The following is a 115,099-nucleotide window of genomic DNA, read 5'->3' as shown; positions in this document are numbered from 1 at the left end:
ACCTTGGATTCTACCAGTTTGTTCAAATATTGAAATATAAGTGTCAAAAACATGGGCGTAAGTTGCTCCAAGTGGGTCAATGGACAGCGACAACGAAACCGTGTAGCAACTGCGGATTTCATAACGAAAACCTAACTCTCAACGATAGGCAGTGGACGTGTCCTGAATGTGGTTCTCACCACGACAGGGATATAAACGCTGCGATAAACATTTTGCGGGCAGGGATAGCCGTCACCTGACGATATGCCTGTAGAAACCTATAGGGAAACGCCCGCGGGTGGAGACGGAATAAGACGGTCGACTTTTCAAGGAAACCGCACTGTCTATGAAACCGAGGTTTCCCACGCCTTTAGGCGTTGGGTGCTATCACTGTCCGTTGAAGCGATGTAGATAGAGAACTTACCATGTTTCCAGCGACTATAAGCGATCCATTTTCCATCTGGTGCCCAAGTCGGAGTACGTCTATATGCTGATTTAGCGAAGAAGCGTTGGACATTTTCTCCGTCAGCCCTCATCAGGTACAAATCTAGAACACCATCTCGATCCGATGAAAAAATAATATGCTCTCCGGTCGGTGACCATTTGGGATTGGCATCTATTGAGCGATGCTGAGTTAGTTGAATCTGTTCCCTCCCATCAGGATTCATTGTGTAAATATCCAGATTACCATTTTTTCGCGATGCAAATACAATTTTTGGGGTTGTAGGTGGAACTCCCCATACAATAGGGCAAATACTCGTGTACAACACTATCTCGCTAAAAAGATAAAAAAGAAAAAGAAATTTATATTTCATAGGATATCCCTTTAAAAGCACCAAAAAATATCGCAATTTACTCACTTGGTATTGTACCATTTCTAAAAGTTTATGCTACAATTTCAATCAGAAATGGTATAACAATCTCATCGTTCCCATAAAGTTTCTCTCCTAAGATCATCTTGTAATTTGAACAAATAAACGTAATACTTAAGACCTCTCATAAGTTAAAGACACAATTTTCGGCTGAATAGGGTGCATAATTTTGCAACATAGAAGAATCCGCCTATTCATTGAATTGTGGATATTTGGCGTTGACCGCATCGACCCGATATGATACAATCAAGTACCAGGGGTTTAGCGAAAAGGAGAGAAAATGAGACGTTTTGGAACACACGGTCCCGTCAATCCTCAAGAGCACTACGTTGTTGCGCGGACCGAGGAGATCGCCGATTTCATCGAACGCGTTGAAGAAGGTAAATATATTGTCCTGTTCGCACCGCGCCAAACAGGTAAGACCACTTTCTTTCAGGCTGCGTTGGAAACGCTCGCGGTCGGTAACGCTGCTACCGCTCACCCGAAATCCGCTTCAGACTTACCTTACTTCCCGATCCAACTGAATTTTGATATTTATAAAAACCTCGCCTTATCTGCGTTCTATGGGCATCTCTATGAACAGATCCGGGAAGAAGTAGAGACAGTTTTCCAGAAACGCGGTGCTATGCCGTCTGAGGCTTTACATCAATTTCTGGAAGACACTACGTTAACAGATCATCTCTCAATGCTGTCGTTCTTTAAACGGTTCGCGCGTTTTCTTGGGAATCAACAGGTTGTGCTTGTTATCGACGAGTTTGATGGTATTCCACAAGTTGCCGTAAGCGATTTTCTTCATACCCTCCGTCATATCTACATTGCTGGGAAGCCCCGATGTCCGCACAGTGTCGGTATCATTGGCGTTAAAAGTATCGCACAACTCAACTATGACCGGTCTATCTCCCCGTTCAATATCCAAGACGAGTTCCATCTACCCAACTTCACCCTCGAACAGGTGCAGGAACTGCTTGGACAATATACAGACGAAGTCGGACAATCCTTTGTCCCCGAAGTTATCGCAGCTATTCATAAACAGACTGCCGGACAACCCGTCCTTGTCAACCGATTCGCACAGATTCTCACAGAAGAACTGGACATTCCCAAAACTGAGCCGATTACTATGGCACACTTTTCAGAGGCACACACGGAGCTCCTGGCGGAAGATAACGCTAACTTCACACATCTACTTACCAATATCAAAAGAAACCCGCATTTTGAAAATCTGCTGATGCGAATTATGGCACACGAGGAAGGTGTTGATTTCAATCTACGGAGTGACGTTATAAATGAACTTGCCACGTACGGGGTCATTGCCAGAGGTGAGGACGGTATGTGTGAAATTGTTAATCCGATTTATCTATATTGTATCCTGCAAGCGTTCAAGCCTGTCGTGAATGGATTAGAGAGCGAGTACCTTCCTGAAAGTACTCAGGAGGGCTTTCAGGATTATCTCACATCTGCAGGACAGCTTGATATGGCAGCGTTGCTGGACAACTTTCGAGATTTCATCGTCCGTGTCGGGTTCCAAATTTTACAGGTCCCCGATACGCCCCAAGAATCGGTTGGCAGACATCTCCTGCTCGCCTATCTTGATCAGTTTGTTAAAATCGTCGGTGGTTTTATGCATATTGAAGTGCAAACCGGCAGAGGACGGATGGACATCATTATTATCCATAACCAAGAGAAATATATCGTAGAAACAAAAATTTGGAGAGGGGATAGGCGTTATCAAGCAGGCAAGAAGCAGCTCGCAGCCTATCTCAGATCTGAAGGAATAACAGAAGGATACTACGTTGTTTTTGACCATCGACAGGACCCGGAACCGCGAGTAGAGACGGAAACAGTAGCGGGTTTAACGGTTCGGAGTTACATCATTCCTGTGATGCCAGAACCACCTTCGGGGCCCCACTTTTTGTAGCGTAAACTTTCAGTTTGCGTTCCACATGCACAACCTAACAGGTTATGCTACAAAGATGGCAACTTAGGTTAACCGTAAGGGTTTATAGTCCTTTTTCTTGTTTTCACCGTTAAAGAAAAAATAATTTGGTGGAAAGTGTAACATTTTGAGAACTTATTTATGCCTTGCGAGTGCTACGTATGACTGAGGTTATCGTCTGAATTGTCGGTTTCTTGTTTGTAAGCGTCCAATTTCCGATGTAGCGTTCGGACCCCGATATCAAGAATCTTCGCCGCCTCTGTTTTGTTACCGTCGACTTCCGCAAGCGTCTTTTGGATAGCGACTCGCTCAATTTCCGCCATTGTCATACCGACCCTGCCGATAACCCCTTCATCATCAAGCACGGGTAGATACTCACCTGGTACCTGCGAACCACCGCGTTGTTCCACAGGTGCCTCTATCGGCAAAACTCCGTTTTGCGCCCGATGCTCAAGCACTTTGGCTATCGCTGAAAGGATTTCCAACGCTTTTTTGAGAACGTCCGCAGCGTCGTCGGTTTCGCTAATTTGCATCCAGCTGGTATCTTCATCCGGTATTAGGAACGGCATCTCATCGCTCGTGGCAGCAGTTGGCTCAAGCAGACGGATTGCAGAGAGAATAAGTCCAAGGATCGTCTTGTAAATCGCTATGTTTTCCGTTGCGATCGCACTACCAGCAGTATCAACAACCTGTAAGGAACTCCCCGGCACATTCAGAAGTTCAGATTCTTCATTGGGCGTGTCAATCACCTGTGTAGGTACGAGTTGCGTGCCCGAGGCTGGCACAGGCAGTAAAGCAACCTGCTCAGATTCCGAGTCCGATGGGAAATCGTTCAATTGTAACTCCTCGGTAGTGGACAGAATAATAGCGGTTTCTATGGCATTCCTCAGTTCACGAACATTGCCGAACCAGTCAGCATTTTGGAGATAATTGAGTGCCTGTTGGGTTATGCCGGTAATGGGTTTACCGTGTTCCGCGCTCAATTCAGAGACGAACGCGGAGACGAAAAGCGGGATATCTTCGCGCCGAGCGCGCAGGGGTGGAATCTGTATACGAAAGAGGTTCAATCGGTAGTAGAGGTCTTGTCTAAATTTCTTTTGTCTCACCGATGTCACAAGGTCAATATTCGTGGCGGCGATAATTCGGACATCCACTTTAATATTTTTTTCGCCACCGAGCCGTGTGAATTCCTGTGTCTCAAGGACCCGCAGGAATTTCACCTGCACTTCAGGCGACATTTCGCCGACCTCATCCAAAAACAGCGTGCCGCCGTTGGCTTGTTCAAACACACCGCGACGTTGGCTGGTTGCTCCCGTAAAAGATCCTCTCTCGTGACCGAAGAGTTCACTTTGAAGGAGGTCTTGGTAAAACGCGCCGCAGTTGACGGCTTTGAAGGATCGGTTTTTACGGGGACTCCTTTCGTGGATCGCCTCTGCGATGACATCTTTGCCAACACCCGTTTCACCCGTGATCAGGACAGTCGCTTTCGTCGGCGAGACCTGCGCGACTTGGCGCAAAACCGCCTGCATCGGTGCGGATTCGCCGATAATGCGGCGTGAACTGCCATTGGTAACAGGTATTGGAAGACTCATCTTCTTTTGTCCTTTTACAACATCCCTTTTTTACGACCTATGTACGATTTCCAGTAACTGCTGAGGATCTTGTTTGACTTGCTCAAACACATCGAAGCCATCACGACAAGCGGCTTCACACAGCCGTCTCAACACAACCCCTTTCAGTGCCTAATTTGTGGTGCGAAGACTTTATTTGTTTCAAGCCTGCCCGTAATTGGGTATTCAAAGGTCCCGTGAACAGCTCCCCAGCGGGCGCGCTGTAGTCCCTATCTTCATGATACCAACCCTCAGCGTTGTAACCACATAATTCTTTTATGCGCCGCTCAAGATGCTCAGGCGAACTGCAGTCTTCACTCCGAAGGAGATTATCGGGCTTATATTTTTGCCTTGTTGTATAAGGACTCAAAACCAATATCTTCATGAAGCCTCTTGCGGGCGTCCGCGATTCCAGAGATACAGGATTGGACTTGCGATGAAGACTGAAGAGTAGGTCCCTACCAGTATACCGACGATGAGTGCCAAGGCGAACGTGTTAATCTCCTCGCCCGAACCCGTGATGAGGAAGATAACCAGAACAACAAACAACGTGGTCAAAGACGTAATAACCGTTCGACTCAGCGACTGATTGATGCTTCTGTTCAAAACCGCAATGTAGTCAGTACCACGTAAGGTTTGTGTATTTTCCCGAATTCGGTCAAATACCACGATTGTATCGTTGAGCGAATAGCCAATAATCGTGAGGAATGCGGCAACAGTTGGTAGATTAATTTCTTTTGAAAGGACGGCAAAGACACCCAAGGTAATAAGGACATCGTGGACAAGCGCGGCGATTGCACCGATGGCAAAACGGAACTCAAATCGCCAAGAGATATATATTAACAAAATCGCAATCGCGCCAAGCACTGACCAGAGTGCCGCCAATTTAAGGTCGCGTCCGACACTCGGTCCAACTTCAGAGATATTAACTCCGCCAGCAAGTGCATGCCAACCATCTCCACCCTCAAGTAGGGCATCTGTGAGAATTCTGCCGACACTTGTGCCTTGTCCCTGAAATTCAGGACGATGTCCCATAGAAACGAATGCTTCATTTTTGCTCGCATCTATCTGAATTGTGGCACGTTCATAGCCGATTTCAGTGAGTTTGGCTTGCAACTCGGTTTCAGTGACTGCCCTGTTGAATTTGGCTTGGATCTTAACGCCCCCCCGGAAATCAATTCCGAAATTGGGTCCTTGATGAATCACGAGGAAAATCAAACCGATAGCAATGATTACCGCTGAGAAGACAAATCCCGTTCGATGTTTGCTGATAAAATCAAAGTTTGTATTTTTAAGTAATTCCATATTTTTAATTATTCCTTGCAGATTAAATGCTGAGTTTCTGCACGTCTCTATTTCCAATAGTCAAACCGTATATCTCACGTGTAACAATAATCGCCGTGAACATACTCGCGAGAATACCGATACCGAGCGTTACCGCAAACCCTTTAATCGGACCCGTCCCGAAATGATAGAGGACCAGGGCGGTAAAGAAGGTCGTAAGATTGGCATCTAAAATTGTTATAAATGCCCGTTGATAGCCGTTTGTGATAGCCGACCAGACGGTTTTGCCGGTTCGCAATTCTTCTCGAATTCGCTCGAAGATTAGCACATTTGCATCAACAGACATACCGATCGTCAGAACAAGCCCAGCAATACCCGGGAGGGTTAAGGCCGCACCGAAGCCCGCCAATGCCCCAAGGATGATGAGCATATTAAAGACCAGCGCAGTAATAGCAACAATTCCAGATAAACGGTAGTAAATCACCATGAAAATGAGAACCCCGCCCAAGCCGATGAGTGCAGCAAGCACACCGTCGTTGATGGATTCCTGCCCAAGCGTGGGACCGACAGTGCGTTCCTCAGCGATCTGAACACCCACCGGAAACGCTCCGGCTTTCAGGATATTGGAAAGGTAACTCGCCTCCTCATAGGTGAAATTTCCTTGAATAATAGCGTTTCCAATAATCTGATCCTGGATGACAGGTGCAGATTGCACTCTACCATCAAGCAGAATCGCCAAATGCTCTCCAATATGGTCCCCTGTGACCTGCGCGAATTTACGTCTGCCGACACTATCAAAACTCATTGATACGACAATGTCAAAACTGGTTCTGCCTGTAGAGGGTCCAGCATCGTTGATGCGGTCACCACTCAGGAGAACAGGGCTTTCAAGCACGTACCAGTTGCCGGTCTCGTAGTGATAGCGGACTTCACTATCATCGGGGATATTATCGGGTATCGGTGTATCCGAAGTTCCGCTCCACAAACTGCCACCCGTCGGTGATTTCTTAACAAGCTTAAATTCGAGCCTGCCCATGGTCTTAACGATTTGTAATGGCTTCGAGGAGTCTTTGGCACCGGGGAGTTCAACGATGATTCTCGGGTGATTCGCCTCTCGTCGGATAGAGGGTTCAGAAACCCCGAAGGCATCAACGCGGTTTCGTAAGACAATAAGCACCTGCTCGATCGCCTGCTCGCTATACCTCTGAATGCCTCGTTCGCTGAGCGTTAACTGATACGTGGTCTGCGTCTCCGTTTCCGTTCCGACCCGTGCCTCTTCAAAAAATTCGACTTCGTTGAGAAAACGTTGGGCTTTCTCCAAGTATTCTGTTTTTCCATCAGCATCCGACCGGAGCCTCGAAGGGATTCCGACGAACACGTTTAGTGTGTCTTGTCCTTCTATCTGTTTAACCTCTCGGCACAAAATATCGTCTGTGCGAAGTCGTTCGGGAATCGAGTGGGTGTGTTCTCGGAGTAGTTCTGCTTTGGAGGCCTCCAAATCTACTTCAAGGACGAGGTGGACCCCTCCCTTGAGATCCAACCCTAACTTCAATCGGTTATCGGGTATGAGTCGCCGCAGGACGGTTGGGAGACTGCCGTATAGGTGCAAATTGTCAAGGGTTGCCTGTGGGTTTTGCCGTGCCTGCTCCGAGATGAGCCGCACATAAAATTCGCGTGCTTCAGTGGTATCAAATTCATAATCACGCGTCTCTTCAAGTTCAAGTTTCCTTAAGTGGACTCGAAAGATATCTTGAAGTTCAAAGGTTGCGTCCTGGAAATTGATGCCTTCAGGATACTCGACATCCGCGAGATTTACCTTCAAAGCGTTGTCTTCAGTGACTTCAAAAGGTGGAAGTTTTTCCTGCATCCAGAGCGGTAGGTTTCCGTACAAGGGATTGTAGAAGTTATCCGGGGTAGGAATGAGGTATAGTACGGAAAACAGAAAGACCCCGAAGATTAAAACTATTTTCCAGATACTGAATCTGTACATTTTTTAATTATTCCTTGCGGCTTTTTAATTTTACCTTGCGGTTCGGTCAGGTGGATTGGTTGAGTAACGTTTCTATCCGTATATCCGCCTGCGTGTTTTTGCGAATCAACGCTGGATTTCGTCTGGGAATAGACGAAATCCGTTCCTTGTATTACATTTGCGCGTGTGGCATTCATCGGGGGTTTTTGCTTGGGCGTTTCTGCGTATTTCTGCGTATTGTTGCAGGCTACCGATGCGTGCTATCAAAACCCACTTTCATCACAGTTATCACGGTCAGATTTTGACGACACAAACGTTAAAAACGCGCCTGGGAGGAATCGAACCCCCGACACGAGGCTTAGGAAGCCCCTGCTCTATCCCCTGAGCTACAGGCGCACGCGTTCATCCTAATATTTAATGAGCGAAAAAATATCGTAATCCGGAATCTGATCTCTCCCGTTGAGTTCAGTCAACTCAATTAAAATAGCAATACCAACAATATGTCCCTCCAATTTTTCGATGAGTTCGACAGAGGCGGTAAGTGTCCCACCCGTTGCTAAGAGATCGTCGCATATTAGCACTCTACTGTCTTTGGAGAACGCATCTTGGTGAATTGTCATTATATCACTACCGTATTCAAGATCGTATATCGCTTCATACGTATGATAAGGCAACTTACTTTGCTTTCGGATAGGAACAAAAGCAGCACCCAATCGATACGCGAGCGCAGCACCGAAAATGAAACCGCGCGCCTCAGTTCCGGCAACAACATCAACCGCCTCCAATTTATAGCGGAGTGCGAATTCGTCAATTGCCCTATGAAAAGCAGTTGGATTTCCTAAAAGTGGGGTAATGTCTTTAAATATAATACCTGCTCTCGGAAAATCGGGTATGTCTCGAATAAATCGCGAAAAATCGTGCATTACGTCTTTCTTCCCTCCTCCTGATGCGGGTGTATCATAATCTTCATCCCCTGCCGGGATTCCATTGCCTCAAACGCTTTGTCAATCTCAATAAGCGGAAAATGGTGTGTGATGAGGGGTTTCACACGCACCAACCCCTTTTCAAGGAGCCGGACCGCCAACTCATGGTGTCGTGGCACACAACCGTGTGAACCTGTCACAAAACATTCTTTATAGTGAATAACATTGGAGAGGACGCTCATCGGACGCATGGTCTTCGGCAACCCACCAAACAGATTGACATATCCCCGGTGCGCTACCATTTCAACCGCTTGTTCGTGTGCCTCAACAGAAGCACACGTCGTAACGACGATATCAGGTCCCTCCCCTTCCGTTTCCGCCTTGCATCTCTCAATCACGTCTTCCTCTTCGGAGGCGATATAAGCATCTGCTTCATAGAACTTTGCGATTTCCATTCGGAGTTTGCTGCGTTGGATACCAATCACCTTCGTCGCCCCCATCACCCGAGCGAGGTCGATCATCATACATCCGATCGGTCCAAGACCGATGATAACGACGGTCTTCCCCAGAGACATGTTAACGAGTTCCAGCCCGTTGATAGCACACGCGAGCGGTTCAGCCAGTGCAGCTTCATCAAAACTGAGCGTCGTATCGAACGGTGTAACCGGTCCTTCGTCCAAAACGAGACGGGGCAGTTTCATATATTGTGCGAAAGCACCGGGAATCTGGTAACCGATGGCGTAGTTGATGGCACAGTTGTTTCCGAGCCCATCTCGGCACCAACGACATTGCCCACAGGGGACATCCGCACCGATTGAAACGCGATCGCCTTCTTTGACGCGCGTCACATTTTTGCCTGTTTTAACGATGACACCGGAATTTTCATGCCCAATGATGGTAGGGGGTTTGACTCTTGGGTTCCCGTGATGGAGAATACGAACATCGGAGCCACATATACTGACAGCTTCAACACGCATCAAAGCGGCATCATCGTCAATTTCGGGTTCAGGGACCTCTTGCACACTCAAATTATCAAGACTTTCAAGTATAGCCGCTTTCATTTTTTTAATCATTTGCTCCTGGGCATCGTTCTACTGCGTTCCACGATGGTCTCTGGTAAAGTTAGGACCCTTTCCACACCTACAACAGGTTCTCAACTTAACGGAAAACCCGTGCGTAATATAATGGAGCACAGTTCAGATACAATTTTTAAAAATACTCACCAGACGGATGAATCAAAACTTTTGCGTAAAACTCACTTTTATCTCGCATCCTATGCAACATGTCAGTACTCTCAACCAGCGGAACTTTGTGCGTTATTAGAGGCGTGAGCGTTAGCATACCAGAAGCAATCGCTTGGAGCACACTACGCCAGTCATCGTCGTTGCCTGCTGCACTGTAATCGGAATTCCAAGTCCCGAAAATAGACACCTCACGCCGCATCAATTGCGAGATAAGAGATGCCGGTAGCGTCACGTCTGCAGCGGGATTGCCGAGTAAAACGACACTCCCTTCGCGTCCTACACTCCCTAAGGCACTCCGATAGGTAGCGGGAACCCCCGCCGCCTCAATACAAACATGCGCCCCTTTTTCATCAGTGTGTGCATTCACAATCTCAATTGGTTCGTCAGTCGTGCTATTGAAAACCTTGTCGAAACCGAGTTGCTGCGCCAGTTCCAGTTTCTCCGGAATAATATCAAAAAGCAATACTGCTGCCGCGCCCATGATTCTCGCCCATTGTGCGACCATTAACCCGATCGGTCCGGCACCGAAGATAGCGACCACCTTTCCCGCAAGCGAGGTTCCAACACGACGGAGGGCGTGCAGTGCGACTGCGGCAGGCTCTGTCATTGATGCCTCTTCCAGCGTCACTCCGTGCGGCACAGGTATCAAGTTCGCCTTCGGCGCGACGACACATTCAGCGAAGGCACCATCGCTCCGTGAACCGAGATAGTCGTAATCATGGCATTGGACATATTTCCCCTGTTCACACGCTGGACACCTGCCACACCAGAGCAATGGAAAGACGACAACAGGATCTCCCGGCGAGAAGTCTTCAACGCCAGAACCACACGTCTCCACAATACCTGCGAATTCGTGCCCACAGACGGTTGGAAAACTATAGGTGCCTTTGACAAAGATTCTCGGAATATCGGAACCACAGACCCCACAGAACCCGATTCGGACGCGCACTTCGCCTCCAGAAAGTTGCGGCACTGGAATTTGTTCTAATCGTAAATCTCCAACTCCATGAAGGACGAGTGCCTGCATCATATCCCTCTTTCCGCAAGCCCAATGGCAATCGCTTTCTGTGCCTGCTGAATGTTCTCATGCCGTGAACCCGACTTTTGAAAAACGCTACTGGTTCCGCCGACCAAGATATCTGCACCCGCAGATACCATTTTCGGGATATTCTCAAAACTTACGTTGCCATCAACTTCAATGGGTAAATCTACACCGCGTTCTTCCAAAAAAGCACGACATTCCGCGATCTTTCGGAGGGTCGCCGGGACTAACTTCTGTCCTGCGAACCCCGGATTCACCGTCATAATCAGCACAAAATCGAGCCGTTCCAGAACATAAGCCAATGCAGAAAACGGCGTTGCTGGGTTGAGCGCAGCACCTGCCTTGATTCCGTGTGCTTGAATCAGAGACAACGTTCTATCAAGATGCGTTGCTGACTCAACGTGAACGGCTATCTGCTGAACACCAATCTCAGCGACCGCATCAACAAAGAAATCGTTGTTCTCTACCATGAGGTGAATGTCAAAAGTACTGTCTGTCTTCGCACGTAATTGTTGAATAAGTGCAAGTCCAATCGGCATATTCGGGACAAAATGCGCGTCCATTAAATCAAAATGGAGCATATCAATACCAGCGGCTTCTAATTCCCGAATATCCGTTTCCAAGTTGCATAAATCCGCACACATCACAGATGGCGCGATGCGGATGGACGGTTCTGAAGAAACCGTATTTGGCGTAGACAAATTGGCACTCCTATAGCGTCAAAATTCCCGTGCTTATTCTAATAACAAAGCCAATTAATAGTATAGCATAAAATGCAGAATTTGTCAAATTTCGGCACGGCGTGTAAGGTCAGGAATATTCTAAAACCTCGCGAAACTGTGAATCCAAATCTGAGGACGGGTCAAAAGGGATGTTAATCGGTTGGTGAGAAATAGCACTCGCATATATGCCCAAAATCGCATTGAACTGGTGCAATGCAAGTTTTAGATTCGTTTCGACGGGACGGGTATCGTCTTCAATCCAGTCGAACATCGCCTGCGTCAAGTTGGCTTGGGCAAGGTCGTTTTTTGCGCGCCAAGTATCGGGGGTCTGCACACCGTTCTCGGTTAACCGAGGCGTGACGATTTCCCACCTGTTGAATTCCTCAAAGAGGACATGCCCCTTCTCGCAGTATGCGGCGACGCGACAATGCTTGTAGATCGTATCGTCGTCTATGACGCGTGGAGAGGTAGAGCCGGTGTTCCACACTCCATAGACACCGTTTTCAAATAAGACCTGACACGACGATGTATCGGGAGCAGGATAGTCACTATCAAGCGACTCAGCCCCGCTCGCAGTGCCGAAGACCCTGACAATAGGTGAATCGTTGTTCAGGGACATCGCCCAATCAATGATATGTGTGCCTTGAGCGGTGAGGTTCATCCCACACGAAAAATCTAAAAAGCGAATCTCTCCCAATTCACCGCTCTCGACTGCCTTCCGGCAATGGGTGAAGTCGGGATGCCACCGGTACTGTTTGCCGATCCCGAATTTTGTAGCGGTCCGCGCCTCCAACTCAGATAAAAAACGCCAATCTTCAACACCACAAGCAATCGGTTTCTCAACGATGCACGCCGGAACCCCCAATTCCGATACCATCGGTATCAACTCACGCCACTGGTCAGGCATTGCGACGAGATGAACTAAATCAGGTTGCTCTACGCGGAGCATCTGTTCAGCATCTGCATAGCCGGTGATACCGAAAGTCTCGGCGAATTTTTCACGTCGGGCGACATCCGAACGGTTGGCACACGCGACCAACTCGCCACTCGAAACGTGTTGATAGGCGTTCGCATGACCATAAGCCCTGCCACCGCAGCCAATGATCACACTCCGATATTTTGACATTTTTCCTCACAATGTTTAATGCTCCAACTTGACGCGTGCCCAGACCGTTGTCAAACGCCCTTCTGGTGATACAGGCGTAAACCCAAAGAGTTTACCAAGTCCCTCATTCATGATGTCATTGACATCGGCTTCACTTAACGCGGTATTGAAAATAGCGACATCGTCCATGAGTCCCCACGCCGGTCGCTGATCCGGCATACCGCCAATATTGAGAGCTTGTCCTGTCAATCCAAAAACACCACCCGTATTGGCTTGTGCATCCACTTTGCCATCTACATAGGCGATCATTTTCTTACCATCATAAGTGAAGGCGATGTGATGCCATTTATCGTCATTGACGAGCGTTGGACCCGCAACCCATGCCGGTGCGAGCTGCCCACTACCGATTTCAACCTTACCGTGCCCACCGCCTCTTCCGGGTCCGAAGATGTTCAACAAGCAGGTATACATGAAATTAATGATGGCGTGGTCGTCATTACAGCAACCCCCGAGGACGACTTTCTCCTTTTTCTTGAGTTTCACCCATGTCGTCGTGGTATATGTCTCAGCACAACTGTCCAAACTCTTTGAAGTTTCGACCGTCGCAACTTGGAAATCGTCGTCACCGGAGAGACTCAACGCCTTCTCGAATTTCCCATCATCCACTAATTCGGCACCTTTCAACAATTCAGCGTCGTTGCCGTTCCCCGTAGAATCGGGAGACATGTCTTTGTTATCAACCTCATCAAAGAGCCATACGCCAACGATACTTTTCGTATCAATTGCTGCATCGCTGATAGATGCAAATATCATTGGAATCGCCACTAAACAAACCATCCCGAGAATAAATAGTTTTCGCACGGTAATTGCCTCCATCGTTTGAAATATCCATTATCTTACCTTAAGGGTGTCAAAGCTGTCAATAGAAAAAAGATGTGCAGCTTTGCACTGAATTTGTTAAAATATCTGAACTGACGACTGACAACTATTAAAACCGATGTAAACAGGAAGACGCAATTTATCGTTAAATCATTGACCAAATCGCTGAGTCTACAACAACATTGTAGACGGATTCTCTGAAAGGTACGTTAAAGTCCAAGTGCATGATGTTTAACCGCAAGGAAAGTTAAAAAATTGTCGAAATTTGTAAACCTGTTAACCTCAAAAACGCAAAGTCTGCTGTTAAAAACTGGGATTCTCCTTATTATCATCCTCTGTTCAACGTCTGAAGTCGTCGTCAGTCGTATTGCCGAAGAAGAGCCTGAACCCAAGAAGCAAACGCAAACAGACCTTGCAACATCTGACACTCGCCCTACCACTCTGGATTCCGACACGTCCGAAACACCATCAGAAAATCAACACTATACTGGATTCGGATTATTTACCCGCGACGTCTTCGACCCCGATAGCGACGCTAAACACTTCATCTGGCAAGAGGAAAAGGAGCAAGTCGAGGTTCCTGAACAGATAGAGGAAGAAGACCTTCTCATCCAACCCTACCTCGACAGTCTCCGGCACTGGCGGTATCCTCCCCATCTCACCGATCTCAATAAACTCTATGACTGGAAACCAAAACCGAAGCGTGATGAAAAAGGCATCGCTCTCCCGATGGATTCCAATCTCAGGATAACAGGCTTACAATCTGTAACCGTAGAGGCAAACAGGACCCACTATTTCGGTGAAGGCGATCTGAACCGATACGGGGGTTATGGCTATGGTGGCGGATATGGAGGCTACTCATCAGGGCTTGACTTGGGGCTCACCTCGTCTTACGGTTACGAAGACTTCGGTTACAGCAGCAGCGGGTTTGGTGGCGGATACGGCTCGGGATATGGAAGTAGTTACGGTAGTTATGGTTCCAGCTACGGTTCAAGCTACGGCGGGTTTGGGGGTGGATACGGCAGTGGCGGTGTTCCACGCGCAAGTGGGTTTAACCTACGTCAAATACAGCAATTTGGGCTACACGGTCGCGTGGGACAACGGACGCATATCGCTGTAGACTATAGTGCTGGCGGCAGCGGCTTCGGTAGCGGTAGCTATGGCGGCGGATATGGTGGATACGGCGGCGGGTACGGCGGGGGCTATGGCATCGGCGGCACCAAGGAACAGAAGATTAAAATCTGGTACGAAGGGACACCAGAGAGTATTATAAAAACCATCTCCTTTGGCGACATCACACTCAGTTTACCGAATACCCGTTTTCTGAATATCAACCGGAATCTGTTTGGACTTGAAGGCGTCTTTGAGTGGAAAAACACACGTCTGACGGCGTTCGGTTCTCGGAGTAAGGGAATACGTGAGGTGCGTACGTTCCGGGGGCAGTCGCGGCGCGCGGGTGGCGGATATGGTTATGGACCCCGCGGGATCCAGATACCGGATACCAACTACGTAAAAAATCGGTTCTATCACATCCAAAAAGGTGAAGACAGCGAACTACACGACGCATATCTCCCCATCAAATCAGGGAGCGAGCAAATTTTCATTGACGACGGCGTCGTCGGAAACAACCAGGGCGGTCAAAGAACGAGTCGCGGCTACTTCAATCCCCAATTCTCCGGTCAGGATTACAATATTGACTACGAAACCGGTGAAATAGAATTCCTATCTCCGATTTCTGCCAATTACACTATCGTCGTCTCGTATGAATATTTAGGCGGAGACGGCGGCATCGTCGGTAAATCTGAAGTCTTTGTTGATGAAAACGGAGACGGAACGCTTGACGAAGAGGGTGAGGAAATCGGCTACGTCGTGCTAAAAGAGAAGGGATTTCGTGGGACAGAGGCAACGCACGTTTATAGCCTTGGCAACCGCAACATTAATCCACGTGATTTCACACTCACACTCCTCCGACAAGGACAAAGCGAAACCTTCCAGACGAATACTCGCTCTGTTCCATATCTCGAAATTTTTGGGTTGGATCAGAATAGTGATGGTATTGTAGATGCCCAGTTTATAGACTATGACAGAGGCTTACTCCGTTTCCCCACGACAGATCCGTTTCAAATTGTAGACCCAGCCCATCCATATTACGATTATCGCGATTCACTCAACAACACTGCCATCTATCTCGAAGGTGTCCGAACAGATGCCCAAGTCTACACGATTATAGCCGACTACGCGTACCAATCAGAAACTTACAATGTAGGTTTGTTTGTGATTCCAAACAGCGAGACAGTCCGATTGAACGGGCAGCTTTTGACGCGCGATACCGACTATATGATGCTTTATGAGGTCGGGACTCTCCGATTTTTCAGACAACTCGATGAGTTCGATGAAATCGTCGTGGAATTTGAAAAGACACCCTTTGGTGGTTCATCACAACAAGCTGTAGCCGGTGTCTGGTTAGAGTACACACGCAAACAGGAACCCAAATCCGATAGAGAACAGAGCCTTGAAGACAGATTCAATCGGTTAGGGGGACTTCAAACAATGGACGCAGATATGCTTGGTGAAGGAACGGATGCCTTCGGTAGAGGCGGGTCAGGTGGGCTTCAACGGAGGAGCGGCGGTTTCGGAGGTTTCGGGAGCAGTTCTGGCTTCGGTAGGAGCAGTTTCGGGGGTGGACTCGGCGGAGGTTATGGCGGGGGTTATGGCGGCTACAGTAGTTTAGGAGGTCGCTCGCGAAGCTACTACGGTAGTTATGGCGGTGCGATGAACTATTTCAACCCCGTTTTTCAAAAGGGATTTTCGCTCTCAACGGGTTATATTCTGAACACCGGACAAAAACCAGCGGAAATACCAGATGTGAATAGCGTGCCAAACCGCTTACAAGCGTTCAATGTGAATACGAGTTTTGGACGGGAGTTTAACGCTGCTGGTATTTTAAACCTGTTGCCCTTTATTAACATGAGAAACCTGCCACTCTCAGTTGACTTCAGTGGAGAAGCGGCTTATTCACACAACAACCCAAACAGTATTGGCGTCGCGCTTATTGATAGCATGGAAGGAGCAAAGGACTCAACGACCGTGCCGACATTAAAATACAATTGGAAACCCAGCAGTGTCCCATACGTATCGGAAAATGCGCCAACACCGCCCAGAGATTCCGCTTACTACGTTATACCGACCGACGAGAATAGAGTGATCTTTAACGTTGTGCTAAAAGACAAAAACGAAACGGAAGCAATAGGCAACTATATGCGGAACCGCGATGTGCCAGCCTCATCAATTCAACCGCTCTCTCTCTCGACTGAAGAACGCCTCATTATGGAACTCGGCTACAATTTCACAGATGTGATCGCCGAGTGGGGCGGTTTTTCAAACGGTCTCTCGGCATCCGGGGTAGACTATTCGGAACGTAGCTTCGTTGAAATTTGGATGCGCGTCCAAGGCGACGACAATGTGACACTCCACTTGAATCTCGGGGTAGTGAACGAAGATACAGATGCCGATCAACGACTGGATAGCGAAGATCTTCCAGAAACCCTAACGGATACGAATGGAGACGGAAGTATTGATGCCTTGGATTTAGACCTGGAGAATCTCTCAGAGATCGATCGCTATCGTGGGAACGGTGCCCTCGATACCGGTGAAGACATCGGATGGGGACATAACGGTCCGCTTGAGAGAACATCTATCGGTGTAGGCAACCAGATTCTGGACAGCGAAGATCTCAACGGTGATGGTGTCCTTGACAGTATAGATGCATATTTTGAGGTAGCGATACCCCTCAATGAGATTCCGAAAGAATGGGTTAAAAGCAAAAATGCAAACGGTTGGATGTTCCTCAGTATTCCACTCTCTAAATTTAAGCCAGAGGGGTCCCGACTGCCGAGTCTCGTTTTCGTGCAACACTTCCGATTCTGGTTGAGCAAAAACGCACCCGGTAACGTAGAAGGTTTATTGCAATGGGCGGATATTGAAATTGTTGGCAATAAATGGAAGCAGGGAATCATCACCCGGTCACGTTCTGTAGGAGGGGTTTCTAACCCCGATTCCTTGGACTCCATAACGAACAACCCAGCACTCGCCTCGACTGGAAACACCTTATCAACGAGTACAGTTGTGGAAGACACATTGGAAAAATTCATTGTTGGCACGAGGGATAACTTCAGTTACGATGCGTATCAAAGTGCGTATCTGGATATCGAAGATAACGAGCTCTTCAAAAAATTACATCCATTCACAGCCACTTCACTCGGCTTTCAAACACAACAGCAACGTGAACAGACACTGAGCCTTGAATATTACCTCTTTCCCGGCTCCTACGGTGTCACCTCAAAACAATTGAAAGGCTTAACACAAAGTGAAGGGCAAGATTTCAGCAAACACGATACACTTCGCTTTTGGCTCTATGGGGACAAAAGCGATACAACCTTCGTTTTACAACTCGCACCTACCGTCCGAACCGGCTATCGCAGCTCCTTCTATAGTTCAGATCCGTTTGTCAATCAGACAGAACAGGAAGATGATATTAACGTTTTCGAGAATCTAACAGACTACTATGAATATACAGTCCCGATTGACTTTGAGGGGTGGAAGTTAATCGAAATTGATTTGCGGGACCTCCGCAGAAACGACTATCCAGATGTAGCCGAAACGCAAAATCCAGAGCCACAAGCCCGTAATGAAATCGAGGGCGACGCTACGCAAACAAACATTATTCATGAAACCGACCTGACCGACCCGCAAGGAACAATTGAAGAACCGGATGGACAGCCCGATGGTTTCACGATTCGAGGGAAGAATAGCATGCGGCTCTCCATCAAAAACATCGGCGGTATCCTCTTGGGTATACGGAACGACACTGGCGGTGAAATCAGTGGAGAAATCTGGGTAAATGAGATTCACCTCGGCGATCCACTCGTGCGTGCCGGATGGGCGCGTCGCGGCAATATGTCGGTGGCCCTCGGTAGAATTGTTAAATTACGCGGCGGCTACGCAAGCCAAGACAAAGATTTTGAAAGCGGCGCGGGTGAAGTCGGTAGACAACGACTCTCCTCACGCGGATATAGCACGACAAATAACGATTTTAATATCGATGCAGACGTCACGCTATTTCCATGGCTGCCGATACGATACGGGATCCGACAGCAAGACACGGAAACCGAGAGCCAGCGCGGTAGTTACAGCAGCTTTCAGAGCGGGAAAAGTGAAATTCGCACCCGAGATATTTCTGTGCAGTTCATTCAAAACCCGTATCCGAATCTCGGTTTTGCTTACAACTACCAAGACTTTTGGAACGAACGTCAAGGTACACAAATTAGCCATCTTTATACGGGTAGCTTCCGGTATGAACTCGGTTCAAAACTCGGGGTCAACGCTCAGTATCGGCACGAAGACATACTCGCAAAACCCGAAACCGCAACGGAGACAGCTTCGACCTCAACATCCTACTATAGTTACGGCTACGGTAGAAATCGAGATGAAAAAACAGATAGCGGCACCATAACATTTAATATTAATCCAACGAGTATCTTCAGTCTGAACCCGAGTTACGATGTCCGTCGAACGCTTGAAAGACGGGAAGATTCAAACGCCAGCACTTCACTTGCTGGCAATATAACGAATTTGGGGTTGGAAACCTCTCCTACAACTGCCGAATCCGAAGAAGAGACACCCATCGAAGACGTTAAATGGTCAATCGCTGAGCGCGAACACCGATTGTCGCTGACCCCACGCTTAAATCGGGATCTGATCGGCATGCGCCCCACCGTAACGAGCCGTATGAGTTTTCGTGAAAACTGGTTCCGTGAACAGAAAAACGCTTCACTCAATGGAAACGTCAGTTTCGGCGTGAATCTCCGCGTTCAAAAATGGTTTGGATGGTTCCTCAACGAAGGGGATGGCAGAAAGGAAGAAGGGAAGGACGGGGTACCCAACCTTCCAACCTCCCAACCTTCCAATCAAAAATCTTCTACGCTTCCAACGGATTCGGGGTTGGAAACCGCTCCCGCGCCCACTCCTATGACCGATGACCCCAGTACACAATTAAGGGAAAATGGTATTGACGAAACACAAATCCAAGAGTTAGAAGAGAACCGAGGAGATTGGATCGAACGCGATAAAAGCGAATTGTCATCTGTAGGCGCGAAAACCAGAGATAGTGGAACACAAGCGGGAACAGTGTCAGAGGTCAAAGACGGTATCCTGCATCGCATTCTGAAAAGTTTCACTGTTAACACCAACGCAAACTTCACCGCTACTGAATCGTATCGGCAACTTGCATCTGGCTTATCAATGTTAGAAATCTATTCGCTCGCGGACGATGCAAAGGAACGGACAAACTCCCGGCGCAGCAATCGTTACACAGTACGGAGTTCGGTAGACCCGTGGAATTGGGCATCCTTCGGAACGAACGTCAGCACTTCCGACAGTTTCCGAAAAAGTTCAGGGACAACCTACATACAGAACACCAACGCTTATGAAGCCGACGTAAAATTGAAAGCGCGAGAGACCTCCAGTTTTCAACTCCGCTACAGTTATACAACGCGAAATAATGGGACCCTGGATACTATACTCGGCGACAGCAAAGCACATACGCCTTCATTGAGTTGGATGCAAACATGGGGCAAAGAGACTCGGACAGCGTTGGGTGTCCGGACTACGATTCGAGACCAACTACGAAGCGGTATTAGAAGCAACGCGCTCATCGTTACGCCAAACGTGAGTATTGAATACAAATACCGGACAGAAAATGGCATACGGATACCGTTTTTCGGTAGAATCCCTCTGAAGCACGATCTCGATTTAACCAATACCCTTTCCTGGGCTATCCGCAGAGAACAGTACGGCGCGAACCTTGAAGAGCGTTCAGAAAGATATGAAACTACCTTGCGCGTGGGTTACAAAATTAGCACGCATATCACAGCGAATTTTCATCTCGGCTTGAGTTACAACCATGATAGGGTTGAAGAAGGCAGAGATTTCCTCTCCATCGCCACTGCACTCACCGTCCGCGGCGAAATCCAATAAACAAAATCCAAAGATTACAAGGAAATGATGAGAAAAAAATTGGAAAGAAAAGCATTTTATGGCATAATAACTGAAAACTCTAAAAAAAAGGAAAAACATGAGCGGAAACCACAATACAGATATACCTCGCCCAGAGTACCCGCGTCCAGATTTTCAACGCGGAACATCAGAAGGCATCGACTGGATCTGTCTGAATGGTCCATGGGAATTCGCTTTTGACCCTGACGATATCGGTGAACAAGATCAATGGTTTGGTCTGAGATCTCCAACTACTGATTCCGTATGGACATTGCAAATACAGGTTCCCTATCCTTGGGAAAGCCTTGCGGCATGGGGCGACGAAGAACAAGCAGATAACACAACCTATTTGAGCAAAAACGCCTATATCACACCTGAAGAAGTCACCTGTGGCGGTTTAGAACGTGGGGGAAATTATCGGGAACAACCGAGACATACAATCGGTTGGTATCGCAAAATGGTCTCTATCCCCGAGAATTGGGGGGACAGACGCGTTATTTTGAAGTTCGGTGCCGTCGATTGGGAAACGAGTGTCTGGGTGAACGGTAAAATCATTGGTAAGCATGAAAACGGGTACCTGCCGTTTGAATTTGATATTACAGACGCACTCACACCAGGGGAACCCACTCTTATTGTCGTTCGGGCTTACGACGCGCAGGACCACGGCGAGCAACTCGCGGGTAAGCAGATAGGTTGGTATGAACGCACCAGCGGTATCTGGCAGTCTGTCTACTTAGAACCCAGAAACGAAACATACATCGCGGAGTGCCACATAACACCCAATATTGACAACGCTTCCGCCACGTTTGCCGTTAAGGTAGATGGAAACTTAGACCCAGAACTCAACTTACATTGGCGTTGCGACGGACAGAATGGAACAGTTGAAGTTTCTGGTAGCGATACACACTGGACCGTTACGATCCCTCCTGAACAACTCCGCTTGTGGGATGTGGATACGCCACATCTCTATCATGTGACCCTTGAATTGCTGGAGGACCCTAATCTAAAAATTGATAGGATTTACACCTACTTCGGAATGCGGAAGGTTTCCATCGCGAAAGCCCCGGGTGGGGATTATCAGTATATCTACCTCAACAACCGCCCTATCTACCTGCTGGGTGCGCTCAATCAGTCGTTTAACCCGGAAGGCGTGTATACGTTCCTGACAGATGAAGCGATCCGTAGGGATATTGAACGCGCGAAAGAATTCGGATTCAACTTCCTCCGACTTCACATCAAGGTAGATGAGCCGCGCCTTTACTATTGGGCTGACAAGTTGGGATTGCTCTTTATGTGTGACATCCCGAATTTTGGCGACTATACGGAGAAAGCAAAAGCACGATTTGTGGAAACACTTCATGGAAACATTGCACGTGACTACAATCATCCTTCAATCATCTCATGGTGCAATTTCAACGAAACTTGGGGACTCGGTAGCAGGGAGTATAAAGAGATGCACGAACGGCAAGAATGGGTACGTGAGATGTACCACCTCGCTAAATCTCTCGACACCACCCGCCTCATTGAGGACAACTCGCCCTGTTTATACGACCATGTAGAAACAGATATCAACTCATGGCACTTCTACATCAACGATTATGACCGCGCGAAAGAACACATCGCGAACGTCGTGGAAGAAACATACCCAGGTTCAGCATTCAATTACGTCGGTGGTAATGTCCAGAAGGATGCTCCGTTGATTAACAGCGAATATGGTGGCATCTCAGCAGGTGCCGGGGATAAGGATGTCTCCTGGTGTTTCAAATACCTTACCAACGAACTCCGCCTCCATCCGAAAATCTGCGGGTACGTCTATACCGAGTTGCAGGACATCGAGTGGGAACACAACGGTTTCATGAAATACGACCGCTCAATCAAGGCTTTCGGATACGATTATCTCGATATTAACACCTTAGATTTTATCGGTATTGATTATCCGCCTGGGACAACAGTTACAACGGGTGAGAAAGTGAAGGCTGACATCTATGCGAGCCATTTCTCACACAAAACCATCACAGATACAACACTCCACTGGCAATTGGATACGATGTCAGCAACGGGAAACATCACACGAGGCTCCGTTTCAGGAAGCGTTGATGTTCCATTCCCGCAGTACCAAGTGCAAAATGTGCATCAGCTTGAACTTACCATGCCTGATGTTCACCCCGCAGTCGGTACACTCCACGTCTGGGTAACAGATGGCACAGGTTCCGTTGTCGCCCGTAATTTCATCAACTTTGAGCATGTGGGAGGGGATTGTATCCCCGAAGTAAACCCAACAGTTGAATCAAAAGATTCCCAGATTAGTATCAACCACGACCCTGGAAGCGCGTCCAAATCATCCTGGGATGAACCCATAAGTGAAGCACAATTGTTTTCCGCAGCGGGAAGTGGTTACGTCGAATATGAGATTTCGTTGATAGAAGGGATCGATCCAGCAAATTCCGCAGAGATGGAATTGATCTTTGAAGCATCCAGCTCAAACGGTGGTGCACGTCAAACGGAACCTGAAAAACACCCATCCGATGTGACGATCTCTGTCAACGGTGTTGAAATCGAGACGATCCACATACCCGACTGTCCGGCGGATGCGCGCGGTGTGCTTTCTTACATCCACGGGCAACCCGGCATCTATGGCTACCTTTATCGGGTTAAGGTAGACCCGTCTATTGTTTTTGAGAACAAGGCAGACACATTAACAGTCCGATATGAAGTGAAAGCAGATGCTGCGGCGAAAGGAGGGTTTGCACTCTACGGTGCACGTATGGGTAGATACCCGACTGGACCCCATTTTTCTCTACGTTGTTAATGATTAAATCTGAGATGCTGCGTCTGACGTTTTATAGTGAGAATGTAGTGTTCCAATCCTAAAAAAACATTTATAACCTAAAGCAGGTTTTTTACCAATTTTAGATCGATGCCGACAACGGAGGCATCGCCCAGGAGGAATAGTTAAAAAGATGGCAAGTCCTGAGTTTGTATTCACACGTCACCCCAATTTAGAAATTTCTTGGCCCTACGTACACGAACAGATGGTGAGTCGCTTAGAAGAATTAGGTGTAACACTCGTCCTGAACACAGACAACCGAGACCCTATTCACGAACAGATCGACTTAAGCGAAACCATCGGACTATCTCACTTCGGCGGAAACCTGACTGAAGCCTGTATCGCGGCAGCCCCGAACCTGAAGGTGTTCGGAGCGATGACCGACAATTCTGGACACGGTATCCCGTATCAGGCACTTCAAGCACGGGGTATCCCTGTGATTGAATCGACACGGGCGTGGTCGCAATCTGTAGCAGAATGCGCTTTCGGTCTGGCATTGTCTTCACTGCGTCGGACAGCACAATGGCACCTGCGGATGGCACAGGGCGAAAAACTGTGGGATTGGGAAAACCCGATGTGGGGTTCGCTAAACGCACGTGAAAGCGGTGCACCCCTGGATAAACTCCCTGCCGCACATCAGTTCTGTGACGACCCCGATTTCGTCAACGGTGATCTCGGAACGAAACGGATAGGTGTTATCGGACTCGGGCAAATTGGCGGAAAGATCGCAAAATGGTGCAGCGTCTTCGGCGCGACGGTGATGGGCTTCGATCCTTATGTACCGGACGAACTTCTCCAAGAATGGAACGTGCAACGCGCCGATATGGACACACTCGCTGACAGTTCGGATATCGTTTTCGTGGCGGTTCCACCAACACCTTCAGCCAAACATCTGTTGAATCGAGAACGCATCTATCACTTACGCAAAGGGAGTTTGGTTGTCGTGATTACACGCGCCTTTGCTGTTGATATGGACGCATTACGAGAACGCATCGTGAAAGACGAACTCGCGGGTGCCTTCGACGTTTACGATATCGAACCGGTTCCCATTGACGATGAACTACGCAATCGGGACAACGTTGTTCACACACCGCATATCGCAGGGAGAACAATAGACTCCAATTTACGCGTGGCGGACATGACTGTGGACGATTTTGTGCGGGTCCTAAAAGGCGAAGCACCTATCGGTGCGTTGACACCGAAAGCAGTTGAGGTACGAACTTCACCCACCCCGAGTCAATAGAATAGCCATCGGAAACCATCGGCAGTCAGCCATTAGTTTTAAGAATAGGACTTACGCACTCCCCCGGTAGGGGCGGTTTCCTAACCGCCCCGAATGCGTCCAAATATACGAAATTTACGGATTTTGCGTAAGTCCTGAAGAAGTTGTAAAGTGTGCTAAAGTTGAGAAGTTGTAAAGTTTATCCTAACTTGCAAACTTTAGGAACTTGCAAACTTTCTACTGACGGTTGACTGCCGACAGATACAAAAAATGTCAACTGAAACATTGTACAAAAACCTTATCCGTCCAAACATCGCGGATATGGCACCCTATACGCCGATAGTTCCTTTCGATGTGCTGAGTAAACGCCTTGGTATCCCCGCTGAAGATATCATAAAACTTGATGCGAACGAGAACCCCTATGGTCCCTCTCCTTCCGTTTATCGCGCCCTTGCCGATGAAAAGGACTATCACATCTATCCAGACCCGGACAGTACTGCCCTCCGTCAAGCCCTGAGCGAGTACACAGGTATTGATGCAACGCATATCATCGCCGGACAGGGTGCAGATGAACTGATTGATCTTATTGTTCGACTCTTCGTCACCCCTGGAGACGCGGTCATCAACTGTCCGCCAACGTTTGGAATGTATCGTTTCGACACGGAACTCAACGGGGGCAAAATTATTGATGTTGAACGAAAAGCAGACTTTTCCTTAGACACCGAAGAAGTTGTTAAGATCGTAGGGGCTGGGTTACCCAGCCCCTACAGCAACATCAAAATCCTCTTTATCACCAGCCCAAACAATCCTGACGGCAGTGTTCTGAGGGATGCTTGTCTTCAGAGACTTCTTCAGTTGCCACTCATTGTTGTATTAGATGAAGCCTATATTGAATTCGCTGGAGGCAGTCGTGCAGACTGGGTTTTGGAACATGAAAACTTGATTGTGCTTCGGACGTTCAGTAAGTGGGCAGGACTTGCAGGGTTACGGGTAGGCTACGGTGTTTTTCCCGACTGGATAATTTCACACCTGTTAAAAATCAAGCAGCCCTACAATGTAAACGTCGCAGGGTCAGCCGCGGCAATGGCTTCATTGTCAGATGTCCGTCAACTCCAGGAAAATATTAGGAAAATCGTAGAGGAGCGTGAACGTCTCTATGCCGCATTGCGAAATTTTGATTTCTTGGAACCTTATCCGAGTGAGGCGAATTTCATCCTGTCAAGGGTTGTGGGAAGAGATGCGGCGGGATTGAAAGCGGCGTTGGCTGAACGGGGCATCCTTATCCGATATTTCAACACCCCCCGCTTACGAGACCATGTCCGGATCAGCGTCGGTAAACCGTCACAGACATCCGTCCTTTTGGAAGCATTAGAAATTGTCGGCTCACAATAATCAAACACCCACCAAAAATCGAATATCCCTGAAACATGTAAAACTCAGACACTCATGCAAGCCAAGGCACATGTTGATTTCTCAGGTAGAGCGTGAGGAACTCTTGGAGCTGCAGGCGGGCATTGCGGAGATGGCTCTTGATAGTGCCTTCGGAACGTCCGATTTCTGCGGCGATGGCTTTGATGGGCAGTTCGTGGTGGTAGTAGAGCAGAAAGACGCGTCGGCAGATGGGGGTGAGTGCCGTTAGGGCTGTCTGAAGATGCTCTCGGAGTTCTGCGCGTTCAACGTCACGACTTGGACACAGGACAGTCTCGGTAATGCGGTTTTCGTCAATGAGATGCAGCGGTTCGGTGTCATCCTTTTGTCTACGGGAATGATCGGTGCAGACGTTTTCAGCAATCCGATATAGCCAAGAATAGAAAGCGGCATCGCCTCGGAAACTGCTGATAGCGCGAAATGCCCGAAGCCATGTCTCTTGTGTCAAGTCCTTGGCAAGTTCAGAGTCTACAACGCGTCCGTTGATGTGATGATATAGGCGGTCTTGATACCTGCCAACAAGGGGAGTAAACGCTTCAGGGTCGCCGGCTTGTGTGCGTTCGATGAGGTGTTTTTCGTCCAGCGTCAACAAAGTTTAGGGGTTCCTTTCATTTCAGCAAGGATGTGGTATTGAGGTGAAGAGTTCGCCGCACGCTTGCTTTCTCCAGTGTTACTTGTTTCGGTTGGATGTCTATTACAATGGTGTCTTTGTCGAGTGTCTCGCCGAGGGAGCCGGTATAGGTTCTTCTCGCAGCCGTGCGTTCGAGGATCGCCTGTTTGGGTGTGTTACCATCCGTGGGGAGGATCGTGCCAAGCAAGCGATAAGGTTCGCGGGGACGTTTGGAGGTCCAACCGAGCGGACAGAACAGGTTGTTGTCTATAAGCGTCCGGTAGAAGTCCGAGTCTTGAAAACTGGAATCCGCGTCCTCTGCCTTTTTTAGGGTGCAGATGCTGTTTCCCGCCCCGGTGTGTTGACCGTGTTCTTCGACTCGGAGGTGGCTATCGGTTGAGTCTGCGGGAGTGTCAGCAAAATCAAGCAGAGACAGATAACACCGCTACACACGGCGATGGTCACCCAATGTTTTCGATGGTTTTTTGACATGATGTTTTCCCAATGAAAAAGAAGTGCAGTCCGCGGTGTGATGTGGGAGGGTTCGTCTGTTGGGTTTATTCATTGCCAGTTTTCTCCTTTTCGATGTGGATGGTCTTTTCGGGTGGAATGCGAATCGGGTCCTCCTGTGTGCCTGTGTAGATTTCGTAGGTTTCTACGGGACAGAGGGTGATCTGTGTGCCTGCTTTGAGGAAGCTTTCAAACCACCAGGCGTTCTCGCCGCGTACGTGAAAGGTGTATTCTTCCCCCGCCGGCGTGTATCCTGTGATGCGGACGTTTTCCGTATTGACTCGGTGTCGATCAGAGATTGTCAACTTCAGTTTTTCTTTCATAACAACTCCTGTGAAGTAAAAAAGCCGTGCCTGCCAAGAGTATCTCTGCCGACAGCATCCAGAGGCGACACAGCAGTGCTACCAACGTTGCCTGTGAGGTAGGCATATAGTTCGCGAGTAACAACCCCAGCAGCCCCTCTCGAACCCCTAAACCTCCGGGGGTTAGAAAACTCAAAAACCCGGCAATCCAAGCAAACGCAAAGCAAGCTGTCAGAATACCTGCATCTATCCAGGGCATAGGAGCGAAGCTTCGGACGAATAGGTAAAAGGCGATGCCTTGACACATCCATAAGAGGATGTGGTTGACGAGAACACTCACACACAGGAGCGCATTTTTCAGTATCAGTGTGAGTGTTTTTACAAACGCTCCGGCGTAATGTGTGAGTTTGGGTATCAAAAAGACAAAAACCGCCATCATGCCTATAACTGCAAGTGTCAACAGCAATGTGTGTGCTGACACTTTTTCAAGGATTTCTGTTACGGTGTCCCGCATCTGTTTTGAAAACAGCAGTGACATCGCAATTACCCCACCGAGTGCCGTTTCAATACCAACGTGTCCGGTCAAACTGCTGCCTACCGCGGTCTTGCTCAAGCCGAACCGATGACTTAACGAGAGGAGCCTCACAACCCCCCATATCCGTCCGGGGAGGTAGCGCGTGATGTTGGCGAGATGGAACAACGTAAAGGCATCGCGAGAAGAGACAGTTTTGCCTGTAATCCCACTCAAGAGTCTTGCAAAGGGCGAGATATACAGACTCCGGTAAACAAGCAACATCCCAAATGAAGCGATCAGCCAGTGGTACTGTAGGTGAAAGGTGGCATCTTTTAGATGCGTGTGTGTCTGCACGAAGGGCTTGATGAGAAAATACAGGAGTATAACAGCAATGAGGGGTCCTAGGGATTGACGAAAAAAAATCATTACTGTTATATCCGTGTTTTTCCTTGCGAAGCAGAAAGGTCGCCATGCTGCTGGATGCTATGATCAGTAATGAAGCATCAGACTTATCAAGCCAATCTGAGATTTTGTCTATGTCTAACACGCTCATCTCAGCGTTAGCATCGACCCCTTTCATGAGGAATGCCTCAAGTCGTAAAGCATCAATCTCGATGTCGTTGATTTCAAAACAACCTATCGCCTCGGTCTTGTCTGAATTGGCATCAAATCTTTCGAGTCGTAAAGTTTTCATCTTCGGGTCCTCTGAAGCCGCACCTCGGCGTTCTCTGCGAAAAATTGTAAAAGGTGATAACAATGGAATTAAGGGGCATTGTCAGTGTGTTCCTTAGCGCAAAGGCGATAAATCCAAACATAGTCGATGTCGTTTAATCGCACCACATGTTCAAGTTCACGAGCGTCTTCTTCGGTGGGTTGCCACTCATCCTCTTGGTCGGCGTTCTTTGGAGGTGGATCTACAGGTGGTCCGAGAATCTGCCTATCATATAAATACTCCACCTCATAATCAAAAGTATTGGATGCGTTGGTGTTAGATTCTTGCAGTGAGGTATCCTTGATGAGATAGGAAACCATATCCCCAGAAAACGGACTCAACCTTACTCGTAATTGAGATGCGTTGGGAAGCGAGTTTAGATAATCTGCAGCTAAACTTAAACCAGCACCTGTGATACTACTGGTGTTCATAGCGATCCACTTCCCGGATAAAAGCGGGTAATAATACGTACGATAATATGGATGGAGTCGCAAAATGGGTGCGATTTGTAGCATAAGGAGAGCAGCTATAAGGATCAGTTTCCACTGTTTTTTCTTAAACAACGCTACCGCTTCGATCGCCCCCAACGTAGTCAAAAGACTCACAACTGGTAGAAAAACTACAATGTACCGAGATATCTTCTTCGACGCGATAGTAAGCCCGACGAGGTAAAACAGCACAAAGAGTCCAAGGACTACCACAACAGAAAACATTTGTTGCCTACTGTTTCGCTGTTGCCATACGCGATAGATCGCAAAACCGATTAACGGGAATGTTAAGGGGGTGCTCCATACCAACCACATCACTGGAAAATAGAGAATTCCAGGGTTGTATCGGATTTCCCCTAAGAACAACGTCGGAACAGCATTCGCTTCAGTGACTGCCCAATGCATCGCATCCATAATATGTGGTATAGAGGATACTAAGACACCGACTGTCATAAAGAGGCCATAGGCTAAAATCAAGAGTTCAACGCGAGTTAACATAGAATCTGTATCGCTTGAAAGTTTTCTACTACACCAGACTAAATTTGCACCGCATCCGATGAAAAGGATCGGGAATACCGGTATATTCCAAAGTTTGAAGGTGGTAGTCCACATATAGGGCCAGACAACCGTCACCGTCATCAGTGCGGACATCATCCACAATAGCGCACTGCAAACCATTTTCGCCCAGGGCACATTACGGTATATGATGTACCATCCGAGGAGGAGTGGGAGAAATAACAGAAATGCGCAGGCAACACTTTTGGAAAGACAGGCAAGTCCGAAACTGATCCCCGAGAGAACGAGATCGCTCCGCCGGAACCTTTCATTTTTCAGATAACAGAGCCACAACAGCAACGCTAAAAACAGAAACAACGACGTTAAAGCGTCTGTGTGTGCCCGTCGACTTTCAGCAAGCAAAAACGGCTCAACGGCTAAAAAGAGCGTGCCCAGACACGCTGTGGTTCTGCCAAACAAACGGTATATGAGGATGCCTGCCAGTAGTATGAGAATACCTGTCACGACACCTACTGGAAACCGGATACTCGCCAGTATCTCTGGGGTCAGAAAGCTATGGTTATGGTTAAGCCAACTTTCGGATAAGCCATCACGCTGGGATCTGTACCAGATAGCCATACTGCCCAACCAGCAGGTTGTGACACCCGGATGATACGTGATGTATGTTTTTCTGAACTGCTGAGTTTTCATCGCGGATAAGAATTCGCGCGAGCGTTCCATCCATAAAAACTCATCGCTTGCCCAGTGTGCTGAAAGCGATGACAGGCGCGGTAAAAACGTCAGCAAAACCAAGAATAAAAGGAACACACTGATTATAACGAACTTTCGCACTGATGAATCCTCCTTCACTTTGGTAGAACAACAAAAATATCCGAAACTATACCTCAACTCGCACCCATGCGAGATTCGCTCCAGATAGAAGCACGATGAAATATAGAACTAACAATAACAAATCTACTGTTGCTGTGTTGATATCTTTACTGAAACTTAGCGTATCTTCAAATTTCGGTATTGCCCGTGGGCTTACGGGCTTCTTGGAAATCCCTTCCCGAACTCCTATGAGATGGAGGCTCTGCGGATCGGCTCTATCAGTATCAACAATGAATTGTCGGTATTCCTGTGCGTACTCCTGCGTATTCTCCACGAATTGGACATGCCGTTGAAGTCCGGTCCCCGCGAAAGCTTCCAAAAGGTGTTGGAGTACCGCGGCGGGTGAGATACGGGTTAGCGGGCGAGCGCGTTGGATCTGTGCAATCCGTTGGGTTAAATAGGTTTCCCGCCACTGCTCCTGCTGTGCTGCGTCCTTGAGGATATATTCACTCCTTGCCTGCGATGTTTTGTAGGATTCATCTTCCCATATTCGACTGTTGTATTCATCCGAGAGTTCATCATGAAGTTGCGAACCCTGTTCCCAAAATTGATCCGAGGACATAGGTTTTGAAAATTTGCTTGCGATTGCGGCAGAGGTTTTGGGTATAAAAACGACCAAGGTAACCCAGGTCAACAGAAGGATCACAATGCTGACGGTACTACGTTGTGCGAGTGCCGACACAAGCAGCCCTAACGCGAGGAAGAGCGAGGTATAAAGGAGAGCAATACAGAAGATCATCGCTAAACGTCCCCAGGCATCGGCAGTGAGATGGACATCAACGGATGTAGAAATTACCAAAAGGTTTACCAATGTAGCAAGCGTGAAAAGGAGGCTAATGCTGATAAATGCGCCTAAAAACTTTCCGATAAGGACAGTATGGCGTGGGATGGAATTTGCCAACATCAAGCGGAGTGTCCCTCGCTCGCGCTCACCGGAAATCGCATCAAAGGTAAAAAGGATGGCAATGAGACTTAAAATATATGCGATGATAAAAGCCCAATCCGCTTTGTTAACGTCTGGACGCACATTCTCTCGATTCAGCGGGGCATCTGGATATGCCAGCTGCCAGAAGCCTTTAAAGTCGTCGGCGTAGGTAAAGAAACGTCCCGCATCAACAACGTTGGGAAAGAAGGATTCACTCCCATCGGCACAGAAATAGAGTGCAGTAGGTTTTTTGTAAAGGTTGCCGGGACCCTGTTGTGCCAGTTCATACAGATCCGACCGCGATGTTAATGCGCTCAAAGATTCCGTGACAGCCTTGCGATAGGTCTGTATCCGCTTTGGATGGTCCCGGAGATGTCCAAGGGCATTGGTGAGCATCAACGCCAAAAACAAGACGGTTGTCAGGGCAAATCGAAGGCTGTTGAGGTTATCATAGAATTCACGTTTTACAATATGCCATACCATCTTTTTCTCATACCTCGTATCGTTTATACTTCGATTTTGAGGAAAACCAGAAAAGTTATTGTAAACAGGACAGCGTTAATTATTAACAGCAGAAACAGATCCGGTAGCGCGCGTTTTGCATTTACTGCAACATCGTTGCCTTGAAAAGAGAACTGTGGTAGCAGGCTCCAATCCACCGCTCCCTTGTCTGCCGAGAACCATTCTCGAGATCCAAAGGCATCGGTATCGTAGAAGTAGTCGAGGACTGTCTGTCGGTAGCGTCGAGCATCTTGAAAAAAATCTCGGATACTGAGCAGATCTGTACCTGCCCAAGTTTGTGTCACCGCATCATAGATCCCAAGGGGTGAGAGTTTCAACCAAGATGTCTCCACAATTGCTGGCTGCATGTAGATTGCCTCCAGAGCGGGTTTGCGTACGATCCAGGTTTTGTTCGAGATGTCAAGTGTGCGTCGCCCCACAAAGCGGTAATAACTCTGTGCGTGCGGTACTTGGGGTTGAGATTCATCTAAAAGCGTCTCATAATATAATCCATGTTGGGTGTAATACTGTAATGTTGATGGATTGTCATCACCGGTCCGAAAACTGTAGCCTCGCCCGATGATGCCAAATTCCCAATCCTCACCTGGCACCGGGTCATTGATGAGAAACTGCTTCCGTTCCGTGTCAAATTCCTCCCATATCTGTTTGATTTGATTGTAAGTGGAGTGCGCGGTGGCTGCCGGGGGCGTCGTTTCGATTGCGGTAAGAATCATATTTGGATACACTATCACTAAAAACCCCCAGACGAACATGGAGAGCATGAGTGCGATGCTGGTGGAACGCGTCGATACGGAAACCAGCATGCCGATAAGGTAGAAAATAGACAAATAGGTGAGTGAGGAGAAAACAATCCCGCCGATGCAGAAAAAATCATGCATGCTCAGGGAAAAAGAAGCGGAAGTCGTTAATAAAATCAGCGAAAAAAGCAGACACAGCAAAAGCGGCACGAGCAGGCAGAGCATTGCGCTGATGTATTTTGCAATCAAGATATGACCACGCCGAAGTGGATGTATCAGGATCAAACGTAACGTCCCCTGCTCACGTTCCCCTGTGATGGCATCGTAGGCAAACATGAGTGCGATCAGGCTCAGAACAACCTCAAAGATAAAGACGAGATCTATGGATGTGAAAACATTGAGAAACGGATTATCTCCCCCGTGTGTGCGTGCATCCCAGAGGGTCGGGACAAAATTCGGAGATATCCAAGTTTCGCTCCCGATCCGTTTATCCAGACCGACGTTGAAAATACTTAAAGGGTTGGGTGGTCGGTCAACAACCAAGGCATCCTCTGAATAGGTTTTCGAGGCGCGTAAGAGCTGCTGATGTGTTTTCACGGCAGTATTGTAGCTTACGAGTCGCTGCTCGTAGTCATAGAGAAGCACGTTGGTATTGGTGACAACCAGCAATAGCATAATGAAGACTGCAGCGGCGAAACGGAACGTCATCAGATAATTCAGGAGTTCTTGGCGGATGAGTGTCGTTAGCATGGTGTCTACCTCACTGTCCTATGTCCAGAGCCAAACGCCCCGCGTTCGCTTGGACTGTGATGTTCCCTTGATGGGCGGCTGTATCTAAAGAGATTCCGAGTTTATTTCTTCTATTCGGTTTGACCCAGAAACTTCCATTTTCCCATGAGAATTTTGCCAGAGCGCGTCGCCGCGTGCGCCATGATTTATCAGTGAGCTGGATATGAATCAGATCCTTCGGTTGGAAGAGCGATGCCTGCCGATGATGAAACAGCGCAGTGGTGAGATTTAATTCCTCGCCACTTAGCCAATCTATGAACTCCAGTTTTAGCGATTTTCCGCCAATTCCGTCCGTATGGCACCGGCTACAGGAACCCTTTAAGGGGATGCTTCTGTCAAATTCCGATAAAAGGACGTTCGGGATTTCTGGAACAGCTGCTCTCTGAACTTCGATTAAATCCATAGATCCATCCCGCCATCTGGCTCGGACTAGCCCCAGCGGGCGCGCAGCCGGATGCGTCCACATCTCCAAGAGTGGGTCAAGTTCCCCATTGGATGAACGAATATAAGCGAGAACGTGTTCACAGTCAAGGGTCCCAAAGGAAGTTAGCATGGCTTGGTTTCCTAATCTTTCAATAACGATAGGATTTGGTGGAAACTTTAGGGCTGGAAACGGAAACGGGATTGCATTCTCAATAAAATAAAAGCCGCGTTGTTCAATTCCCGGTCGAAGATTCGTATGGTCCAACAACCGCCAAATCTCAATATCTTTTTTATTGAGTTTCAAGAGTCCATCGGTTTTGAGCCAAAACCTATTCATATCCTCACGATCTCGTGCCGCGATGGAGAAGGAGATTTCCCGACGTTCTCTGTTTGTTTGCAAGTGATAAACCGCAGACTCACCAACCTGCCAGTCTTCGATTTTCAGTTGTTCAGGAGCAATGAATAGGTGTCTAACACTTAGTGGAACTCTCTCAATTTGGAAATCTTCAGTGGCTTTCCATTGCTTATAGAAATCAAAAAAGATCAATATTGTCAAGATGCCAGTGATACCTATAATACTGGCGTATAAGATCCGAACTTTCATATTATGAGTCCTCTTGAAATCGAACAAAACCGTTTGGGTATATTTCACAAACGCCTGTCTTTGTGACCGAACGAGATGAGAGACGGTGTCTTACAACGACTCGATATTTTCCGGGTGTGGGTGCGGGGACATCCATCGCTATGGCATTTGAATCGGTGTGGAGTAACTCGCTGCCTTGGAAGGAGACATTTTTTATCAGCATAGACACGTCGCTATCTTCAGCGAATTCCACCGAGTCTTTATACCAAGATACATCACATTCAATTGGATGTTGCCACGGCGTAACGAGGAGCATTTGATCCGGTTCCATCTCATAATAGAAGCAGAGCGTCACAACAGATGACTCTTGCCCGTTTTCGTAGATCGCCAGACGTTCAACCTCAGGAAACTCCGGCGTAGTGTCCTCGCGCTGGAGCATATCTATCCAGTATAGGGTCTGACCGCGGCTATCGCAATATACGGGGTTTAAAGAACCATCAGATTCAAGAGTCCGAAGTAACATTGTCTCAGTCTCGCTCATATCATTCCAGTGTGTGAGGATATATTCAACACCAAATGCCCTTAATGCAGGCAAGACATCTTCATGTTTTGACTCAGCGAATATCTTTATGAGTTCATCTTCAGCCCTCGGAGAGAATCCAGAATAACCATTAACGAGGCGTTGCCAATGGAATGTGCTGTGATATATGTAGCGAGCCGTTGGTTCTAGACCCTCTTCTGAGGGTAAAGCCGGCAGTGGGACTTCAATCAATGCTGTGTCGGACGGTAGTTTTTTGACGTACTGATATACAGGCGGTAATTCCGCCAATGTGCCCGGCACCTTGATGAGTCTCACAGGGACGGGCCAGAGTTCAAAAATTGACACCGCAATGAGGCATACAACCACTGGCCAACGCCATCGTGAACGAAAACGACGACATATCCATAACACACCGACACTGGCAAGTATAGCGAGAAAGAGTGCTAGAAAAATAGAAAAACGATACGGGGAACGGATGGATGAAAACCCAGGGACAAATTTATAGAGGAGGTTATACGGAGAGAACCAAGTGATAATCCGGTAGATACCCAATCCTTTGGTGTGGATCGGGGTAAATGCCATACCCAGTGAGAGTATGAATGCGACGCATGCCATCGTAATATAAAATATACTATATCGTCGGAAAGACGGCAGTCGCGTCGGATTGCTTACTGAAAGTGTTTCACTATCAGATTTGCTGTTCCGTTTCAGGATCTGACTTTTAAGTAGGGTGAATGTTCCAATGATTGCTAAGGAACACAGCATTCCGCCCAAAAAGAGACTGCTTCCTGGGATACCTTCCCCTAAAACGTGTTTGTAAATTAAGCTACTTGAAGACGGCTCCAGGTACCTTCTAAGTACCGCGGATAGTGCCCGGACAATCTCTTCAGACCTATCAAGGGACATCGCCTTTTTTGCGATCTGCATTCCGTATGCCAAGGGCAGAAGTCCGGCTATTGAAATCGCTATAGCCACGCCTCCTCTCGTCAGGTGTCGCCATCGGAATAAATCTCGGTGCCAAAATACAAATGGAAAGCAGGCGACAAAGATACTTAAAAATACGGCTTGTGCTAATTAACTCTCTGTAGATTTAGATTTCACAGTATTAATCTTTTGCCACTTGTAATTTGACAGCTTCGGTTCATACTGCCCCATTTTTAAACCAAAGTCTCTATATGAAAACAAAGAGGCAATGGAATCAAGGTTCAATTTACAACGAAAACCCAACAACTGTGAAATTTAACAAAACACATGGTCAATTAGCACAACGCGTTAGATTTGTAAAAATAGTAAAGGCGTTCTGCTCCTATCGCATCTCGTGAAAGAAATAGACTCTGGGTAGCCTCATCCCACACAGCAAAAGCATAATATCCGATAAGATGGGTGGAGACATCGTGTTCGACAAGATTATAAAGGTGAAGGGTAAGTTGAGCATCACACATATCTGTCCCACCAGCAATTCCCGATTGACTCAAAAAACGAATGACTTCATTTCTATTATGGATCGTTCCAACCCAAATGATATGTCGGCCCGTTTTTAGAGTTCCATCAGTTTGCCTAACAGTAGTATATTGACTTCTACCATCTGCATGAAAGTAGATATTCACGGTAGGACTTACCTTCCTGAAGGTACTTCCTAATTTCGCTTTTAAAGTCATGAAAGCTTGTAATTGCGATGCTGGCTCTCGAAAGAGGATACCGGAAATTCTATTCATAATCGCAAGCATTCTCAAATGAGTAAAGCCCTCCAACGATTTTTTCATCTCCACTAACTACCACTCCGTTGACTTGAACCCAAGCGTGCGCCCTGAATGGAAAGATCGAAACTCCCATGCACACAACAGCAGGAATGTTTCTACGGCGTAGCATCATCGCAAAGGCAAGGGAATAATAAACACAGTCAGAATTAAAAATCATAAACTTTACAGCAAGATCTACTGCCTTTTTTACTTTTTTGAGCGTTTCCTTATGACTGTCCGGACTTGAGGAAAAAGAAGGTGTATCAAAGTATTTAACGTAATGCTGTATCCCCCTAGATTTCAAAGCGAAAAATATTAGGAGAATTCTGAGATAAGCCTCGATTATTTTCATATTGCTCTAAACCAATTTAGCGGATTGTATAAGATGTGACCTAAAAACCACCAAGTACAAAAAAGATTTTATCAATATTGAGAGAAATCGTGTAAATTAAAAAAAATACATCTATGAGTGCATCGGAACCACCCAAATTCGATGTTTCTTTACCGAAAACTGCGTCAAGCACCTGCTATCGTTTCTGTGCATGAAGTTTTTTTAAGCGACTTCCATTCCTCTCGCTTCGCCCAACTGATGAGTGTCGTCGGGGTCACACCAAGCTGTTTGGAAATCTCGCGATACCCGCTCCCGTGAAAAGTTATCAAGCATCAGCGATGTTAATATTCATGTTGGTAACTCTTCAGGACTTCTTCTACGGAACGGGTATTTGGAAACCATCCGACGATTTTCTGCAAGACCTCGTCCAGTAACACATCGGGGCAAGAGGCACCAGCTGTCAACACAATGTCGTAGGGGCTGGGTTTCCCAGCCCATTCTCCATCTATTGCGGGCGAGGGGACTTCGCCCCTACGCTGATGGTTTTTTGGAAAAAGCCAATCCTTTGTGGTCTTCACCTGCTTTGTTTCTAAATCAAGGTGTTGAATCTCTTTAGGGCTCAGTAACTCGTCTGCATCTCGAATGAAATAGGTAGGGAGACGTTGTTGACAGAGCTCCACAAGATGACTTGTATTCGATGAATTATAGCCTCCGACGACCACTGCGATGTCACCACCATCAGCAATGAGTGCGAGCGTTGCGTCTTGATTTTCCTTAGTGGCATAACAGAGCGTGTCCCTTGTATCGGCGAAATGTGTCGATATCTCAGTGTCCCCGTATGTCGTCCGGATCGCCTCTCGTAGTAAATCAGCAATTGCCTGTGTTTCGGTAGCAAGCATCGTTGTCTGATTGACAACACCGATGCGTTTGAGGTGGACAGTGGGATCAAAACCGGGAGAGAATCGGTCGGCAAATTTCTCGAAGAAGAACGCTGCATCTTTTTCACCGGATATCACCTTGGCTAACGCTTGAGCCTCCGAAAGGTCCCGAACAACCACGACAGGCGCACCTGCTTGGGCATGGGAAAATGTCGCCCGAGTTTCTTCATGGTAGCGTTTGCCGTGGATCACGACAGTGTAATCCTGCTTTCCGATTTCCTCACTCCGCCGCCAAACTTTTTCAACAAACGGACACGTCGTGTTATAGGCTGTGAGGGTAACACCACGCGCCCTGAGAGACTGCTCTATTTCAAGGGTTGTTCCAAAGGCAGGCACGATGACAACATCGTCAGGCATTAGAATGTCGAAGGGGAGGAGTGGCGTTCCCGCGGTATCCATTAGGAACCGGACACCGCGATGTTTCAGGTTCTCGTTGACATGCGGGTTATGGATAATCTCGGAGAGCAAAAAGATACGCTTGTCTGGATTCTCTGCTAACGCCTGATAGGCAATCTCAATGGCATTTTCAACACCGTAGCAGAACCCAAAATGGCGGGCAATTTTAAAGCGGACAGGTCCGAAGTCCAGTAAGGTCGGTGAAAGATCTCGCTTTCGGGCATCCGTTTCTCGACGGGCGTGTTTAACGACCGAGATCACCGGACTGTGATAGAAGTGAGGGAGCTTAAAAGTCCTTGGCATTCTTTTAACTATGGGCCTTTGGTCACCGCTCCACTTCGTTACGCGGTGGTTTCCGATCCTCCTATACCTGGATTGGGACGCGGACACTTTTTAACTTCTGTTCTCTCTGCCCGGTACTTGTCACGCCTTCCATCATAATTTAGCCACCGCCACAAACGTTTGACCAGCCCCCTGGCCTAATCAGATATGTCAGTTTAACTAAATTTTTTTAGGCACTCAGGACTTTTCGTCCCTTGGCGCGGCGGCGCGCAATGGTTTGCCTTCCATGCCGCGTGGACATCCGTTTCCGAAAGCCGAGTTTGTTTTTGCGTTTCCGACGATGCGGTTGATATGTGCGCTTCATGTCTTTTTAATTAGAGCCCCTTGGGCTGCTCTCCATTTGATTACGAGCAGGTTCTTGATTAATTCCCGACTGGGTTTGTGATATATACTCAAATGATATTAGTCTTGGCTTTAAAATGATACCTTATTTATGGATGTTTGTCAAATTTTTCATACCGCTCGCTTAACTTACCAAAAATCAACTTGATAAATTTCGATTTCAGTCCAGAATATTTTCTCAATGGAAGTGGCAGTATGAGATTTTTGTGCCAACCGCATCTGTAGCCTGCAACACCGGCGCAGGCGGATTTTAAGGAACGCAGGGTAAAGTTCTAACGCACGTCATTCCCCCGCAAGGAAAAATTAAATATTGACATTTCTGCAATATAATGGTATGATATTTTTTATAAGTAATGATTCTTTCATAAGTTCATAAGAATGGTATCATGACTTTATCATAGGTTCTTACAGGAAATATGTTTATGCGGCACACCCCAAATGAAATCTGGCTGGAAATATTAGAAAAACTCAGCGATACAGCGAGGCAGGATGTCTACCTTCACCAAGCAGTACCGCTGTCAATCACAGCGGAGGCACTGAATATAGCCGTCCCATCTGCCTACACGCGTGCAAGGATTGAGGAGCGTTTTCGTGCCGATATTCAACAGGTATTAGCGACCCTCATCGGGGCACAATGTGCCCTAATCCTTACTGTAGACGAACCCACGTCGGAAGACAACGAAGACTTTAGAGGAACGCAGAACGCAGAGCATTTAAATCAATCGCCTGATTCAAATCGGAGAACGGACACTCAGGCACCTGTGTCATCAATACAGAATGAGACAGGGTTGAATCCGAACTATCGCTTTGATAGATTCATTGTGGGTTCCAGCAATATGATTTGTCACGCCACAGCCTTAGCGGTTTCGGAAAATCCAGGACGCGACTATAACCCACTCTTTATCTATGGCGGTGTGGGATTGGGAAAAACCCATCTGCTACACGCAATTGGTAATCGACTCTTAGCAAACCAACCAAATAAGAAAGTCCTCTACGTTACATCAGAAACCTTTATGAATGAGTACGTCGAGTCCATCGTCAACCGTGGATCGGCGCAAGGATTTCGGACGAAATACCGAACCGCAGATATGCTCTTGATTGATGACATACAGTTCTTACAAGCCAAGGAGGGGACACAAGAGGAATTCTTTAATACCTTTAACGCCCTTCACATGAACTCAAACCAGATAGTCATGAGCAGCGACCGGACACCAGACAACCTCGTAAACCTTGAAGAACGCCTCCAATCCCGGTTTCAATCAGGCATGGTCGCCGAAATTAGCATGCCACAATACGAAATACGCATCGCTATTCTCCGACAGAAATGCCGAGACCAAGGGTTAGACAACCTCCCTCATGATGTGCTCAGCTACATCGCTGAAGTCGTTAGAACTAATATCCGAGAACTCGAAGGAACGCTTGTGCGGTTAATTGCGCAAGCGACAATCCTCAAAGAAGATTTGACTTTAGACTTCGCACGGCAGGTCCTGAGTGATATCGGGCCCCCTTCACCCATCCGACATCGAAAAACTGCTACAGCCAGAGCTATACAGACAACTGTCGCCGATTATTTTGGAATTGATACAGAGGATATCGTCTCTCAGAAACGGACGAAGGAATTGATACAACCGCGTCAGATCGCTATGTATATGTGCAGAGAACTCACACAACTGTCATATTCAAATATTGCGCAAGCGTTTAATAGGGGAGATCATACCACTGTCATCCATGCCTGCAGACAGATAGAAAAAATGGTTGCGGAAGATGGCGAAGATCGACAAATGATTCTCCAATTACTCGACCAATTCCGTTAACTTAATCTGCAAGACCTATCGTCTCAAATTTTCCACTTTTTAGCTCTCAGGCATCCTTTTTTCAGCTCTATAGATCACTTTAAACCTGTGGATAACCTGTGGATAACCTGTGGATAACTCTGTTATTCTTTGTGGATAAATTGTGGATAAATTGTGGATAAATCAGATTTTTTTTAAAATTGTGGATAACCTGTGGATAAGTCAAAAAGTTATCCACAGGTTATCCACAGGCTAATGTCAATGGCCACAAGGGTTTAAGCGAGTTATCCACTTATCCACAGCCCCTACTACTACTACTACAATTTAATATATATATCGTAATTAGTACTAATATTAGAATTGTGGATAACTCGGAAATCGCAAAGAAAAGAAAAACCGTTAAGCAAAAAGATGAAAATTTTCAAGCAGGGGTCAAAAGTTAAATTGGTTAACACAAATAGATAAACATTTTAATAAGACAATACATATAAATTTCCTTTCTCTCAGCTGACACGGTTTCCTAACTTCACACACGATTTACTTACCTATTGATAGCCGAATATAAAAAATAAATGCTGCTAAATAATATTGTTCTCCGCAATTTCCGCAACTATGTTGATTGTGAGGTGAGTTTCTCCAAACCCGTCAATCTAATTATTGGCGGCAACGCGCAAGGGAAGACGAGCCTACTTGAAGCAATCTATTTCCTTTGCACTGCAGAATCACACCGAGCAACGCGTGATAGTGAACTCATTCGGCACAACGAAGCAGGATTTTATCTCAAAGGAACGCTGGAAAATAATAACGATGATGTGATGTCGCTTGAAGCAACGAAGCGCGCCCGGGGGCAGTTTAAACTTAAAAAGGATGGCGTTCTTCAAGTGAAGCGCTCTGAATGGATTGGACAGTTTAATGCGGTGCTCTTCTCACCGGAGTCATTGATATTGGTGAAAGGCGGTCCCGCAGAACGTCGAAGGTTTTTGGACCTACTCATCTCACAAATCGACAGCATCTACCTAAAAAATTTGCAAAAATATAGATTAGTTCTCAGGCAGCGGAACGAACTTCTTAAACAAATTCGTACAACGTTAACAGATACGTCACAGTTAGATGTCTGGGACAAACTTTTAATCGCACATGGGACTGCAATCATCATAAAGCGATTTGAAATTTTTCACCAATTAAAGGCCTATGCCATGCAAAACCATCAACAACTCACTGGTGGTAAAGAAAGCATCGCATTGACGTATTGTTCCGCATCCGGGCGGAACAATACGTCAATGCATCATAATGCACATAATACATCGGATGAAGGCACGGAAAATTTAGCAGACGGATCAGAAATTGGGTTCCTTGAAACCAAAACTGAAACCGAGATAGAAACGGATTTTGACGCAGCTTTAAATGCATCACGCGGTGCCGATTTACAAAGAGGGACAACCCTCGTAGGACCGCATCGCGACGACTTTCTCATCGAATTGGAGAACGCCTCCGCAATACACAGTACCGATTCAGAAAGCGAAAATCGCTTGGAAGCCCCAGATATTGAGGAGGTCGAGATGGACACGGAACAGTCCGAACGTCAAAATCTACTCCCAAGATCCGAAATCGGAACATTTCGAGAGGGAGCGCGAGCCTACGGTTCCCAAGGTCAGCAACGGACGATAGCGTTAGCACTTAAACTGGCAGAATTAGAGTTAATCCGAACAGTAACGGGACAGGACCCGATCGTCCTTCTGGACGATGTCACTTCCGAATTAGATTACAAGCGAACAGAGTACCTATTAAACGTCCTCCAAGATTTGAGCGCGCAAACCTTCATTACCGCGACCCATGCTGAACCGCTCGTGCGTCACCTGAACCACCCCAATGTTTTAACAGTAGAGAACGCCCAGATAAACCAAGTTTCCGAAACCAACGGTTAAATAAATAAAAAAATGGACAAAACTCACAACTTACATCGTCTTCTTGCCGAACTCATGCGAACCCACGGCTTTGAGCCTAAGGTGCTTGAGCAAAAAGTTTTTGTTCTCTGGCCAGAATGTCTCAGCCGGAACAAACACCTTGCGCCACTCGCTACAAACACCGTACCCATATCGTTGTCAAACGGCATCCTGAAGATTTACACAGAATACTCTGCTTATAAATCGAGTCTATTGCTCAATAAACCGAAGATTTTAGCCGACATAAACGCTGAATTAGAGAAACCTGCTCTCACAGACTTCCGCGTAGAAATCAAAACCCTCGCGGTCAAACCCCAAGAAACTGAAGACCAATCCTCAAGTCCAGAAACGCCAGAAGAAGATTCTACCATTGGTAACACTCACCAAGTTACACCCGAACAGTTAGAGAAAATTGAACACGCTCTTTCAAGCGTTTCCGACCCACATCTCAGAGAATCCTTGTGGCAACTCTTCACTACACAGAGTAAGGACAACCCTTGACAAAATTGTTGAAATAAGGTACAATTTAATTACGTTCAAGTAACGTAGGCGTAAGGAGGTACACAAGGAATATTTTTTAAAAAATGGGTGCTAACCCTACTAAAAATTCCCACTGCAAAGCAACCATACCCGTTAGGGTAATTTATAACGAGGAACCACATTAAAAATGTCAAAAAAAGCACGAACATATACAGCAAGCGATATACAAATTCTTGAAGGGCTTGAAGCTGTCAGAAAACGTCCAAGTATGTACATCGGCAGTACGGGTCCCGCTGGATTGCACCATCTCGTCACAGAACTGGTTGACAATTCCATAGACGAAATAGGTGCTGGTTACGGGACACAAGTTGAAGTTAAGCTCCATCGCGATGGTAGCGTAACTGTCAGCGATGACGGCCGAGGCATCCCTGTTGATACACACGCGACAGGCGTTTCCGCCCTTGAAGTCGTCATGACGACACTGCACGCCGGTGGTAAATTTGACGGTCGAGAACAAGTCGGCTACCAAACCGCTGGTGGCTTGCACGGTGTTGGTGCCTCCTGTGTCAATGCGCTCTCCGAATGGCTCCAGGTTCAGGTCTATCAAAACAGAGCCATCTACGAACAACGCTACGCGCGTGGTATTCCACAGACGTCCGTAGAAAAAACCGGTAAAAGCAGAAAAACGGGCACTCGGACGACATTTATGCCCGATTCCGAAATATTTGACACACTTGACTTTTCACACGATGTCCTCCGGGATCGGCTCAGAGAGCTTGCATTCCTTAACAAAGGCGTACGCATCCAATTTCACGATACACGCGATGATGAAAATTCGGAACCGATTGCCTTTCAATACGACGGTGGAATCGCCTCTTTTGTTACTTACTATAATCAAAACAAAGAAGTCCTGCATCCCGAACCCATCTACATAGAGGGTGTTGAATCAGAGATTATAGTGGAGATTGCTTTTCAGTTCAATACGACTTATACAGAAAATATTAGTTCCTACGCCAATAACATCCGCACCTCTGAAGGGGGGTTTCACGAGAGTGGCTTTAAGAGTGCGGTTACCCGCGCTTTCAAAACGTATGCCACTGCTAACGATCTCCTACGGAGTGCTAAAATAGATCTTACGGGTGAAGACATTCGCGAAGGAATAACGGCAGTCATCAGTGTCAAAGTTCCTGATCCACAATTCGAGGGGCAAACGAAGTCCAAACTCGGAAATACAGAGGTCGAAGGCATCGTCCAGAGTTTTGTTGGCTCCCGCCTGAAAACGCTTTTGGAAGAAAACCCGTCAGTCTCCAAACGTATTATCCAAAAATCTATTGATGCTGCGCGAGCACGTGAAGCTGCCCGCAGTGCCAGGGAAGTGGTCCGCCGCAAAAGCGTCCTTGATTCGGCATCTATGCCGGGAAAACTTGCCGACTGCTCCGAACGCGACTCGTCGCGAACCGAATTGTTTCTTGTAGAAGGAGACTCCGCCGGTGGCACCGCCAAACAGGGCAGAGATCGACAAAATCAAGCGGTCCTTCCGCTTAAAGGTAAAGGTATCAACGTAGACAAGGCACGGCTCGACAAAATCCTCAGAAATGCCCAAGTCATTGACATCATCACGGCGTTGGGAACAGGGATCGGTGCTGAAGAGTTCAGTCTCGAAAAACTCCGATACGCCAAAATTATCATTATGGCGGATGCTGATGTTGATGGGGCTCACATCCGAACATTGCTTTTAACGTTCTTCTTCCGTCAGATGCCCGACCTCATCGCTGGTGGACATCTTTACATCGCCCAACCGCCACTTTACCAAGTTAGAAAGGGCAGAAGCTCACAGTACCTACAAGACGACGAGGAAATGGAAGATTACCTCCTTACCTTAGCACTTGATACTGTCCAGATAACAAACGCTCGGCGGAGCGCACCTTATACGTCATCGGAGTATCGGACCATCGCCAGTGCTGTCCGTAAGATTCAAAGTCTCGTTAATCAAATTGATCGGAGCGGTGTACCACTCTCAAGTTTGAGGAATGAAACCTCAGATCCAGCAGACACATCCGACAAAGTAGATAAACTACTTTCCATGCTTGTTGACGTATCTTCTGTTCAGATGGATGATCCTCTAACCGTAGCACAAGAGACTTCTGATGAGGATCCGGCTCCCGCTACCGGAAACCCGCAAACAACACTCTTCGGAAATTCCGAGCACAGTCCCACTGAGGAAAAGACCGGCAAGTTGAACACGGGAGACGCTACGCCGCGAACCTGGCACTACGAACTGAGACGCGAACTCGAGAAACTTGCCGAGTTTGACATCCAAGAAACCGACTTTCGTTCGTCAGACGAGACGAATGGGTCAGGGACATCGAAAAGCCAAAAATTGTTTAGCGTCCAGACGGAAAATGGCGACGCTTATCAGGCAGACGATATTTTTTCACTCGTGCAACACCTTTTCGAGATAGAACATCGCGGTCTCACAATCACTCGATACAAAGGCTTAGCCGAAATGAACGCCGAGCAACTCCGCGACACCACTATGCGTCCAGACGAACGCATTCTGCTTAGAGTAACGCTCGAAGATGCTGTTGAAGCTGACCGTGTTTTTACACTTCTCATGGGGGATACCGTTGAACCTCGACGGGAATTTATAGAACGCTACGGGACTCAGGTAAATCTTGATTTATACGGAGCTTAAATCTTTTTTTAAACGTACCTTTCTATTACATTACGGGCTACGGATTTGGGCTTATCCAAGACAGCAGCCTGCAACATCGGCGCAGGCGGATTTGAGAGAAAATCGTCAATAAACAGAAGACTCCATTTAACGCCTTGCGAACACTTAAAATATGGAAAACATCCAAGAACGCAACATAGAAAACGAACTGACGACATCGTATCTCACCTATGCGATGAGCGTCAACACCAACCGTGCGATCCCTGATGTGCGCGATGGCCTCAAACCGAGTACCCGTCGAATTATTTACGCGATGGGACAGATAAATCTTACTGCAAACCGACCTTATGACAAATGCGCTGCTGTTGTCGGGGAGGTGATGAAAAACTATCATCCACACGGTGATGGTCCCATCTACGGGACTCTCGTTGGTTTAGCACAGCCGTTTAGTATACGCTATCCGCTAATAGACGGACAGGGCAACTTCGGAAGTATTGACGACGACCCGCCGGGTGCGATGCGCTATACGGAATGCCGGCTTGCTGTTATTGCCAGTGAGATGCTCACTGACATTGAAAAGCAGGTCGTTGATTTTCAACCCAATTATAAAGATTCTCTCGAGGAACCGACAGTCCTTCCAGGGCTCCTGCCGAATTTGCTTGTCAATGGCACAACAGGTATTGGCGTTGGTTACCTTACCCGAATACCGCCGCACAACCTTACTGAGGTTGTTGACGCGTTACTTCATAAGCTCACGGATCCAGATGCCACTTCAGAAGTTCTCATGGAACACATCCTTGGACCCGACTTCCCTACTGCGGGTATCATTGTCGGCACCAACGGTATCCAGCAGATGTACACTACAGGTAAAGGAAGCATCACTATCCGAGCTAAAACGGTCATAGAAAGAATTTCGGGACGCGGAGGAGATCGAGAACAAATCGTCATAACCGAGATTCCGTATCAGGTAAAGAAAAATCAACTGTTACAACGGATGTATGACTTGGTTGTCAGCAAAACCATTACTGGAATCGCCGATATTCGAGACGAGTCAGACCAGGAAATTCGCATCGTTATACTCCTTAAACGCGGTGAAATTGCACAGGTTATCCTGAATCAACTGTATAAACACACGCAGATGCAGACGAACTTCAGTGCAAATCTTCTCTGCCTTGTGGAAGGGCTCCCGAAGGTCCTGACGCTTGAAGAAATCCTCAGACACTATCTCGAGCATCGCAGGGATGTGGTGCGGCGGCGGACGCAATTTGAGCTCACACGTGCTGAACGTAGAAATCACATTTTAGAAGGATACCTCCTGGCACTGCAAAATCTTGAGGCAATCATAGAACTCGTTCAAACGGCAGACTCCCCGCAAGCAGCAGAAGCGGAACTCCGTGAGACCTATCAACTCAGTCAGCAGCAAGCAAGAGAAATTCTCACGATGACGCTCCGGCAACTGACCGGACTTGAACGCCAGCGGATTCACGATGAATATACAGACCTCCTTGATCATATCGCCGAATTTCGTGCGATTCTTGCCGACGAAACTTTGGTAACAGATATTATCCGAACGGAACTCGAAACCCTGAAAGAGAAATATGGGGATGAGCGCCGGACCGAACTTACCGGTGAAGTCAAGGAATTTGAAGTCGAAGACCTCATTGCTGACGAAGAGATGGTTGTTACACTATCTCATGCCGGTTACATTAAGCGATTACCGATGGATACCTATCGGAAGCAGCATCGCGGTGGCGTTGGGATTAGGGGAGCTACACGAAAAGATGGTGATTTTTTGGAACACATCTTTGTCGCCACTGCCCATCAGAATATTCTGTTCTTCACAGATTTGGGTAAATGTTATACACTAAAAGTTCATCAAATTCCTGAATCCAGTCGCCAATCAGCTGGACGTGCAGTCGTCAACCTACTTCGTTTATCAAAAGGTGAGAATATTACAGCCTATGTGACGGTCCCCCAAAAAACCTTAAGTCAAAAAAGTGAGGAGGCAGATGCCGGCGAGGTTGCAGTGGATGAAGTTGGAGCAGACGCATTTGTTTTCATGGCAACGCAGCGGGGTATCGTCAAAAAGACAGAACTTTCCAGTTTTGAGAATACACTGTCAAGCGGCATTATCGCTGTTAATCTCGATGATGGCGATAAACTTATCGGTGCACAAGTAACCGATGGCAATGCCGATGTTATCCTTATCACCCACAAAGGTGTTGCTATCCGTTTTAGTGAAAAAGATGCAAGACCTCTTGGACGTAACACGCGAGGCGTCCGGGGTATAGAACTCGGCGACGCAGATTTCGTCGCACAAATGGTTATTGTTCAGCGTGAAGCATCAGAAATGGAAGAGAAACCAGCTGCCTCGAAAAAAGACGACACTTTGTTAATCGTTACAGAAAATGGATACGGTAAACGAACAGCAGTCTCTGCCTATCGTTCTCAGAAACGTGGTGGAAAAGGCGTTATCGCTATCGGGAAATCTACCCGAAATGGTGCGGTTGTCGCTGCAAAACGCGTCGCAAATGCTGATGAACTTGTTCTCATTAGTTCAAACGGGTATGTCACTCGGACAGCAGTTAGTGCCATTCGACGTATCGGGCGTAACACCCAAGGCGTGCGAATCATGGCACTTCAAGCGGACGAAAAGCTTGTTGATGCAGCCAAGATCGAACTCTCATCCTCCCTACTGGAGTAGTTGTCAGTGCGGATTTTCTGCGAAAATCCTTTCGGTTGTCAGCTTTCAGTAACAAGAGATGTTCGGTAACAATTCACCCCCTATGGGAATATTCCAAAATGGCGAAGATTGTTACAAGAAACCTCTTAACTGACAACCGACAACTATAAACGAAATGAGGCGGATCAAATGAAATATTTTACCTGTCAAGAAGGAAGTCCCTTGCTTCAGCGGAGCAACATATCTATAAGGCTCTCAATCCTTGTTTTAATCACAGTATGTCTCTCTTTGGGCTCCAATCTGCAAGCTCAGACGGGGAGTGAAACGCCTGAATTGGTGGCACTTCCTGATGCTAATACAGGATTAAATTCGGACATGACCCGCGTCGCAAAACTCTATACCAATCTAATGTGGGCCGCATACTGCAGAACAGGTGAGCGCAGCATCCCGAAAAGTAAAGCTCTCTACGATGCCTTGATTGAGGAGATTGATGACGCCGCTACGATCCTCGAAAATGGACTTTTATCTCCAAGTGAGGTGAGTTTTATTTATGCCGAGCGTGCATCACTTCGGTATCCTAAATTGCAGGATATTAAAGGGGCAGAAGAAGATGCAAGAACAGCCATTAAATTTAATCCTGAAAATGTAAAAGCAACATGGGTTCTTGCCCAAATAGTAACCGAACGATTCATTTATTATATGGAACGGAACAGAAATAGTAAAATACCTAATATTCTAAAAAAGGAGATGTTTGACACGTTAAAACGCTTGGTCGCGTTGGATCCCGACCATGATAGGGCTTATTTCTACCTCGGTAGTATGGCGCGTGATCTCGGTGATACTGAACTTGCTATTACGTCCTTCAAGGCGCTCACACGCATCATTCCTTATGATGACCGATATTATCGGGAACTTGCTGAACTCTATAAAACTCAAAATCGGCTTGATGAGGCTTTACAGTCCTACGAAAGAGTCGTCACCATTCGACCCGAACAGAAAAGTGCCCGAAATCGACTTGGGCAGCTTTACCTTCAAACTGGTGACTATCCCTCAGCGATAAAGACTTTCCTTTCTGTCTTGTCACCGCTTGAAGGACAGTCGGAGACTAATAGCGTAAGAGAACGCACTGCGCGTAATGCCAGTGAAGTTGAAATTGAAGCACATCAGGGCATCAGTCTCGCATATCAGGCACAAAATAATTTTGAGCGATCCGAATTTCATATCACGCGCATGATCACTTTGTTAGAGGAACAGGCGAAACGAACTCGCAACGGCTTTCGGACCAGAAGTAGTGAACGCATCGAATTGGCGAACCGTATCCAAGAGGCACGCTATACCCTCGGACAAATCTACCTCAAATTCAATGCCCCTCGGAAAGCTGTCCAAACTTTCACGAAAATTCTATCTGTCAATGATAAATACGTCCCCGCGCTTTCCGGTATAGGAATAGCGTATCAAATGCAAGATGATATGAAACGCGCGGAAATTTATCTCCGTCGGGCAATTGATTTATCTACTGAAGTAGAATTGCCGGATGCCTACAACGCATTAGGATACCTCTATGCGGAGCAAGGCATTAACTTGGATGAAGCCGCAGCTTTGGTCCGTCGTGCGCTTAAAAGTGTACCGAAATCCGGAGCATATCTTGATAGTTTAGGACTCATCTACTTTAAACAGGGAAAACTTGATGCCGCTATAGAAAATTTGGAGCAGGCTCTCCACTATCTGCCCGATACACCTGAAATTCTTTTGCATCTCGCTGACGCTTATCTTGGGAAGGGCTTGAAACAGAAAGCATTGCGAACTTTGGAGCAAGCCGTCCTTCTTGAACCAAACAACGCTGAACTACTCCAGAAACTTGAAAGAAGCCGTCAACAATCAGCAGTCAGTGGTCAGGAGAATAGTTTCCATCAGCCAACAGTCGATAGCGATGTCCCGGAAAGCCGATAGTTATTCTTGTTATTAAATAAGCTGAGCCACGTTAACGACGGACTGGGTGGACAAGATGCACATCTCGACAATTCACGGTGCTTTTAGCACACAACAAAATAGAAGATGGCTGAGATTAAGAGATTTGATTTTTGGAGGAAAAGCACCCAATCAAAAACATTTCATTAGAATCTCATATCCATATTCGTTCTTTGCTAATGGTACGTTCGCGAGGGTTTCGTTTATAGCATTATTGATTTTGGGGTATCCCTATGTAGGAGGGGTTAACGCCGATTCATATTTTTGTGGGACACCCCATCTATCAAATTCAAAGTATGTAATTGATGCTACAAACGGTCCACAACAGGTTCTTGCGCTCGGAAACCGGGCTGCTCCTGCGTTGCCTGTTGCTCCTGCGTTGCCAATTGGCACAGAACGCACCTTCTTCGCCCCTGATTTTAGAAGTATGCAACAGTACACCGTCTCCGCCGTTCTCCGGGGTGTAGGTAGTTTCTGCTATGTTTTTGTTGAGGAAGCTGAATGGAACACACGGGTTACCGCCAGAACCGTTCAGGCAATAATCCGAGCTTTTGATACCGCCACACCCGCGAATCCACAGCAAGGTATTTATCCGACGTTGACGAAGTTCTTCGGAGCCCCACCTGATATTGATGGAAATGGCAGGATTATTTTACTTCTGCTTAATATTCAGGACGCACACGGCGCGAACCGTTACACAGCGGGCTTTTTCAATCCTGCCGACCAGCAACGGGGTTTACTTCGAAACCCTGGATTTCGCGGGTTCCCAATTCGTAGTAACGAAGCAGAGATACTATACATTGATACGCAACCTCTGAATCCGAACAGCGAAAGAGCACACAATGTTATTGCACATGAATTTCAACATCTTCTCAATTGGCGTCATGATGCCAGAGAAGTCACTTGGGTAGATGAAGGATGTGCGGTGTATGCCTCATTTCTCTGCGGTTATTCTGTGCAGGAACATGTAGCAGCATTTGAAAAAATGCCATCTATCTCACTTGTGACGTGGCCCAAGGGAAACGCAAACTCGCTTCCACACTACGGTGCAGCTTTCTTATGGATGCTCTATCTTCATGAGCAATACGGAGGTATAGGAACACTCATTGAAATTGTCCAAAATCGCGGCACATCGCTCACCGGTATCTCAGATGCCCTTGCATCTCGAGGTATCATCAAAGCAATTCCTGACATTTTCATCGAATGGAAATTGACTAACTATTTATCTGAGTATCGTGCTATTGAACTTTCTCTCACGCCTCGCCGTTGGTATGACTCCTATCCAAGCGGCACGCAGCAGGGGCAGTTGAGCAACTTCTCAGCAGAATATATCGGCTTTAGAAATGCCGGAGGGTTGACACTCGGATTCTCAAGCAGTTCCCCAGCGAGTAATGCTGTTCATGCCATTGAATTTCATAACACGGGTGCCATCGATATCAACGAAATAAAATTGTCAGCCGGTAATACTGGTTCCCTTGTGTTATCGAATACCGCCACAGAGGTCATTCTTGTTCCCAGTTTACAAATGGAAGCGATCAACCTCCATGGGCAAAGTTTGACATATCAATATAGTGCAACTCGCGGCGCACATATTACCTTTACTACTGCTGCTCTTCCTAACCCGGTGCATCCGCGTTACTGGGACATCATCGCTGAATCTACGGAGTCCCTCGTCGGATTGACACCCACTGTAACGCTAATGCTCTCTGACAGTAAGACTGAACGACCATATCGGGAAGCGCAAGCGATGTATCTCGTAACACAGGATCTGCGGGATAACCGCTTGTATCGATTCTCGTTCCTTCTTGAACCAGAAATAGAACCGAAGTCTGTGATATATCAAGTTTCGCTTGATTCAAGACCCGTTAGTAAAGGAACCTTAACCGACTTTTGATTACCTTGCGGAGAAAGTGTGTTAGGACCTTTACGTGTATTCCTTAAATTCGCCTGCGTGTTTTTGATAGGGTATTTCTGCGTATTGTTGCAGGCTACCGTTTTTGATGTACAGATGTATAACTCAGTCACACACTGTAAGGGTTGGGTTACCCAACCCCTACGAACCTGCCCGAAATGAAATTATGCCTTAAATGGCATAATTTGTCTTTGCTTTACATTTAGAGGGCAGCCCAGGAGGCCATAGTTAAAAAATGCAACCTACACTCTATGCCGGAACCATTGGACAAAGTGTCTGGCGCAGTACTGACAACGGAGACACATGGCGCAGGGCGAGTAATGAGCTTTTTCCAGAAGCCGACGTTCGCGCCATAGCAGTTAATCCAAGCAACTCAGACGTTCTCTATGCCGGGACCGAAAAAGGTATCTTCCGATCAAACGATGCCGCCGAATCATGGCAGCGTCTCTCAAGTCCTATGGATGAATTGGAAGTTTGGGCAATCGCTATTGATCGAGGAACGCCGGACACACTCTACGCGGGGACGTGTCCTTCCGCGCTTTTCAAATCCACTGACGGTGGTGATAACTGGAAACAACTCAACGCTGATCTCGCACAAGAATGCGAAGGGGTTCCGATTATTCCGCGCGTCACGACATTTGTGATTGATCCCGAAGATTCGCAAACGCTCTATGCTGGAATTGAGATTGATGGCATGCGCCTTAGTACAGACGGGGGCGACACATGGGTTGAGCGTAGTGAGGGACTCAGTAGCCTTGATATCCACGGACTCTGCGTGGTTCCAGGTTCACCCAAAACGATTATCGCTGCGACAAACAATGATGTTTGTGTAACGACGGACATGGGGCAACAGTGGACACCACTAAACGTCAAGGCACACTATCCATGGCCCTACTGTCGTGCAGCATTTTTCCTTAACGGCGATGTCGGTCAAGTCTTCATCGGTGCTGGGAACGGTCCTCCCGGTGATCAAGGCGGGATCTTCTCGACGCGTGATGCTGGAAAGACGTGGAACCGAGCGGACATCGGTAGAACAGCAAATAGCACAATCTGGTGTTTTGCTCATAATCCGCAGTTTGATAACCTTCTTATCGCTTGCAGCGTGAGTGGGCAACTCTACCGTAGTACAGATTCAGGCAATGCGTGGACCAAACTTGATCACGAATTTGGCGAAGTTCGAGCATTGGCTATCGGTTAAAGGCTTGACTTATTTCTGTAATTTATGGTATGCTGTTGGTAAAATGTAGGGCACAAGCGAATTGTGCTTTGATGGCACAGTTCGGTTTCCAATATATGGGCGTGATTAAGCCATCGCGTCCATAATGAAACAGGTTTACCCATCTGATCGTCGGGAAACCGAAACCCCCGCGTGCCCAAGACATCGAACATGCCGACGAGATTTTTAAGTGGACGCAAGCGCATCAGAAATCTCGCGAGTTATAGATTGGGAGGGGAGACAGAATTTCTGACCCAGTCTACAAAAATTTGGCTTTCAAGTTACGCCCAAAATATAGGAGGCATACTTCAGTGGCACGTTTCTTTACACTTTTATTTACATCGCTTCTCTGCATCACAATGATAGGGTGTAGTGGTGATGGTGGTGATGGTTATGATAACATTGATATACCACCCCCGATCAGTGAGGCAAAGCGCATTGCAATTGTCCCATTCTTTGCCAAAACCGGAGCATCGGAAGACGTTGAAAAGTTAGCTGGACGCATCGGCGTGAACCTCGCAACCCGTCTGGAACTGATCTTCAAAGAGGCAGAATGGGTTTATGACATCTCAAACAAGGTTCAACCGGTTGCAGATAAACTCACGGAATTAGGTTTAACGCCGGAGCAAGTCTATGGAGATCCTGCTTTGGCAGCGAAACTCGGACAGGAACTCGGCTCTGATATGGTTATCATCGGAAGCGTGGAAGAACCGAAGATGACCGATCAGGACTACAACCAACTTCTTATGAAACAGGGTAGACAAGGGGGGATTTCCGGTACATCCACCTATATTCGCACCCGCCTTACTGCCAGGGGACTGACTCGCGTCAGAGTCATTGATGCAAACTCGAATAAGATTATTTTCAACAACCGTGTCGGATCGTATCTCAAGTATTGGTACGCCTATCAGACCCAGCAGAGCGAACAGCAAATATTTAAGAACCGGATGGATAGGCTTGCCGATTTAGGTCAATATCTCCCGCTCAGAATCGCTTATGTTCTCTATCCAACTGGGTTAAAGTTAGAACCCGAAGAGAAGATTCTGCTTAAACCGGACATGGTGCTCAAAGGGACAGGCGGTATTGTTGAGTTTAATTAAAGCGTTTAGAGGCACGGTTTATGCCGTGCCTTTTCTCGTTAAGGTGAATGGTTCACAAAGAAATTTTCGAGTTGGTGGGTGTAGGCTTCACCGTATTTCAAAAGTTGGAGAGCCGCATCATACAGTTCGGAAAGAGCGAGTTCTTGGTAGGGATTCGCGATCTTTTCATAGAAATCTAAAGCCTTGATGAAGAAATCCAAGGTTTCCTGATTGATCGCACCGTTTTGATACAAGGCACGGAAGCTTTGATACTTCTGCTGTGGCGGTGGCTGTCCGCTAAATTCGATAATAACGTTGTTGATGTCCACAGCACGCTGAATAATCATAAGGAAGCAGCTTTTAACATAAGAATGTGTAATCCTATCCGCTTCAATATATTCTTCTTGATTTGCCGGCAACCCATACCGTAATTGGTCAAAACATTCATTTATAGATTCCAACTTCGCTTTTACTGGGTTGAAGCGGCGATTCTCAGTTTTCTTTGCGTTTCTAACCTTCCTTTTTCCCATTTCCTGTTCCTTTCCTTATATAGTTTTTCGTCCTGTTAGGGTTCAATTCTGTTAGACGCTAAGAAACCTAAAAAGTTGTAACCCTCTTACTTTTCTATTATATGCCTTATGTTGCTCTTCTTCTCTTCAGGCTCTGACTAATTGGAGATCTGAAACCTGCCTTTAAACGTGGTATCACCTTCGTAAATATGCTAAAATTAGATGAAATATTAAAAGAGAAAACGGGGTACAAACAGTGAAAGCGATTATTAGAACGGGTGATGGCGGACCGGAAGTCCTGCAATTAGGCGAAATTCCATCGCCGAATCCAACAGAAACACAAGTCTTGGTAGATGTCCATGCGACTGCCTTAAATCGAGCCGATATGATTCAACGCCGCGGGGGATATCCCCCGCCGCCGGGGGATTCCGAGGTCCTCGGTTTAGAAATCGCTGGCACTGTTGCAGCGGTGGGTCGCGCTGTAAAAGAAGTGTCGAAAGGGGATCGCGTTTTTGGACTCGTTGGGGGTGGCGGTTATGCAGAACAAGCCGTCATTGATTACCGGATGGCAATGCCGATGCCTGACGAATGGACTTTCGAACAAGCCGCCGCGGTACCGGAAGTATTTTTTACAGCAAGTGACAATATTTTCACACAGGGCGGATTATCAGCCGGTGAGACAATCCTGATTCATGCAGGAGGAAGCGGTGTTGGCACCGCTGGTGTCCAAATCTCGCATCACGCTGGTGCTAAGGTTTTTATCACCGCAGGGACCCCGGAGAAAATTGAAAATTGCAAGGCACTCGGTGCGGAAGAGGGCATCAACTACAAAGAAAGCAACTTCGTTGCTGAGATTCTACGTTTGACAGAAGGTCAAGGTGTAGATGTTGTTGTGGACTTTATCGGAGCAGCTTATCTTGAACGGAACCTTTCTGTGCTGAAAACAAAAGGTCGGCTTTTACAACTCGGATTAATCAGCGGTTCAGTCACAGAAATTAACCTCAACACAGTGATGCGCAATAGGCTCCAACTGATAGGTTCTGTCCTGCGGACTCGATCCATTGACGAAAAAATCGGTGTCACGCAACGCTTTATGGATCGTTGGTTGCCCGAATTGAGGAGCGGCAAAATCAGCCCCATTATTGACACCGTTTTTCCATTAGCAGCGGCATCAGATGCCCACGAATACATGGAAGCGAATCGCAACTTCGGGAAAATTATTTTAAAGGTGAGATAGAAAAAGTGAAGAATCTGTGCTATACCAAACACTTATAACACAAAGTTTTGTATTCAAAATATCGGGGGAAAAGTTATCAGTCTTCAGTTATCAGTCTTCAATAAATCTGTAAAATGTTCTAAAGTTGGAAAGTTGAGAAGTCAGAAGAGGGTTTTCCCTAACTTTACCGACTTGCAAACTTTAGCACACTTGCAAACTTTCTGATTCGCTGACAACTGACAACCGACGACTCTAAAACTGAATGCTATTCTCAAAACAGATAGGAACGGGGCGCAAACCTGTATATGCTTTATTCAAGTTTGGTATTCTACTGGGCATCTGTGTTTTCATCTTTGTAGGAGAGGTTTGTGCGGAAATCCGCAGAAAAGACCCAAGCAAAAACACCCAGCAAAAACACCTCGATTCTTTCGCAAAGATTACCCAAACGACATCAACAGACGGAATTACGCTTCAATTCACCCTGCCGGAGCTGACTGTATCTGAAGTAACTCGGAATAATGTCCGCTACCAAGAGGTGCGTTACGCCGAGTGTCACTTCACCGACGAACCGGGAAACCCCAGAGTTCCTGTCACGCGCCTCATGCTCGGTATACCCGCGACGGCTACAATTGAAGCAGTCGATGTCTCTACTGCGTCTGCTGAGACACGCACCGGCGTGCGTCTCGTTCCAGTTCCGATTTTTGATATACATGAACGCAATTCACAACACGCAGCTTCGCAGCACTGGTCAGAAAGCGGGAGCGCATATCGGTTAAAAGAAAATGGCGCGTTTGCTGGAAACCGCTCATACCCTGGACATCCGCTTGCTCGGATCGTGCGCGAAGGCTATATTCGGAGTCAGCGGGTTATCGCGTTGGCACTCTATCCGGTGCAATATCTGCCGAACACCCGGACGCTGCGTTTGTATTCACGTTTCACAGTGAACATTCGTTTCTCCTATACGGAACAAGAAGGACCGCTAACAGCGCAAGGAAGCGGTTCACACATTTTTCCTGTCCAAGGGACAATTGCCCCAGAATCGGAGGCTTTTGAGCGTGCCTTTTCACATCAACTCTTGAACGCTGAGCAAGCCGCCCGTTTTCGAGCACCCCGTCCACTAGTGCCTGCAGCACCAACACTCATCCCTAACCCGGGTAACGGAACACGCTATAAGTTGTCTGTCCAAGAGACAGGTATCTACGCAGTGACAGCGGCATCTCTGCAGAACGATTGGGGTATAGATCTCATCGGCACGCATCCGACAAGATTGCAACTCACACAAGGCAACAGAAACATTCCTATCTACATCAGCGGGGCGGCGGATGGAAGTTTTGACCCGAACGATGCTATCTTCTTCCTTGGTCATAAGCCTAAAAATCGGTATAGTCGTTGGAATGTCTATTGGCTCACGATTGACAATGGCGCCACACCTACTCGCCTTCCGACACGAGTGCCACAGATTACCGCCAGCCCCACAGACCAAACGGCGACACAGGTTCCCACCTTCCGTTCTAAAGTGGATTTTGAAGAGGATCACCTGACGAGTAACCTCGAATTTGTCTATACCGAGACTGTTTCACCTGGTGACAAGCACGGTTGGTTTGATGCTTTGGACTTCTGGTACTGGGACGGTATCAAAAATGGAGGCGATGCTGCCGAGATGCGTCTCCAATTTCCGCTCTATGATGTCGCAAAAAGCTTCGATCCACCACGCATCTCCGTTGATTTACAAGGCGGCACACCGGTATCACACGAGATTTTGGTCGCTATTAATGGAGTCCGGATCGATTTTGCTAAGTGGGAACAGCAAGACACACTCACCATTGGACGCACATTGCGCACTTGGGATACGCTCAAGGACAACGTCAAAGGCGAACAGAACGTGTTGTCTTTAGCCAGAGTTGACAGCAACGTTGATGAGGATACCACTCGATACCCCTATCACGTCTACCTCAACCGTTTTTCTGTCGAGTATACTCGCCTTTTCCGGGCTGTTGCTGATGAGTTATGGTTCAGATCGCCCACTGCCGATGCAACCTCCCAAGAGCGGAAACTTCCTGGAGGGCGTAAACTCCAGTATAAAATTGAGGCGTTCCGTGACCCGGGGATACATATCTTTGAGACGGATGGGACCTACCTTACTGCCCAGATGCAGGGTGTGAATGTGGAAGTAGATGTGGGAGGGGTTTCTAACCGCGATTCCTATAACGCACTTTTCCAAGTGCCTGATACCCGAAGCACACAATTTATCGCCGTTTCCAATACGGCATTGCGTCAGCCTGATCGCGTTGAGGTCGTTGTGCCTACCGACTTAGCGACTGCAGTTCACGGTGCCGACTATCTAATTGTGACACATCCTAACTTCCTTTCTGCCGCCCAACGATTGGCGGCGTGGCGATCGGCACCTGGCGGCGGCGGATACCGCACCAAAGTTGTTACAACCGATGATATTTACAATACTTTTGGGGATGGGGATGTAAATCCGAAAACTATTAAGGCGTTTCTAAAGCATGCGTTTCAGTCTTGGACCCCGCCGTCACTGACTTATGTAGTCCTCTTTGGCGATGGCACCTTCGATTTTCGAGGCATTGACACGGATATTTATGCTGAACCGCCCGAGCTAACTGGATACATTCCGACCCATTATATACGAACCGATTCCTTCGGACGGACCGCGGCAGATCATTGGTATGCGACTGTTTCCGGACACGATGAATTCACGGATTTCTATATAGGTAGACTCAGTGTTGAGACTCCTAATCAAGCCGATGCAGTCGTTGACAAGATCATCGCCTACGAACAAGCACCCCCTAACGGGGACTGGCGGAGAAGAATTATTTCTGTTGCCGACGACGAAGTTAGTAACTCTGGAGATTTTATCTTTAAGAAAAGCCTTGATGAAATAGCGAAAGATCACACCCGTCTTGGATATGAAACGGTTGAGGTGTTCCTTGAAGATGTTATTGACCAAGTGGAGGCACATCCAGCGGATTACCCGGGACTCTTGCCCCAACGCGTGGCGAAAGATCAAATCATCGAGGCACTTGGAGAAGGGGCTGTACTTGCACAATATGCCGGACACGGCGGCAGAATCGTCTGGGCGCACGAAGCCATCTTTGATAATGCCTCCGTCGATCAAGTTGAGGAAACCGATAAAATCCCTTTCATGTTGGTTCTGAGTTGTTACAACGGCTATTTTGACAAGCCGGGGGAACCGAGCATGGCGGAGAAGTTGTTACGTAAAGAGAGAGGCGGTATCATCGGCATGTTGAGCGCGACCCGTCTCACATACGGTAGCGGAAACGACGCTCTCAACCGTATCATTTTTGACATGCTCTTTAAACGGAACATCCGGCAACTTGGTCCCTTGAGTTTCGATTCAAAGGTTGAACTTTTGATGACAGAAGGCACGGGTCAAATTGATATTATGATGGAATATACCCTTTTCGGAGATCCTGCCCTACAAATTGCTATCGCTAATGGTGAAATTCAACCTACTATTGAGACAAAAACAGTTGCCCCTGGGGATACCCTCCGAATTGCAGGGGGGCACGTCCAGACTGCCACTTACGATGCCCCAAGTCAAACAAAACGTTTTGTTACCGATACCTCTTTTAACGGCACACTCACCGTTAAAGCTTTATTTCCTGGGAAAACAGCTACGGCTCAAGGTGTTGCGGGTCCAGTGAAATACTACACTGGAGACGTGATTCTCACAAAAACGGCAAATGTTAACCGCGGTGCTTATCCTGCTTTGACTTTTTCTGTTCCGAAAAACATTGACAGTGGTGATGCCCATGTCGAGTACTACGCGCAAAGTAACACGACTGTTGCTGTTGGAGGTGATGGATTTACCGTCAACATCCCAAAAATCCTTGACATTAAACCCGAGTTAGTCGATGCAGGCAAGTTCCGCATCTCTGTTCAGGTTTCCGATGAAAAAGAAGAGCTGTTCCTGGTGCTCTTGGAATGGCGCAACCCACAGAGTCGAGCGTGGGAGAATGTTCGGCTCGTTCCCGCCGATCCTCCGTTGTCGGAAGACGGATGGTGGACGGTGCCTGAACCCCTAAACGCGCCTATGGATGGTTCCTCTATCCGGTATAATCTTCAAGTCACGGATATAGACAACAACACGGTTACAAGCAACAGACTTCAGTATTATCCCTACGTATATCCTAATCTTACGGTTGTAAAGGTCGACAGAACTGATAGGGTTGGGTACGGCTACAATACGAAAACGGAGCAATGGTATCTCTCGGCGGATGTACAGGTAGAAGGCGAAGGCATAGAGATCCCTATTGAGGTTGCTTTTTTCAGCGGCAATCCAGATGTTAACGATGATATGCTTGTTGACAACGATGTGAATCTCATCGGAACTACCCGAATCCAGCCCAACGACTGGAGGCAACGCACGCCGTTGGCAAACCCTGGTGCAAAGAAGGATGTGTATGAACCAGATCCCCTAAATACACTACCAATTGCAACCGCTACTTTAAATCTGAAAGATGCCTTACCGCTCGGCACACAGGACATATTCGTCTATATTGATGTGATAGAAACTGAAGCGGATCAGCCAGGTAATGTCCTTGAAAACGATGAGGAGGACAATATCGCTTACCGACGACTCTTTGTCGATATAAATGCGGTGGGAACGACTTCTTCAAGTCAGGTTACCAGTTTGGACCGGAACTGCGTGATCACTGTTCCGCCTAGTGGTTTCCAAGAAGCAGCAGTATTGGCAGTCCGTCCGTTAGATGAACGAAAGTTTGTAGAAACTATAGGGGCGGGTTCTCTTGATACGACTCCGAAAGCCTCATCTCCACGTAGGGGCGAGGGCACCTCGGCCTTACAGGGAATGTCCAAACGGGCACCGCTTCCTGGCATCTCCGCTTACGGATATGAGATCGTTGTTGGTGACCGGAGTGGCGAGGCAGCCTCGTCCGCAATAGACTCTATTAAACTTACCTCTTCGGTGGCGATCGACTTAAGCTTTGACCTTGATGCTCTCAGAACCCAACTCACGCGAGAATTGTTGGGCGGCACGGAATCCGAAGATACACTTTTGGAAGAGGAGCCCAATGAATTTGGGGGTACGGATACATTGTCCTCGGATGCCATACGCGCATCCGTTGAAGCCGCCGTTGCATCCCGGGCACGTGAGTTGGGTGTTTATATGTTTAACTCGACGCTCGGAAATTGGACGAGGCTTCCTTCTCAACAACTTGCCGATGCTACGGGGACGTTACAGCAGCGGATACAGGTAACAAACGTAAGTGAGGATAACGTTGGAGAAAGCGCGCTTCGCGATGTTCGCGTCCAACCCGAAGGTGCTCGGACCGGCAAATACGTCCTCTTCTTCACGGGTCCTCAAACCTATCGGCTTTTCCTTGCTCCTTCAACGGATGACATACGGGTATTTGAACCATTGGAAGTTATTGCATCCGCGGAGCAGCTTGCAAACTTTACTACGGATTCCCCAAACTCCAGACACGGCTTCTCGCTTAATGTAGAGCTCGATTTTGAAAAACCTTTTGTATTCGGGGATGTCTTGACATTCAACATAACTTCGCTTGTACAATCAGTAGATGTTGAGCCAGATTTTGATGCCCCTCAACAAGAGCAGCGTTGGTATGCCTCTGGGTTCAGGGATACCAACCGCGGCACGGGGACCGTCAGTTACGTTGAACTTTCGCCGGACACCACTATGCCGAAGGATAAGTGGATTATCTTCTTCCTGACGGATAGTCTGTTTCAGGTTGAAGGTGAGAGAACCGGTATTTTGCGTTCCCAAACTGATGGAAACCAGCCATTGCGTGGAACGGTCGGAGAACCCTTCCATTATGAGCCCTACGGCTTGCGTTTTCAACTCACGCAAGGCGAACGCTCCTTTGCGCCTGGTGATAGATTTCGGTTTCAAACCCGATCTGTCGGCACTATTCGGGCTACAACGGATCGACTCGGACCAATTACGCTCCTGTATACTGACGATACTGTGCCACCAGATATACAACTCACTATCGGCAATCAACAACACTTTGTTCCAGGGGATGCAACAGATTCGGAACCGCTCATCGGGGCAACATTAACTGACCTAAGCGGACTCGATTATCTCACTCGTCCGCTATTATTGGAAATCGGAGATTCGTTCGGTGAATATGAGCACATTAAACCGGAGGCGTATCAGGTGACACATCACCCCGGTTCAAATCAACTCATTTTAACATATCCCTCTCCAGAGCTTGAACCGCGGGAATATGAGGTTCGCCTAACCGCAAGCGATGTCCATGGAAATACGGATACAGTGAACATCACGTTTCGAGTCCATGATACTTTACAACTGCTATCGTTTCTCAACTATCCAAACCCTTTCCCGCGCAAAACAACGCTCACCTGCGAATTAACAGCCCCCGCTGATTCACTTGTTGTGAAAATCTATACGCTGAGTGGAAGGCTTATCCGGGAACTCGCCATGCCACCAACGCCTGGATTTCTTATGGTGGAATGGGACGGCAGGGATGCGGATGGCGTTGAGGTAGCAAATGGCGTTTACTATGCTAAACTCCGAATCCAGCGCGACGGTGAAAAAGATATAACCGAAATACTGAAAATGATGAAATTGCGTTAATGGTTTTAAAATTAGGGTGCATCGGTGAGGTGAGTTTGATGCATAAAGTGTTTTTCCGTATATCCGTCTGTGCCGTTGTTACAGGCGGCTGTCTTGGATAAACCAAAACTCGTAGTCCGTAATGAAATGGAGGGCGGATTTGAGCAACGCACGTAAAAGTCTTAACGCACGTCGTTTCTCCGCAAGGAAAAATTAAAAATCTTAAAAAAAATATCTTCTATTTTCTGGGGTGTGTAATTACGTTCTGTGTGGTGGTTCTCCAATCCGCTGAGGCAAGATACACTGCTGATTTCCTAACACTTGGGGTTGGTGCCCGCGCACTTGCTATGGGCGGTGCGGGGACTGCCCTGAGTGACAATGCTTACGCGCCCTATTGGAATCCCGCTGGATTGGGACAGCTCACTCGATATGAAGTCAGTTTTATGCACTCCACGCTCAATGGAGAGGATGCTTACGATTTTGTCAGTTTTGTGGTGCCGCTTGCAAACCACAACTTGCAAGACAAAAGTCATACACTAAAAAAACGAGGCGCGATCGGTGTCAGTTGGCTCCGCGTCGGTGTTGACGATATTCCTATTACCAGTCTACCTGTGGTCAGTCGTCCTGTTGGACCTATGAACCGTCCGGAGGTCATTGGGTCTTTCAATAATACCGATAACGCCTTTCTCTTTGCTAACGGTTGGAGATTACCTGCTTTTCGTGGTATTCATTTACATCTCGGTGGGACGCTCAAACTTCTCTATATGAGTGGGTATCGAAGCACAAATGCCATTGGTGGTGGGGCAGATGTCGGTATTATCGCGATGACAAACCCAGAAAAATCTCACCAACTCATGCTCGGATTGCAGGGGAGCGATGCCTTTACGACAAAACTCTATTGGAATACACCGCCACAATCGTCAGAGCAAACATCCCATACCGAAACGATACTGCCGCATCTGAAGATTGGTATTGCCACGATACACTCGCTCCCTATCTTCCGAAGCACACTCATTCTTGCACTGGATACCTACATCCAAAATCAGGGTCAATCTCAAGCCGAGGCACCCCAGGGAAGTCCTGTTGAGTTACATGCGGGTGCCGAGTGGACGCTTTTCGATCTACTTGCCTTGCGAATTGGAATGGCGGAACGGAGTGGGAGTCTTGAGAGTGTTCGCCAACTGACAGCAGGGGTTGGGTTGAACCTCCGATTCGTCACAGGCGCGGGGGCGGGATTAGACTATGCGTTTGCGAAACACCCGGCATTAGGGGGCAGCCATCGCATATCTCTCCGAATTAGGTTTTAGTAATCGTTGCCTGCAAGGACGCGGTAGTTAAGAAATTACGGACACACGAATTTTCCCAGAACTTTTCGCACAGACGCGCCTGTCGCTGAAGGCAAGTTTCCAGCCTGTCCATGAAGGGATTCATTCGCGAGGATTGCGAACGCTATTGATTCTTTGGCATCCGCCGAGATGCCAGAGCTATCTACAGGTTCAACAACTGTATTTGCTAAGACCTCGCTGAGCCTTTGCATGAGGGTCTGGTTGTGTACGCCGCCGCCGCTCACGTAGAGGATGTCTATTGGGTTCTGTTCCGACACAAATTGTGAAATGTAAAGGGCAACTGTTTGGACTGTCAATTCGGTCACTGTTGCAACAGAGTCCCTATCTGAGAGATTGTGTTCACGACATACTGTCAGACATTCCAGTGCGAAGGTGTGTCCGAACATCTCGCGTCCTGTTGTTTTTGGGGATGGGAGATGGAAAAAAGGGTGCTTTAACCATTCGTCAATGAGCGGTTGGTGAGGAGTTCCCTGCGCGGCACGCCGACCGGCTTCGTCATAACGTTCTGTTCCATCCGTTATCTCGCTCACGACTGCATCAACACACATATTTCCCGGTCCTGTGTCTGCCGCGGAGACCGAATCAAACGATCCGTTAGCGGGAAGCACGGTGAGGTTCGCGATCCCTCCGATATTCAGGAGGCCCACTGTTTTAGCGGTCTCACGAAACAACAGATAGTCTGGATATGACACTAACGGTGCACCTTGCCCGCCTGCCGCCATATCTGCCACCCGAAAGTCAGCGATAGTAGGAATACCGGTCTCGTGTGCGATGACCGCAGGTTCACCAATCTGCAGTGTCGATGGAACTTTACCTTGCGGTTCGTTGAGGCGGGGTAAGTGGTGAATCGTTTGACCGTGTGAGCCGATGAGATCAATGTCTCTCGCAAACATTCCGTTTTTTTGTAGGGTATGTTTGACAGCCTCCGCGAAGAGATGTCCAATGTAGAAATTCATTTCACAAATGTCGTCAACGCGGCTCGTATCGGGTTGGCAGAGAGCGAGGATGCGTTGTGGCACATCGGGCGGAAAGGGAAAAGTCTCAAAAGCGATCAGGTTTACTGTCGTTTCTAAACCGTGCCCCGTGATTTCAACAACGGCTGCATCAATGCCATCAACGGAAGTGCCAGACATCAGACCGATAACATACTTTCTCTTTTTTTTCAAAAGTTCATAAAATTTTTTCATTTTTTAATGATACCTTAGCCTGCAACATCGGCGCAGGGTTTTTGATAGGGTATTTCTTCAGATTTAAGCAACGCACGTCAAAGTCCTAACGTCCTCCGTTTCTCCGCAAGGAATAATTAAAAAACTGGGTTGTGTTTTCACGCCATATCTGAAGCTCTTCAGTCCACTGTGCCTGAATCTTATCCAATGGCTCTCTATCTAACAGCGCATCTCGGAGCCAATTATTTCCTGCTAATCGATCAAAGTGCTCGGGTCGGAACGCAAAATGGTCGCCGTATTCAGTAGTTAAAGTGGATAACATGTAGATAGCCGTCTCTACTGGCAGAAAACGTTCTCTATCGGTAATATGGATTGCAACGCCGCCGCATGGTTGTTTCGCGTGCTTTGTGGTTTCAGCAACTGGGGCAGGCGTAAAAACAGTTGGACGGAACAGAACACCCGGGAGAGACAAAGCATTTAGGGTCTCAGCCCACTTTTCACCATTACACCAAGGCGCGCCGATATATTCAAAGGGTTTTGTCGTTCCTCTGCCCTCGCTCATATTTGTGCCTTCAAACAAGCATAAGCCGGGATAGAGTGTTGACGTTGTGAGTGTCGGCATATTGGGCGAGGGGGGCACCCACTGCAAGCCGGTGTCATCATACCACATTCCGCGTTCATACCCGGGCATCCATGCAACGTTTAAACGGCACCCTGGGACACGCTCCATCTTTAACAGTGTTGCCAATTCACCGATTGTCAAGCCGTAACGGACAGGCATTGTATGTATGCCGACAAACGATTCAAACCCGCTTTCCAATATCGGTCCCTCCACAGCATTGCACGCAATCGGATTCGGACGGTCTGCGACGACGAAATCAATGTCGTGGTCGCTGGCGGCTTCCATTGCATGTAGCAGCGTTGAGATATAGGTATAATAACGCGTTCCGACATCTTGCATATCGTAGATAAGCAAATCAATATCTTCCAGTTGGCGTGCTGTTGGACGCACTGATTGTCCATACAGACTATAGACCGGGACGCTCGTGAGGTGGGGTGTTTTGTGCGAATCAACGCTGGATTTCGTCTGGGAATAGACGAAATCCGTTCCTTGTATTACATTTGCGCCTGTGGCATTCAGCGCGGTATTTCTGCGGATTTCTTCATTTCTTCGCGATGCGTTTTCATCTGAGACATCGAGGCTATTGACAGCGATGCCATCTTGAACCGCGCCCCAGAACCCGTGCTCCGGAGAGAAGATCGCAGAAAGCCGACACGATGATGCCGCCGCGAAAAGTCGGTAATTGCTTCGTAAAGTGGCATCAACTCCCGTGTGGTTTGTAATCAGACCAATTGATTTCCCGCGAATCCAGTCCTTTTTTTCTGTGAGCAGGACTGTCAATCCTAATTCAATTTTCTGTGATTTTGTCGTGAAAGACATAGGAGGTTTGTGTGTAAAGTTCCGGTTCGGAAGTTAGACCGTAGCGCGTTGCTACGAAGCGAATAAAATATTATGGAATATCTTCCTGAATTCGATAATGCCTCGCCGATCGGCATCCGGATGCACCCGATTTGTCAACAGGATCGCTGCAAGTTTCCTTTTTAAACAGATTCGTATTGAAGTGCCAGTGAATCCTGTGTGGTAGAGACAGCCGTCATCTGTCACAATCCAGCCGATACCTCGACGTTCTCCTACCGCTGGGGCGATCTGTTGCATCCTACAAAGGCTCACCGGGCGTAAGAGGTCTCCACCGTTGTCCATCAGTGTTCTACAGAACTTACTGAGATCTGTTGATGTAGAAAAAAGCCCGGCATTGCCAGAGACGCCGCTAAGGAAATGCGCATTCTCATCGTGAACCTGTCCGATGATTACGCCCTCTCGCCAATCGTAGCGTTCGTAGTTCACCATCCGACGTTCAAAACTGTTGGAATCCTCTGTTGCTGCACAGTAGTTGCGCCATGCTTGTGGCGGATTGAACCGCGTCCATTCCATACCGAGTGGCGCGAAAATCCGATCGTGTGCCAATTTGTCCAAGGATTGTCCAGCCACTCTTTCAAGAAGTGCTCCTAAAACGATATACCCCAAGCAACTATACACGGCTTTTTTCCCGGGTTGAGATTCCAATGGCACCCCTCCGAGGTAGGAGATTACATTTTTTCGTGATCGGACACGCAGGTAGACAGGTAACCATGCGGGGAGTCCTGAGGTATGTGTCAGCAGGTGTTTAAGTGTCACCCCCTTCTGTTTGAACTCCGGCAGGTATTTCTCTGCAGGCGTATCCAAAGAGAGTTTGCCGCTCTCAACGAACTGCATGCAAAGCGTTCCTACAACAACCGGTTTCGTCAGCGATGCCAAATCGAATAACGTCGTGTGAAACATCGGTAGCCTTTTCGGTTTCACACATCGATACCCAAACGCCTCGTGGTAAAGCACCTTTTTATCCGTCAGGATGCAGACGACGGCACCGGGAAACACCTTCTCGGAGATGCTATTCTCAATAAGTGTTGAAATTGTTCCTTTTAACAATTGAGTTTCCTAACAGAATGCGCATATTTGATGGCGCTACACGCACGCCCCTTTTGAGTTGACGAACAGCCTACTTATATGATACACTATCTATTATCTTTTGGTAAGTATTTTTTCATCTGCAGGTAGGTTTTCAAACGATTGCGAAACCCGGAGAATTGGATCATGGAAACTTTATGCCCGAAAGAACTTCAGGAAATTATAACAATTGAAAAACCTTGGGGAGGCTTCATACAATATGTCCTCAATCAACCCGTTACCGTCAAAATTTTAGAAATTCGGGCAGGCGAGCAGGTTAGTTATCAGTATCACCACCACCGAAGTGAGTTGTGGATTCCGCTTGATGAGGGTGCTTGTGTAAACCTTGAGGGCACCATTCAACGTCCCGCCCCTATGGAACCGGTGTTTATTCCACAAGGTGCCAAACATCAGCTCATCGGTGAATCTAAGGACTATCGAATCCTCGAAATAGCGTTTGGGCACTTTGACGAAGAAGATATTGTCCGTCTTTCGGACAAGTATGGCAGACGGACTTAAGCAACGCCCGTCGTTCCTCCGCAAGGTATAATTAAAAAAAGGTATAATTAAAAATTGGACAGTAAGCTACATTTTGGGGTTGACAATGAGATAGCCGGTTCGTTCCCCCAGAAGGCACAACAGAAGGTTGATACCGCTTTGCAAAGCATTCACCTTCTATTTCAGGATGAAGCAGAAGCACCGCTTTCCGAGCTGGAGCGTGGACTTCGTGCGTGGACCCGAAGTCATCTCGAAGCCGAGGATATTGCTCAAGTCGTGGTGTTAGCTACACGCGCGCGTGAGGCATTCTCCGTGTTAGTCACTATTGGCGTCGGGGGTTCCGACCTGAGTGCCCGCGTCTTTCACGATTCTTTCAACCATCCGTATCATAATTTGCTGTCGGTCGAAGAACGCGGAGGTGCCCCAGAAGTCTATTTCACAGGCGACACCTTCGATCCATGCCGGCTTATCGGCTTACTTGGAATGCTCAAGGCGAGAAATCTCCTTCATAAGACGCTTTTCAATGTCATTAGCAAATCCGGAACAACAACCGAAACTATGGCGACGTTGATGATTATCCGTGATGCACTTGATGATGTAAACTGGCATCAACAAATCCTCGCGACGACCGGATTAACTGCCGACAGTGTACTCTTCCGAATGCATAAGCAATCGCCGTTCTACGGGGACACGCTGCTTCCTGTCCGTGATGGTGTCGGTGGACGGTTTTCAGCTTTCTCTCCAGTCGGGTTGTTCTTTCTTGCTATGACCGCAGGAAAGGGCGAAACTCCGAATGCCCGAATTCGTGCCGCTGTCGAAGGTGTGAGTCAGGCACATGAAGCCTTTAATCTTGCTTATAATCATCAGGATAACATTGCGTATCAATTGGCGCGCTGGATTCATCTCTTTGAGGAGGTCGATGGAAAAGGAAATATTGTTTTTTACAACTACGCCGATAGTAGTTGCCTTGGTGAATGGTTCGTCCAACTTTATACGGAATCTATTCAGGAACGCGGCGGTGGTGCTAATGTCATAAATGCGAAGGGACCCACGAGTAATCACTCTATTCTCAACGGTATTATCGCGGGCCCCAGGGATAAAGTCGTTTTATTTATCCATTGGGAGGAACTTGGTCCCGGCTTAGTCCTGCCGACAGAGACTGGAATGGACAGCAAATTAATCGAGTTTGAAGGATTAGCCATGACACACATGCAGACCGCTTCGTATCGCGGGACTGCTTTAGATTTTAGTGAGAACGGGGTCCCTAATGCAACGCTAACCGTTCCAAAGCGGAATATCCGGTTTATTTGCCGGTTGATGCGTCTTTTAATGGATACGATTGCCGTAAAGGGCAGGCTCCAAGGGTTACACCTTGACAATAATGGGGGGAGTGAGTTAACATACCTGCAAGACGGGGTTGAAGGTTATAAACGGAATTTCCGATCTTTTTTAGGGTCTTCAGTTAACAGTTAACAGTTTTCAGCATAACTCCTGTGGTGGTAACTGAAAATATACCTGCCACAGTGTGCTTAACTGACAACTGACAACTATAAACTATAAAAAATGAGGAATAAACTCTCTGCTTTACGATTCCATGATAAAATATTTATCGCCTATGGTTTGGTCTTCCTTGTCATGTTTGGCGTTGTCTTTGGGAGTACCAGTTTCCTGATTCGGCTTGCTTTTAAGAGGGAAATTGACTCTTATGTTGGGAGAGTTCAAGCTCAAATTTCAAACAATTATCAAAAGTTGCTCAACAAAGTTCAAAAAGAAGTCCACGCCACAGCGAATGATGCAAGACTGCACCGCGTCATAGAAAGCGAATCGCGCTTCCCTTATCTACCGGCACCCGAGTTTGATCTCTTGGAGTATGGGACCGCGGATGGCAGATTGCTATATCCGGACACGAAGATAGGACAAAGGACGCGAACGTATAATTCGTTGGACGACGATGAGGGGCATATACGGCTCAGAAGTATTCCGCTACAGAGTGATCTGGGGTTGCAGTATATGGTTCAGGGAACGGAAGCCGGCGAGTGGGGGTTCGTAACAGGAGGCTACCTCTTGCAGACGTGGCTGGAGACGACCCAAACCACTATCCAATCAGATGAGCATCCCATCTTCCTTGTAGGAAGGTCCCAAATGTCGGACGCAACATCCTTTGACACCGAACCGAAAGCGACAGCGGCAGAAGATTGGCTCCCGCTAAATTTCGCAGCTCAGACGGCGCACGGGAGAGGATGGTTTAAATCACTGCCGAGTTGGCTCCCAGAGCGAAAAATCTTTTTACAGGGAACAGAAGAGACCAGTGGACGCGCTTTTACTGCTTTTCGGATAACACCTTTCAACTCACCCTTCGCGACCACGCGCGAGAAACCCGCTGTTGGCTTAATCGTTGCATATTCGCATGAACGTCAAGTGAGATGGCAGCGGCAACTTACGATTACACTGCTTTTGAGTGGCATCGGTGGACTCGCGTTGGTTTATCTCATCAGTTATATCATTAGCCGGCGGATGACGCGTCCTATCGCGGTGCTACGTGAGGGGGTTAGCCATATCGCGGCGGGGGATCTTGATCATCGCGTTAAAATCCAATCGCGTAACGAGGTGGGACAGCTGGCTGAAGGGTTCAATCAAATGGCACGGGACCTGAAGCAAAGCATGGAGGAGCGTATAGCGGCAGAGCGTGCCGCGACTTGGAGAGATGCCGCTCGGCAAGTGGCACACGAAGTTAAAAACCCGCTCTTTCCGATTCGGCTCTCTGTTGAAAATCTGCAGCAGGCGAAATCCAATCCTGAGGTTTTTGAGCAAATATTCAGTGAATGTACGGACACGGTCATTGAAGAAGTGGATCGGATCGGTAAACTCATTGACGAGTTCCATCAATTCGCGCGAATGCCGAAACCGCAGCGAAAATGGAGCCAATTGAATGACATTGTGAGAACTGTCCTGACACTCTACACCGGTAGACACATACCTGACCTTGAACAGGAAAATGAAGTCGCACCGATGAGTTCAGAGCAGGTGGATTCGGTACTACAGGATTCTACTGAGAAGTTCTGGCTTGAAAATATCTCGAAAATTAAAGTTAGGACCGAATTAGACCCGCTGCCTCTACTTTTAGTTGATCCGGAACAGATTACACAGGCACTCGGCAACCTCTTGAAAAATGCAATTGAAGCGATGCCTGAAGGTGGATTGCTTCAGGTGAAAACCCATTTCACACCAAATGGCAGTCCGTCAGAGCACGTTGTGACAGAAGAAAATGATAACAATCGTTATACACCAAGTAGGGGTCAACGAGAGAATCTCGCGGCAACTGAAGATGATAGCAACCGTCATGCCCCGAAAGTCATTAATGGCACGGTTTCACTGGAAATCCAAGATACGGGGTCCGGTATGTCCGAGGAGACTAGGGCGAATCTCTTTGTGCCTTATTACACGACAAAATCAGAGGCGAATGGTAGAGGACTCGGTGTGCCAATTGTTAGAAGGATTGTCACAGAGCATGGTGCCGATATAGACTTCCAAAGCACTGAAGGCGAAGGCACGACTGTCCGTATCCATTTTCAAACGCATCAAGGAACTCGCTCCGAGGAGTTTACATCGGCGACTGAAGAATTAATACCACAACTCTAACACGGAATTCCTAAGATTTTTATCACGAAACTGAAACTTATCCGCAAGGTGAAATTAGAAAATGGAAACGATTCTGATTGTAGATGACGAAAAAAATACGCTTAAGATGTTGTCCCAAGGACTCAAGATGCGTGGGTATCAGGCACTTACAGCTGCGAGTGGTGAAGAAGCATTGCAACAGTGCATCCGGTCGGATGTGGATCTTGTATTGTTAGATATCTGTATGGAAAATGGGATGGATGGTGTTCAGACACTTGTCAAACTTCGTGAACGTTACCCGGAATTAAATGTGGTGATGATGTCTGCGCAACAAGATATTGAAATTGCCGTTAAAACAATGGAACTCGGTGCGAAGCGGTATATTACAAAGCCGATCAGTATTGATAAAATTCTCTCCAGTGTCCAGCCGTTTTTAGACATATCCCGTTTATCACAAGAAAATGAGATTCTGAAATCACAAATTACGCCCGCCGACGAAATGGTAGGTGAGAGTGCAGTTATTTCGCATCTCCGCTCGCAGATTCAGCGGGTCGCGGAAAGTAAACTCGGTGTCTTAATCTCTGGTGAGAACGGCACGGGTAAGCAACTTGTCGCGAATGCGATCCATCGACAGAGCAGACGTGCCGCGAAAACCTTTATCCCGCTCAACTGCGCCGCTTTACCCGATGAACTCATTGAGAGTGAACTCTTTGGACATGAACGGGGTGCGTTCACTGGTGCTGACTCACGAAGACAAGGACGCTTTGAACTTGCTCACGGTGGCACCATCTTTCTCGATGAAATTGGCGATATGAGTTTAAAGGCGCAAGCAAAGGTCCTTCGCGTCATTGAAACCGGCGAAGTCGAACGTCTCGGAGGAAATCAGATTCGGACGGTAGATGTTCGCATTATCGCGGCGACGAACAAACACCTCCCTGAAGAAATTGAAAAGGGGCGGTTTCGGCGCGATCTTTTCTATCGACTGAATGTCGTGCCTATTAACGTTCCACCGCTTCGAGTACGGACAGAGGATATTCCGCTGTTAGTGAAATATTTTGCCGAGCGTTTACAACTCAATATTGCATCCACCCCGAAAGTCATTGATCCAGCAGCTTATGCTGTGTTTCAAAGTTACAATTGGCCAGGGAACATCCGGGAGTTAAAAAACATCGTTGAACGCCTCCTGATTATGGTAAATCGAGATGTTGTCATGGCACCCGATGTCGCCGAGGCTTTGGCATTGATCCCGCAATCTACTTCCCCGCATCCATCGCCAAGTGCGGCGCTGGATCAAATTGCCTTACACTCTTCTCTTGGGATACCGCTCTACAAACCTGGAATGGCGCTGAGTAAGATGGTGGATACTGCCGAGGCTCAATGTATCCTTGCCGCTTTGGAAAATAATAAATGGAACATCCGACGGACCGCAGAAGCATTAAAGGTAGAGCGGAGTAACTTGTACAAAAAAATGAACCGGTATGGCATTTCTCGGCCAAGTTCTGCGAGTTAAATTGTAGGCGGGAACCCTGATTCCCGACTGTTACCATGATACAGAAAAACATCAACGAAAACGGTGGGATGACGCTACTTCAGCTGCTCATCCTTGTTATTATAGCCATTATCATTGGGGGACTTTCCTTTCCACCCTGGCGGGAGTATCGAAAAGTGAGCGCGGCGGATATAGATGTCGAAACCATCGCTATTGCTATCCAGAAATACGTCAAGCATACCGGGCGGTATCCAACGAATTTAGATGTCTTGGTAACGAATCCTGGCGTTGAAGGATGGCGTGGGAACTATCTGGAATCTGTTCCAGAGACACCATGGGGTGGGGATTATGTTCTCCATCAAAACACCTACAAGATAGGGATTGCGAAAAATCACCCGCGTGTTCCCGAAAAATACCGAATCGGCGGTGTCGCGGAGATTAGTAGAGTTTATCATGCGGACGCGCGCCTCGGTGAGAAGTATTGGTGGTAGTTATACCATTTCTGATTGAAATTGTAGCATAAACTTCAGTTCGTGCATGCTTGTAGCATAGACTGTTAGTCTGTGCACTCAGGGGCTGCTAATGCAATATAAACTTTTAGAAGTGGTATTAGTTTTCAGTCACAAGAGACGTTCGGTAACAATTCACCAAAAACTTGGAATATTCCAGGGTTTGGAAAATTGTTACAAGAAACCCGCTTAACTGACAACTGAAAACTGATAACTGACAACTATTAAAAAATATGTGGGTCTTTATTTTTCTTTTTGGGCTGGCAATCGGCAGTTTTCTCAATGTATGTATCCACCGTATTCCGCTCTCAGACGTATCGATTCATTCGCCACGCCGCTCTTTTTGTCCTGAATGTAAGAAACCGATAAACTTTTATGACAACATCCCCGTTTTGAGTTATCTGCTTTTGCGAGGAAGGTGTCGGTCTTGTAAGGCGAAAATTTCCGTTATATACCCGTTGGTTGAATTAGCGACAGCTGCCTTGTTTCTGTTCATGTTCTACCACTTCGGGGTAACCCTCGAATTTCTACTCGCAATTGCTTTCATCGCTGTGTTGTTGCCGATCTCTGTCATCGATGGAAGGCACTATATTATTCCAAACGTCCTCATCGTGACGGGATTGATTCTCGGTTCAGTGATTGTCTGTGCGATCGCATATCAACGTGCCGATGTGTCGTATCTGCTCACGCGCCTCATCGGTGCCGTTGCTGGATGGACGGCGTTATGGTTGATTGCCGTAGTTGGGAGTGCTATCTTACGCAAAAAAGCGATGGGGGGTGGCGACATCAAACTGATGGCACTCAACGGATTGTTCCTCGGTGCGTGGCCCGAACTCGTGATGGTAATCGCCTTCTCTGCCCTGAGTGGTGCGATCGTCGGGAGTGCCTTGATTCTCTCTGGACGGAAAGGTCGGCAGAGCCCTATCCCGTATGGCCCCTTCCTCGCCGGTGCCGCTGTGCTTGTGCTTTTATGGGGGGATAGACTCTGGGGGACCTACTTGCGATTCGTTGGATGGAATTAATTGTAGGAGGGATTTGTAATCCCGATCAAGCACACGGCGTGTGCCGTCGCCATTTAATGCGATGGAGAAAATATGAAAACCTTTTACATACTCATCTGCCTACTGATATTCGCCTTGAGCCAGCAGACTATCCATGCACAACAATCGCCTGTGACGGAACCGCGGAAAGAATCTGCTGAAGGTTTTGTTAAACTGGGAATGCCTCTGGAAGAAGCACTTACGAAGATTACTTTCATTGTTACATGGTTAAGCGGAGACGGAAGTGATGAAGTGATTTTTGAAGGTGAGGGTGTAACCCGGGAGAAAGACTACATACAACTTAGGAGACCAATAAAACGTCGGTGGACCGAAGATGTGTACGGGCACAGTCATTATACGCTTCTCTTGAAGTGGTGGAACGTCTTGAAACTGCCTTAGGGTAGGATGATTTCTACTGCTTGCAATTAACTACATTTATAGCGTATAATTAAATCCCATAAGGAGGATACGACATAATGGATGTTAAAGACGCGATTCTTTCACGACGCACGATTTTTAAGTTCAAACCGGAACCAGTGCCAAACGATGTCATCGAACAGGTTTTCAGTTACGGAATATGGGCACCGAATCACCATGTCACAGAGCCGTGGCGGTTCACAGTTATTGGCGAGGAGACGAAGTTGATCCTCGCAGACCGCTACCGAGAGATCAAGATAGAGGATACACCCGACCACGTTGATGCCGAAAATCTTGCCAAAATCGGTGAGTTGGCTTACGAGAAATTCATGTCCAAGCCGACGATTATCGCCGTTTCGTGCATACAAGAGGGTGATGAACAACGTCGACGGGAAGATTATGCTGCCGCCTGCTGTGCTGTGCAGAACGTCCAACTCGCCGCATGGGATGCTGGGGTCGGGATGCAGTGGAGCACCGGTAGAATCACGCTCGAAGAGCAGACGTATCAGTTGCTGGGAATTGATTCGTCACAGGAGTACATCATCGGCTTCTTCTACACGGGGTATCCCGCCGACATCGGCGCACCAAAGCGACAACCCGCAGGCGAGTTTATCCGCTGGGTGGCATGATTGGCTTGCTTCGCAGTGAGAACGGTCAACCGTCAGTGGTCAGTTCGGGTCAAACGTTCTCATCTACCACAGTTCCTAATGGCCGATGGGGAGACGGTGTCCCCTAAATGGCTAACTGGTACGCTGCCTTGGCATTCTGCCAAAAGAACTTCGCTTTGACTGCCTCACCTTTCGCACTGAAGTAGTCGTTCACAATCTGTTGCACGACTTTATACGGCGCGAAGCGTTCAGATACGGGCCAATTACTCCCGTAGATGAGCCTATCCTCACCGAATGCATCCCATAACACATCTATCGTTGGGGTGTAATAGGCGACATCCGTAGGGGCAGGGATTTGCCCAGTGTGTTCTGCGAGTCCGGATACTTTGCAATAGATGTTTGGGTAGCGAGCCACTTCATGGATTGCGGAAACCCACCCTGGGTCGGGGGGCTGTTCTGATATTCGCGCACCTGCGATGTGGTTGATGACAATACGCATCTCTGGTGTATGTTCAACTAAGGTTGGTAAAACTGATAGCATCTCAGGATTAATCAACAGGTCCAAGGTGAGTGCTTTCGCTGCCAATTTTTCAATATTAGCTAAGAACGTGTTGTCACTGATGGCACGTAGGTGTCCCCCGCCGAGGCGTATCCCGCGAAAGAGTGGATTCGCAGAAAACCTTGATAGGGAGGCTTCAAAATCTACGTCGTCGGGTTCTAAGTGTCCAACGAACCCCACAATGAAAGGCTCATCTGCGGCGAGGTCCAGAATCCACTGGTTGTCCTCGAGCCATTTGCTCGCCTCAACGACGACAGTGCCTGTCGCGCCTTCGGGAACAGCGAGTGCTTTGTAATCTTCTGGCATCACTTTTCGGTAAAGCACATCATCATCTGGATTTGGCCACGGGACACCTTCGGGGCGCGTTGGATCGTAGAAATGTGTATGTGTATCAATAATCATGTTTTAATTTTTCCTTTTATCATAATAGGGTTCTTAACCTGTTTGCTGTTTGGATGTAATCCTTCTGACCAAACACAGCAACAGAATCGGGAACTGCAACGCGATGTGTTAAGGCTCAGAATGGGGCAGGCACTCAATCCGACAGATGCGGAAGGGTATATTCAACTCGGTATAGCCTATCGTGAACTCGGTGAATATGAGAACGCTATGGAGTCTTTTCAAAATGCTATCGCACTTGATGATAGGCACCATCACGCCTATAACAACCTCGGTTTGGTTTACGCCGATCTCGGCTTGTTTATCCTTGCGATTGAGACGTTCCATACCGCGCTTGAGTTATCCCCGGGAAACCCCGCCTTCTACAATAATCTCGGCTATGCTTACGACATGACAGACCAGTTCGACGAGGCTCTTGCCGCCTTTCAAAACGCAATTGAAACAGAACCAACCTTTGCTGATGCCTACTACAATATGGCGAGTACTTACCTCCACCGCGAAATGTATCAGGATGCTATTCAAAATTACGAGGCAGCCCTTGAGATAGAGGAGGGCGATGCCGATACCTATTTTAACCTCGGTCTCGCTTACGAGGAGAATGGGGAATTTCTTCGCGCTATCCAATCCTATGAAAAAGGGTTGTCCCTTGATGACAGCGATGTAGAGGCTTATTATCGTCTCGCGCAAGCGTATCAAAAGAATGATGATCCGCTCATGATGCGTCGCTATCTGGAGATTTTCTTGGAACGCGCGAAGGATATTCCTTATCTTCAAGAACAGATCCGCACTGCCGAGAAGATGCTTGATAGGTAATGCTTTTCTTTAAAATCAGCAGGAATTCTGACTTCATTCCATCCGGGTTCTTATTTTTTCGGGCACCGAAGAGTTTCCGCGTCTTAATTTTGTCCTCGTAGACTTTTTCAAACACAAACCCACGTTCCGTAAAATACTCCACCAATATCCGCCACAGTTCAACCGTTATGCCGTCAATCCGTGGATTGCCGACGAAAATACAAGCGGCTGCCCCCGGTCTCAGTTGATTCATCGAATTTTCAAGTGCGTTGACCGTATGGCAGAAATAGGAGTCGAGCCGTTTCTGTAGGTCGTCCCGAGTGAGCATCTCCCTGATTTTGTTCAACGTTTCGGTCTGAATCAGTCGATCTGCTTTCCGATATGGGATTTCAAGCCGTGATAATTCACGAATCTCTTCTTCAGTGTGTCCTAACCAGAAGAGGTCCCTCTTTGTAGAGCGGATGTATTCTTGCGCTTGGAGATACGGCGGCGATGTGATTAACGCATCGCATTCTCTTGACACGGGGACATAAGACGAATCCACACCCCCATGAAATTCAACCGTCCCCAGATGTTCACACTGGTGCTGTGTATGCATCACGAAGTCATTGAGGTTTTTTAATGTTTTCAAGGATAGACTATATACCATCTCATCTAACTGTTCTCGCCAATTTTCCTTGAGCAGCTCCGCTATCACGTTCAATTTACGCTTGGATTTGGCAAGCTTAGGTGTTCTGTCTTCTGTATAGGAGAAGCGTCTGTTCACCTTTAGCAATGCCGATTTGATAATGGTAGAATAGACACCACCGTCCATATTATTGATGAAACCCCAATAGCGTGATAAAACTTCGAGGATTTCAGGTGCGTACCAGTATGTAACATTCGACCAAGCAGGTATAAACAGGTGGCTACTTTCTCTCATACCATCTAACAGTTTACACAAATGCTCTTCATCCAATCTGTCTTTTCCACTGTAAATTTTCAGTGGCATGATATGGTTTAAGAGTAGGTTGAGATCGAGTAGAACAGCATTGCGTTTACACAGATACGCTTCGACACCTACGGTCCCTGAACCGGCGAACGGATCGATAATCCAATCTCCTTCCTTTGTGTAGGTGTTAATAGCGTACCGGACGACTTGCGGGATAAATTTCGCAGGATACGCGAAAATAGCGTGTGTCAGATAACCGGTATCCTTGATTTCAGGGACGAGTTCTCGAAACGAAACCAACGCTACGCCATCAGATTCAGTGTCGTCTGTTGGGACCTCAGGTTCGGGGTCTGTAGGGAAAAGTATGCCTTCAATATGGGTTTGCAAACCGCTCCCGAATTGTGCTTTCAGATTACAGTTTTTCATAAGCTGCTGTGAAACACGCTATTGCAGTTCTTCTTCAGTGAGTTGAAAATCAAAAACTGCTTCCCCTTCTTCCGTTCCTTCAATTTCTTCTTCCGTCAACTGAAAATCGAAAACCGCTTCCCCTTCCTCGACTTCCACTGTCTCTGTATCTGGTCTGCTGACTTCTTGAACTTCCTCTGTGGGTTGTGGTGCCTCTTGGGTTGTGGTGGCCTCTGTTGTTTCAAGTTTTGGAGAACTCGCACCCAGCACCGTTAACCCTACAATTCCGACAACACAGACAGTCGTGACCGTCAGTGCCACGGGGCGTTTCCAGAGGACGGCGCGTTCGCTTTTGTCTAAGAACGGGAGGAATAGCAGGAGCACCATACCAACCGTCGGGATTACAAACGTCCCCACAATTTCGAGAGGACCTTGGAAATACTTTAGCAGTTGAAACAGGAATAGGAAATACCATTCGGGTCGCGGATCATAACTGGCATTCGTTGGGTCGGCGACATCTTCAAGCGGCACAGACATGAACAACGCAGCGGCCGCCAAAGCAACAAAGAGGATGAGCATACCAACAACATCTTCAAAGACCTGATCCGGATAGAACGGTTTACCCATCTTTATCTCTTCTGGGGTGTTCTCTGGGGTACCCGAGGAACCGTAGTAGCGGACGAAGAAGAGGTGCACACCGACCAAGCCGAAAGCCAACCACGGCAACCAGATTGTATGGAGGGCGTAAAATCGAGACAGTGTCACCGCACCTATCTCAGTTCCCCCGCGCAAGACCTTCGCAACAAAATCGCCTAAGATGGGGGCAGTGCTGGCGATTTCGACACCGACAACCGTCGCCCAATACGCTTTCTCATCCCACGGAAGAAGGTAACCCGTGAATCCGAAGCCGAGGACGACTAACAGCAGGAGAACCCCGACGATCCATGTAAGTTCACGTGGGGATTTGTATGAACTATAAAGCACAACACGGAGCAGGTGCAGAAAGACGATGATAACCATCGCACTTGCACCCCAATGGTGTAACCCACGCACGAATGACCCGAACGGCACCTCTTCGCTGATATACGTTACCGCATTATGGGCATGCTCCGGTGAAGGCGAATAATATAATGCCAGAAACGCACCCGTCGCTGCCTGAAGCAGCAGCAGGAACATTGCCAAACTGCCCAGTGAGAAAAGCAGATTGATGTGTTTCGGCAAAGGTTTGCGTAGATGTGCGGAGAACTCCGCTAACGGGAGACGTTCGTTGAGAAATTGCATTTTTAACGATTAGTTTCTGGGACTGTTTCCTCTGTTGTCGGAAATCGGGTTTTCGGTAAATTCATAACCAAAAAAAGAGTGTTTAACAATTGTAGATCGGGGTTGACAACGGAAACCCCGACCAGACATAATAGTTAAAAATCCTTTACGTATAAAATGCCGGCTTCGACCTTCGTTTGGAGTTTCTGCAAGGGACGCGGCGGGGGGCCGGCAACAACAATTCCGTTTTTATCGAACACCGCACCGTGACACGGACAGAGGAAGGATTCCTTCTGCTCATCCCATCGGACAAGGCAGCCGAGGTGTGAACAGATGCGTGAGAAGACATGCCACTCTCCGTTACCTACGTCAGTTACGTAGACAGAACGTTTTTTCGTTGCTTTGACCCAGCCGTCTTTTGCAGTGAAGGTATAGTCCACCTTTTTAAAACGGCTGTTTTTGAGTCGGGCGGCGAGACCCAGATCGACCCATTTCGATTCCCCTTTCTTGAAGGCAGGTGAAATCGCAAAGCCGATAAGCGGGATACCCGCCGCGAGGCTTATTATGCCGCCAATGAATGCTGTTGCAATTTCAAAAAATGAACGTCTCCCCTTTTTCTCCATCCATTTTCTCCTTTACGGCTTTTTCCACGTTTGCCCTTCAAAGGGTTTGCGCAAATCATATCGTCCTTCTTCTAAGACCGGCAGCGTGCCGTCGTTAACCATAAGCTCAAGCGGCAGTTCCTTGGTTTCCATCGGGATCTGGACGACGTTCTTGATCCGTAAAGATTCATAGATAGCCATCATGATTTCAAGCGTGTAGCGTGCTTGAACGCCACTGCCGCGATGGTCAGGGATTTCACCTTCGATCCACTCGATGAATTCATCGTACTGATTTTTTGTTTGTGGGGGGGGTGTAATGGTTTGCCAGCCCTGCGCGTCCCCATTTTGGAGCAGAAGTGTGCCGTCAGGTCCGTTACGGATTTGTCCCTCTGTTCCAGCGATTCTGGGATGGGAGACTGACGGTTCCGGCAGATCGCCTTCGTAGATACCGCGTGCCCCGCCTTCAAAGCAGACTAAACCCATACAGAGGTCCTCACAAATCGTGCGGCGTTCCCACCGATCGGTCGTCCGAGAGGTCTGCCCAATGACCCAGAGTGTTTCAGGATCGGACAGCATGAAACGCCAACCATCGATTGCGTGTGTGCCTGTGTTCAACAATCCTGCGTGCCTTTTCGCACTGTGGTGGACGGTTGTTGGTTCACCAATCGCCCCTGCGGCGACGAGCCTGCGAGTCTCTATATTTGCCGGCGCATATCTACCTTGGTGGCCGATGATAAGCTTGACATCGTTCTCTTCACAGGCAGCGATCATAGCGTCGGCTTGTCCGAGTGAGGCTGCCATCGGTTTCTCACCGATAATGCCTTTTACGCCTGCTTTCGCCGCTGCAACCGTGGCTTCTGCCCGCGGTCCCTGCCAGGTTGTGATACTGGCGATGTCCAAGTCCTCTTTTGCCAACATTTCATCAACGTTTGTATAGATAGCCGGAACATCGTATTCATCCGAGACGCGTTGCGCCGCTTCTTCATAGATGTCCATGGCTGCGACAACTTGTGCTTTCGGATGTGCGGTCCATGCTCTGGAATGAGATCTACCCATTCCACCGCAGCCAATGATTCCAACGCGATATGTCTGATTTGCCATCTGTTGAATCTCCTTATCTTGGCGTAGTTTGTAAGCCAACTGTTTGAGATCGTGTTGAACTATTCTATCACTCCCTTGCTCTTTTTGTCAAATCGTTTCCCTTGACAAACCTTCAAAAACATTGCAAACTATTATACGCAAAGACACTTTAGGCATCAAATCCACCTGACCGAACCGCAAGGAAAACTTAAAAAAGGAACAATTAAAAATGGCAGATTATGAAGATAAAGGTTCGCAGATTCGAGTGACGAACCTTGAGGCTTTCCCGATGGGTGTGAAAGCCTACGTCAAGATTGAAACGAACATGGGTGTTACGGGATGGGGCGAGATCAACAATATGGAGACAACCGTTACCTGTGCGTTAGCGCGTTCGTTGTCCGAGTTGATTATCGGGGAAAACCCGACGCGCATTGAGCATCACTGGCAACGCTTGTTTCGCGCACACCGCAACATCCGGGGCGGCGGTTTGATGGTGCATACCATCTCCGCCATTGATATGGCACTGTGGGATATAGCCGGGAAACTCTGGGGCGTACCCGTCTATCGCTTGCTCGGGGGTCCCTGTCGCGATAAGATTTGGAAGTATCCGAGTCCGAAAGCGATTAAGACGGGGCCCGGCGGCTCTAAGCCGTTTGCTGGCAGCCCCGATGAGATCGCCGATCTCGTCCAACGCGTGCGGGATGCCCGAGAGAAAGTCGGTTCCGATGGCGCAGTGATGTTTGACGCACATAGTTGTCTGCCCCCGCCGATTGTCAAACAATTCGCGAGTTATCTCCAGCCGGACGACCTCCTTTTTTTAGAGGAGGCATGGGTTCCGGGGAATATTGAAGTGATGCGCAAAATCCGGGAATCCGTTCCTGTGCCGCTCGCTACAGGAGAGCGCGACCGCACAATATGGGAGGTCCGCGAAATCCTTGAAGCACAAGTGATTGACATCCTTCAGCCCGATGTTGGACACGGCGGCGGTATTACGCAAGTTAAGAAAGTTGCAGCACTCGCCGAGGCACATCACGTGCCAATCGCGCCACACTGCACGATGTCCTACCTCGGTCTCACTGCGAGTCTTCATTTATCCGCTGCTGTGCCGTTTTTCCTCATCCATGAGGGGTATGAGAACGTCCTTCCAGACGGCGTTGCCCACAAAACCTGGGAGATGGACGAAGAGGGCTACGTTTCACTTCCAGAAGGACCCGGCTTAGGGGTTACCGTTGATGAGGCAAAAGTGATTGAGGTCGGACAGGAAGCAGGCAGACGTTTCACGTGGCCCGATAGTAGGCTACCAGATGGCTCCATCGCGGATTATTAGGAACTTAAATATTCTTCCCCTGCTGGCGAGGTCTCCCAACCTCGCCCCATTAGATAGTGTCAAATTTTTCATTTTATGCACCAAACCGACGCAAAAGTGCAGTCTTTAAGAATACTATAGTTTGGACAATTTCGGTCGGGTTCATGCTTTGATTTTTCTGAAAGTTTCTGAAACACACCCAACTCACAGGAAAATAAACCCCGATGCACCCAACGGCAGCCCCAGCGGGGCGGAATGTGTATAGAAACCCCAACCCCCCAAGACCTAAGCCCCAGCGGGGCGATATGTGTATTCTTATAGTGGATCCTAAAAATAAATAGACATGTTCCGTTCCCCGGTAGGCGAGGTTTCTAACCTCGCCGGTGTGAAGTGTCCAATTAATTCTAAGCTTTACTATAAAAAAATTGTCCAAAGTTTAGTAAGAATAGGAACCCGAAGTCTCATAAAAAAAACGGAAAGGCACATAAAAATTGCTCGATTTTCCAAAAATGTTGCACGCCCTCTATTTCTTTGAAGAGGCGGGCGCGTCGTATGCAGCAGACCTTGAGAAAGCGCGTGTCGTCGAACTCTCTGCTGCGATGGCGGACATCCTAAAACTCGCGGAAACGCAGACGCATACTGAAATTGTCAGAACACTCCGCGCCTCTTATGCAGAGGAAGCTATCCTTGAGGCGTTTGAGAGACTCACAGAACTCGAGAAAGAGGGCTTGCTGTTCAATTTCAGTGCCGATGATGAGGAGACGCTGTCAGTTTTACCGATATTCTTCCAAGCGTTGGATCTCGTCTGTTTCCCTGCGATGCCGGGTACCCCGTTGTCGATTGTCTTAGAGGCGATGGCGTATGGTGCACCGTATGTTGCAATGACGAAGTATGGGATGCCTGCGGAAGTTGCGGATGCCGGTGCTGTTGTGGAGTCGGACTGGGATCATTCCGGTAATTTCCAGGTCCCTATGGCGACGTTATCTGAAACGATACACACGTTGTTGAAACCTTGCGTTGCTCGCGTCCAATGCGAAGACGTTGCAAAGGGTTTGGCTCAAAAATTCACTTGGGAAAAAGTAGCACAAGAAATCGTTCAGTGCTTTGAAGAGGGGCATCAGCAAAGCGCGAATGCCTTTAGAAGAGAAAGAAATGTGTCTCCGCTGGTTTTCTGCCGTCGGTATGATCCGGGGTCTGGAACCACCGAGTCCAGTGCGTACCGAGCGGGGAGCAATAGATACGACTGCCTTGAAACCGCCTTAGCAGAGATATTAGCGGAACAGCATACACCTGCTGAAATCGAGGCAGTTTTCAGACATTTCCAAGGGGAAGGCTTACTTCCGTAGCGAATGAATTCGTCTTGGAAATGGGTTTCCCAACTGGGGGTGGGAAGTCAATCTTGCGGGAAGAGAAGCACCGGCAGAAAGGAGAACAACCGATATGAAAAAGAATCTGCGCGGTAAAATCCGCGAGTTTGTCCACTCCGAGGAAGGCAAGGTGGGAGTCAAATCTCCACTGACGCTCGGTGCGGTGGTGGGTAGTGTGCTACTGGCACAAGCTATCATTGGTGCACCACGGGCTGAAGCGTGGATGTGCGTCAATAATCATGATTGTGAAAATGGGAACTGCAGTCATGGCACTTGTGTCTAAAGCGATTTCCTTGCTACAGAGGGGATGGCGGCTTTTGTCGCCTCCCTCTATAGGTGAGCAGGCACGTTCCTTCTGAGGAGACGGAAGTGTCTGCTACCTCAAAATAGGAGGAATGTATTGTGAAATTTACAGCAATGGGTGTTCTTTTCAGCCTGATCCTTATGTGTTCAAGCAGTTATCGCAGCTGGGCACAAGCACCCGAAACCCCAAAAATCGCGTTTAGCTCATTTCGTGAGGGCAATCGGGACATCTACCTGATGAATCCGGATGGGACGCAGCAGGAAAAAATAACCAACCACCGCGCCAGAGATAATATGTCTGCCTGGTCCCCAACAGGCGAACAGATTCTTTTTTCATCAGACCGGAACAAGCAACCGTTACATTGGGATATCTATCTAATGGATGCCGATGGTGGCAATGTGCGAGCCGTATTTGCAAGGTCAGCAGATAGATCTCAACCGATGTGGTCACCTGACGGGAAACAGTTTGCTTATAGACGGCGAGAGCCGAGCGGGAGTTTTATTTATATCGCTACGATTGATGGTAAACACGAGGAAAAAGTGGCAATTGGAAGTTGCCCGACTTGGTCCCCGGATGGCACGGAGATTGCCTTTGTCAGTGGTCGGCCCGATCAGAGCCACATCAGTATACTAAGCCTTGACACGCGAAAACAAAAAGTAATCTTTCCACCGAAGGCACGCCCTTCATGGATATCAGGACATGTGGTTTGGTCTCCAAAGGGTGATAAACTCGCTTTTGCCTGGCTTCATCGGGTGCCGCTGGCGGATTTTGCTGACACACAAACCATCTACATCATCAATCGCGATGGCACCGGTCTTGTGCAGCTTGTTGACGAAGCGGGGCCTCAGGCAGCCGACCCGGTTTGGTCGCCACAGGGGGATGCCCTGCTTTATATTCACGGAGACGACCAAGTTTTTAAAATTGGGATAGACGATAAGCAGGTAGAACAACTGACTCATATTGGACAGAATTATCTCGGAGATTGGTTTGACCCAGCTTATGCATTGCCGGTTGCACCACAACCTCAGTTACTGACTACGATGTGGGGCAAATTGAAATGAGAGTGGGATTCATAGGAAAAATACTTAGGACTTACGCAGTAAGTTAGAGTTGTGTTATACTGTTGCATTATATGGGTCTGGGTAAGTTTGACGCGGGTCGCACGCGCAGCCCGTCAAACGGTTTATCAACTCAAAGAAAGTTTACTTGATGATTATATCCGACAACAACTTCAAAAACCTGCTATTTTTATCAATATTGCGTAAGTCCTATATATGTATAATTTGAAGGTCACCCCCTGCAACCCATTGTTAAGAACCCCTTTGTCGCTGATCGTTGACGATTCGTGTCCGGTGGTCAATCTTACCTACTACTGGATACACCAACGGCACGCGTGGAAAGCACGACATCAGCCGAATATCCCTCCAGAACGTTGGGAAGGCAACGCCACGCAACTGAAAAGTATCCCCCCCACAATCCCCTCAGATTTCGCGTGGGAGTGGGCAGAATGGTGTTGGGAAAATGGTGTGAAGGGAAAATTTAGCCTGATTCCCTACCCGGCAGGTGTCGGACGCGTCGACGAAGGGTTTCCAGACTTTCCAACACACGAATATCAGGCGTGGCTGCGCATCTATAGGGAACTGATTTGGCCGAGTTTCGACCTGACACCGGAGATGCTCACACATACCGCTGTCGTTGATCTGGACACATTCAGCCTCACCGAAGAATGGGAACAGGTCGAATGGGTCGATCCGCCCGTTGATAATAGACTCACGGACTACATCATCACAGCGATGGAAATGCTTGATAATGTCGGTATTCCGTGTGAGGGTGTGACGAGTCCCGGTGCGTTTGGAAAACGTCAGGAAGCGGCGTATGCAGAAGCCGTGCTAACCGCTTCTCAACATGTCAATAACAACCCGCGTCCGTTCTATTTCCTCTGGCTCAAGCATGATGAACTGCCGGATGTGCCCATCTATTATCCTGAGAAAGAGGCAGGAATTGCGATTGCCAGTATTGTCTCGTGTGCGGGGGACTGGTTCGGTGGCTGGACAGGCTACGATTTGGGGGATGCCGATCGGTTCATTACAGAAGATTTACAGGGGGGTCGCTTGCCACCGATTCTCGAAAAGGAACTTCCGTGTGTCCTCGTTGGGCATTGGCCCGGATTCTATTTCAACGGTGAAAAATGTGGGTTTGATATACTAAAAACCGTCAAGGCACGGCTCGACGCTTATGACCCAGATGGCACGAAAACGCTCTGGATGAAAAATTCGGAGATTGGGCACTACTATATGGCACGTGAACTTACCGATATTGAAGTCTTAGAACGAGATTCTTCTTGCCCCCCTGATAAGGGGGGTAGGGGGGTTAAGCTCTCCACCCAATTCCCAACAGCAAATTTTACGCTGGCTCTTGATACACCGATCCGTCATGTTCAGGTTAACGGGTGGGATCTCCGCGAAGTCCGTTCCCGACGCGATTTTCAGAGGGATACGTTTCTCGTTGAAGGAAAACAGACCTTCGTTGCGTTCGATTTGGAGGTTGGTGACACAATTCTTTCGGTTAAGGAATAAGGATTCTGCCACCACTCGCAATGACCGTCGAACCTGTCATATAACTCGATTCCTCGCTCAAGAGGAACGCTATTACATCTGCCATCTCTTCCGGTTCACCGAGCCTGCCGAGGGGTGTCGTAGACCGAAGGTGTTCCACCATCTCTGCTGAGACTTCCCCTAACATATCTGTCGCGATTGCCCCGGGTGCGACTGAATTGATACGGATGTTGTGCGGTGCAAGCGGTCCACAGCACGATTTCGTCAAGGCAATGACGCCGGCTTTCGCTGCTGCATAAGGCAATTGGTTCGGACGGACTGCCAACGCAGCGATTGAGGACACGTTGACGATGCGCCCAAACTGCCTCTCAATCATCCCGGGTTTGACTGCCCATAACACGTTGAAGGGACCTGTCAGATTAATCGCAATAATCCTGTCCCAATGTTCAGGCGCGAGTTCGTCAAACGCCACATCACCGACCTCTCCGGCATTGTTTACCAATAGTTCGATTGTCCCGAGTTCTTCCGCCACCCTCGTGACCATTCTGTTTACGGCATCTCTATCAGCAATATCGGCTTGAACAGGTATTGCTGTTTGTCCCAAGTTGCGAATCTGCTCACAGACGGCTTCGGCTTTTTCAACGGCGCGAGAATAGTGGACGGCGACAGTCGCTCCTTCACTGGCGAGTTTAAGTGCGGTTGCTTGTCCTATCCCACGGCTCGCGCCGGTTACCAATGCAACCCTTCCCTTGTATCTCATCAGCGTTAATGAACCTCCCTACTATACGGTTTTGATCTGGAAATAGATTGAAGCTCTCTTTTTTATTTTTTTCCTTCTACAAATATAGCACAAATTAGACGGTGTAGCAACAGCATAATTGGAACTACACCACAATAAAAAATCGCTTGATTTTTGATAAAACAGAGATTTTCTGCAAAAAGAGTGAGTTTTTTCAGCACCGTGACCTTTTCTGTCTTTTTCAAGGGCTTGTTGTATGAATGCAGACAGAAAACCTCACAAATCTTTCGGATGCAATATTGCTGACGCGGATTCAGAACGGAGATAATGACGCACTTGGGGTTCTCATAAAGAAATATGAGCGGCTCCTCAGGACCATCATCCATTATGAAATCCACAATGTCGAGGAAGAATCGGATATCTATCAAGAGACCGTCCTCGCGATTGTGCGACGCGTCCGCCGACAAGCAGATGATATAGTATCCGTGGAACAGTGGGTGAAACAGATAGCGCGTAGTAAATGCAAAGCGTTCCTTGCGGATGCCAAAAAACGCGGACTCATCAGGGAAGCTGCTGACGAACGCTACATGGGTGTCTCTGAACAGGAAGTGAGCAAACGTGTTCGTCAGTATCACTTGGATGAACGTGTCTATGAAATTCGGGAGATAGTTGAGGGGTTGGGCTCCATTTACATAGAAGTCTTTGAGTTGTGGGAGCGGGGGCTGACGGAGGCTGGATCAGCAGCCATGCTAAAGATCTCGCCAAACACCGTGAAGTCTCGACGGAACAAGATACGAAAAGTAGTGCGTGAGCGTCTCGGTGTGCCACTTACGCTCAAAAAAGCAAAGTGAGCCTGCAATTCAATGGTGTGCAGGGGGATTTTTTCTTGACGATTTTTATCTGTTTGAATAAAATCGCTATTTGTAAGCATTGGCAGCCTCTCAGAGTTTTGAGGTGCGCCGAGGGGGATTCCAGCACCCATCGACGCTGCACTGCCATAGATAGAGTATGGACAGCACTAACCTAATTGTAGCATAGAATAGGTTATCTTTTCTGGGTCTTTTAGGTTAGCACTTTATACAACAAGAGGATTGCCAGAGAATACAACAATAAGGAGATAAAAATGTTCAAGATGAAAAGACTTTGGCACCCCCTTGCATGGAGCCAGAATATGATCACTCCGTTAGAAATTCTAACGGTATTGATATTCGTTCACATGGTATACTTTCATTTTTTGCCGATTTACCCGCCCGCCGGTTGGACGCAAACGTGCGAATGGTTTTTTTCGGGTGCTATCGCGGGAAGTATCGGAATCATCTGGATTACGAGAGCTATTTGTGTGGGTAGCGGGGTCGCAGCGACCGTAACGACCCTGGGTGGTGTCATCATCACATTTGGGGGGGCAGCCATGATAGGGGTCGCTGTGGCTTATGCGATCGAGGAAATCCGTAAAGGTTCCGAATATCTGATGTGAATCCGAACCGTTGGCAACAAAGCCGCTTTTTTCTATACCCAACAGGTGTAATTGTCTTTTTCTGAGCCGAAAAGACACATTTTTTTACGTCCAGAGAATGCGTGTTGTGTCTTTTTCTGCGAAAATCAAGGAGAGGTTGTTCTATTATGTCTTTGTTTGAATCTAAGTTTTTTTGGTGCTGTGTCCTCGTTTGTATCGGAATCGCAGGATTCTTGGGAGTCAATACTTACAAGTCACAGGCACGACGAGTGCCTGTGAAGGTTTACAAGACAACCCACCCCCCGCCGGTGGTGAAATCTTCAGAGAAAACACAGGTGCATCAGGGGGGTGTGGATCAAACGCAACCGTCTGTAGAGACAGTCGATTCTGTTGAAACGCAACCGTCTACAGAGACAGTCGATTCTGTTGAAACGCAACTCGGATCGGTGGAAATGTTTAAAGCAGAGGTGCCTACGTCCACCCCAACCGAGGAGATTACCACTCAGCCTCCTGAAACTATTGAGCCAACCGAGGATCCATACCTTGCTAATTTTTCGGCAGAAAATTTCGGACGAGAGATGCAAGAGGCGTACAACATGATTATGAATCAGTATCCGCTCCTATCTTTGCCAGAATCCGAGATTTTAAAACTGATAGAGACGGAGACAGGTGCTCGGGAATTGAAACGGCAAGCCGATGGTTTGCAAGCGGACATGATTCGTGCTGCTAACAAGTATATTCCCAAGTTGAGCGACGCAGAAAAACAGCAAGTTTTGGAGGGGTCGCGACGGCTGCTTTCACAATATATGACTCATGATCAAATTGAGGAGCATCTCTCTCAATTTAATTGGTAATATTCAACATTCGCTATGTTTCAAAGACTTCATTGCGGAAACGTAAAACTTTACGCCTTGTGCTAATTGTTTTTCCCGTATTTGAGAGGAACAGCGTTTTGTTTTTCTGTGAATGTATCCATCCTTATGTTATCCTATAAGTTCAACAACAACAAAAGGAAACACAAGGATGGACTTAGAGTATACTTTACAAGACGCTGTTCTGCAACTGAAAAATACCCCACGGACGCTCTTAGATGTTGCGGTTGTGGTTCAGAAGATCATGAAAACGCTTTATGATGCCACTTTCCCAATGCTGAAAATCGTAGACCCGGTCGGAACCCGGTGTCTCCGGACAGCGACATCATCGCCATCGGGTGGCTGCTTGAATACATCGGTGCGGACAGCGAACATTCGGGATATAAGCGTTTGAAAGTTGCGTTGAAAACGGTTTTCCCCTCTTTACCCGAACGCTCTCGCTTCAATCGCCGGCGACGCACCCTCTCAGGAGCGAGTGAAGTGTTGCGTCGGGCATTGGTGGCCTTCTTACCCCAGACGGAGGTGTTTCTCGTGGATTCTTTTCCGATACCGATTTGCGACTTCAAACGCGCCAAGTCCTCAAAGTCTGACCTGAAATGGGAGACCGACGCTTCAGGAACGCTTGCGACTTATGGACACTGGGTTCTCCACGAAAAGTCTCGGAACGTTTTTGGGGTTTCGCGGACACCTGATCACGACGGGGACAGGCGTGCCTGTTGATTTTGCGATTGCCGCAGCGGATATAGATGACCGAGAGGTGGTCCCTTGGCTTTCTCAAAGGGGAAGGTATCCGATCCTTCTTGGAGACAAAGGGTATATTTCGGAGCCCCTCCAAGACGAACTATTGGAAACCGAAAACACTTGTTTACTCGCGACGCTGCGAAGCAATCAGAAGTATCAATATCCCGAGACTTTCAGGAAACTCCAAGTCCGGGTGCGCAGACGCATTGAGACGACGATCGGTCAACTCACCGAACAGTTCGGTGTTTCTCGGGTGCGGGCGCGGACGCAGTGGGGACTTCAAACCCGAATGAGTCATAAGTTCGGTGCTGCTCTGCTCGGTGCGTTCTTGAATCAGTGTCTCGGACGTCCTTTGATGAAACTCAGAGACCTCGTTCTCGCATAACCAAAAATCTATGAAATTCTAATTAGCACAAGGCGTAAAACTTTATGAAAGGAAAAGAAAATGAATTCAATCACACAAAGGACCCCAGTCCAAAATGTGTTAGTCCTGAATGGTTCTGTTTTATCAATGCTCTCAATGTTGCTAGGTAGTGTTTACATTGTGGCTCCGGATCCAGTCATGGCAAGGCTTCCATAGTTCTGCAATATCCATTTGATCTATAGACGTAAATTCTGATAGGCACTGACTTCCGGACGATTTTTATGATGGAATGTAAACACAACGTAACAACTATAGCACAAAACAGAGGGTATGGCAAGAAATACAGTAATTTTCTGCCGCACCGTGACCTTTTCTGTCTTTTTCATCAGGTAGTGATGAATCATCAGGTAGTTGCTCAGGCAATAGTTGGAGCGGTGGTTATAACCCCAGTGATTCGTACGTTCATTAAGTCCATAACCCCGTTATTCAGGCGGATATGCCCATATCCGCCCTTTTTTCAGGTGAGTGAGGTGAGTTCGGATGAAAAATAAGAAGTGGTTTCTGTATATATTGGGGTTCCTTGCGGGTACATGCATTTATACTGCATACCGGCTGGGTGCTCCCGCGACCGTTTTTCTCTGGGGGACTGCCATCGCTGTGGTTATACTCCTTGTCGTTAATCATATATTCCGTTTGTATCCATCCCGACACAAACCTGCCCGTGAGGCTTATGTCCAATACCAGGAACGTCAACAGGACAAGAAAATAGAGAAGCAGCAAAGAAAAACATGAAGACCCATTTGCAAAACATTGGGGATATCTTCGCAGAACCCAGGGCAAGGTATCGCTCTTACGAGCATTCATTGTAACTGTATGTCTTTGAGTTATAAATGTCATGATCGCGCTGTTTTTCTTGGTAGCATCTGCGACCTAACTTTACAAAAATACCGGTGCAATGAGAGTGATCTCTGATCAGATAGAAGATTAGGTTTTCCCAATCAGCAGCCTACGTCTCTCCCATTTTTGTGCGATGAAGTTCTTGCCAACAAAATCTAGTTGGGAACATATGAAAAAAATCATAAACCTTGATAGACGGATTATTTTTATATCAGTCGCACTCGCGGTTATCATTCCTACACTCTGGATAAAAAGCATGCCCGTTTCTGTCACTGTGCCGACACAAAACGTTTATGATTACATTGAGAATCTTCCCCCTGGTGCGACGGTCATGATCTGCTTTGATTATGGACCTTCGACGATGCCAGAACCGACCGCGATTGCGGAAGCCGTTTTACGCCACTGCTTCACGAGAGGCGTAAAAGTGATCGGCCTGACTCTTTTCGCGGAAGGGATTCCACTGGCTGTTGCGACACTCCAGCAAATTGCAAAAGAAAAAGGGGCTGTGGAAGGCGAAGATTATGTATTCTTAGGTTATCGCCCAGGCCCTGTCTTAGTTATGATCGGGATGGGGACGAACATAGCGAATATCTTTGGAACGGATTATGCAGGCACCCCCGTGAGCGAAATACTATTGATGCGGGAGGTTGTCAACTATAATGATATAGACCTTGTATTCGATATTGCCAGCAGCAACACTGTAGAATACTGGATAATCTATGCACAGACGAAGTATGACGTAAAAATTGCTGCGGGAACAACTGCTGTCATAACAACGCAATTATATCCGTACTTACAGACCGGGCAATTGATCGGTCTGCTCAACGGTTATTTAGGGGCAGCGGAGTATGAAACACTCACAGGTGAACTCGCTAAGGGGACGGTTGGACTCAACACCGCAACAGCTGGAGACAATCGATGTCTCTCCCCGAGTGTTCCGCAGCTGTTCCACGACACCGCACGACTCGCTCGCGGACTTTCAAAAAACCGAGTTCTATTGCACCATCGTTGACAACAACCTGTTCCATCCGCTCGGGTGGACACCGCCACACCCGCGAGAACCCTATCGCTTGATCGGCACCCTCATCCCCAGAACGGAAAACACCCCCAAACAGGCGATTCTCCAAAAGGCCCCTGCGGGAAGGACTTACACCGTCCGTATCGGCAATAAACTTGACGCTGACACCACCGTCACCGACATCCAGTCGAAACAGGTAACACTCCAAAGAAACGGTCAACACCGAACCTTCACCCTCAACATGACACCCTTAATCAAATGAAAGGAATAGATAAACGTTGTTAGGAATCGTCGTCTTTTTATTCCTGGGTGTATCGTATCGCCGAGAATGTCATCACCGATCACTTCCGCAAGCAAAAGCGCGACCACGCCCTTGAACCCTTACATGCCATTGACTCTCACCGCATCCAACAGACACACCCCAGCCCGTGTCGAGACCTCGAACGCGCCGAACTTCGCGCGCAGCTCCGAGAAGCCATCGCCGAACTCACCCCCATCCGCCGCCGTGTCTTCGTGTTATATTACCATGACGAACTACCTATTAAAGCCATAGCCGCCCGTTTGAACGGTTCTGAAGGCACCATCAAAAGCCATCTCCGCAACGCACGCCTCCAACTCCAAGAAGTCTTGACCCCGTATCTGAACAGCTCTGACAATCTTGAATCCGTGTGAAACCCTATACCATCTTCTATCGTTTTTCTGTCAAACCTGTCATAAGCAAGGGGCGGATTACAAATTCATTGAACTCGAAACCGGCAGTGTCTATAACAGTGCTTGTAACTGTTCCCATACATCGTCGGGAACGGGGGTCGTGGCGGCGGCGAAATTCTGCTTTACTTCTGCGGCATTCTTAGAACCCGTCAGACTCATCGCGATGCGAGGTTGACGGAAACAGAATTGAATGGCGAGATTCAGGACATTCAGATTGTTGTCGGTTGCCCACTCCCAGAGTCGGTGTGCTTTTTCAGCATCAGACCTCCCTAAGTGCATCCTTTCGGCGGATACATCTGGCTCAATCCCTGAAAGCAATCCCATCGCAATGGGGCTCCCGTTGATAATCCCGATGTCGTTTTCAGCGGCAAGCGGTAACAACCAATCGTTTGCGGTCTGACTCAGGAGCGTGTAATCCAAATACGTTAGAATTACATCAACGACACCGGTTTCGATGGCGATTTTGTGAAATTCGTGTTGTCGAACCCCGAGTCCGATAAACTTAAGCAGTCCTTCCTCGCGCATGCGTTGGAGTTCGTCGAATGCCCCGTCTTTTGCCACAACGGGGTCCATGCTGTCTGGGTCATGCACCAAGCAGACATCGAGACAATCGGTGCCGAGTAGACGTAGGCTATTTTCGACGCTTCGACGCGTCCCTGATGCACTAAAATCGCCGCGCCATTCAGGATGTGTTCCTATCTTCGTGGCGAGGTAAATCTTCTCACGCCAGCCGTCGGCGAGTGCAAGCCCTACCCGTCTTTCGCTTTCACCGTAAAGCGGTGCGGTGTCGAGATAGTTTATCCCTAAGTCGATGGCTCGGTGAACGGCTTCAATCGCTTCATCGTCGGTAACATCACCTCTACCAACGCCTGCGCCTCCCATGCCGAGGCATGTAACCTCTAATTCTGTTCGTCCTAAGCGTCGCACTGGCAACGGGGATGATCTTGTCAACATAGTCTATCCTCCGCAAGGTAAAATTAAAAAGTAGCCTGCAACATCGGCGCAGGCGGATATGAGACTGGCACGCTAAAGTCTAAACGCACGTGTTTTTGCTTGGGTGTTTCTGCGTATTCCTCCGCAAGGTAAAATTAAAAATCTCGATGCAAATGTCCACGACGAGCATCGGGGGGAATCACACTCACCCACTGCACGCCTTTAACGACATCGTCTGGGGTATGTCCGTGCTCAACACCTTTTGGCGTAACAACTAAATCCCCGGGACCGATGCGATAAGATTCGGACTGTCCATCAGCGTTTCGGAGTGTCACTGTCGTCGTGCCTTCTGTGAAATACCAGTACTCGTCGAAATCGTGATAGTGAAGTTCGGTGGGGTTTTCTTTGGAAACAGCGAAAGCCCCAATCGTCGTCATGTCTGGAGTGCCTAAAACTTTCCCGAGGGCATCACCGATACGCTCACCCTCACTCAGTCGGATAACACAAAGATTCGTATCCATTTCGTTGCTCCTGTGTCCCTTAAATTACGCGAATATCTTTCAAGTGTTGCAGCGAGTCTGCCACCCGTGCCTTGGCACCTGCCGCATCGAGGTTTTCACCCTCGATCCCTTCTAATTCCATCGTGAAGGGCCCGTAGAAACCCGCGTCGTTCAACGTTTGAAATACCGCTTTAAAATCGACAACGCCCTCCCCGAGTGCTGGGAAATTCCAGGTTCGATAGCCACCGTTTGTATCCTTGAGGTGGACGGCACCAACGTGTTCAATGACTTTCTGGACTTCCGTAACAGCCGTTACATTGTGGTTGTAGTAGTAAACATTCCCCGTGTCGAAATTGACGCAAATATTCGGATGATTCACGGCTTGCATCGTTTTAAGTGCGATATCGCCATTATGCACCATATCAGGATGTGTTTCCAGACAGACCTTAATGCCTGTCGGGGCAGCGTTTTCGCCGATGGCACGAAGCCGATCATAGACCGCGTTGATATCTGCTTCACCGGCGTGCACGCTGACGAAAATAATCTTTACACCCATCTGATCAGCGATGTCCAGCGTCGTCTGAAAATCTGAGACGACCGTTTCAGATTGAACGTCACAACTGCCAAGCAGACTTGTGGCGGTGAGTCCGTGCGCGTCCAATTCCGCACGGAGGGCATCAACAGATTCAGAGGCAGGCACACCGATCTCCACATTCGTTAAACCGATCTCTGCTAAGTGGGTGTATGCCACGTCTCGAAACTGTCGGTAGCTGCCCAAATTACATGCAATAATATTTTCCATCTTTTTAATTTTACCTTGCGGTTCGTTCAGGTGAATTGGTTAAGTAACGTTTCTATCCGTATACCCGCCTGCGTGTTTTTGCAATGTAATACAAGGAATGGATTTAGTCTATTCCCAGACTAAATCCGGTATTTCTGCGTATTGTTGCAGGCTTATACCATTTCTGATTGAAATTATAGCATAAACTTTTGTCTTGTGCTTTCTTGTAGCATAGACTGGCGAATGCGCGTGTGGCATTCGCAAAGACTCTGTGCAGGAAGGTGCGGTTAATGCGATATAAACTTTTAGAAATGGTATTACATCACTGTTATCCTTTTTAACGAAAATTTTTTAACCGTTAACTGATAACCGATAACGCCTTTTCCGTTAACCGTTAACCCCGCTAAGGGATTTTCCGTAAGACTGTGTTGCTCAATAGAATCTCGGTTCCCAGTAGGAGCACTGCAGGTATTAGAAAATATGCCGTCAGCTCCTTGTGGGCAACGATGTTGACTGTCTCAAATTTCGTTTTTTCAAAGCGATCAATTTCTGCGTAGATGTGTTTCAACGATTGCGTGTCTGTGGCGCGAAAATAACGACCTTCTGTTATGTTGGCAATCTGTTTTAGGGTATCCTCGTCGAGGTAGGTTAGCCCCTCGCGATAGCGTTTGCCAAAGGTCGTATCCGCATAGGGAATGCGTGCACCCCCCTCTTTTCCCATACCGATCGTGTAAACCTTAATCCCGAAGGATTGTGCGAGAGAAGCTGCGACTCCCGGTTCAATGCTGCCAGCGTTATTTTCACCGTCGGTCAAGAGGATGACAATCTTCGTTTGGGATTTCGAGGCGCGTAGCCGATGGGTGGCGGTTGCAAGCGCGTCCCCTATAGCCGTGCCATCCTCGAGGTGTCCGATCTCTACATCTCGGAGCAATTCCACTAACACCGAAGAGTCTGACGTTAGTGGGCAGAGCGTGAAACTTTCACCCGCAAAAACGACTAAACCGATACGATCGTTTTGGCGGTGCGTCAGAAAATCGTTAACGACGGATTTAGCGATTTGGATGCGATTGGACCCTTCAAAATCCTCTGCGCGCATGCTCTCCGAAATGTCAAGGACTAAGAAGATATCGATGCCTTCAGTGAATTGGTGCTCCCGGCTTTGAGACAGCTGCGGACGCGCCAGGGAGAAAATGAGGAGCGCGAGAACAGTAAACCTGATGACTCTCAGTATCGGAAACGCTTTAACTGAAGAAGTATGTCGCATCTGTTGAATACTCGCTGCGAACCCATGTTTGAAATCAGAAAAGCGCGCCACCGGGGCGATTGTCGGTTTCCAACGTAACCGGAGTCCCTGCCTGTGGACGGGCGAGGTCACCTCGCCCCTACGGAGGTGCCGCAAAGCGAATATCAGGAGCGGAATTACAATGAACAAACTAAGAAAAAACGGGGAGGCTAACTGCATGCTGACTACACTCTTTCCGACCAAGAAATGTTTCTACGGGGTTCTTGCGAACGTATCATACTGATGCCGCTTAGCAGGCAGAGTCCAATAGCGATACTATTGACTATGAGAAACGCTGCCCAATCAATATACGGCACGGATGTTGCCATGTAATAGAGGATATAACCAAATATGACTGCGAGCGGTCTCCATCGCCCTGAAAAGAGGGTACTCCCGAGCGTCAAGAAAATCGCTGCCTTTCCACAAATAGCAAAGGGAACTAAAAGCGAAAGGGACAGTAGCATGAATGGCACACCGATGATTGACAGCGTCAACACCGCGAGGAAGAAAGGTATCATAACTAACATCAGGATACCGAATAATATACTGCTGATCGGTCGCCTCGCGAAAAGTTCGCTTATCTCATTTATCGGCTTTAAAAGCACGGCTGCTATCAACAGATACATCAAGAGGGAAAATCCAATTTTAATGAGGGTCAGGCGAAAATTCGCTTGCTTACTGATACCCCAGAAGGTATGTGGATGCATAGCAAGATGAGCCGCAGCGGGTACCAGATGCCAATCATTGCTGACTTGAAGGTTAGCGATGCCTTGTGTATTTCCAGTAATTTGCCCACCGATAATGTGTAAAGTTCCATTCACTTGTGCCTCTGGCGACAAGTAAACATCTCCGCCGATGACTAATACGTTGCCGGTCACCTGCCCTTGTAAGTTTGCGTCTGCCGCGATTATAACGAGTGTTGTGAGGACCTTACCTTCTGCTAACTGATAGTTGTTAATAATCTTAAATATCCGTCGTGTTTCTTTTCGCTGTAGATGCCCTTCATCTGTGGTCTTTCCGTTCTCTGAATCAGTGACATCACTTTGCATTGTGGACGCATCAGGAACCTCTTCCAAATTCTGTGCCATTAAGCCTTGCGCAATAAGAACACCTCTTACCTGTTTTTTGTCCTCAAAGTTGGGGTGTTGTGCGTCTAAAACTTGCAGGCTGCTATTTGCAGGCTGTCCAAATACGGGCAAGATACCAAAAACTAAGAGTAAAAAAATAAATCCTATCCGCTTCATATTTCCTATGGGAGGGGTTTCTGGGGAAACACCCCAACAGAAACATCCCGAGTTCCTATATTGAGATAAGTGCATGAGAATATTGTAGATGAAAATGCCGTTCATGTCAACGATTTTTTATTTAAATAGAGTCGGGCATTTATGGTAAAGCTTAGAATTAATTGGACACGCTAAAGGGACGAGGATACAATCCTTGAAGAAATCCGCTTTCAATTTTTCCTTGACATATCTGTGTGAATCTGATATGATAGATGTATGTGGTGTTTTAGCAGCGATTTATGCTTTCGCACAATCGTTGTATCCGTATGAATCGCACAGATATTTGTGCAAAGTCCTTGAATTTGTAATATTGAGCAGGAGGTCAAAATGAATTTCGGTATTATTTCTGGCAGCAAGTTTTTGCTTGTGAGTTTAGTCCTCGTGTGTTTCAGTCTTTTTGGTGTTGGTGTTTTGTTTGTCTCTACCGTTTCTGCCGAGATCGATCCTGGTACTATTGTCGGGATGTGGCTGTTTGATGAGGGCAAAGGAAATGTCGCAACCGATGATTCCGGAAATGGACTGGAAGGCGAATTTGAAGGTAAACCGAAATGGGTTAAGGGTCAGTTTGGGCAAGCCCTTGAATTTGATGGTAAAGGTGCTTTCGTTCGGATCGCCGATCATGATAACCCAACGAAAGCGATCACGGTCTCAGTGTGGGCGAAGAGCGCAGGTGATACTTGGAACCAACACGGTTGGATGGTTGAGAAGCGGAACGCCTATATCATTCATCCCAACCAAGGGACGAAAAATATTGCCTGGCCCATTTGCAACGGAGGCTGCTGGAATAAGCCCGGCGGTTGGAATGACGGTAATGTTGGCACCAAAGATATTACGCAGTGGCACATGTACACGACCACTTTTGATAGCAAGACCGGTAAATGGGCTATCTATATTGATGCAGAAGAAGCGAGCACAATGGATATCGCCAAGAATCCTATTGATGCCGACAACGGTCCCGTCAATATCGGATTTGATGACTGCTGCGGTGGCGCGCGCTTTGGTGCGGCGACTATCGACGAGGTTGTAATCTTTGATGTCGCTTTGGAGCAAGCGGACATTGAAACGATGTTGGACGGTATGCTTTCAGCCTTAGCGGTTGATCCGACTGACAAGATGGCAACCACTTGGGCAGATGTTAAGATCAGATACTAAAGGGCATCCGTTATCGGTTAAAAAAAGTCTGTGGAATTCACGCAATATACAACCGCCACACGTCTTAATCACCTACTGACAACTGATAACTTTAACCATCAACTCGTCTTCTACATTTTCCAAAGGCACGGGTTGATGGTTAAAACTATAAGAAACGGATATAAAAAAACAGAAACGTGGAGGAAAAAATGATATTTAGTTTTGAAGAAACAGATGATTTTGAAGAAACAGATAATTTTGATGATGAACCAGAAGATTCCTATCTCGATGAAGAGGATGCCGATGTTGTTGGTTTGGAAGACGAGTTAGATGATGCAGCTACTGCACTCTCTCACGCATTTCGTGAAGCCACAGCAACTGAGGTAGTAGAAGAAGATGAGGAAGAGGAAGAGGAAGAGACAGTAGAAGAGCCTGAAGATGAAAAGGCAGTAGAAGAGCCTAAAGACGAAGAGGAAAACACTACCGAAGAAGCATATAACGAGGGCACTGAGGCATACGAACAACGACTTGCTGAAGCGATAGATGCATTGCCGGACGAAGAAGATTTAGAGGTGGACATCCCACCGTTGGAATTACCTCCGGTTGAGGTTGAGTTTTTCCGACCACAGGAGCAAGACAATCTCGCTTATGCAGATGCTATGAAAGCCTACTATGAAGAGAAAGATTATCAACGCGCAATCGAAAAATTTAGAGAGGCTATAGAAAATGAAGCCCAAGATACGGGCGGAAATGTGGCAGATTCCAATTCGATCGTAGCGAAGGCGATGTACTGGCAGGCGGAAGCTTACGTTAAAATGCAAGACATTCCCCAAGCCATTGTGACTTTTGAGAATCTCAGCCAGACTTATAAAGAACATTACCTTTCGTTAGCCGCAAAGCGAAGAACATCTCAGTTGAACCCAGAATAGCTGTCAGAGGAAGCGTTATCAGGACGGGTTTTCTACGAAAACCCGCAACTACTAAAAAAGGATTAGCAAAATTTGTGGAAACCTTAAAAGAATTTCTCAAACAAAAAGCGACTAACCTACGCATTCATTCCGTTATCTCCACATCGGAGGCGGGTTCAGGACATCCAACCACGTGTCTCTCGGCTGCGGATATCGTCTCCGCACTCTTTTTTCACGCGATGCGTTATGATACAACCGATGCTCAGAACCCCAACAACGATAGATTCATCTTGTCTAAAGGACATGCGGCACCACTACTTTACGCGGCTTATGCGGAAGCGGGGATTATCCCAACCGAAAAACTGCGCACGCTGCGACAAATTGATAGTATCTTAGAGGGACATCCAACCCCTCGGTTTGAATGGACAGAGGTCGCAACGGGGTCCCTTGGACAAGGCTTATCGCTTGGACTCGGCATGGCTCTCAATAGCAAATACTTAGACGACGCTGACTACCGGGTCTATGTCCTCCTCGGCGATGGTGAGACTGCCGAAGGTGGGGTCTGGGAGGCGGCTGCTTTAGCATCACACTACAAACTTAATAATTTGATTGGAATTGTGGATGTCAATGCCCTTGGACAGAGCCAGCGGACTATGTACGCCTTCGATGTTGACACGTATTGTCAGCGTTTTGAGGCGTTTGGTTGGCAAACCATCGGTATTGATGGACACGATTTTGATGAAATCCTTCCGGCACTCGACCGAGCAAAGGTTTCAGACGAGAAACCGACGATGATAGTCGCCAAAACTTTTAAAGGGAAAGGGATTTCGTTCCTTGAAAACGCCGACAATTGGCACGGAAAAGCACTTGCCCAAGGTGAGGAACTTGATAAGGGGTTAGCTGAACTCGGTCCGTTGCATTCGGATGTTCCCGTTCGGATTGAAGCCCCTAATCCTATAAATGGGAGTGCTGATCGTTCAGCCGTAACCGAATGCGAACCGCCTGACTATCCAGCGGACGAAGAAGTAGCAACGCGTAGTGGGTACGGTGCAGGGCTCGCAAAACTCGGCAACGCGAACCTGAATGTCGTCGCCTTGGATGGAGATACTAAAAATTCTACGTATGCCGAGCAATTTATGACACTCCATCCGAACCGTTATTTCGAGATGTTCATCGCAGAACAGAATTTAGTCGGTGCTGGCATCGGTCTGGCAAAACGTGGGAAGATTCCATTTGTCTCGACGTTTGCTGCGTTTTTATCACGTGCCTATGATCAGATTCGGATGTCTGCGATCTCACAAGCGAATATTAAATATGCAGGTTCACACTGTGGGGTCTCAATCGGTGAAGACGGTCCCTCACAGATGGGGTTAGAGGACATCGCGATGTTCCGTGCGATTCCGGAGGCAGTCGTGCTGTATCCAAGCGATGCAGTTACCGCTGAACGGCTCGTCGCAGAAGCCGCGGCTTATGAAGGTATTGTTTACCTCCGCACCTCGCGTCCAAAAACCGCCATTCTCTACGATGCTGATGAGAGTTTCCCAATTGGTGGGTGTAAAGTTATTCGCGAAAGCAGTGAAGATAAGGTGACCATCGTTGCGGCAGGGGTTGCGCTTCACGAAGCGTTGAAAGCACACGACATACTCGCTAAAGAAGGGATCGCTGTCCGAATTATAGATTTGTATTCCGTCAAGCCGATTGATAAGGAAGCGCTACAAAAGGCGGCATCTGAGACGAACAACACCCTAATCACCGTTGAAGACCATTATCCTGAAGGCGGTCTGGGTGATGCTGTCCTTGATGCTGTGGCAACTGAAGGCGTCTGCGTCCACAAACTTGCCGTTACAGGCGTGCCGAGGTCCGGGAAACCGGAGGAGCTTTTGGAACATCACGGCATTAGCGCAAATGCTATTATTCAGCAGGTGAAGCGCGTCAGTTGAAGCCTTGGGTGGGGTTTAAAACTAAAGGAAATTGACTATGCCACGTCCTAATTATACTCCCGAAGTTATTGCTGCTCGCGGCAAAGAGATATATCAACAGCAAATACGTGAAAAGGTTGAACCGCAGCATAAAGGCAAGTTTTTGTCTGTTGACATCGAAACAGGGGATTATGAAGTTGACACCGACGATTTATCTCCGTCTATGCGTCTCCTTGCTAAGAGACCTGAAGCTCTTATTTATAGTTTACGCATCGGGTATCGAGCTGCTCATCGAATTGGCTTTAAATTTTCAGCACAAAAATAATGATTATAGGAAAAGTTACAACCGATCTGGAAGTGGTCATCGAATTGGTTGTCATTGGATTAAATAGGCGTGAAAAAATTGAGGCTGTCGTTGATACAGGCTTTTCTGGCTATTTGGCTTTGCCAGGCGATTTAATCAACCTGCTCAAACTCCGACAGATTGATAATCAAGCGGTAATTCTTGGGGATGGAACTGAGGTAGTCTTACAGAAGTACCTCTTGTCCGTCCTGTGGCATGGCGAAGAACACAACGTCTCCACTCTGCAAACAGACGGTGGTCCCTTGGTCGGAATGTCTTTGCTTTATGGAAGTCGCGTGATATTGGATGTTATAAACGGCGGTGATGTAAGTATTAACGCGATGCCCTAATTCAGGTGATGTTGCGGGGATCTAAGTTCACTAACAGATGAAACAACCTATTGTTTGGATTGCTGTCCTGGGTGTTATCCTTCTCGTTGGGGTTGGGATGATCTACGCCTTGCGCGCCCCGCGTGCGGTCCCTAAAACCTATCCAGCAGATAAAGGACCTAACTTTATTGATGTTACTACCTATCCACCTGAGATGCAGGAGGCTTACGAACTTTTTACCCGTAAATGTAGCCGGTGCCATACCGTTGCACGCCCAATTAATTCTACTTTTAACGCAGAGGACTGGCGAAAGTATGTCTATAAGATGATGCGGAAACCGGGTTCGGGGCTTACGCCCAAGACCACCGAAAAGATTATTAAATTCCTGATTTATGATTCAGAACATAGGGAGAAGGGTACACAATGATTCTCGCAATATCAGTCCTTGAAGGGACATCCAGACACTTACAAGGTTTTAAGCATACAGATAACGTTTTTCATTGAAATAGGTCATGATTCGTAGGCGTTTTGTAGCGTAGACTGTCAGTCTGCGTGTTTTTTGTAGTGTAAAGTTTCAGTGTGCCCCTGAGATGCACAACCTAACAGGTTATGCTACAAACTGGCAACTTGGGTTAAAATATTTCGCTTTTTTGCTCAATTTGCGTAAGTCCTGTTTATAGTAGATTTTGAAAATAAGTTTACACTTCTGCCCCCGGTAGGCGAGGTTTCCTAACCTCGCCGATGCAAAAAAGTGTAAAGGTAATTACGGGTTTTACTATAATCGATAATCCCTACTACAGGAGTGAAATCATGAAAGAGAGTTGGCAAAACATTGGGGATCTCGTCGCACAACCGAGTGAAACATTTTTACGGATTAAATCGCAACCGAGGTGGGGCGTAGCATTTGTTGTTTTCTATCTGTTTTCTGTTATCCTCCTCTGGGCGATTGCACCCTACACGCAACAAGTGATGTCTCAAGGGATGGCAGCAGCGGAGGCTCCTCCTGAACAACTTCAAACCATCGCTAACGTGATGGGAACGGTGATTATTTTTGTTGGACCCATCTTTGCGGTCGTAGGGTTTCTCATTAGCAGTGCCCTCCTCAAATTAGGGGCGCGCTATCTCCTAAAAAATGAGACCTTAAGGTTCCGGCATATCTATGCCGCGATTCTCCATATCGCACTGATCAATTGCATCATCCAACTCGTGAATACCGCGCTCTTGCTGGTTTTCAGAGACATAGCGACTGTCAAAAGTGCAGCAGACTTCAAAATGATTCCGGGGCTACACATGCTCTTTGATCCTGAGACAAACGTGAAGTTGCTGCTCTTCCTGAGTTACATCAATCCACTGAGTATATGGCCCATCGCAGTGATGGCAATAGCCATCGCGGTGTTTGCCGATATGGAAAAAAATAGAGCCCGTGTCACCGCAGTTGTTCTCTGGATCATCGGTGTGCTATTTGAGACACTATTGACGAACTGAAGCACCCTGGATACTGTTGGAGGAGGGAGATAATGAATACAAGAGAAGGTTATGCCGAACTACAAGCGAGAATTTCAGGCGCACGGCGGGTCTGGAAACGGAGTCTCTTCTGGACAGGGTTTGCTATTGTTCTGACCGGTATTATCGCTTTACTTGTCGGAGAAGCCATGGTGGATTGGCTGATGCCACTTCCAAGTGCTATACGCCTTGCTTTATTAGTGGTCGGGGCAGGTGTTATCGGTTACCTGTTGTATAAGTATCTCGTTCAACCCCTTCAAGCATCGCTCACGCTCCGTGATGTCGCCCTCAACGTTGAACGAAATCATCCGGATCTTGAGGATAGACTGGTGAGTGCCATCGAATTCGGAAACCGAGAATCGACGGATCCGATTGAGACACACATGCTTCAACGCTTGCTTGAGGATACCACTGAGCGGGTAAAAGGGATCAATTTCAAAGCAACGATCGATCACAGTCGAACCCGTAAGCATGTCGGCATTGCCGCTTTGGTTGTTGTCGGGTGTGTTATCCTTTCATTGTTGTTTCCGACAGAAATCCATACGAGCCTGCTCCGTGTGTTGGTCCCTTGGGAGAAAACGGATCCGATTTTGACAACCAGACTCGCTGTGGCGCCCGGAAATGCGCGTATCCTCCGCGGTAAAAGCCTACCGATTCATGTCACTGTCACCGGTAAATCAACTGAGAAAGTCGTCTTGAGGTATGGAGATATTGGCGCGCAGCAACTCTCTACATCCGAGGTTGAGAAAAACCAGCAACAGCCCAAAACTATAATTAACATGCTGCGAAATCCTGACGATAAACGCGGATTTGCCTACGAAATTTTCAACATTGATGCTGATATGGAATACGCTGTCGTTGCAAACGAGGCGACTTCAGAACGCTACACTGTTGAAGTTTTTGAAATGCCGAAGGTGACTGAAATTTCGGTCGCTTATACCTATCCTGACTACACGGGTCTTAAATCTGTTGTGCAAACGGGGACCGGGGATATTCGTGCCGTCGTCGGCACGCAAGCAGAAATAAGGCTGACGACGAACAAAGCGATTCAAACTGCGTCAATAGCCATCAGTCAAGAAACCGTCAGCCATCAGCAATCCGATCTGACTGTTGAACCCTATTCCGCCGATAGCCAAATGGTTATTGCTAATGGAAATACACTGACAACCACTATAGATGTTGTTGAGGACGGAAGTTATGCTATTCAACTGCTATGTATTGATGGGTTCAACAATGAGATACCGATCGAATACACGATCAAAGCCATTCCAGATGCTGTTCCAGAGGTCGTTATCAAAGAGCCCGGTCGGGATGTGAAAGCTACGAAGTTAGATGAAGTGGAAATCGTCGCTGAAGCAACGGATGACTACGGCATTGCGGAATTAAAACTCATGTATCGTATCGGATCGGATGAATTACAGGAATTTGTGATGGAATCCTCCGTTTCCACCCCGATTGTAGGATCGGGCTCTGGTGCAGATGCTCGGCACATTGCAGAGGGTACCTATACCTTTTATCTGGAGGAGTTTGACGTTGAACCGGGCGATATTATCTCCTACTACGCGCATGCGATTGATAACAACACACGCACTGGGCCCGGTGAAGCGAGTAGCGACATTTACTTCATTGAAATTCGTCCCTTTAATGAGGATTTCCACGAAGGTGAAAGCGAAGGCGAGCCGGGCGAGGCTGAACCGAATCCACTTTTGGATATAATTAGTTCGCAAAAGGAGATTATCCGAGAGACATCGAAGCATAGTCACACGAAACCAGCAGCGGTTACCGAGACATATCAGGCTGCAGTCAGGAAAACGGGCGAACAACAAACCGAGCTAAAGGAGAAGACGCAGCGGGTTGTGGATGAATTTAGTGCTGCGATGCAAGGGGAATCAGCCGTCACGCCCGAAATTCTGATGAACCTGGAGGACGCACTAGACAGGATGGGTGAGGCGAGTGATCATTTGAACGCTGTCCGTCCCGATGAAGCGATTCCACCGGAACAGGAAGCACTTGAATTGCTCATAAAGGTTAGTCTTGAAATTCCCAAAATACTGATGCAGATGCGGAACAGTAATCCGCAACTCGCTGAGAACCTTGAACTTGAAATGGAGGAGCTCCAGAACGAACTCGAGAATCAGCAGAACGAACTCGACGCGGAAATGCAGGAGCAGACGCAGGAGATGTTGGATCAGGCGCGTCAAATGTTAGGGGAACAGCAGCAACTGAGTCAACAAAGCCAGCAATTAGGGCGTGAAGACCAACCCTCGCCGAGTGAAATGCAGCAGAACAGCCAACAACAGGGACAGTTGGCACAACAGGCTCAACAGATGGCACAGCAGCTCGATGCCATGCAGCAGAACGGACAAGGCACCCAAGGGCAACGCCTAAACCAAGCCGGACAGGCGATGCAACAGGCGGGTGAGCAGATGGAGCAAGCCGCCCAGGGCATGCAACAGGAAGAACCGCAATTGAGTGCCGCCAAAGGAGAAAAAGCGGAAGAAAGACTTCAGGAAGCCGTTGAACAGTTGGAAAAGGTTGCCGCGGAATACACGGACGCTGCACTCGATAGAGCCTCTCAGCAACTTCAGGAGTTGACAGAAGCCCAATCTGATGTTCAGCAGCAGACACAAGAACTCAGAGGTCGTTCTGAGCAATCAGAGATGCGTCCTGAAGATTTCCGAAAAGCGTCTGAACTTGCCAATCAACAGCGCGAACTTCAACGCAATCTGGAGGCATTTGAGCGCTCACTGAGAAACATCCAAGAACAGCTTGCTCCAGACAATCCAGAGGCAGCCCAAAATGTAGCGGATGCGACAAGGCGTCTCGCTGAAGAACAGACTACAGGGGATATGGCGACTGCACAACGCGCCTTGCAATGGCGTAGTTTCCGAGCCGCTGACCAGAATCAGCAAGATGTCTTAGATGCATTGGAACAGACACAAAGCGACCTGCAGCAGGCTCAAGCCAATATGGCGGCTACCGAAGAAGAGCAACTTGAAGCTGCACTGGAACAACTCCAACGGGCGCGAGAACGGGTGCAGGACATCCAACGCGAACTTCAAACCATGGAAGGTCAGGAGCAGACGGAGGAGCAACAACGTCGACGTGAGCAGCTCGCGGAGCAACAGCAGCAGCTTCAAGAGCAAATGCAACGCGCACAAGCGTCGATGCAACGGGAACTAAGTGGGGACCAACCTGGTTCCGATGAACCCGCAGATCAGGAAGCTCGTGTAGGGGGTAGGGAGTCAGACAGGGAGATTGATAGGCTCTGGCTCGGTATGCTTGATACAATGGATTATCGACCCGGAAATCGCTCAAATCCGTTCCCTAACTACGAATTCGTTATTCGGGACCTTGGTAAGTTAGAATCCGCACTCGAGGAACGGCTTAACACGCTACAGGAGAAAAAACGGCTCGCTCAGGTCGTAAAGGAAGATGTCCCGCCTGAGTACCGTAGACTTGTTGATGATTACTACGAGTCTTTGTCGCAGTGATTGAGGGGCGTCAGGGTAGCCATCACCGATCCGCCCATCTTCTAAAAGTACGTAGCCTGAAACGAAGTGGAAGGCGGTTCTTAAGGATGGCACCTCAACGGCCTAACCTACGTTGTTTAACCGCAAGGAAAGTTAAAAATATGGAACTTGAAACGAAGAATATCATTAAACCCGGTGAATTCGTCAATCTGAACGATTACGCCCCCGATTTCACGGGGGATTACGAAAAAAAAGGTCAAACCAAGCGTAGGCTGAAGAGGCTCCATAAGCAACTCCTGAAACTTCAGGAACTGCTTTACGCTGGAAATCAGCATGCACTTCTGATCATTCTGCAAGGCATGGATACATGTGGCAAAGATGGCACCATTCGGCGGGTAATGGCTGGCATCAACGTTCAGGGGTGCGATGTCTTTAATTTCAAAGTCCCTTCTGCGGATGAACTTTCCCGTGATTTCTTATGGCGTGCCCATAGAGCCGTTCCATCGAAAGGGAAAATCGGTATCTTTAACCGTTCACATTATGAAGATGTCCTCGTTGTGCGGGTACACAATTTGGTGCCAGAGGCGGTTTGGTCGCAGCGCTATCAGCAGATCAACGATTTTGAAAAGATGCTCGTTGAAAGTGGAACAATTGTCCTGAAATTTTACCTTCACATCTCAAAAGATGAACAGAAAGCGCGGCTTGAATCTCGGATTAGTGATCCGACGAAACATTGGAAAGTCGAGGAATCCGATGTTCGTGAACGCGCCTATTGGGACGATTATATGCAAGCCTACGAAGTGATGCTCCAAAAGTGTAGCACCGACTGGGCACCGTGGCACGTAATTCCTGCGAATAAGAAGTGGTATCGGAACCTCGTTATCACGGAATGTATCGTTGAGAGGCTCACAGAACTGAACATGGAGTATCCCGAACCTTCTGTTGATATTACCAAATTCACGATCGGGGACTAATTTTAAATGTTCCTTGTGCGTAAATAACGCAGTGTGAAACTTCACGCTTTTTGTGTTCGAGTTGAAGAAACACCCAAGTAATACGCAGAAATACCCTATCAAAAATACCGTGCACTGTTGTTGCAGGCTTGGGTTTTGGTACAGGTTATTGGGTCCGTTCCGACATCACCAAGTTTCTGCGCGTAAGCGTAGCGGAGCGCAGTCCAGGAGGCCATTAATTAAAAATGCTCTCAAAGCAACAATTAACACAATTTGAGGAAGAAGGTTATCTACTCCTTTCCGGATTGATTCCGCAGGAGACTGTCACAAAAGCAGAGGCAGCGATGTGGAAGATGATGGGCATGGACGCGGATAACCCGGATTCATGGGGACATTTCAAACGTCCGCCGCTCTCCGGTTTTTATATGGAGAAAATGGCAGATGGAAGGCGCGTTGAACTTTATGGTGTTACCCATCTCGATGTCTTAGCATGTTTGACACCTGAGTATCTCGCTATCATTAAGCAACTCGCCTCCGGATATCCAGAAATTCCACATTGTAAGAGTCAACATCCGGATGGCATCTGGGCACTCAATCAATTTCCTGTTTCGGATTCCGAGTGGAAATCGCCGGCTCCTCACTTGGATGGTGGCTTTCGGGATTTACGGCTGGATCCTGGGACATTCCGAGTAACCAGTTTAACGTATCTTACCGAGGTGAAATCACACGGCGGGGCGACTGTGATATGGCCCGAAGGTGCACAACGGATTCGAGAATTCCGTAAGAAAAACCCAGAATTTTCAAACCATGTTCGCGATGTTGGTGCCCACTTTCCAAAGATGGATTTAGGGGAACCGATGGAAGTCGTTGCTAAACAGGGAGACGTGCTGTTTTTCCACCACCTATTGCCGCATTGTGGCACAATGAATGTCGGTTCTACACCGCGCTTCGCAATCCGATCTATGTGCTTATGTCTCGCATGTCGCAAATGGGAGAAAAAAGGGGAGTGGAATCTCTGGATGCCGTGATGAAGATTTGATGGAGGTGTGAATGATGACCCAAGATAAACGCGTTGGCTTTTACCACTATATCTTGCTAACTCTCGTTGTTTTGAGTTTCGCTGGCGTGAAGACCACAATTGCACAAGAAGTTTATGTGCAGACTGGGTTTGAGGAATTCGCGGTCGGCAATCCGCCCAAAGATTGGGAGGTCATTGGCGGGGACTTTGAAATTTCTGGCGACACTGTCAAAACCGATAAAAAAGCACTCGCTATTTTGGGCGGTGGAGATGGAGATGGACTCGGTGTGCCTATAGAGACCGAGAATCCTATCATTTCGGTTGAATTCTGGATTTACATTGAGAGTGGTGGCAGGTCTTTCAATTTCAAAGTCGCTACTGCTGACGGTATTGGCGAAAACAACGGGTGCACCTACATCAACTGGGATGCTGGCATTGTCCGGCTTTACGATGGCGCGGCGTGGCAACTTATTGGCGACTTTGAAACCGATACATGGAAATACGTTCGAATTATTGCCAATGTCGATAAAAGCGAATTCGATTTTTACGTAGGAGACGACAGAAACGACGCTTTAGGTGCCAAAGCGGAAAAAGGACTCCCGTTTCGGAATGCTGCACTCGGGCCCGTTGCCAAGTGGGTCGCTTTCTATACGTGGGGAATAACTGCCCCCGGTTACGTTGATGATTTATTGGTTTATGAAGGGGAAGATCCACTCGACCTTGCCGTTGACCCGAACGGGAAACTCGCGACCCTCTGGGGACAGGTCAAGCACGGGTTATAAGAAAACATAGGTTCGGTATTTGTAGCGTAAACTGTTAGTTTGCGCCAGGTGGGGAATATCTCTCGGTTTTGGAGAAAGAAATGAAAAACAGTGAAACAGTTTGCCTAACGCCTGCACAACGACTCCACTTCGATATCTACGGGTTTGTCCTGTTAGAGAACGTCCTAAACGCCGATGAAATTGAACGTATGAAAGGTGCTCTCTACAGGATGAAAGCCGACACGGATCTGGATGCCAAGCGGGTCTATGCCCGTGGGAAAAGTGAACACCACGTGCTTTTCGGCAATCTTGTTGCGTATGACCCGGCACTCTTAGAATACGCGGCGCATCCCCAATTGGTGCCTCTCGTTGAAGAAGTGGTGGGTGGCGCAGTCCGTCTTGAGGAAACCGAAGCGATTATTAATAGTCGGAATCCAGAGATGGAATTGGACGAACTCTATAAACGCCGTTATAACCCGACAGGGTTCCATCGTGGCACGCAACACGGGTGGGGCACATACATGGAACAGAACAAGTTCCACTGTATCTTCGTGAAGACGCTCGCCTACCTCACCGATGTTGGACCTGATGATGGAGGAACGTGCGTTATACCGGGGAGCCATCGCCTAACGTGGGATCACAAAGAAATGATCGAAGCGGCACTCTCTGACGACAAACTCATCTACCAAGTCGAAGCATCAGCGGGATCCGTCCTGCTTTTCGCTGAGGCGTTGATTCACAGCACCACTGCCATCCGTAGCGATAAGGAGCGTGTCATCCTTATATCCGGCTATACACCGCCAATGGTGCGCGAATGGCCCGGCAACGAAGTCAGTCCTGAGTTTGTTGAGACCTTGCCCGAAGACATCCGTCCGCTCATTTCGGGAAGCGACAGTTGGCACTGGAAACGCCGGTATTGATTTATGCCCCCGAAGTTCTCGGCATCCATAACGGTTCTTTCCCCATCTCCGCGAACAACAACTTCATCACCAGATCCGCTTTCAATTCAGCATGCGCCGTGGCGTTCCATAGGTTGTTGACTTCTCCAGGATCCGCTTGCAAATCAAAGAGTTCGCCATAATCTCTGTTATAATAGACGGTCAGTTTATAACGATCGTCAACATAGGTTTTGACGTGTACCGTCGTCGGTTCATGATGGTTTTCGACGATGATATGGTCGCGTGCTTGTTCTACTTGTCCCGACCAGACCGGCATTTGATCTACGCCTGTCATTGGAAGAGGAACGTCAATACCAGCAGCACTGAGGAATGAGGGTGCTAAGTCTACCAACGTCTGCAATGCCTCGGAGTGTTTCCCCGCAGGCACGACCCCTGGATACCGCGCGATAAACGGCACTCGGATGACATCCTCGTAGTGGAACGCCCCCTTTGCGACGAGTCCGTGTTGTCCGTAAAAATGCCCGTGATCGGAAGTGAACACGACTAACGTGTTCTCTGCCAGTCCTAATTCGTCAAGTTTCGCCAAGATTTTCCCGATATACTTATCCATCAGGCTCACCATGCCGTAATAGACAGCGATGTCTTTAGCGAGTTCATCGCGATCGCGTAAATGTGAGTTGAACCCGTGAACACCCTTTCCACTTTCGCGCCAAGCCGAGAAGTCCGGCTTTTCTTGTTGCGTGAGTTGAAAATGGGGTGGATTGTTATCGTGTTCTCCCTCGGTTACGGAAGGCACCGTCAACGCATTTGGATCATACATCGTATCCCACGGCTCTGGGGCGAGATATTTCGGATGCGGATCGAAGAAACTCGCCCAAAGGAAAAAGTTTTCACCGTTCTGTTGATACGTTTCCATGAGTGCGTTGGTCCGCTCAGCAATCCAAGTGTCGTAGTGGTATTCTTCAGGAATGTGCCACTTGCGGTATTGATCGCGTGCATTCCCTGTCGGCGGCGCGAAATAGTCACGCCAATTGGTGCAGCCGTTCTCTTCCATCCAGATCGCATAGTGCTGTCCGACGTGTGCTTCGTCGGCATGGTTCCGTGCGAGTTCGACATGCTCAAACCCGTAAAACGGTTCATTGAAACTGCGCCAAAAGTCCAAATCTTGGAGGACTGGGTAGGATTCGAGGGACGGGAATTCCTCTGTTCCGTGAAGGGGTTGAAAGTGCGCTTTTCCGACGAGGGCAGTCCGATACCCCGCATCCGTGAAATCTTCACCCACCGTATGCTCATCTTCAGAGAGTTTCGTGCCGAGAGACCACGCCCCGTGTTGACTCGGGTATTTTCCAGTAATAATAGAGGCGCGTGTCGGTGTGCAGGTCGGGTTCGGGCAGTAGGCTCTGTTGAAAAGCGTGCCTTGTTGTGCCAATGCGTCCAAGTGCGGGGTCTGGATTTCAGGGTTGAGGCAGCCCAAAGTGTTCCAATGCTGTTGATCGCTCGTAATAAGTAGGATATTAGGTCTGGTTTCAGGCATGATTTTCGCGTAGCTTGCAAGCGAAAACTTGCGCTACAGAAGTCCTTTGTATTGTATTTATCATTGATGGAAATCAGCATAGCACTTTACAAAGAATAATTCAAGAAGGATGCTGTAGGAGGGGGGTGTAAAGTTTTTGACCCTCAATACCCCGCCTTCTTAACAAAAACCGTTGGTACACCCAAAACCCCAAAATCCGCGAAAATCCGCGATTCAGACCGTAAAAAAAGGCGCAGCTTCTACACCGCGCCCTTTCCCAAATTGGTAGGTGCGGTTTCTAACCGCACCCGATGCTTGTAGGGCAAACTTTCCAGTTTGCGTCCCTCTCTTTGTAGGGCAAACTTCCCAGTTTGCGTCTCTCTCTTTGTAGGGCAAACTTTCCAGTTTGCGTCCCTCTCTTTGTAGGGCAAACTTCCCAGTTTGCGTCCCTCTCTTTGTAGGGCAAACTTCCCAGTTTGCGTTCAATTATTTCAATATTACCATCTTGCGAAGCGACGAAATTTCATCCGTTTCCAACTGGTAAAAATACACGCCACTCGCCACCTGCTCACCAGAAGCGTTCCGACCATCCCAATACGCCGCACGCTCACGGTCCGTATAGTACCCAGCCGACTGCTGACCCAACTGCAACGTCCGAACCACAACACCGTTCGCGGCAT

At 47.8% G+C, this 115,099-nt stretch carries 94 protein-coding genes and 1 tRNA gene; 54 read left to right on the top strand and 41 right to left on the bottom strand.

Going from position 1 to position 115,099, the window contains the following annotated elements; genetic code table 11:
• The coding region (locus F4X88_07360; GenBank protein ID MYA56094.1) for a transposase at window positions 1–239 on the top strand (239 nt) is incomplete at its 5' end.
• Window positions 240–323: 84 nt separating this feature from the next.
• On the opposite strand, the gene F4X88_07355 is transcribed toward F4X88_07360, so the two are convergent.
• Entirely contained in the window at window positions 324–854 is a 531-nt protein-coding gene (locus F4X88_07355; protein MYA56093.1) for a hypothetical protein, read from the bottom strand.
• A gap of 277 nt (window positions 855–1,131) precedes the next feature.
• On the opposite strand from F4X88_07355, the gene F4X88_07350 reads away from it, so the two are divergent.
• Complete coding sequence (locus F4X88_07350) at window positions 1,132–2,766, top strand: hypothetical protein (GenBank protein ID MYA56092.1); 1,635 nt, start codon at window positions 1,132–1,134, stop codon at window positions 2,764–2,766.
• Window positions 2,767–2,939: 173 nt separating this feature from the next.
• On the opposite strand, the gene F4X88_07345 is transcribed toward F4X88_07350, so the two are convergent.
• From F4X88_07345 to F4X88_07300, 10 genes are all read right to left on the bottom strand, one after another.
• On the bottom strand, window positions 2,940–4,376 hold the full coding sequence (locus F4X88_07345; protein MYA56091.1) for an AAA domain-containing protein: 1,437 nt from the start codon (window positions 4,374–4,376) through the stop codon (window positions 2,940–2,942).
• A gap of 399 nt (window positions 4,377–4,775) precedes the next feature.
• Window positions 4,776–5,699, bottom strand: coding sequence for a protein translocase subunit SecF (gene secF, locus F4X88_07340; protein ID MYA56090.1), 924 nt, complete (start codon window positions 5,697–5,699; stop codon window positions 4,776–4,778).
• 22 nt (window positions 5,700–5,721) lie between these two features.
• On the bottom strand, window positions 5,722–7,668 hold the full coding sequence (secD, locus tag F4X88_07335) for a protein translocase subunit SecD (protein ID MYA56089.1): 1,947 nt from the start codon (window positions 7,666–7,668) through the stop codon (window positions 5,722–5,724).
• 302 nt (window positions 7,669–7,970) lie between these two features.
• Window positions 7,971–8,043: transfer RNA gene (locus tag F4X88_07330), tRNA-Arg, on the bottom strand.
• Between the two features lie 11 nt (window positions 8,044–8,054).
• The gene (locus tag F4X88_07325; protein ID MYA56088.1) at window positions 8,055–8,570 is read right to left on the bottom strand and encodes an adenine phosphoribosyltransferase; all 516 of its coding nucleotides are present in this window, start codon (window positions 8,568–8,570) and stop codon (window positions 8,055–8,057) included.
• Window positions 8,570–9,631 carry an alcohol dehydrogenase catalytic domain-containing protein gene (locus F4X88_07320; protein MYA56087.1) on the bottom strand — a complete coding sequence of 354 codons (1,062 nt, stop codon included), beginning with the start codon at window positions 9,629–9,631 and terminating at the stop codon, window positions 8,570–8,572. Before F4X88_07320 ends, F4X88_07325 begins: the two co-directional genes overlap by 1 nt.
• 148 nt (window positions 9,632–9,779) lie before the next feature.
• Window positions 9,780–10,844 (bottom strand): galactitol-1-phosphate 5-dehydrogenase, encoded by a 1,065-nt coding sequence (locus F4X88_07315; GenBank protein MYA56086.1) that lies wholly within the window; start codon window positions 10,842–10,844, stop codon window positions 9,780–9,782.
• A complete protein-coding gene (rpe, locus tag F4X88_07310) occupies window positions 10,841–11,500 on the bottom strand; it encodes a ribulose-phosphate 3-epimerase (GenBank protein ID MYA56085.1) in 660 nt (219 codons plus the stop codon). Before rpe ends, F4X88_07315 begins: the two co-directional genes overlap by 4 nt.
• A 166-nt stretch (window positions 11,501–11,666) precedes the next feature.
• Window positions 11,667–12,704 carry a Gfo/Idh/MocA family oxidoreductase gene (locus tag F4X88_07305; GenBank protein MYA56084.1) on the bottom strand — a complete coding sequence of 346 codons (1,038 nt, stop codon included), beginning with the start codon at window positions 12,702–12,704 and terminating at the stop codon, window positions 11,667–11,669.
• A gap of 15 nt (window positions 12,705–12,719) precedes the next feature.
• Complete coding sequence (locus F4X88_07300; GenBank protein MYA56083.1) at window positions 12,720–13,559, bottom strand: LamG domain-containing protein; 840 nt, start codon at window positions 13,557–13,559, stop codon at window positions 12,720–12,722.
• A 258-nt stretch (window positions 13,560–13,817) separates the two neighbouring features.
• On the opposite strand from F4X88_07300, the gene F4X88_07295 reads away from it, so the two are divergent.
• The 4 genes from F4X88_07295 (at window position 13,818) to hisC (ending at window position 26,056) form a co-directional block, all read left to right on the top strand.
• Entirely contained in the window at window positions 13,818–20,597 is a 6,780-nt protein-coding gene (locus F4X88_07295; GenBank protein MYA56082.1) for a hypothetical protein, read from the top strand.
• A gap of 97 nt (window positions 20,598–20,694) precedes the next feature.
• A complete protein-coding gene (locus F4X88_07290; protein ID MYA56081.1) occupies window positions 20,695–23,424 on the top strand; it encodes a glycoside hydrolase family 2 in 2,730 nt (909 codons plus the stop codon).
• 151 nt (window positions 23,425–23,575) lie between these two features.
• Window positions 23,576–24,685, top strand: coding sequence for a hypothetical protein (locus F4X88_07285; protein ID MYA56080.1), 1,110 nt, complete (start codon window positions 23,576–23,578; stop codon window positions 24,683–24,685).
• A 249-nt stretch (window positions 24,686–24,934) separates the two neighbouring features.
• Complete coding sequence (gene hisC, locus F4X88_07280) at window positions 24,935–26,056, top strand: histidinol-phosphate transaminase (GenBank protein ID MYA56079.1); 1,122 nt, start codon at window positions 24,935–24,937, stop codon at window positions 26,054–26,056.
• 52 nt (window positions 26,057–26,108) lie between these two features.
• Here hisC and F4X88_07275 read toward each other — a convergent pair whose 3' ends face one another.
• Window positions 26,109–26,684: a sigma-70 family RNA polymerase sigma factor gene (locus F4X88_07275; protein ID MYA56078.1), complete on the bottom strand. Its 576-nt coding sequence runs from the start codon at window positions 26,682–26,684 to the stop codon at window positions 26,109–26,111.
• Window positions 26,685–26,727: 43 nt separating this feature from the next.
• On the opposite strand from F4X88_07275, the gene F4X88_07270 reads away from it, so the two are divergent.
• Complete coding sequence (locus F4X88_07270) at window positions 26,728–27,033, top strand: hypothetical protein (GenBank protein ID MYA56077.1); 306 nt, start codon at window positions 26,728–26,730, stop codon at window positions 27,031–27,033.
• Between the two features lie 226 nt (window positions 27,034–27,259).
• Here the strand turns inward: F4X88_07270 and F4X88_07265 are convergent, their stop codons facing one another.
• From F4X88_07265 to F4X88_07210, 12 genes are all read right to left on the bottom strand, one after another.
• Window positions 27,260–27,535, bottom strand: coding sequence for a hypothetical protein (locus F4X88_07265; protein ID MYA56076.1), 276 nt, complete (start codon window positions 27,533–27,535; stop codon window positions 27,260–27,262).
• Window positions 27,504–28,454, bottom strand: a complete 951-nt coding sequence (locus F4X88_07260; protein MYA56075.1) for a hypothetical protein — start codon at window positions 28,452–28,454, stop codon at window positions 27,504–27,506. The genes F4X88_07265 and F4X88_07260 overlap by 32 nt, the downstream gene beginning before the upstream one ends.
• Window positions 28,455–28,790: 336 nt before the next feature.
• The gene (locus F4X88_07255) at window positions 28,791–30,575 is read right to left on the bottom strand and encodes a phospholipid carrier-dependent glycosyltransferase (GenBank protein ID MYA56074.1); all 1,785 of its coding nucleotides are present in this window, start codon (window positions 30,573–30,575) and stop codon (window positions 28,791–28,793) included.
• A gap of 46 nt (window positions 30,576–30,621) precedes the next feature.
• Complete coding sequence (locus tag F4X88_07250) at window positions 30,622–32,022, bottom strand: ABC transporter permease subunit (protein ID MYA56073.1); 1,401 nt, start codon at window positions 32,020–32,022, stop codon at window positions 30,622–30,624.
• Window positions 32,023–32,045: 23 nt separating this feature from the next.
• A complete protein-coding gene (locus F4X88_07245) occupies window positions 32,046–33,548 on the bottom strand; it encodes an ABC transporter permease subunit (GenBank protein ID MYA56072.1) in 1,503 nt (500 codons plus the stop codon).
• Window positions 33,549–33,558: 10 nt separating this feature from the next.
• Window positions 33,559–34,614, bottom strand: coding sequence for a hypothetical protein (locus tag F4X88_07240; protein MYA56071.1), 1,056 nt, complete (start codon window positions 34,612–34,614; stop codon window positions 33,559–33,561).
• Between the two features lies 1 nt (window position 34,615).
• Window positions 34,616–36,109, bottom strand: coding sequence for a hypothetical protein (locus tag F4X88_07235; GenBank protein MYA56070.1), 1,494 nt, complete (start codon window positions 36,107–36,109; stop codon window positions 34,616–34,618).
• A 284-nt stretch (window positions 36,110–36,393) separates the two neighbouring features.
• Window positions 36,394–36,897, bottom strand: coding sequence for a hypothetical protein (locus F4X88_07230; GenBank protein MYA56069.1), 504 nt, complete (start codon window positions 36,895–36,897; stop codon window positions 36,394–36,396).
• Window positions 36,842–37,225, bottom strand: a complete 384-nt coding sequence (locus tag F4X88_07225; protein ID MYA56068.1) for a lasso peptide biosynthesis B2 protein — start codon at window positions 37,223–37,225, stop codon at window positions 36,842–36,844. The genes F4X88_07230 and F4X88_07225 overlap by 56 nt, the downstream gene beginning before the upstream one ends.
• A 164-nt stretch (window positions 37,226–37,389) precedes the next feature.
• Window positions 37,390–37,533 (bottom strand): hypothetical protein, encoded by a 144-nt coding sequence (locus tag F4X88_07220; GenBank protein ID MYA56067.1) that lies wholly within the window; start codon window positions 37,531–37,533, stop codon window positions 37,390–37,392.
• A gap of 12 nt (window positions 37,534–37,545) precedes the next feature.
• Window positions 37,546–38,841: a 4-hydroxy-3-methylbut-2-enyl diphosphate reductase gene (locus F4X88_07215; protein ID MYA56066.1), complete on the bottom strand. Its 1,296-nt coding sequence runs from the start codon at window positions 38,839–38,841 to the stop codon at window positions 37,546–37,548.
• 208 nt (window positions 38,842–39,049) lie between these two features.
• The gene (locus tag F4X88_07210; GenBank protein MYA56065.1) at window positions 39,050–39,184 is read right to left on the bottom strand and encodes a 50S ribosomal protein L34; all 135 of its coding nucleotides are present in this window, start codon (window positions 39,182–39,184) and stop codon (window positions 39,050–39,052) included.
• Window positions 39,185–39,644: 460 nt separating this feature from the next.
• Here F4X88_07210 and dnaA point away from each other — a divergent pair, with 460 nt between their 5' ends.
• From dnaA to F4X88_07165, 9 genes are all read left to right on the top strand, one after another.
• Window positions 39,645–41,036, top strand: coding sequence for a chromosomal replication initiator protein DnaA (gene dnaA / locus F4X88_07205; protein MYA56064.1), 1,392 nt, complete (start codon window positions 39,645–39,647; stop codon window positions 41,034–41,036).
• A 551-nt stretch (window positions 41,037–41,587) separates the two neighbouring features.
• Window positions 41,588–42,940: a DNA replication/repair protein RecF gene (locus F4X88_07200; protein ID MYA56063.1), complete on the top strand. Its 1,353-nt coding sequence runs from the start codon at window positions 41,588–41,590 to the stop codon at window positions 42,938–42,940.
• A gap of 12 nt (window positions 42,941–42,952) precedes the next feature.
• Complete coding sequence (locus F4X88_07195) at window positions 42,953–43,459, top strand: DUF721 domain-containing protein (GenBank protein MYA56062.1); 507 nt, start codon at window positions 42,953–42,955, stop codon at window positions 43,457–43,459.
• Window positions 43,460–43,625: 166 nt separating this feature from the next.
• A complete protein-coding gene (gyrB, locus tag F4X88_07190; protein MYA56061.1) occupies window positions 43,626–46,133 on the top strand; it encodes a DNA topoisomerase (ATP-hydrolyzing) subunit B in 2,508 nt (835 codons plus the stop codon).
• 151 nt (window positions 46,134–46,284) lie between these two features.
• Window positions 46,285–48,816 carry a DNA gyrase subunit A gene (gyrA, locus tag F4X88_07185; protein MYA56060.1) on the top strand — a complete coding sequence of 844 codons (2,532 nt, stop codon included), beginning with the start codon at window positions 46,285–46,287 and terminating at the stop codon, window positions 48,814–48,816.
• Window positions 48,817–48,984: 168 nt separating this feature from the next.
• Window positions 48,985–50,745 carry a tetratricopeptide repeat protein gene (locus tag F4X88_07180; protein MYA56059.1) on the top strand — a complete coding sequence of 587 codons (1,761 nt, stop codon included), beginning with the start codon at window positions 48,985–48,987 and terminating at the stop codon, window positions 50,743–50,745.
• Between the two features lie 238 nt (window positions 50,746–50,983).
• Window positions 50,984–52,657 (top strand): hypothetical protein, encoded by a 1,674-nt coding sequence (locus F4X88_07175; GenBank protein ID MYA56058.1) that lies wholly within the window; start codon window positions 50,984–50,986, stop codon window positions 52,655–52,657.
• Window positions 52,658–52,910: 253 nt separating this feature from the next.
• A complete protein-coding gene (locus tag F4X88_07170) occupies window positions 52,911–53,873 on the top strand; it encodes a hypothetical protein (GenBank protein ID MYA56057.1) in 963 nt (320 codons plus the stop codon).
• A 329-nt stretch (window positions 53,874–54,202) separates the two neighbouring features.
• The gene (locus F4X88_07165) at window positions 54,203–54,991 is read left to right on the top strand and encodes a hypothetical protein (protein ID MYA56056.1); all 789 of its coding nucleotides are present in this window, start codon (window positions 54,203–54,205) and stop codon (window positions 54,989–54,991) included.
• 38 nt (window positions 54,992–55,029) lie between these two features.
• Here F4X88_07165 and F4X88_07160 read toward each other — a convergent pair whose 3' ends face one another.
• Window positions 55,030–55,500 carry a DUF86 domain-containing protein gene (locus tag F4X88_07160; GenBank protein MYA56055.1) on the bottom strand — a complete coding sequence of 157 codons (471 nt, stop codon included), beginning with the start codon at window positions 55,498–55,500 and terminating at the stop codon, window positions 55,030–55,032.
• Window positions 55,501–55,735: 235 nt separating this feature from the next.
• On the opposite strand from F4X88_07160, the gene F4X88_07155 reads away from it, so the two are divergent.
• The 3 genes from F4X88_07155 to F4X88_07145 all read left to right on the top strand — a co-directional run bounded on the left by F4X88_07155 (window position 55,736) and on the right by F4X88_07145 (window position 64,606).
• Window positions 55,736–56,716, top strand: coding sequence for an NAD(P)H-quinone oxidoreductase (locus F4X88_07155; protein ID MYA56054.1), 981 nt, complete (start codon window positions 55,736–55,738; stop codon window positions 56,714–56,716).
• A 241-nt stretch (window positions 56,717–56,957) separates the two neighbouring features.
• A complete protein-coding gene (locus F4X88_07150) occupies window positions 56,958–63,320 on the top strand; it encodes a hypothetical protein (protein MYA56053.1) in 6,363 nt (2,120 codons plus the stop codon).
• Between the two features lie 248 nt (window positions 63,321–63,568).
• Window positions 63,569–64,606, top strand: coding sequence for a UPF0164 family protein (locus tag F4X88_07145; protein MYA56052.1), 1,038 nt, complete (start codon window positions 63,569–63,571; stop codon window positions 64,604–64,606).
• A gap of 35 nt (window positions 64,607–64,641) precedes the next feature.
• Here F4X88_07145 and F4X88_07140 read toward each other — a convergent pair whose 3' ends face one another.
• The 3 genes from F4X88_07140 to F4X88_07130 all read right to left on the bottom strand — a co-directional run bounded on the left by F4X88_07140 (window position 64,642) and on the right by F4X88_07130 (window position 68,338).
• A complete protein-coding gene (locus F4X88_07140) occupies window positions 64,642–65,832 on the bottom strand; it encodes an anhydro-N-acetylmuramic acid kinase (protein MYA56051.1) in 1,191 nt (396 codons plus the stop codon).
• A gap of 85 nt (window positions 65,833–65,917) precedes the next feature.
• Window positions 65,918–67,252 (bottom strand): DUF1343 domain-containing protein, encoded by a 1,335-nt coding sequence (locus F4X88_07135; GenBank protein ID MYA56050.1) that lies wholly within the window; start codon window positions 67,250–67,252, stop codon window positions 65,918–65,920.
• 51 nt (window positions 67,253–67,303) lie between these two features.
• Entirely contained in the window at window positions 67,304–68,338 is a 1,035-nt protein-coding gene (locus F4X88_07130; GenBank protein MYA56049.1) for a beta-lactamase family protein, read from the bottom strand.
• Between the two features lie 165 nt (window positions 68,339–68,503).
• On the opposite strand from F4X88_07130, the gene F4X88_07125 reads away from it, so the two are divergent.
• The 8 genes from F4X88_07125 (at window position 68,504) to F4X88_07090 (ending at window position 76,556) form a co-directional block, all read left to right on the top strand.
• Entirely contained in the window at window positions 68,504–68,875 is a 372-nt protein-coding gene (locus F4X88_07125) for a mannose-6-phosphate isomerase (GenBank protein ID MYA56048.1), read from the top strand.
• A gap of 54 nt (window positions 68,876–68,929) precedes the next feature.
• Window positions 68,930–70,327: a hypothetical protein gene (locus F4X88_07120; protein MYA56047.1), complete on the top strand. Its 1,398-nt coding sequence runs from the start codon at window positions 68,930–68,932 to the stop codon at window positions 70,325–70,327.
• Window positions 70,328–70,417: 90 nt separating this feature from the next.
• The gene (locus tag F4X88_07115; protein MYA56046.1) at window positions 70,418–72,493 is read left to right on the top strand and encodes a HAMP domain-containing protein; all 2,076 of its coding nucleotides are present in this window, start codon (window positions 70,418–70,420) and stop codon (window positions 72,491–72,493) included.
• Window positions 72,494–72,554: 61 nt separating this feature from the next.
• On the top strand, window positions 72,555–73,982 hold the full coding sequence (locus F4X88_07110) for a sigma-54-dependent Fis family transcriptional regulator (protein MYA56045.1): 1,428 nt from the start codon (window positions 72,555–72,557) through the stop codon (window positions 73,980–73,982).
• 35 nt (window positions 73,983–74,017) lie between these two features.
• Window positions 74,018–74,452 carry a hypothetical protein gene (locus tag F4X88_07105; protein ID MYA56044.1) on the top strand — a complete coding sequence of 145 codons (435 nt, stop codon included), beginning with the start codon at window positions 74,018–74,020 and terminating at the stop codon, window positions 74,450–74,452.
• A gap of 251 nt (window positions 74,453–74,703) precedes the next feature.
• On the top strand, window positions 74,704–75,492 hold the full coding sequence (locus tag F4X88_07100) for a prepilin peptidase (protein ID MYA56043.1): 789 nt from the start codon (window positions 74,704–74,706) through the stop codon (window positions 75,490–75,492).
• A gap of 72 nt (window positions 75,493–75,564) precedes the next feature.
• Window positions 75,565–75,909, top strand: coding sequence for a hypothetical protein (locus F4X88_07095; GenBank protein MYA56042.1), 345 nt, complete (start codon window positions 75,565–75,567; stop codon window positions 75,907–75,909).
• A gap of 77 nt (window positions 75,910–75,986) precedes the next feature.
• Window positions 75,987–76,556: a nitroreductase gene (locus tag F4X88_07090; protein ID MYA56041.1), complete on the top strand. Its 570-nt coding sequence runs from the start codon at window positions 75,987–75,989 to the stop codon at window positions 76,554–76,556.
• Window positions 76,557–76,659: 103 nt separating this feature from the next.
• Here F4X88_07090 and F4X88_07085 read toward each other — a convergent pair whose 3' ends face one another.
• Window positions 76,660–77,496, bottom strand: coding sequence for an amidohydrolase family protein (locus tag F4X88_07085; protein ID MYA56040.1), 837 nt, complete (start codon window positions 77,494–77,496; stop codon window positions 76,660–76,662).
• On the opposite strand from F4X88_07085, the gene F4X88_07080 reads away from it, so the two are divergent.
• The gene (locus F4X88_07080; protein ID MYA56039.1) at window positions 77,473–78,306 is read left to right on the top strand and encodes a tetratricopeptide repeat protein; all 834 of its coding nucleotides are present in this window, start codon (window positions 77,473–77,475) and stop codon (window positions 78,304–78,306) included. The genes F4X88_07085 and F4X88_07080 overlap by 24 nt on opposite strands.
• Here the strand turns inward: F4X88_07080 and F4X88_07075 are convergent.
• From F4X88_07075 to F4X88_07060, 4 genes are all read right to left on the bottom strand, one after another.
• Window positions 78,206–79,642, bottom strand: a complete 1,437-nt coding sequence (locus F4X88_07075; GenBank protein MYA56038.1) for a site-specific DNA-methyltransferase — start codon at window positions 79,640–79,642, stop codon at window positions 78,206–78,208. The two genes, F4X88_07080 and F4X88_07075, sit on opposite strands and share 101 nt — an antisense overlap.
• Window positions 79,643–79,660: 18 nt before the next feature.
• Entirely contained in the window at window positions 79,661–80,902 is a 1,242-nt protein-coding gene (locus F4X88_07070; GenBank protein ID MYA56037.1) for a cytochrome bc complex cytochrome b subunit, read from the bottom strand.
• A 134-nt stretch (window positions 80,903–81,036) separates the two neighbouring features.
• Complete coding sequence (locus tag F4X88_07065; GenBank protein ID MYA56036.1) at window positions 81,037–81,504, bottom strand: ubiquinol-cytochrome c reductase iron-sulfur subunit; 468 nt, start codon at window positions 81,502–81,504, stop codon at window positions 81,037–81,039.
• 12 nt (window positions 81,505–81,516) lie between these two features.
• Window positions 81,517–82,584: a Gfo/Idh/MocA family oxidoreductase gene (locus tag F4X88_07060; protein ID MYA56035.1), complete on the bottom strand. Its 1,068-nt coding sequence runs from the start codon at window positions 82,582–82,584 to the stop codon at window positions 81,517–81,519.
• Between the two features lie 208 nt (window positions 82,585–82,792).
• Between F4X88_07060 and F4X88_07055 the strand changes: the two genes are divergently transcribed.
• From F4X88_07055 to F4X88_07035, 5 genes are all read left to right on the top strand, one after another.
• On the top strand, window positions 82,793–83,890 hold the full coding sequence (locus F4X88_07055; GenBank protein ID MYA56034.1) for a mandelate racemase/muconate lactonizing enzyme family protein: 1,098 nt from the start codon (window positions 82,793–82,795) through the stop codon (window positions 83,888–83,890).
• Between the two features lie 470 nt (window positions 83,891–84,360).
• Window positions 84,361–85,215, top strand: coding sequence for a hypothetical protein (locus tag F4X88_07050; protein MYA56033.1), 855 nt, complete (start codon window positions 84,361–84,363; stop codon window positions 85,213–85,215).
• A gap of 94 nt (window positions 85,216–85,309) precedes the next feature.
• Window positions 85,310–85,519, top strand: coding sequence for a hypothetical protein (locus F4X88_07045; protein ID MYA56032.1), 210 nt, complete (start codon window positions 85,310–85,312; stop codon window positions 85,517–85,519).
• 119 nt (window positions 85,520–85,638) lie between these two features.
• Window positions 85,639–86,601, top strand: a complete 963-nt coding sequence (locus tag F4X88_07040) for a hypothetical protein (GenBank protein MYA56031.1) — start codon at window positions 85,639–85,641, stop codon at window positions 86,599–86,601.
• A gap of 246 nt (window positions 86,602–86,847) precedes the next feature.
• On the top strand, window positions 86,848–88,116 hold the full coding sequence (locus F4X88_07035) for a hypothetical protein (protein ID MYA56030.1): 1,269 nt from the start codon (window positions 86,848–86,850) through the stop codon (window positions 88,114–88,116).
• Here F4X88_07035 and F4X88_07030 read toward each other — a convergent pair.
• Window positions 88,106–88,855, bottom strand: a complete 750-nt coding sequence (locus tag F4X88_07030; GenBank protein ID MYA56029.1) for an SDR family oxidoreductase — start codon at window positions 88,853–88,855, stop codon at window positions 88,106–88,108. The genes F4X88_07035 and F4X88_07030 overlap by 11 nt on opposite strands.
• A 239-nt stretch (window positions 88,856–89,094) precedes the next feature.
• Between F4X88_07030 and F4X88_07025 the strand changes: the two genes are divergently transcribed.
• From F4X88_07025 to F4X88_06985, 9 genes are all read left to right on the top strand, one after another.
• Window positions 89,095–89,685: a sigma-70 family RNA polymerase sigma factor gene (locus tag F4X88_07025; GenBank protein MYA56028.1), complete on the top strand. Its 591-nt coding sequence runs from the start codon at window positions 89,095–89,097 to the stop codon at window positions 89,683–89,685.
• 272 nt (window positions 89,686–89,957) lie between these two features.
• Window positions 89,958–90,308, top strand: a complete 351-nt coding sequence (locus F4X88_07020) for a hypothetical protein (protein MYA56027.1) — start codon at window positions 89,958–89,960, stop codon at window positions 90,306–90,308.
• A gap of 146 nt (window positions 90,309–90,454) precedes the next feature.
• Entirely contained in the window at window positions 90,455–91,141 is a 687-nt protein-coding gene (locus F4X88_07015; protein ID MYA56026.1) for a hypothetical protein, read from the top strand.
• Between the two features lie 169 nt (window positions 91,142–91,310).
• Complete coding sequence (locus F4X88_07010; protein ID MYA56025.1) at window positions 91,311–91,553, top strand: hypothetical protein; 243 nt, start codon at window positions 91,311–91,313, stop codon at window positions 91,551–91,553.
• A 237-nt stretch (window positions 91,554–91,790) separates the two neighbouring features.
• Window positions 91,791–92,285 (top strand): transposase, encoded by a 495-nt coding sequence (locus F4X88_07005; GenBank protein MYA56024.1) that lies wholly within the window; start codon window positions 91,791–91,793, stop codon window positions 92,283–92,285.
• Window positions 92,286–92,804: 519 nt separating this feature from the next.
• The gene (locus F4X88_07000) at window positions 92,805–93,056 is read left to right on the top strand and encodes a hypothetical protein (GenBank protein ID MYA56023.1); all 252 of its coding nucleotides are present in this window, start codon (window positions 92,805–92,807) and stop codon (window positions 93,054–93,056) included.
• A gap of 274 nt (window positions 93,057–93,330) precedes the next feature.
• Window positions 93,331–94,173 (top strand): hypothetical protein, encoded by an 843-nt coding sequence (locus F4X88_06995; protein MYA56022.1) that lies wholly within the window; start codon window positions 93,331–93,333, stop codon window positions 94,171–94,173.
• Window positions 94,094–94,441, top strand: coding sequence for a hypothetical protein (locus F4X88_06990; protein MYA56021.1), 348 nt, complete (start codon window positions 94,094–94,096; stop codon window positions 94,439–94,441). The genes F4X88_06995 and F4X88_06990 overlap by 80 nt, the downstream gene beginning before the upstream one ends.
• A gap of 47 nt (window positions 94,442–94,488) precedes the next feature.
• The gene (locus tag F4X88_06985; protein MYA56020.1) at window positions 94,489–94,851 is read left to right on the top strand and encodes an RNA polymerase sigma factor; all 363 of its coding nucleotides are present in this window, start codon (window positions 94,489–94,491) and stop codon (window positions 94,849–94,851) included.
• A 90-nt stretch (window positions 94,852–94,941) separates the two neighbouring features.
• Here the strand turns inward: F4X88_06985 and F4X88_06980 are convergent, their stop codons facing one another.
• The 5 genes from F4X88_06980 to F4X88_06960 all read right to left on the bottom strand — a co-directional run bounded on the left by F4X88_06980 (window position 94,942) and on the right by F4X88_06960 (window position 99,630).
• Window positions 94,942–95,844, bottom strand: a complete 903-nt coding sequence (locus F4X88_06980) for an aldo/keto reductase (protein ID MYA56019.1) — start codon at window positions 95,842–95,844, stop codon at window positions 94,942–94,944.
• 134 nt (window positions 95,845–95,978) lie between these two features.
• On the bottom strand, window positions 95,979–96,344 hold the full coding sequence (locus tag F4X88_06975; GenBank protein MYA56018.1) for a cupin domain-containing protein: 366 nt from the start codon (window positions 96,342–96,344) through the stop codon (window positions 95,979–95,981).
• Between the two features lie 19 nt (window positions 96,345–96,363).
• The gene (locus F4X88_06970) at window positions 96,364–97,125 is read right to left on the bottom strand and encodes a sugar phosphate isomerase/epimerase (GenBank protein ID MYA56017.1); all 762 of its coding nucleotides are present in this window, start codon (window positions 97,123–97,125) and stop codon (window positions 96,364–96,366) included.
• Window positions 97,126–97,507: 382 nt separating this feature from the next.
• On the bottom strand, window positions 97,508–98,368 hold the full coding sequence (locus F4X88_06965) for a VWA domain-containing protein (protein ID MYA56016.1): 861 nt from the start codon (window positions 98,366–98,368) through the stop codon (window positions 97,508–97,510).
• A 203-nt stretch (window positions 98,369–98,571) separates the two neighbouring features.
• Entirely contained in the window at window positions 98,572–99,630 is a 1,059-nt protein-coding gene (locus F4X88_06960; GenBank protein MYA56015.1) for a hypothetical protein, read from the bottom strand.
• A 366-nt stretch (window positions 99,631–99,996) separates the two neighbouring features.
• On the opposite strand from F4X88_06960, the gene F4X88_06955 reads away from it, so the two are divergent.
• The 12 genes from F4X88_06955 to F4X88_06900 all read left to right on the top strand — a co-directional run bounded on the left by F4X88_06955 (window position 99,997) and on the right by F4X88_06900 (window position 112,927).
• On the top strand, window positions 99,997–100,821 hold the full coding sequence (locus F4X88_06955; protein ID MYA56014.1) for a LamG domain-containing protein: 825 nt from the start codon (window positions 99,997–99,999) through the stop codon (window positions 100,819–100,821).
• A 188-nt stretch (window positions 100,822–101,009) separates the two neighbouring features.
• A complete protein-coding gene (locus tag F4X88_06950) occupies window positions 101,010–101,729 on the top strand; it encodes a tetratricopeptide repeat protein (protein MYA56013.1) in 720 nt (239 codons plus the stop codon).
• A gap of 74 nt (window positions 101,730–101,803) precedes the next feature.
• Entirely contained in the window at window positions 101,804–103,648 is a 1,845-nt protein-coding gene (locus tag F4X88_06945; GenBank protein ID MYA56012.1) for a transketolase, read from the top strand.
• A 37-nt stretch (window positions 103,649–103,685) separates the two neighbouring features.
• Window positions 103,686–103,952: a hypothetical protein gene (locus tag F4X88_06940; protein ID MYA56011.1), complete on the top strand. Its 267-nt coding sequence runs from the start codon at window positions 103,686–103,688 to the stop codon at window positions 103,950–103,952.
• The gene (locus F4X88_06935; GenBank protein ID MYA56010.1) at window positions 103,952–104,320 is read left to right on the top strand and encodes a clan AA aspartic protease; all 369 of its coding nucleotides are present in this window, start codon (window positions 103,952–103,954) and stop codon (window positions 104,318–104,320) included. Before F4X88_06940 ends, F4X88_06935 begins: the two co-directional genes overlap by 1 nt.
• Window positions 104,321–104,357: 37 nt before the next feature.
• Complete coding sequence (locus F4X88_06930; protein ID MYA56009.1) at window positions 104,358–104,726, top strand: hypothetical protein; 369 nt, start codon at window positions 104,358–104,360, stop codon at window positions 104,724–104,726.
• A 314-nt stretch (window positions 104,727–105,040) separates the two neighbouring features.
• On the top strand, window positions 105,041–105,784 hold the full coding sequence (locus tag F4X88_06925) for a DUF1282 domain-containing protein (protein MYA56008.1): 744 nt from the start codon (window positions 105,041–105,043) through the stop codon (window positions 105,782–105,784).
• 32 nt (window positions 105,785–105,816) lie between these two features.
• Entirely contained in the window at window positions 105,817–109,296 is a 3,480-nt protein-coding gene (locus F4X88_06920) for a hypothetical protein (GenBank protein MYA56007.1), read from the top strand.
• Between the two features lie 140 nt (window positions 109,297–109,436).
• Entirely contained in the window at window positions 109,437–110,249 is an 813-nt protein-coding gene (locus F4X88_06915) for a polyphosphate kinase 2 family protein (GenBank protein MYA56006.1), read from the top strand.
• A 224-nt stretch (window positions 110,250–110,473) separates the two neighbouring features.
• The gene (locus tag F4X88_06910; protein MYA56005.1) at window positions 110,474–111,256 is read left to right on the top strand and encodes a phytanoyl-CoA dioxygenase family protein; all 783 of its coding nucleotides are present in this window, start codon (window positions 110,474–110,476) and stop codon (window positions 111,254–111,256) included.
• Window positions 111,257–111,278: 22 nt separating this feature from the next.
• Window positions 111,279–112,028, top strand: a complete 750-nt coding sequence (locus tag F4X88_06905) for a hypothetical protein (protein MYA56004.1) — start codon at window positions 111,279–111,281, stop codon at window positions 112,026–112,028.
• 80 nt (window positions 112,029–112,108) lie between these two features.
• Window positions 112,109–112,927 (top strand): phytanoyl-CoA dioxygenase family protein, encoded by an 819-nt coding sequence (locus F4X88_06900; protein ID MYA56003.1) that lies wholly within the window; start codon window positions 112,109–112,111, stop codon window positions 112,925–112,927.
• Window position 112,928: 1 nt separating this feature from the next.
• Here the strand turns inward: F4X88_06900 and F4X88_06895 are convergent, their stop codons facing one another.
• Together F4X88_06895 and F4X88_06890 are read right to left on the bottom strand one after the other, a co-directional pair.
• Window positions 112,929–114,440, bottom strand: coding sequence for a sulfatase-like hydrolase/transferase (locus F4X88_06895; GenBank protein ID MYA56002.1), 1,512 nt, complete (start codon window positions 114,438–114,440; stop codon window positions 112,929–112,931).
• 465 nt (window positions 114,441–114,905) lie between these two features.
• A partial coding sequence (locus F4X88_06890) for a hypothetical protein (protein MYA56001.1) occupies window positions 114,906–115,099 on the bottom strand: 194 nt, incomplete at its 5' end.

Source organism: Candidatus Poribacteria bacterium, from assembly GCA_009839745.1.
In the GTDB taxonomy this organism is placed as follows: Bacteria; Poribacteria; WGA-4E; order WGA-4E; family WGA-3G; genus WGA-3G.
This window is presented reverse-complemented; position numbering and strand designations above follow the sequence as displayed.

Coding starts and splice junctions, on each gene's coding strand:
- F4X88_07355 (MYA56093.1), bottom strand. CDS start 854: ATGGTACAATACCAAGTGAGTAAATTGCGATATTTTTTGGTGCTTTTA.
- F4X88_07350 (MYA56092.1), top strand. CDS start 1,132: ATGAGACGTTTTGGAACACACGGTCCCGTCAATCCTCAAGAGCACTAC.
- F4X88_07345 (MYA56091.1), bottom strand. CDS start 4,376: ATGAGTCTTCCAATACCTGTTACCAATGGCAGTTCACGCCGCATTATC.
- secF (MYA56090.1), bottom strand. CDS start 5,699: ATGGAATTACTTAAAAATACAAACTTTGATTTTATCAGCAAACATCGA.
- secD (MYA56089.1), bottom strand. CDS start 7,668: ATGTACAGATTCAGTATCTGGAAAATAGTTTTAATCTTCGGGGTCTTT.
- F4X88_07325 (MYA56088.1), bottom strand. CDS start 8,570: ATGCACGATTTTTCGCGATTTATTCGAGACATACCCGATTTTCCGAGA.
- F4X88_07320 (MYA56087.1), bottom strand. CDS start 9,631: ATGAAAGCGGCTATACTTGAAAGTCTTGATAATTTGAGTGTGCAAGAG.
- F4X88_07315 (MYA56086.1), bottom strand. CDS start 10,844: ATGATGCAGGCACTCGTCCTTCATGGAGTTGGAGATTTACGATTAGAA.
- rpe (MYA56085.1), bottom strand. CDS start 11,500: ATGTGTGCGGATTTATGCAACTTGGAAACGGATATTCGGGAATTAGAA.
- F4X88_07305 (MYA56084.1), bottom strand. CDS start 12,704: ATGTCAAAATATCGGAGTGTGATCATTGGCTGCGGTGGCAGGGCTTAT.
- F4X88_07300 (MYA56083.1), bottom strand. CDS start 13,559: ATGGAGGCAATTACCGTGCGAAAACTATTTATTCTCGGGATGGTTTGT.
- F4X88_07290 (MYA56081.1), top strand. CDS start 20,695: ATGAGCGGAAACCACAATACAGATATACCTCGCCCAGAGTACCCGCGT.
- F4X88_07285 (MYA56080.1), top strand. CDS start 23,576: ATGGCAAGTCCTGAGTTTGTATTCACACGTCACCCCAATTTAGAAATT.
- hisC (MYA56079.1), top strand. CDS start 24,935: ATGTCAACTGAAACATTGTACAAAAACCTTATCCGTCCAAACATCGCG.
- F4X88_07265 (MYA56076.1), bottom strand. CDS start 27,535: ATGAAAGAAAAACTGAAGTTGACAATCTCTGATCGACACCGAGTCAAT.
- F4X88_07260 (MYA56075.1), bottom strand. CDS start 28,454: ATGATTTTTTTTCGTCAATCCCTAGGACCCCTCATTGCTGTTATACTC.
- F4X88_07250 (MYA56073.1), bottom strand. CDS start 32,022: ATGGTATGGCATATTGTAAAACGTGAATTCTATGATAACCTCAACAGC.
- F4X88_07245 (MYA56072.1), bottom strand. CDS start 33,548: ATGCTAACGACACTCATCCGCCAAGAACTCCTGAATTATCTGATGACG.
- F4X88_07240 (MYA56071.1), bottom strand. CDS start 34,614: ATGAAAGTTCGGATCTTATACGCCAGTATTATAGGTATCACTGGCATC.
- F4X88_07230 (MYA56069.1), bottom strand. CDS start 36,897: ATGAAAAAATCGTTGGAGGGCTTTACTCATTTGAGAATGCTTGCGATT.
- F4X88_07225 (MYA56068.1), bottom strand. CDS start 37,225: ATGAAAATAATCGAGGCTTATCTCAGAATTCTCCTAATATTTTTCGCT.
- F4X88_07215 (MYA56066.1), bottom strand. CDS start 38,841: ATGCCAAGGACTTTTAAGCTCCCTCACTTCTATCACAGTCCGGTGATC.
- F4X88_07210 (MYA56065.1), bottom strand. CDS start 39,184: ATGAAGCGCACATATCAACCGCATCGTCGGAAACGCAAAAACAAACTC.
- dnaA (MYA56064.1), top strand. CDS start 39,645: ATGCGGCACACCCCAAATGAAATCTGGCTGGAAATATTAGAAAAACTC.
- F4X88_07200 (MYA56063.1), top strand. CDS start 41,588: ATGCTGCTAAATAATATTGTTCTCCGCAATTTCCGCAACTATGTTGAT.
- F4X88_07195 (MYA56062.1), top strand. CDS start 42,953: ATGGACAAAACTCACAACTTACATCGTCTTCTTGCCGAACTCATGCGA.
- gyrB (MYA56061.1), top strand. CDS start 43,626: ATGTCAAAAAAAGCACGAACATATACAGCAAGCGATATACAAATTCTT.
- gyrA (MYA56060.1), top strand. CDS start 46,285: ATGGAAAACATCCAAGAACGCAACATAGAAAACGAACTGACGACATCG.
- F4X88_07180 (MYA56059.1), top strand. CDS start 48,985: ATGAAATATTTTACCTGTCAAGAAGGAAGTCCCTTGCTTCAGCGGAGC.
- F4X88_07170 (MYA56057.1), top strand. CDS start 52,911: ATGCAACCTACACTCTATGCCGGAACCATTGGACAAAGTGTCTGGCGC.
- F4X88_07160 (MYA56055.1), bottom strand. CDS start 55,500: ATGGGAAAAAGGAAGGTTAGAAACGCAAAGAAAACTGAGAATCGCCGC.
- F4X88_07150 (MYA56053.1), top strand. CDS start 56,958: ATGCTATTCTCAAAACAGATAGGAACGGGGCGCAAACCTGTATATGCT.
- F4X88_07140 (MYA56051.1), bottom strand. CDS start 65,832: ATGAAAAAATTTTATGAACTTTTGAAAAAAAAGAGAAAGTATGTTATC.
- F4X88_07135 (MYA56050.1), bottom strand. CDS start 67,252: ATGTCTTTCACGACAAAATCACAGAAAATTGAATTAGGATTGACAGTC.
- F4X88_07125 (MYA56048.1), top strand. CDS start 68,504: ATGGAAACTTTATGCCCGAAAGAACTTCAGGAAATTATAACAATTGAA.
- F4X88_07115 (MYA56046.1), top strand. CDS start 70,418: ATGAGGAATAAACTCTCTGCTTTACGATTCCATGATAAAATATTTATC.
- F4X88_07110 (MYA56045.1), top strand. CDS start 72,555: ATGGAAACGATTCTGATTGTAGATGACGAAAAAAATACGCTTAAGATG.
- F4X88_07105 (MYA56044.1), top strand. CDS start 74,018: ATGATACAGAAAAACATCAACGAAAACGGTGGGATGACGCTACTTCAG.
- F4X88_07100 (MYA56043.1), top strand. CDS start 74,704: ATGTGGGTCTTTATTTTTCTTTTTGGGCTGGCAATCGGCAGTTTTCTC.
- F4X88_07095 (MYA56042.1), top strand. CDS start 75,565: ATGAAAACCTTTTACATACTCATCTGCCTACTGATATTCGCCTTGAGC.
- F4X88_07090 (MYA56041.1), top strand. CDS start 75,987: ATGGATGTTAAAGACGCGATTCTTTCACGACGCACGATTTTTAAGTTC.
- F4X88_07080 (MYA56039.1), top strand. CDS start 77,473: ATGTGTATGTGTATCAATAATCATGTTTTAATTTTTCCTTTTATCATA.
- F4X88_07085 (MYA56040.1), bottom strand. CDS start 77,496: ATGATTATTGATACACATACACATTTCTACGATCCAACGCGCCCCGAA.
- F4X88_07075 (MYA56038.1), bottom strand. CDS start 79,642: ATGAAAAACTGTAATCTGAAAGCACAATTCGGGAGCGGTTTGCAAACC.
- F4X88_07070 (MYA56037.1), bottom strand. CDS start 80,902: ATGCAATTTCTCAACGAACGTCTCCCGTTAGCGGAGTTCTCCGCACAT.
- F4X88_07065 (MYA56036.1), bottom strand. CDS start 81,504: ATGGAGAAAAAGGGGAGACGTTCATTTTTTGAAATTGCAACAGCATTC.
- F4X88_07060 (MYA56035.1), bottom strand. CDS start 82,584: ATGGCAAATCAGACATATCGCGTTGGAATCATTGGCTGCGGTGGAATG.
- F4X88_07055 (MYA56034.1), top strand. CDS start 82,793: ATGGCAGATTATGAAGATAAAGGTTCGCAGATTCGAGTGACGAACCTT.
- F4X88_07045 (MYA56032.1), top strand. CDS start 85,310: ATGAAAAAGAATCTGCGCGGTAAAATCCGCGAGTTTGTCCACTCCGAG.
- F4X88_07030 (MYA56029.1), bottom strand. CDS start 88,855: ATGAGATACAAGGGAAGGGTTGCATTGGTAACCGGCGCGAGCCGTGGG.
- F4X88_07025 (MYA56028.1), top strand. CDS start 89,095: ATGCAGACAGAAAACCTCACAAATCTTTCGGATGCAATATTGCTGACG.
- F4X88_07020 (MYA56027.1), top strand. CDS start 89,958: ATGTTCAAGATGAAAAGACTTTGGCACCCCCTTGCATGGAGCCAGAAT.
- F4X88_07015 (MYA56026.1), top strand. CDS start 90,455: ATGTCTTTGTTTGAATCTAAGTTTTTTTGGTGCTGTGTCCTCGTTTGT.
- F4X88_07010 (MYA56025.1), top strand. CDS start 91,311: ATGGACTTAGAGTATACTTTACAAGACGCTGTTCTGCAACTGAAAAAT.
- F4X88_07005 (MYA56024.1), top strand. CDS start 91,791: ATGGACACTGGGTTCTCCACGAAAAGTCTCGGAACGTTTTTGGGGTTT.
- F4X88_07000 (MYA56023.1), top strand. CDS start 92,805: ATGAAAAATAAGAAGTGGTTTCTGTATATATTGGGGTTCCTTGCGGGT.
- F4X88_06995 (MYA56022.1), top strand. CDS start 93,331: ATGAAAAAAATCATAAACCTTGATAGACGGATTATTTTTATATCAGTC.
- F4X88_06980 (MYA56019.1), bottom strand. CDS start 95,844: ATGTTGACAAGATCATCCCCGTTGCCAGTGCGACGCTTAGGACGAACA.
- F4X88_06975 (MYA56018.1), bottom strand. CDS start 96,344: ATGGATACGAATCTTTGTGTTATCCGACTGAGTGAGGGTGAGCGTATC.
- F4X88_06970 (MYA56017.1), bottom strand. CDS start 97,125: ATGGAAAATATTATTGCATGTAATTTGGGCAGCTACCGACAGTTTCGA.
- F4X88_06965 (MYA56016.1), bottom strand. CDS start 98,368: ATGCGACATACTTCTTCAGTTAAAGCGTTTCCGATACTGAGAGTCATC.
- F4X88_06960 (MYA56015.1), bottom strand. CDS start 99,630: ATGAAGCGGATAGGATTTATTTTTTTACTCTTAGTTTTTGGTATCTTG.
- F4X88_06955 (MYA56014.1), top strand. CDS start 99,997: ATGAATTTCGGTATTATTTCTGGCAGCAAGTTTTTGCTTGTGAGTTTA.
- F4X88_06950 (MYA56013.1), top strand. CDS start 101,010: ATGATATTTAGTTTTGAAGAAACAGATGATTTTGAAGAAACAGATAAT.
- F4X88_06940 (MYA56011.1), top strand. CDS start 103,686: ATGCCACGTCCTAATTATACTCCCGAAGTTATTGCTGCTCGCGGCAAA.
- F4X88_06935 (MYA56010.1), top strand. CDS start 103,952: ATGATTATAGGAAAAGTTACAACCGATCTGGAAGTGGTCATCGAATTG.
- F4X88_06930 (MYA56009.1), top strand. CDS start 104,358: ATGAAACAACCTATTGTTTGGATTGCTGTCCTGGGTGTTATCCTTCTC.
- F4X88_06925 (MYA56008.1), top strand. CDS start 105,041: ATGCAAAAAAGTGTAAAGGTAATTACGGGTTTTACTATAATCGATAAT.
- F4X88_06920 (MYA56007.1), top strand. CDS start 105,817: ATGAATACAAGAGAAGGTTATGCCGAACTACAAGCGAGAATTTCAGGC.
- F4X88_06915 (MYA56006.1), top strand. CDS start 109,437: ATGGAACTTGAAACGAAGAATATCATTAAACCCGGTGAATTCGTCAAT.
- F4X88_06910 (MYA56005.1), top strand. CDS start 110,474: ATGCTCTCAAAGCAACAATTAACACAATTTGAGGAAGAAGGTTATCTA.
- F4X88_06905 (MYA56004.1), top strand. CDS start 111,279: ATGATGACCCAAGATAAACGCGTTGGCTTTTACCACTATATCTTGCTA.
- F4X88_06900 (MYA56003.1), top strand. CDS start 112,109: ATGAAAAACAGTGAAACAGTTTGCCTAACGCCTGCACAACGACTCCAC.
- F4X88_06895 (MYA56002.1), bottom strand. CDS start 114,440: ATGCCTGAAACCAGACCTAATATCCTACTTATTACGAGCGATCAACAG.